General features: G+C 68.4%; 103 protein-coding genes and 3 pseudogenes (2 of these 106 only partly in view). 55 read left to right on the plus strand and 51 right to left on the minus strand.

Annotation, left to right across the window (positions count from 1 at the left end):
- Positions 1–126 carry the final stretch of a nitroreductase family deazaflavin-dependent oxidoreductase gene (locus G6N26_RS18400; protein WP_067170838.1) on the plus strand. 297 nt of this gene lie to the left of the window's left edge, so the window shows 126 of its 423 coding nt (coding positions 298–423); its start codon lies off the left edge, out of view; it ends in the stop codon at positions 124–126.
- 279 nt (positions 127–405) lie between these two features.
- Positions 406–1,953 (plus strand): SulP family inorganic anion transporter, encoded by a 1,548-nt coding sequence (locus G6N26_RS18405; RefSeq protein ID WP_067170842.1) that lies wholly within the window; start codon positions 406–408, stop codon positions 1,951–1,953.
- A gap of 8 nt (positions 1,954–1,961) precedes the next feature.
- Here G6N26_RS18405 and G6N26_RS18410 read toward each other — a convergent pair whose 3' ends face one another.
- A complete protein-coding gene (locus G6N26_RS18410; protein ID WP_083020305.1) occupies positions 1,962–2,819 on the minus strand; it encodes an LLM class F420-dependent oxidoreductase in 858 nt (285 codons plus the stop codon).
- Positions 2,820–2,903: 84 nt separating this feature from the next.
- Between G6N26_RS18410 and G6N26_RS18415 the strand changes: the two genes are divergently transcribed.
- A complete protein-coding gene (locus tag G6N26_RS18415) occupies positions 2,904–3,878 on the plus strand; it encodes a 2-hydroxyacid dehydrogenase (protein WP_083020306.1) in 975 nt (324 codons plus the stop codon).
- Positions 3,879–4,019: 141 nt separating this feature from the next.
- Entirely contained in the window at positions 4,020–4,439 is a 420-nt protein-coding gene (locus G6N26_RS18420) for an ATP-binding protein (protein WP_082991435.1), read from the plus strand.
- 17 nt (positions 4,440–4,456) lie between these two features.
- On the opposite strand, the gene G6N26_RS18425 is transcribed toward G6N26_RS18420, so the two are convergent.
- The 4 genes from G6N26_RS18425 to G6N26_RS18440 form a co-directional block, all read right to left on the minus strand.
- The gene (locus G6N26_RS18425) at positions 4,457–5,674 is read right to left on the minus strand and encodes a cytochrome P450 (protein WP_083020307.1); all 1,218 of its coding nucleotides are present in this window, start codon (positions 5,672–5,674) and stop codon (positions 4,457–4,459) included.
- 79 nt (positions 5,675–5,753) lie between these two features.
- Entirely contained in the window at positions 5,754–7,433 is a 1,680-nt protein-coding gene (locus G6N26_RS18430; RefSeq protein ID WP_083020308.1) for a nitric oxide reductase activation protein NorD, read from the minus strand.
- The gene (locus tag G6N26_RS18435; RefSeq protein WP_067170860.1) at positions 7,433–8,251 is read right to left on the minus strand and encodes a CbbQ/NirQ/NorQ/GpvN family protein; all 819 of its coding nucleotides are present in this window, start codon (positions 8,249–8,251) and stop codon (positions 7,433–7,435) included. Before G6N26_RS18435 ends, G6N26_RS18430 begins: the two co-directional genes overlap by 1 nt.
- Positions 8,252–9,424, minus strand: coding sequence for a spirocyclase AveC family protein (locus G6N26_RS18440; protein ID WP_083020309.1), 1,173 nt, complete (start codon positions 9,422–9,424; stop codon positions 8,252–8,254).
- A gap of 101 nt (positions 9,425–9,525) precedes the next feature.
- Between G6N26_RS18440 and G6N26_RS18445 the strand changes: the two genes are divergently transcribed.
- A complete protein-coding gene (locus G6N26_RS18445) occupies positions 9,526–10,128 on the plus strand; it encodes a TetR/AcrR family transcriptional regulator (RefSeq protein WP_067170867.1) in 603 nt (200 codons plus the stop codon).
- A 34-nt stretch (positions 10,129–10,162) separates the two neighbouring features.
- On the opposite strand, the gene G6N26_RS18450 is transcribed toward G6N26_RS18445, so the two are convergent.
- The 3 genes from G6N26_RS18450 to G6N26_RS18460 form a co-directional block, all read right to left on the minus strand.
- Positions 10,163–11,518 carry a WS/DGAT/MGAT family O-acyltransferase gene (locus tag G6N26_RS18450; protein ID WP_083020310.1) on the minus strand — a complete coding sequence of 452 codons (1,356 nt, stop codon included), beginning with the start codon at positions 11,516–11,518 and terminating at the stop codon, positions 10,163–10,165.
- Positions 11,519–11,633: 115 nt separating this feature from the next.
- The gene (locus G6N26_RS18455) at positions 11,634–12,962 is read right to left on the minus strand and encodes an MFS transporter (protein WP_067170873.1); all 1,329 of its coding nucleotides are present in this window, start codon (positions 12,960–12,962) and stop codon (positions 11,634–11,636) included.
- A gap of 298 nt (positions 12,963–13,260) precedes the next feature.
- Entirely contained in the window at positions 13,261–13,833 is a 573-nt protein-coding gene (locus G6N26_RS18460; protein ID WP_083020311.1) for a hemerythrin domain-containing protein, read from the minus strand.
- A gap of 358 nt (positions 13,834–14,191) precedes the next feature.
- Between G6N26_RS18460 and G6N26_RS18465 the strand changes: the two genes are divergently transcribed.
- The 3 genes from G6N26_RS18465 (at position 14,192) to G6N26_RS18475 (ending at position 16,109) form a co-directional block, all read left to right on the plus strand.
- Positions 14,192–15,076: a cyclopropane mycolic acid synthase family methyltransferase gene (locus G6N26_RS18465; RefSeq protein ID WP_083020312.1), complete on the plus strand. Its 885-nt coding sequence runs from the start codon at positions 14,192–14,194 to the stop codon at positions 15,074–15,076.
- A gap of 95 nt (positions 15,077–15,171) precedes the next feature.
- A complete protein-coding gene (locus G6N26_RS18470) occupies positions 15,172–15,681 on the plus strand; it encodes a hypothetical protein (RefSeq protein WP_083020313.1) in 510 nt (169 codons plus the stop codon).
- Between the two features lie 74 nt (positions 15,682–15,755).
- On the plus strand, positions 15,756–16,109 hold the full coding sequence (locus tag G6N26_RS18475) for a VOC family protein (RefSeq protein ID WP_083020314.1): 354 nt from the start codon (positions 15,756–15,758) through the stop codon (positions 16,107–16,109).
- 7 nt (positions 16,110–16,116) lie between these two features.
- Here G6N26_RS18475 and G6N26_RS18480 read toward each other — a convergent pair whose 3' ends face one another.
- Positions 16,117–16,383 (minus strand): YdeI/OmpD-associated family protein, encoded by a 267-nt coding sequence (locus G6N26_RS18480; protein WP_067170889.1) that lies wholly within the window; start codon positions 16,381–16,383, stop codon positions 16,117–16,119.
- Positions 16,380–17,273, minus strand: coding sequence for an SCO6745 family protein (locus G6N26_RS18485; RefSeq protein WP_083020315.1), 894 nt, complete (start codon positions 17,271–17,273; stop codon positions 16,380–16,382). Before G6N26_RS18485 ends, G6N26_RS18480 begins: the two co-directional genes overlap by 4 nt.
- A 72-nt stretch (positions 17,274–17,345) precedes the next feature.
- On the opposite strand from G6N26_RS18485, the gene G6N26_RS18490 reads away from it, so the two are divergent.
- Positions 17,346–18,065: an NUDIX hydrolase gene (locus tag G6N26_RS18490; protein WP_067170897.1), complete on the plus strand. Its 720-nt coding sequence runs from the start codon at positions 17,346–17,348 to the stop codon at positions 18,063–18,065.
- A gap of 34 nt (positions 18,066–18,099) precedes the next feature.
- On the opposite strand, the gene G6N26_RS18495 is transcribed toward G6N26_RS18490, so the two are convergent.
- Positions 18,100–18,855 carry a haloacid dehalogenase type II gene (locus G6N26_RS18495; protein WP_067170900.1) on the minus strand — a complete coding sequence of 252 codons (756 nt, stop codon included), beginning with the start codon at positions 18,853–18,855 and terminating at the stop codon, positions 18,100–18,102.
- A 120-nt stretch (positions 18,856–18,975) separates the two neighbouring features.
- On the opposite strand from G6N26_RS18495, the gene G6N26_RS18500 reads away from it, so the two are divergent.
- Positions 18,976–19,866 (plus strand): SAM-dependent methyltransferase, encoded by an 891-nt coding sequence (locus G6N26_RS18500; RefSeq protein ID WP_067170903.1) that lies wholly within the window; start codon positions 18,976–18,978, stop codon positions 19,864–19,866.
- Between the two features lie 26 nt (positions 19,867–19,892).
- On the opposite strand, the gene G6N26_RS18505 is transcribed toward G6N26_RS18500, so the two are convergent.
- A complete protein-coding gene (locus tag G6N26_RS18505; RefSeq protein WP_067170906.1) occupies positions 19,893–20,459 on the minus strand; it encodes a PadR family transcriptional regulator in 567 nt (188 codons plus the stop codon).
- 120 nt (positions 20,460–20,579) lie between these two features.
- Between G6N26_RS18505 and G6N26_RS18510 the strand changes: the two genes are divergently transcribed.
- Both G6N26_RS18510 and G6N26_RS18515 read left to right on the plus strand, forming a co-directional pair.
- Positions 20,580–21,002, plus strand: coding sequence for a nuclear transport factor 2 family protein (locus G6N26_RS18510; RefSeq protein WP_067170909.1), 423 nt, complete (start codon positions 20,580–20,582; stop codon positions 21,000–21,002).
- 11 nt (positions 21,003–21,013) lie between these two features.
- Positions 21,014–22,051, plus strand: coding sequence for an LLM class F420-dependent oxidoreductase (locus tag G6N26_RS18515; protein WP_083020321.1), 1,038 nt, complete (start codon positions 21,014–21,016; stop codon positions 22,049–22,051).
- A 19-nt stretch (positions 22,052–22,070) separates the two neighbouring features.
- Here the strand turns inward: G6N26_RS18515 and G6N26_RS18520 are convergent, their stop codons facing one another.
- Entirely contained in the window at positions 22,071–23,291 is a 1,221-nt protein-coding gene (locus G6N26_RS18520; RefSeq protein WP_083020316.1) for an MFS transporter, read from the minus strand.
- A 188-nt stretch (positions 23,292–23,479) separates the two neighbouring features.
- Between G6N26_RS18520 and G6N26_RS18525 the strand changes: the two genes are divergently transcribed.
- Positions 23,480–23,761: a hypothetical protein gene (locus tag G6N26_RS18525; RefSeq protein ID WP_067170914.1), complete on the plus strand. Its 282-nt coding sequence runs from the start codon at positions 23,480–23,482 to the stop codon at positions 23,759–23,761.
- A gap of 63 nt (positions 23,762–23,824) precedes the next feature.
- On the opposite strand, the gene G6N26_RS18530 is transcribed toward G6N26_RS18525, so the two are convergent.
- From G6N26_RS18530 to G6N26_RS18540, 3 genes are read right to left on the minus strand one after another with little or no spacing between them, the layout of a single operon-like run.
- On the minus strand, positions 23,825–24,772 hold the full coding sequence (locus tag G6N26_RS18530; RefSeq protein WP_083020317.1) for an NAD(P)/FAD-dependent oxidoreductase: 948 nt from the start codon (positions 24,770–24,772) through the stop codon (positions 23,825–23,827).
- Positions 24,773–24,787: 15 nt separating this feature from the next.
- A complete protein-coding gene (locus G6N26_RS18535) occupies positions 24,788–26,005 on the minus strand; it encodes a GNAT family N-acetyltransferase (RefSeq protein ID WP_083020318.1) in 1,218 nt (405 codons plus the stop codon).
- Positions 26,006–26,059: 54 nt separating this feature from the next.
- Positions 26,060–26,824 carry an SDR family NAD(P)-dependent oxidoreductase gene (locus G6N26_RS18540; RefSeq protein WP_083020319.1) on the minus strand — a complete coding sequence of 255 codons (765 nt, stop codon included), beginning with the start codon at positions 26,822–26,824 and terminating at the stop codon, positions 26,060–26,062.
- 25 nt (positions 26,825–26,849) lie between these two features.
- Between G6N26_RS18540 and G6N26_RS18545 the strand changes: the two genes are divergently transcribed.
- The gene (locus tag G6N26_RS18545) at positions 26,850–27,467 is read left to right on the plus strand and encodes a TetR/AcrR family transcriptional regulator (RefSeq protein ID WP_083020320.1); all 618 of its coding nucleotides are present in this window, start codon (positions 26,850–26,852) and stop codon (positions 27,465–27,467) included.
- Here the strand turns inward: G6N26_RS18545 and G6N26_RS18550 are convergent.
- Positions 27,457–28,668: an acyl-CoA dehydrogenase family protein gene (locus tag G6N26_RS18550; RefSeq protein ID WP_067170933.1), complete on the minus strand. Its 1,212-nt coding sequence runs from the start codon at positions 28,666–28,668 to the stop codon at positions 27,457–27,459. The two genes, G6N26_RS18545 and G6N26_RS18550, sit on opposite strands and share 11 nt — an antisense overlap.
- Entirely contained in the window at positions 28,665–29,315 is a 651-nt protein-coding gene (locus G6N26_RS18555; RefSeq protein ID WP_067170936.1) for a TetR/AcrR family transcriptional regulator, read from the minus strand. Before G6N26_RS18555 ends, G6N26_RS18550 begins: the two co-directional genes overlap by 4 nt.
- Before the next feature lie 224 nt (positions 29,316–29,539).
- On the opposite strand from G6N26_RS18555, the gene G6N26_RS18560 reads away from it, so the two are divergent.
- From G6N26_RS18560 to eccA2, 11 genes and pseudogenes are all read left to right on the plus strand, one after another.
- The gene (locus G6N26_RS18560; protein WP_067170939.1) at positions 29,540–30,868 is read left to right on the plus strand and encodes a sensor histidine kinase; all 1,329 of its coding nucleotides are present in this window, start codon (positions 29,540–29,542) and stop codon (positions 30,866–30,868) included.
- A gap of 403 nt (positions 30,869–31,271) precedes the next feature.
- Positions 31,272–31,496, plus strand: a pseudogene (locus tag G6N26_RS18565) (PE domain-containing protein); the annotation flags it as partial.
- A gap of 107 nt (positions 31,497–31,603) precedes the next feature.
- Positions 31,604–32,776 carry a PPE family protein gene (locus tag G6N26_RS18570; RefSeq protein WP_067170945.1) on the plus strand — a complete coding sequence of 391 codons (1,173 nt, stop codon included), beginning with the start codon at positions 31,604–31,606 and terminating at the stop codon, positions 32,774–32,776.
- Between the two features lie 126 nt (positions 32,777–32,902).
- A complete protein-coding gene (locus tag G6N26_RS18575; RefSeq protein ID WP_136244239.1) occupies positions 32,903–33,193 on the plus strand; it encodes a WXG100 family type VII secretion target in 291 nt (96 codons plus the stop codon).
- A gap of 51 nt (positions 33,194–33,244) precedes the next feature.
- Entirely contained in the window at positions 33,245–33,532 is a 288-nt protein-coding gene (locus G6N26_RS18580) for a WXG100 family type VII secretion target (protein ID WP_008262888.1), read from the plus strand.
- 114 nt (positions 33,533–33,646) lie between these two features.
- Complete coding sequence (locus G6N26_RS18585; protein WP_067170949.1) at positions 33,647–34,477, plus strand: ESX secretion-associated protein EspG; 831 nt, start codon at positions 33,647–33,649, stop codon at positions 34,475–34,477.
- 123 nt (positions 34,478–34,600) lie between these two features.
- Positions 34,601–35,626, plus strand: coding sequence for a MinD/ParA family ATP-binding protein (locus tag G6N26_RS18590; protein ID WP_095576326.1), 1,026 nt, complete (start codon positions 34,601–34,603; stop codon positions 35,624–35,626).
- A complete protein-coding gene (gene eccD, locus G6N26_RS18595) occupies positions 35,623–37,152 on the plus strand; it encodes a type VII secretion integral membrane protein EccD (RefSeq protein WP_082991430.1) in 1,530 nt (509 codons plus the stop codon). The genes G6N26_RS18590 and eccD overlap by 4 nt, the downstream gene beginning before the upstream one ends.
- The gene (gene mycP, locus G6N26_RS18600; protein WP_095576327.1) at positions 37,137–38,795 is read left to right on the plus strand and encodes a type VII secretion-associated serine protease mycosin; all 1,659 of its coding nucleotides are present in this window, start codon (positions 37,137–37,139) and stop codon (positions 38,793–38,795) included. The genes eccD and mycP overlap by 16 nt, the downstream gene beginning before the upstream one ends.
- A complete protein-coding gene (eccE, locus tag G6N26_RS18605) occupies positions 38,792–40,414 on the plus strand; it encodes a type VII secretion protein EccE (protein ID WP_083020578.1) in 1,623 nt (540 codons plus the stop codon). The genes mycP and eccE overlap by 4 nt, the downstream gene beginning before the upstream one ends.
- A 112-nt stretch (positions 40,415–40,526) precedes the next feature.
- Positions 40,527–42,377 carry a type VII secretion system ESX-2 AAA family ATPase EccA2 gene (gene eccA2 / locus G6N26_RS18610; protein ID WP_179960379.1) on the plus strand — a complete coding sequence of 617 codons (1,851 nt, stop codon included), beginning with the start codon at positions 40,527–40,529 and terminating at the stop codon, positions 42,375–42,377.
- 10 nt (positions 42,378–42,387) lie between these two features.
- Here the strand turns inward: eccA2 and G6N26_RS18615 are convergent, their stop codons facing one another.
- Positions 42,388–42,828: a nitroreductase family deazaflavin-dependent oxidoreductase gene (locus G6N26_RS18615; protein WP_083020572.1), complete on the minus strand. Its 441-nt coding sequence runs from the start codon at positions 42,826–42,828 to the stop codon at positions 42,388–42,390.
- 1 nt (position 42,829) lies between these two features.
- Positions 42,830–43,681, minus strand: a complete 852-nt coding sequence (locus tag G6N26_RS18620) for an NAD(P)H-binding protein (RefSeq protein WP_083020570.1) — start codon at positions 43,679–43,681, stop codon at positions 42,830–42,832.
- Positions 43,682–43,791: 110 nt separating this feature from the next.
- On the opposite strand from G6N26_RS18620, the gene sigI reads away from it, so the two are divergent.
- Positions 43,792–44,667, plus strand: a complete 876-nt coding sequence (gene sigI / locus G6N26_RS18625; protein WP_083020568.1) for an RNA polymerase sigma factor SigI — start codon at positions 43,792–43,794, stop codon at positions 44,665–44,667.
- Here sigI and G6N26_RS18630 read toward each other — a convergent pair.
- Positions 44,664–45,833, minus strand: coding sequence for a MinD/ParA family ATP-binding protein (locus G6N26_RS18630; protein WP_163648836.1), 1,170 nt, complete (start codon positions 45,831–45,833; stop codon positions 44,664–44,666). The two genes, sigI and G6N26_RS18630, sit on opposite strands and share 4 nt — an antisense overlap.
- A gap of 621 nt (positions 45,834–46,454) precedes the next feature.
- Between G6N26_RS18630 and gltB the strand changes: the two genes are divergently transcribed.
- Together gltB and G6N26_RS18640 are read left to right on the plus strand one after the other, a co-directional pair.
- Positions 46,455–51,038, plus strand: a complete 4,584-nt coding sequence (gene gltB, locus G6N26_RS18635; protein WP_067173574.1) for a glutamate synthase large subunit — start codon at positions 46,455–46,457, stop codon at positions 51,036–51,038.
- Positions 51,031–52,506 carry a glutamate synthase subunit beta gene (locus G6N26_RS18640; protein ID WP_067173571.1) on the plus strand — a complete coding sequence of 492 codons (1,476 nt, stop codon included), beginning with the start codon at positions 51,031–51,033 and terminating at the stop codon, positions 52,504–52,506. Before gltB ends, G6N26_RS18640 begins: the two co-directional genes overlap by 8 nt.
- Before the next feature lie 393 nt (positions 52,507–52,899).
- Here G6N26_RS18640 and G6N26_RS18645 read toward each other — a convergent pair.
- Positions 52,900–53,750: pseudogene (locus G6N26_RS18645) on the minus strand (LLM class F420-dependent oxidoreductase).
- Positions 53,751–53,801: 51 nt separating this feature from the next.
- Between G6N26_RS18645 and G6N26_RS18650 the strand changes: the two are divergent.
- Together G6N26_RS18650 and G6N26_RS18655 are read left to right on the plus strand one after the other, a co-directional pair.
- Positions 53,802–54,242 carry a hypothetical protein gene (locus G6N26_RS18650; protein ID WP_067173565.1) on the plus strand — a complete coding sequence of 147 codons (441 nt, stop codon included), beginning with the start codon at positions 53,802–53,804 and terminating at the stop codon, positions 54,240–54,242.
- Between the two features lie 22 nt (positions 54,243–54,264).
- The gene (locus G6N26_RS18655) at positions 54,265–55,272 is read left to right on the plus strand and encodes a PHP domain-containing protein (protein WP_083020418.1); all 1,008 of its coding nucleotides are present in this window, start codon (positions 54,265–54,267) and stop codon (positions 55,270–55,272) included.
- A 22-nt stretch (positions 55,273–55,294) separates the two neighbouring features.
- Here the strand turns inward: G6N26_RS18655 and G6N26_RS18660 are convergent, their stop codons facing one another.
- Positions 55,295–55,786 carry a SpoIIAA family protein gene (locus tag G6N26_RS18660; RefSeq protein WP_067173559.1) on the minus strand — a complete coding sequence of 164 codons (492 nt, stop codon included), beginning with the start codon at positions 55,784–55,786 and terminating at the stop codon, positions 55,295–55,297.
- 84 nt (positions 55,787–55,870) lie between these two features.
- Here G6N26_RS18660 and G6N26_RS18665 point away from each other — a divergent pair, with 84 nt between their 5' ends.
- Complete coding sequence (locus tag G6N26_RS18665) at positions 55,871–57,139, plus strand: flavin monoamine oxidase family protein (RefSeq protein ID WP_083020417.1); 1,269 nt, start codon at positions 55,871–55,873, stop codon at positions 57,137–57,139.
- Between the two features lie 14 nt (positions 57,140–57,153).
- Here the strand turns inward: G6N26_RS18665 and dinB are convergent, their stop codons facing one another.
- Together dinB and G6N26_RS18675 are read right to left on the minus strand one after the other, a co-directional pair.
- Positions 57,154–58,368 carry a DNA polymerase IV gene (gene dinB / locus G6N26_RS18670; protein ID WP_083020416.1) on the minus strand — a complete coding sequence of 405 codons (1,215 nt, stop codon included), beginning with the start codon at positions 58,366–58,368 and terminating at the stop codon, positions 57,154–57,156.
- A 23-nt stretch (positions 58,369–58,391) separates the two neighbouring features.
- The gene (locus G6N26_RS18675; RefSeq protein WP_067173550.1) at positions 58,392–59,033 is read right to left on the minus strand and encodes a TetR/AcrR family transcriptional regulator; all 642 of its coding nucleotides are present in this window, start codon (positions 59,031–59,033) and stop codon (positions 58,392–58,394) included.
- Positions 59,034–59,109: 76 nt separating this feature from the next.
- Here G6N26_RS18675 and G6N26_RS18680 point away from each other — a divergent pair, with 76 nt between their 5' ends.
- Positions 59,110–60,579, plus strand: a complete 1,470-nt coding sequence (locus G6N26_RS18680; protein ID WP_083020415.1) for a flavin-containing monooxygenase — start codon at positions 59,110–59,112, stop codon at positions 60,577–60,579.
- On the opposite strand, the gene rraA is transcribed toward G6N26_RS18680, so the two are convergent.
- The 9 genes from rraA to G6N26_RS25845 form a co-directional block, all read right to left on the minus strand.
- Entirely contained in the window at positions 60,576–61,061 is a 486-nt protein-coding gene (gene rraA, locus G6N26_RS18685) for a ribonuclease E activity regulator RraA (protein ID WP_067173598.1), read from the minus strand. The genes G6N26_RS18680 and rraA overlap by 4 nt on opposite strands.
- Before the next feature lie 25 nt (positions 61,062–61,086).
- Positions 61,087–61,527, minus strand: a complete 441-nt coding sequence (locus G6N26_RS18690; protein WP_067173544.1) for an Rv3852 family protein — start codon at positions 61,525–61,527, stop codon at positions 61,087–61,089.
- An 89-nt stretch (positions 61,528–61,616) separates the two neighbouring features.
- A complete protein-coding gene (locus G6N26_RS18695) occupies positions 61,617–62,120 on the minus strand; it encodes a copper resistance CopC family protein (protein ID WP_083020414.1) in 504 nt (167 codons plus the stop codon).
- Positions 62,117–62,785, minus strand: a complete 669-nt coding sequence (locus tag G6N26_RS18700; protein WP_083020413.1) for a YcnI family copper-binding membrane protein — start codon at positions 62,783–62,785, stop codon at positions 62,117–62,119. Before G6N26_RS18700 ends, G6N26_RS18695 begins: the two co-directional genes overlap by 4 nt.
- A 28-nt stretch (positions 62,786–62,813) precedes the next feature.
- Positions 62,814–63,470, minus strand: coding sequence for a DUF6474 family protein (locus tag G6N26_RS18705; protein ID WP_083020412.1), 657 nt, complete (start codon positions 63,468–63,470; stop codon positions 62,814–62,816).
- A 120-nt stretch (positions 63,471–63,590) separates the two neighbouring features.
- Positions 63,591–63,989 carry a transcriptional regulator gene (locus G6N26_RS18710; RefSeq protein ID WP_064937713.1) on the minus strand — a complete coding sequence of 133 codons (399 nt, stop codon included), beginning with the start codon at positions 63,987–63,989 and terminating at the stop codon, positions 63,591–63,593.
- Between the two features lie 582 nt (positions 63,990–64,571).
- Entirely contained in the window at positions 64,572–65,105 is a 534-nt protein-coding gene (locus G6N26_RS18715; protein ID WP_067173533.1) for a peptidase, read from the minus strand.
- Between the two features lie 194 nt (positions 65,106–65,299).
- Entirely contained in the window at positions 65,300–65,923 is a 624-nt protein-coding gene (locus G6N26_RS18720) for a superoxide dismutase (protein ID WP_067173530.1), read from the minus strand.
- A 148-nt stretch (positions 65,924–66,071) separates the two neighbouring features.
- Positions 66,072–66,227 carry a hypothetical protein gene (locus G6N26_RS25845; protein WP_165605091.1) on the minus strand — a complete coding sequence of 52 codons (156 nt, stop codon included), beginning with the start codon at positions 66,225–66,227 and terminating at the stop codon, positions 66,072–66,074.
- 527 nt (positions 66,228–66,754) lie between these two features.
- Here G6N26_RS25845 and G6N26_RS18725 point away from each other — a divergent pair.
- On the plus strand, positions 66,755–67,789 hold the full coding sequence (locus tag G6N26_RS18725; protein WP_197746758.1) for a DUF4328 domain-containing protein: 1,035 nt from the start codon (positions 66,755–66,757) through the stop codon (positions 67,787–67,789).
- 4 nt (positions 67,790–67,793) lie between these two features.
- Entirely contained in the window at positions 67,794–68,618 is an 825-nt protein-coding gene (locus tag G6N26_RS18730) for a glycerophosphodiester phosphodiesterase (RefSeq protein ID WP_067173523.1), read from the plus strand.
- 8 nt (positions 68,619–68,626) lie between these two features.
- Here the strand turns inward: G6N26_RS18730 and G6N26_RS18735 are convergent, their stop codons facing one another.
- Both G6N26_RS18735 and G6N26_RS18740 read right to left on the minus strand, forming a co-directional pair.
- Positions 68,627–69,811: an LCP family protein gene (locus G6N26_RS18735; protein ID WP_232067487.1), complete on the minus strand. Its 1,185-nt coding sequence runs from the start codon at positions 69,809–69,811 to the stop codon at positions 68,627–68,629.
- A 67-nt stretch (positions 69,812–69,878) separates the two neighbouring features.
- Entirely contained in the window at positions 69,879–70,667 is a 789-nt protein-coding gene (locus tag G6N26_RS18740; RefSeq protein ID WP_083016810.1) for a DUF2470 domain-containing protein, read from the minus strand.
- Between the two features lie 90 nt (positions 70,668–70,757).
- On the opposite strand from G6N26_RS18740, the gene pheA reads away from it, so the two are divergent.
- Both pheA and G6N26_RS18750 read left to right on the plus strand, forming a co-directional pair.
- Positions 70,758–71,708 carry a prephenate dehydratase gene (pheA, locus tag G6N26_RS18745; RefSeq protein ID WP_083016807.1) on the plus strand — a complete coding sequence of 317 codons (951 nt, stop codon included), beginning with the start codon at positions 70,758–70,760 and terminating at the stop codon, positions 71,706–71,708.
- Complete coding sequence (locus G6N26_RS18750) at positions 71,705–72,391, plus strand: histidine phosphatase family protein (protein ID WP_067173510.1); 687 nt, start codon at positions 71,705–71,707, stop codon at positions 72,389–72,391. The genes pheA and G6N26_RS18750 overlap by 4 nt, the downstream gene beginning before the upstream one ends.
- A gap of 8 nt (positions 72,392–72,399) precedes the next feature.
- Here the strand turns inward: G6N26_RS18750 and G6N26_RS18755 are convergent, their stop codons facing one another.
- From G6N26_RS18755 to G6N26_RS18765, 3 genes and pseudogenes are all read right to left on the minus strand, one after another.
- A complete protein-coding gene (locus G6N26_RS18755; protein ID WP_008262971.1) occupies positions 72,400–72,591 on the minus strand; it encodes a hypothetical protein in 192 nt (63 codons plus the stop codon).
- Positions 72,588–72,990, minus strand: a pseudogene (locus G6N26_RS18760) (metallopeptidase family protein). Before G6N26_RS18760 ends, G6N26_RS18755 begins: the two are co-directional and overlap by 4 nt.
- Positions 72,991–72,994: 4 nt before the next feature.
- Positions 72,995–74,350, minus strand: a complete 1,356-nt coding sequence (locus G6N26_RS18765; protein ID WP_083016801.1) for a septum formation family protein — start codon at positions 74,348–74,350, stop codon at positions 72,995–72,997.
- A 112-nt stretch (positions 74,351–74,462) separates the two neighbouring features.
- Between G6N26_RS18765 and serS the strand changes: the two genes are divergently transcribed.
- Positions 74,463–75,716: a serine--tRNA ligase gene (gene serS / locus G6N26_RS18770; RefSeq protein WP_083016799.1), complete on the plus strand. Its 1,254-nt coding sequence runs from the start codon at positions 74,463–74,465 to the stop codon at positions 75,714–75,716.
- Positions 75,717–75,720: 4 nt separating this feature from the next.
- Here serS and G6N26_RS18775 read toward each other — a convergent pair whose 3' ends face one another.
- The gene (locus G6N26_RS18775; RefSeq protein WP_083016798.1) at positions 75,721–76,470 is read right to left on the minus strand and encodes an AraC family transcriptional regulator; all 750 of its coding nucleotides are present in this window, start codon (positions 76,468–76,470) and stop codon (positions 75,721–75,723) included.
- A 55-nt stretch (positions 76,471–76,525) separates the two neighbouring features.
- Between G6N26_RS18775 and G6N26_RS18780 the strand changes: the two genes are divergently transcribed.
- On the plus strand, positions 76,526–77,095 hold the full coding sequence (locus G6N26_RS18780; RefSeq protein WP_067173495.1) for a class I SAM-dependent methyltransferase: 570 nt from the start codon (positions 76,526–76,528) through the stop codon (positions 77,093–77,095).
- On the opposite strand, the gene G6N26_RS18785 is transcribed toward G6N26_RS18780, so the two are convergent.
- On the minus strand, positions 77,092–77,589 hold the full coding sequence (locus G6N26_RS18785) for a DUF2834 domain-containing protein (protein WP_067173492.1): 498 nt from the start codon (positions 77,587–77,589) through the stop codon (positions 77,092–77,094). The two genes, G6N26_RS18780 and G6N26_RS18785, sit on opposite strands and share 4 nt — an antisense overlap.
- An 88-nt stretch (positions 77,590–77,677) precedes the next feature.
- On the opposite strand from G6N26_RS18785, the gene G6N26_RS18790 reads away from it, so the two are divergent.
- Both G6N26_RS18790 and G6N26_RS18795 read left to right on the plus strand, forming a co-directional pair.
- Positions 77,678–78,325 carry a TetR/AcrR family transcriptional regulator gene (locus G6N26_RS18790; RefSeq protein ID WP_067173489.1) on the plus strand — a complete coding sequence of 216 codons (648 nt, stop codon included), beginning with the start codon at positions 77,678–77,680 and terminating at the stop codon, positions 78,323–78,325.
- 48 nt (positions 78,326–78,373) lie between these two features.
- Positions 78,374–79,936 carry a phytoene desaturase family protein gene (locus tag G6N26_RS18795; RefSeq protein WP_083016797.1) on the plus strand — a complete coding sequence of 521 codons (1,563 nt, stop codon included), beginning with the start codon at positions 78,374–78,376 and terminating at the stop codon, positions 79,934–79,936.
- On the opposite strand, the gene G6N26_RS18800 is transcribed toward G6N26_RS18795, so the two are convergent.
- Together G6N26_RS18800 and G6N26_RS18805 are read right to left on the minus strand one after the other, a co-directional pair.
- Positions 79,933–80,283, minus strand: coding sequence for a hypothetical protein (locus G6N26_RS18800; protein WP_067173483.1), 351 nt, complete (start codon positions 80,281–80,283; stop codon positions 79,933–79,935). The genes G6N26_RS18795 and G6N26_RS18800 overlap by 4 nt on opposite strands.
- The gene (locus tag G6N26_RS18805; RefSeq protein WP_083016796.1) at positions 80,280–81,818 is read right to left on the minus strand and encodes an MBL fold metallo-hydrolase; all 1,539 of its coding nucleotides are present in this window, start codon (positions 81,816–81,818) and stop codon (positions 80,280–80,282) included. Before G6N26_RS18805 ends, G6N26_RS18800 begins: the two co-directional genes overlap by 4 nt.
- 130 nt (positions 81,819–81,948) lie before the next feature.
- On the opposite strand from G6N26_RS18805, the gene G6N26_RS18810 reads away from it, so the two are divergent.
- Genes G6N26_RS18810 through G6N26_RS18825 form a run of 4 tightly spaced genes read left to right on the plus strand, consistent with a single transcriptional unit; the run spans position 81,949 to position 85,122 of the window.
- Complete coding sequence (locus tag G6N26_RS18810) at positions 81,949–82,719, plus strand: lysophospholipid acyltransferase family protein (protein WP_083016792.1); 771 nt, start codon at positions 81,949–81,951, stop codon at positions 82,717–82,719.
- A gap of 3 nt (positions 82,720–82,722) precedes the next feature.
- On the plus strand, positions 82,723–83,490 hold the full coding sequence (locus G6N26_RS18815) for a lysophospholipid acyltransferase family protein (protein ID WP_083016789.1): 768 nt from the start codon (positions 82,723–82,725) through the stop codon (positions 83,488–83,490).
- Between the two features lie 14 nt (positions 83,491–83,504).
- A complete protein-coding gene (locus tag G6N26_RS18820; RefSeq protein ID WP_083016785.1) occupies positions 83,505–84,290 on the plus strand; it encodes a lysophospholipid acyltransferase family protein in 786 nt (261 codons plus the stop codon).
- Between the two features lie 19 nt (positions 84,291–84,309).
- Complete coding sequence (locus G6N26_RS18825) at positions 84,310–85,122, plus strand: HAD family hydrolase (RefSeq protein ID WP_139799107.1); 813 nt, start codon at positions 84,310–84,312, stop codon at positions 85,120–85,122.
- A gap of 6 nt (positions 85,123–85,128) precedes the next feature.
- On the opposite strand, the gene G6N26_RS18830 is transcribed toward G6N26_RS18825, so the two are convergent.
- Both G6N26_RS18830 and G6N26_RS26200 read right to left on the minus strand, forming a co-directional pair.
- On the minus strand, positions 85,129–86,778 hold the full coding sequence (locus tag G6N26_RS18830) for an LGFP repeat-containing protein (protein ID WP_232067612.1): 1,650 nt from the start codon (positions 86,776–86,778) through the stop codon (positions 85,129–85,131).
- Between the two features lie 130 nt (positions 86,779–86,908).
- The gene (locus G6N26_RS26200) at positions 86,909–87,892 is read right to left on the minus strand and encodes a PirG (protein ID WP_232067488.1); all 984 of its coding nucleotides are present in this window, start codon (positions 87,890–87,892) and stop codon (positions 86,909–86,911) included.
- A gap of 273 nt (positions 87,893–88,165) precedes the next feature.
- Here G6N26_RS26200 and glf point away from each other — a divergent pair, with 273 nt between their 5' ends.
- The 11 genes from glf (at position 88,166) to G6N26_RS18895 (ending at position 107,441) form a co-directional block, all read left to right on the plus strand.
- Positions 88,166–89,374 carry a UDP-galactopyranose mutase gene (gene glf, locus G6N26_RS18845; RefSeq protein ID WP_083016822.1) on the plus strand — a complete coding sequence of 403 codons (1,209 nt, stop codon included), beginning with the start codon at positions 88,166–88,168 and terminating at the stop codon, positions 89,372–89,374.
- The gene (locus G6N26_RS18850; RefSeq protein ID WP_067173461.1) at positions 89,371–91,257 is read left to right on the plus strand and encodes a glycosyltransferase; all 1,887 of its coding nucleotides are present in this window, start codon (positions 89,371–89,373) and stop codon (positions 91,255–91,257) included. The genes glf and G6N26_RS18850 overlap by 4 nt, the downstream gene beginning before the upstream one ends.
- Complete coding sequence (locus G6N26_RS18855; RefSeq protein ID WP_169925510.1) at positions 91,250–91,792, plus strand: phosphatase PAP2 family protein; 543 nt, start codon at positions 91,250–91,252, stop codon at positions 91,790–91,792. Before G6N26_RS18850 ends, G6N26_RS18855 begins: the two co-directional genes overlap by 8 nt.
- 3 nt (positions 91,793–91,795) lie before the next feature.
- Entirely contained in the window at positions 91,796–92,713 is a 918-nt protein-coding gene (locus G6N26_RS18860) for a decaprenyl-phosphate phosphoribosyltransferase (RefSeq protein ID WP_067173454.1), read from the plus strand.
- Positions 92,700–94,673, plus strand: a complete 1,974-nt coding sequence (gene aftB, locus G6N26_RS18865; RefSeq protein WP_269474984.1) for a terminal beta-(1->2)-arabinofuranosyltransferase — start codon at positions 92,700–92,702, stop codon at positions 94,671–94,673. Before G6N26_RS18860 ends, aftB begins: the two co-directional genes overlap by 14 nt.
- 393 nt (positions 94,674–95,066) lie before the next feature.
- Complete coding sequence (gene ag85A, locus G6N26_RS18870) at positions 95,067–96,110, plus strand: diacylglycerol acyltransferase/mycolyltransferase Ag85A (protein WP_067173449.1); 1,044 nt, start codon at positions 95,067–95,069, stop codon at positions 96,108–96,110.
- Positions 96,111–96,272: 162 nt separating this feature from the next.
- A complete protein-coding gene (locus tag G6N26_RS18875; RefSeq protein ID WP_083016818.1) occupies positions 96,273–97,175 on the plus strand; it encodes an esterase family protein in 903 nt (300 codons plus the stop codon).
- A gap of 96 nt (positions 97,176–97,271) precedes the next feature.
- Positions 97,272–98,282 (plus strand): carboxylesterase Culp6, encoded by a 1,011-nt coding sequence (culp6, locus tag G6N26_RS18880; protein WP_067173447.1) that lies wholly within the window; start codon positions 97,272–97,274, stop codon positions 98,280–98,282.
- Between the two features lie 336 nt (positions 98,283–98,618).
- Positions 98,619–100,517 carry a long-chain-fatty-acid--AMP ligase FadD32 gene (gene fadD32, locus G6N26_RS18885; RefSeq protein WP_083016763.1) on the plus strand — a complete coding sequence of 633 codons (1,899 nt, stop codon included), beginning with the start codon at positions 98,619–98,621 and terminating at the stop codon, positions 100,515–100,517.
- Positions 100,518–100,530: 13 nt separating this feature from the next.
- On the plus strand, positions 100,531–105,867 hold the full coding sequence (gene pks13 / locus G6N26_RS18890; protein WP_083016761.1) for a polyketide synthase Pks13: 5,337 nt from the start codon (positions 100,531–100,533) through the stop codon (positions 105,865–105,867).
- 8 nt (positions 105,868–105,875) lie between these two features.
- Entirely contained in the window at positions 105,876–107,441 is a 1,566-nt protein-coding gene (locus G6N26_RS18895; RefSeq protein ID WP_095576343.1) for an acyl-CoA carboxylase subunit beta, read from the plus strand.
- 3 nt (positions 107,442–107,444) lie between these two features.
- Here G6N26_RS18895 and G6N26_RS18900 read toward each other — a convergent pair whose 3' ends face one another.
- The 6 genes from G6N26_RS18900 to G6N26_RS18925 all read right to left on the minus strand — a co-directional run.
- Complete coding sequence (locus tag G6N26_RS18900; RefSeq protein WP_083016760.1) at positions 107,445–109,217, minus strand: acyl-CoA dehydrogenase family protein; 1,773 nt, start codon at positions 109,215–109,217, stop codon at positions 107,445–107,447.
- Positions 109,218–109,227: 10 nt separating this feature from the next.
- Positions 109,228–109,878 (minus strand): Crp/Fnr family transcriptional regulator, encoded by a 651-nt coding sequence (locus G6N26_RS18905; RefSeq protein ID WP_083016759.1) that lies wholly within the window; start codon positions 109,876–109,878, stop codon positions 109,228–109,230.
- Between the two features lie 7 nt (positions 109,879–109,885).
- Positions 109,886–110,341 carry an FHA domain-containing protein gene (locus G6N26_RS18910; protein WP_067173429.1) on the minus strand — a complete coding sequence of 152 codons (456 nt, stop codon included), beginning with the start codon at positions 110,339–110,341 and terminating at the stop codon, positions 109,886–109,888.
- An 18-nt stretch (positions 110,342–110,359) separates the two neighbouring features.
- A complete protein-coding gene (locus G6N26_RS18915; RefSeq protein WP_067173426.1) occupies positions 110,360–110,875 on the minus strand; it encodes a hypothetical protein in 516 nt (171 codons plus the stop codon).
- A 158-nt stretch (positions 110,876–111,033) separates the two neighbouring features.
- A complete protein-coding gene (locus tag G6N26_RS18920; RefSeq protein WP_083016758.1) occupies positions 111,034–114,258 on the minus strand; it encodes an arabinosyltransferase domain-containing protein in 3,225 nt (1,074 codons plus the stop codon).
- Positions 114,255–115,343, minus strand: the final stretch of a protein-coding gene (locus G6N26_RS18925; RefSeq protein ID WP_083016757.1) for an arabinosyltransferase domain-containing protein. It continues 2,238 nt past the right edge of the window; 1,089 of the gene's 3,327 nt are visible here — the last part of the coding sequence; its start codon lies off the right edge, out of view; it ends in the stop codon at positions 114,255–114,257. Before G6N26_RS18925 ends, G6N26_RS18920 begins: the two co-directional genes overlap by 4 nt.

The following is a 115,343-nucleotide window of genomic DNA, read 5'->3' on the forward strand; positions in this document are numbered from 1 at the left end:
ACCGCTCGCGAACTCGAGGGATCCGAGCGCGACGAGTGGTGGCAGCGGTCCGTCGAAGCCTTTCCTCCCTACGCGGAATACCAAACCAAGACGGCACGACAGATCCCGGTTTTCGTTCTGGAATAACGGCCCTGCGCCACCGTTGCGGGACCGCGGAAACATTTGCATTCGATATGCGCCCCGCCCGTCCGGTTGACCGCTCTAGCCTGCCCACCTACTTTCGTACGCAGAGGCCAGGCACGCCCCAGCTGAACAACGATGTTCATCGCATTTGTAATCGCCTGGGCCGCGCGAATTTACGCATTCTCGCGTTGCCGTTGTCGGGTGGATATCCAAAAGCCCACCGCCATTGACGAATTCAGGAGAAAGCTCTTGCAACACGCTGAATCGCCAGTTCGAGAAGGTGTGGAGCAGGGCGCATCGTCCCGCATAGAACGTCTCCGCGACGCGGCCCAATACGACCTGCCCGCGTCATTGGTGGTTTTCTTGGTAGCGCTCCCGTTGTCGCTCGGGATCGCAATCGCTTCAGATGCACCGGTTCTCGCCGGATTGATAGCGGCGATCGTCGGGGGGATCGTCGGGGGATGGATCGGCGGCTCGCCGCTGCAGGTCAGCGGGCCCGCCGCCGGACTCACCGTCATCGTCGCCGACGTCGTCCACCAGTTCGGCTGGGGCGTCACATGTTTCATCACAGTCATCGCCGGGATCCTGCAAGTTGTGTTGGGATTCAGTCGCATTGCGCGCGCCGCCCTGGCGATCTCGCCCGTCGTGGTGCACGCCATGCTGGCCGGTATCGGGATCACCATTGCCCTGCAGCAAGTACACGTATTGCTGGGTGGGGCCTCGGAGAGCTCGGCATGGAGCAACGTCACGGGGTTGCCCGCACAGATCCTCGGCGCGCACCGGCCAGGTCTGGTGTTGGGACTGTTGGTGATCGCCATTCTCGTGGCCTGGCGCTGGGCTCCGGCGCGGGTGGCCAGCATTCCCGGCCCGCTGGTCGCCATTGTGGTGGTCACGGCCATTTCGGTGGCGTTTCCATTCCACGTATCCCGGATCGTCCTGAACGGCTCCGTGCTCGACGCGCTGCAATTACCTTCGCTGCCGCACGGGAATTGGGGCGCCGTCGTGATCGCCATCATCACGGTCACCCTGATCACCAGCGTCCAGAGCCTGCTGACCGCGGTATCGATCGATCGCATGCACAACGGACCGCGAACCGACTTCAACCGCGAACTGATCGGGCAGGGCGCCGCGAACATCGCCTCGGGCGCGATCGGTGGGCTGCCCATCGCCGGTGTCATCGTGCGGAGCGCGGCCAACGTGAACGCCGGCGCGAGAACCCGTGCCTCGACGATCATGCACGGGTTCTGGATCCTGCTTTTCGCCGTGCCCTTCGCCGGGCTGGTCGAAAAGATCCCGACCGCTGCGCTTGCCGGCTTGCTCATCGTCATCGGGATCGAGCTGTTGAAACCGGCGCACATCGAAACCGCTTTGCGCAACGGCGATCTCGCCGTCTACCTGGTGACCATTGTCAGCGTCGTCTTCCTCAATCTGCTGCACGGCGTCATGATCGGACTCGCGTTGGCCGTTGTCGTGACCGGATGGCGGGTGGTGCGCGCGAGGATCGAGGCCAAGCCCGTGGACGATGGATGGCACGTCATCGTCGAGGGGGCGTGCACGTTCCTGTCGTTGCCGAGGCTGACCGGTGTCCTGGCGTCCATCCCGGAACGCACGTCGGTGACCCTGCATCTGCTCACGAACTACCTCGACCATGCGGCCCATCAGGCGATCAGCGACTGGCAACGACGGCATACCGCCACGGGCGGGGAGGTTCATCTCCGCGAAACGCTCGAGCCGGAATCCGTTGGGCACGAGGCCAAGCCGTCGAAACCCCACCGCCGCAATGCGCACCTGAGCCTGGTCGCTCAGCTCTCCGCGGACGGACGCGCCTGACGGGGCCGCTACGTCAGGTCGGCGGCCACTCGCTCCAATACGGCGAGGTGGTCGTCGACACGCGCCAAGCCTGCCTTCATGGTGTTCACGGATAGATGGCTGGCCCCGGCGGCTTTCCATGCGGCGATGGCGGCGGCGAGCTTGTCGGGGTCGCCGGTCCAGCTGATCCGACCCTCCATGCCGATGCTTCGCGGGTCCCGGCCCGCCGCCTCGGCCGCGCGGTTCACCTGCGCGAGCGCGTGGTCCAGGCCGGCGCCGGGCGCTGTCATCGGAAACCACCCGTCGCCGAGGCGACCGGCGCGTTCGTAGGCGCGATCGGAGGCCGCCCCGAACCACACCGGGATGGGGCGCTGGGCGGGCAGCGGGGCCAGGCCCGCGCCGGTCACGGTGTGGTACGTGCCGTTGAAGGTGACCGATCGTTCGGTCCACAGCCTGCGCATGAGCTCGACCTGCTCCTCGGAGCGTTTTCCGCGGTTGGTGAACGTCTCCCCGAGCGCTTCGTACTCCACGGCGTTCCAGCCCAATCCGACACCGAGCCGCAAGCGCCCGCCGGAGAGCAGGTCGACCTCGGCGGCCTGTTTGGCCACCAGGACCGTCTGCCGCTGCGGCAAGATGATGACGCCGGTGACGAGTTCCAGGGTGGTGACCGCGGCCAGGTAGCCCAACATGACGAATGGCTCGTGAAACGTCGAGTCGATGTCGTAGGGGCCCTCAAAGCCCTGGTGCACCGCCGTGTCGGCGCCGACGACGTGGTCATAGGCGAGGATGTGGGCGAACCCGAGCTCCTCGACGCGCTGGGCGTAGGCGCGCAGGACGGCGGGGTCTGATCCGAGCTCGGTCTGGGGGAAGACGACTCCGATGCGCATTCGCGGTGCAACCGCGCGGCGTCGCGTTTGCTTCCCGCGTCGCCGGTCGACCGATGCGGTGGTGGCGTCACGCATGATGGGGGCGTGACGGCCAAGGATCTGAGCGGGGTGCTGCGGGTCGGCGAACTGGAGCCGGCGCTCGAACAGGAGCTCGCCGCCCGCTATGACATTGCGAAGCTTCCCGACGGCCCGGGCCGGGCCCCGTTTTTGGCCGAGCACGCCCTCGACGTGCGCGTACTGCTGACATGGGGTCCGCCGGGCGTCGACGCCGACACCATCGCGGCGCTGCCCAACCTGGAGGCCATCGTCAACAACGGGGCCGGGGTGGACCTGATCGACCTGGAGGCGGCGAAGCGCCGCGGCATCGGCGTGAGCAACACCCCTGACGTGCTGTCGGAAACGGTCGCCGATACGGCGCTGGGCCTGATCCTGATGACGCTGCGCCGTTTCGGCGCCGCCGATCGCTACGTGCGGGCGGGGCGGTGGGCCCGCGAGGGTCGGTTTCCGTACGCCAGGGACCTCAGCGGCCTGCGGGTGGGCATTCTGGGCCTGGGCCGCATCGGTTCGGCGATCGCCACCAGGCTGCTCGGATTCGATTGCGCCGTCGCATATCACAACCGGCGCCGCATCGACGGGTCGCCGTATCGCTACGCCCCGTCACCGGGGGAGCTCGCCGAGTCCGTCGATGTGCTGGTCGTCGCCACCACGGGTGACCAGAAGACCCACAAGCTGGTCGACCGCGCCGTGCTGCAGGCACTGGGGCCCGAGGGGTATCTGATCAACATCGCCCGGGGCAGCGTCGTCGATCAGGACGCGCTGGTGGAACTGCTGGTCGCCGGCGAGCTGGCGGGCGCCGGCCTGGACGTCTTCGCCGACGAACCGCAGGTGCCGGCCGAATTGTGTGACCTGGACAACGTGGTCCTGCTTCCGCACATCGGCAGCGCCACGGCCCGGACGCGGCGGGCGATGGCGCTGCTGGCGATCCGCAATCTCGAGAGCTACCTGGACACCGGCGAACTCGTGACGCCCGTACTGAGACCGCGCTGTCGTCGGGCCTGACTGCGTCGCATCGCTGAGACCAGGCGATCCTGGATGGAAACCCGTTTGTGGCCGAAGCGATACGGCGAGAAGGTTATCGGCCCAACCGCATCTGGGTATGCGGGTCTCATGAGCCCACTACTGCCGGAGACAGCCGCGCCGGTGCGCTTGACGCTCGCCGGCACAGCCCGCCCCGATACGGCGGCGGAGTGGCGCCGTGCCCTGCACCAGTGGCTGCGGCACGAGGTGCGCGCATCGGAGAACATCCATGAGGACGTCGTTCTGGGGGTGAACGAAGCGCTGGCCAACTGTGTGGAGCACGCCTACCGCTCCTGCCGCGAGGCCGGGGGAATGAAACTGCAGGCCAGCTACGATCCCCGCGCCGAGTCAATCCGGGTGTGCGTCAGCGATCGCGGCAGTTGGCGCAAGCCCTCGGCGCGGCAGACCAACGATCCTCGTGCCTCGCGCGGCATCACGCTGATGCACGGCCTCGCCGATCACTGCACCATCCACGCCCGCCCCAACGGCACCAGCGTCTACTTGGACTACACCACCGACGCGGATAGCACCGGCCAGCAATAACTTTCACGCGGCATATCTCAGGCGCCCGAGGGCGCCGAGGGCGTGAATCTGACCGGCATGCGCTCCAGGCCGCTGACGAAGTTGGCGGGCCGCAGCGGCAGCGGGTCGCCGGAGGCCAGCTCCATGTCGGGCAGGCGTTTCAACAGACGCTCGAGCATCATCGAGAGCTCTAGACGCGCCAGCTGATTGCCCAGGCAGAAATGGGTTCCGAAGCCGAATGCCAGGTGGTTGTTGGGGTAGCGGTCGATCCGGAAGCTCTCGGGGTCCCCGAACACGGCTTCGTCGAAGTTCGCCGATTCGAAGAGCAAGATCATCTTCTCGCCCCGCGCGAGCTGGGTGCCGTGGAACTCGAGATCGGCGGTCAGGGTGCGGGCCATGTTCTTGACCGGCGCGGTCCACCTCAGCATCTCTTCGATCGCATTGGGAAGCAGCGCCACGTCGTCGACCAGTTGCCGGTGCTGGTGCGGGTGGCGCAGGATCTGCGCGGTGCCGCCGGACAGCGTGTGCCGGGTGGTCTCGTCGCCGCCGATGAGCAACAACAACACCTCGGTCACGATCTCGTGGTCGGCCAGCTTCTCGCCGTCGACCTCCGCGTGCACCAGCACGCTGACCAAGTCATCGGTCGGCTCGGCCTTGCGCGCCGCGATCATGCTCGTCATGTATTCGGTGTAGGCGGCGAAGGCGTCGATGGAGACCTGGAAGTCCTCTTGCGCGGTCGTGCTGCTCAGCAGCGTGACCATGTCGTCGGACCAGCGCAAAAACATCTGCCGCTCTTCGGGGAGCACCCCGAGCATGTCGCCGATGACCGCCATGGGCAGGGGCGCGGCAAGGTCCCAGACGAAGTCGCACTCGCCACGCTCGCAGACGTTGTCGATCAAGGCATCGCACAGGGCGCCGATCGAGGGCTCCCGGTCCTTGACGCGTTTCCGGGTGAAGCCCGCGTTGACGAGTTTGCGCCGCAACAGGTGAGCGGGGTCATCCATCGCGATCATCATGGGCGGCGCGTCCTGGTCCGGCCGGATGCCACCCGCGTTGGAGAACAGCTCGGGCGCCCGCTCGGCGTCGATCACCGCCTGATACGTCGCGGCGGCGGCCAACCCGTTGCGGTCCCGAAAGACCGGCTCGTTCTCGCGCATCCACCGATAGACCGGCCGCGAGTCGCCCGCGTAGAAGGCGCCGTCGGTCAGATCGACATCGGGCCGTAGCTGGCGTGGCGTATCAACAGTGCTTGGCATGGCTCACCCTTCCCCGAAGCGGGCATGCGCGGTCTTACCGTGGACCTTACAGTAGGCGCTGTGGTACGCACCCCACCCCTCAGGCCGGTCCCGGCGCGGCGCGCTCGCGTAGCGCCGTCAGGAACAGCTCGTCCATCCGCGGGCTCACCTCGGCCAGCGTCGCGGCGCTGACGTAGCGCGCGGAGCCGAAGACACGCTCGAGTTCGTCGGCGGCGGTGGTACTCCCGATGGACAGGCACAGGCATGCCACGCCATCGCCGCGGAGTTCCTCGAGCGCCTTGTTCGCGTCGGCCTCCGCGTAATGACCCTCGTAACCGTCGTCATAGGGGCACCCGTCGGACAGGACGAGGAGCAGCCGGTTGGGCGTGCCGGCTTCGGCGTTGAGAATCTCTCCCGCACCGCGGATCGCCGCACCGAGGCGCGTATAGCCCGACGGCTCAAGCCGATTGAGCCGCGCTCGTTGCGGGGCGCCGAAGCGCTGCCCGAACGTCTTGATCGCCGGCAAGTGCACGGCATGCCGTCCGTGGGATCGAAACGCGTAGATGGCCACGCGGTCGCCGAGTTCCTCCAGGGTCATCGCCACGGTGGCCGCCGCGCGCCGCTGGTGGTCGTGGACCGTGTTTCCCTGTTGGTCGGCGTCGGTGGCCGATCCGGAAGCGTCGAGCAGAATGAGGACGCCGAGGTTTCGAACGACGTTGCGGCGCTGGGTGTAGACGGCCTCCGTGGCCGAACAGCCGGAGCGCAGGTCGATGAGGAGGTCGACGAGTGCCTCGATGTCGATTTCGTCACCGTCGGTGCGCGCGCGTAAGAGCCTGGGGCCGAGGCCGACGCGTGCCAACCGCCGTCGTAGCTCGTCGTCGTGCGACACGTGCGCGGCCGAGATCTGCGTGGGCCCGGTGAGCGGAAAATCGATCACGCGGCACCAATCCGCCCGATAGCGGTTGTTGAAGACGTCCCACTCCGGATGGAGTGCACCGCCGACTCCCCACGCCGCGCCGGGCCGTTCGCCGACGAAATTGATGCGCGTCGGAAGCGGGCGGGCCGACGCGCCGAGCGTCCGTGCCGGCCGGATCGAGCGGGCCTGAAACTCCCCGCCCGACGAGTCGTCGCCACGCGATGAGCCCTCGCCCAACAGTTTTCGCAGAAAATCCGCCAGGGCCCGTGAACTGAACAGCGGGTTCTCGAACAGCTTGAGGATCTTGCTGTCCTCCGAAGCGGCGTCGTCCTCGTCGTCGGGCTCCCGCGCGGCGACGAGCTCGATCGCCGCCCGCAGATCCGCATCCGTGGCCGGCGCGGCACCTCTGACCGACGACGCCAACAGTTGCGCCGGCCGGATGACACCGAACCACATCGGGGGGTCCGCGATTGGGATTGTGCCCCTGGCCATTTCGAGCGAGTCATCCGCGGACGCGGTGCGGGGCGCACCGTCGGGGCGAAGCGCCGCCGCTAGCGCAACGGTGGGGGCGAGGTCCGCGAGCACCCGGTGGCCTTCCAGCGCCAGGTAGCGGCGCGCGACCTTCGGGCGCGCGCGCAGTCGCTTCACCAGCCGCCGATCCAGGCTGCCCGCGCCGAGCAGCGCGCCCTGGACCAGTACCTGCCGGCGCTGCCGCTCGGCGGAGCCGCCCGCCGGGACGAAGATGGCGTCGCCGTCCGTGTAGGCGTCCTGGCCGGCAGCGGCTTCGGCGACGTCGACGGCCCGACCGGCCAGGTAGGTGGCAAGGAGCCGATACCGTTGCGGACCAACGGGTTCCGCAACCATCACATCGCGGGCAGCAGGGAATCGACGAGCTCGCCGAGCGCAGCGACGACCTCGCGATCATCGGACAGGATCCGGACCACCGCCGCCTGGACGGCGCTGCGCAGGTTGAGCCCCTCGGCGACCAGGCTGCCGGCCAGGATCAACATCCGGGTGGACGACACCTCGCGCACCGGCGAACCATCGAGCTTTCGGATCGCGCTGCCGACCGTGACCAGAGCGCGCGCCGTCGCGGCGTCGACTCCCGCCTCGTGGGCAACGATTTCCGTCTCGGCCTCGACCGAGGGGAAATCGAGTTCGATGGCCACGAACCGCTGCCGGGTCGACTCCTTGATGTTCTTCAGCACGCTTTGGTAGCCGGGGTTGTAGGAAATGACGAGCTGAAAACCCGGCGCCGCAGGCACTGTCGTGCCCAGACGGTCGACCAGAAGCTCGCGGCGATGATCGGCGAGCGGATGGATGACCACCGTGGTGTCCTGGCGCGCCTCGACTATTTCGTCCAGGTAGCAGATCGCGCCCTCGCGGACGGCCCGGGTCAACGGGCCGTCCACCCAGACGGTTTCGCCCCCTTTGAGAAGGAAACGCCCGACCAGGTCCGCCGACGTCATGTCTTCGTGCGCCGCGACGGTGATCAGATCGCGGCCGAGCGCGTGCGCCATCGCCTCCACGAACCGCGTCTTGCCGCATCCCGTCGGCCCTTTCAGCAACACCGGCAAGCCGCGGCCGGCCGCCGCGCGAAAGACGGCCACCTCGTCGCCGGCCGGCCGGTAGAACGGCGCCTCCGACGCCGGGCGAACGGCGGGCTGGGAATTCGTCAGCACCTAGCGTCCCCGTTGGAAGGGGACGACATCCGGCAGGTGGCCGCCGGGCGGCAGGACCAGATGACCGTGCACGTCGATGTACCCGGAGCGCTTGGTGGGTATCGGCAGAGCGGGATTCGGGCATGGCGTGTCCGTCCCGTCACCACAGATGCCGCCGTTGAAGTACGAACGCTTCTGGTGGTCCTGGGGCCACGGGTCAGAGTGCATTCCGATCCATTGCGCGGGCAAGTTGTAGAAGACGAAGAAGCAGGCGCTGACCCCGGCGAAGATCGCCAGGAACCGGGTGAACTGCTGTCGCGCGAATCCGCCTCGCACGTGGTCCAATCCGCGCTCGACGACGGTGCGCCCACGATCGTCGGTGAAGAAACGCAGACAGCACAGCGCCGCCTGCACACCACCCCACATCAGGCCTTCGTAGAGCGGCCATTGGTAGTAGGTGTCGGCATTGATCGACACGGACCTGATGGCACCGGGGTACGTGTAGAAGCCGATCGGTAGCAGGACCAGACCCTCCATGACGAAGTCGAAGACAAACGCCAGGGCGTACGTGATGAGGACCAGGCGAAGATTGCTGATGTTCGGCCAGCGCGTCTTGACTTTGCGCATGATCCAGCACCCGACGACCGTGATCAGCAGGACGCCGTATGCGTAGCCCGGTGTGTTGGTCAAGAGGGGCTCGGCCACCTGACGGCCCGGTTCCTCCGGGGAGACCCAACCCGGAATGTTCGACGACCAGGAGCCCCGGTTGAACAGCCAGGTGTTGTAGGTGCACCACGTGTTGAAGTAGTTCAGCAACGGATCCTGGAAGAACATCAGGCCCATCGACGCCACGAGCATGCCGTCCAACGTGATTCGGCGCTCGCGCCGCCACGGCCTGATGAAGAACCACCACACGACGACCGGCAGCGCGACCCACAGCACGACCGCGTTCGCGATGAGCGGCACCTTCATGTACATCGGTGGTTCGCTCGGTCCCGCGGGCACCCGCTCGAAATAGGGGCCGGTGATCCACCGGACCCACACGTAGAGCTGGAGGGCCAGCAGCGCGCCGCCGGCGGCGGCCCAGATCTTGATCGGCCTGACCGGCGACGGGGCCTGCGCGCCCAGTTCGCCCTGGCCGGGCAGTGTCTCGGTGACAGACGAGGCTTGGTTCCGGTTAGCGAGATCGCTCATGACGCTGGTGTCCTCCCGGTCGGCATTCCGCTCCGAGCAATATACTCACCAGTATCTGAGAAACGGAATAGCTTCTCGCAAGCTCTGGCAGAATCTGGCGCATGGTTGAGCGTTGGACGCGAGAGCGCCGCCTCGAGCACACCCGCTCGCTCCTGATCGATGCCGCCGAGGAGGTTTTCGGCGAGAAGGGGTTCGTCGCCGCGACGCTCGACGACATTGCCCACGCCGCCGGCTACACGAAAGGCGCCATCTACAAACACTTTTCAACGAAGGAAGACCTGTTCCTGGCGGTCAGTGATCGCTATTGGCGCCGGTACTTCGTCAACTTCACCGAAGTGATGGCGCCGGCGACGCAGGTCGGCGCACGCGAACTCGACGAGATCGCCAAACGCTGGAGCCAGCTCAGCCGGGATCGCGGGGCCGAGCACGCCGCGCTAGGTCACGAGTTCATGCTGTACCTGCTGCGCAACCCCGAGGCGCGGGAACGCGTGGCCGCCAAGAGATCCGAGGCCGTCGAGGCGCTGGCAAAGTTCATCGTGGCGGGCATCGACCGGCTCGGCGGGACGTTGCTGATTCCCGCGTCGACCTTCGCCCAGGTGCTCGTCGCCACCAGCGACTCGGTCGTGTTGGGCAGCCAACTCGACGACGTGGACCTGTTCCGACCGATCGTCGAGATGTACGTGTCGGTGATCAAGCTGCCCTGACCGCCGTCCGAAAAGCACCGTGTCACACCGCGTCTCAGACGCCGGCGGCGATCTCCAACTCTTTCAACGACTCCTCCAGATGACCCAGCATCCGCTGCAGGTGCGGGACGCTGCGCCGGCAGCCGACCAGGCCGAAGTCGAGGTTGTCGGCGTTGTTGGTCACGGTGATGTTGACCGCCTGGCCGTCGAGGGGGATCGACAGCGGATAGTTTCCGTCCAAGCGGGCCCCGCGCCAGTACAGCTGCTCGGAACCGCCCGTCGACACGTTCGAGATGACGATGTTGAACGGCGGCGAGGCGGCGGAGAGGTAGCCCGGGATCAGCCCGAAGAACAGCCCCCCGATGTTGAAGGCCGACAGGGCCAGCTGCTGAACCGGGGGCAGCTGCCAAAACACCTCTTTGGTGTCGCGGATGGATGCGCTGATGATCTCGAGCCGTCTCGCCGGGTCGTCGAGGTCCGTGGCCAGGTTGCACAGGAAGGTGCCGACCATGTTGCCGCCGCGGTCGTCGTCGTCCTTGCGCAGATTGACCGGAACCATGGCGGTCAGCGGGGCGTCTGGCAGGGCGTGCTGATCCAGCAGATAGGCGCGCAGGGCCCCGGCGGACATGGCGAGAATGACGTCGTTGACCGTGACGCCGGCGGCCGCCTTGACCGCGTTGATGCGCTCCAACGCCCAGGACTGCGCGGCCACCCGTCGCGCGCCGCCGATCCGGACGTTGAACATCGACCGCGGCGCTTGGAACGGCAGGGTGAGTTGTTGTTCGAGTAGCGCGGCCCGCGCGAGCTTCAGCGTGGACGGCGCCAACGCCAGCGCCGACCCCGCGGTGCGGCCCGCCCGCTCGACCAGGGACGGGCGTTTGCGTCCGGCGCGCTTGCGCCGCGGCAGGCTCCAGGGGACCCGCACCTCGTCGTCGTCCGGATCGGAGGTGAAGGCCCGCTGCATCAGGCGGAGCGCCGAGACGCCGTCCATGAGCGAGTGGTGGTACTTCGTGTAGACGGCGTACCGCCCGTCCTGCAGGCCCTCGACCAGGTGCGCCTCCCACATCGGGCGGTGCCGGTCGAGCAGGCTGCCGTGCAGCCGGGAAACCAGCTCCAACAGGTCGCGGACCCGTCCCGGTTCCGGCAGCGCGGAACGGCGAAGGTGGTAGTCGAGCTCGACGTCCTTGTCGAAGGACCACGCGACGTTGGTGACGCCGCCGAAGAAGGCCGGACGCTTGCTGAAGGCCGGTTGCACGTCGGTGCACTCGAGCATCGCCTGGTAGCACTCGCGGACGAAGTGGGGACCCGCATCCTTGGGGGGCTCGAAGAGCTGTAACGAGCCCACGTGCATCGGATGTTCGCGTGATTCGCCGATGAGGAACAGCGCATCCGTCGGTGATATCGGTTCCATGCGTGTCGCCCCCAACTGTTGCCGTCGCGCCGCCCACCGGATGGGCGGCCTATCTCCTAATAGCCACAGCGGGCGTCGGCCACACTCAAAAGAGTCGACTGGCCTGGGGACGTCGCTAGCGGACGTCGTCGGCGAGCGCGCGAGCCTCCCGCTCGGTTTCGACCGCGGGCCCGGAGCCCGGCAGCGGCTTGCCGGCGACTTCGGGGGTGAACAGCAGCGTGATCGCTCCGACCACGCCCCCGAAGATCAGCATGTAGGCCGGCACCATCACGTTGCCGGTGCCCGAGACCAGCGCCTGGGCGATCAGCGGGGTGATGCCGCCGACGAGCGAAATCGAGATGTTGTAGGAGATGGCGAGCGCGCCGTAGCGCACGTTGGTGGGGAACAGCGCCGGCAGCATGGCCGGCCCGGTGCTGTCGAAGCACAGTTCCATCAGGCCGATCAGCAGCACGCCGATGAAGATGACCGGATAGATGCCGCCGAAGCGGATGAGCAGGAACGCCGGGATGGAGGCGATGATCAGCAGGCCGCAGCCCGTCCACATGATGGGTTTGACGCCGATTCGATCGGACAGGGCGGCGACGAGCACGACGGTGCCCATCAGGATCGCCAACGTGGACACGATCATGACCAGTCCGGCGGTGCGGCCCACGCGCACGAAGAGCCGCAGATACGTCGGCAGATAGCCGGTGAGCATGAAGTCGGCGACCTGGGAGGTCAGCACCAGCGCCGCGCAGATCAGCATCGGCCGCCACTGCTCGACGATGGTGCGGCGGATCGGCTGTCCGCCCTGATCGCCCGCGTCGCCGTCCTGGTGGGCGCTCTGGTAAGCCGATGACTCCTCGAGCCGTAGCCGCAGGAACAGCGCGACCAGGCCGAACGGCAGGCCCAACAGCAGCGGAATCCGCCAACCGTAGGTCAGCATTGCGTCCTCGGGCAGCCAGGTCTGCAGACCGGTCACCAGCATGCCGGCCAGGACGAACCCCACCAGATTGCCCATCGGCAAGAACCCGACCATCATGCCGCGTTTGTGGTCGGGCGCCTGCTCGACGAGATAGGTCATGGCGCCGACGTATTCGCCGCCGGTCGACAGGCCCTGGAATACGCGCGCGAGCACGAGCAGGATCGGCGCCCAGATCCCGATGGTGCTGTAGGTGGGCAGCAGTCCGGTCACGGTCGTGCTCACCGTCATCATCAGGATGGTGACCACCAGGACCCGGTGGCGCCCGATGCGGTCGCCCAGGGGACCGAAGATGAACCCGCCGAGCGGACGCACGACGAACGCCGCCGCCAGCGTGCCGAAGGTCGCGATCAGATGGACTCCGCTGACGTTCTTACCGGGGTAAAACACCTGCGCGATCGTGGTGGCGATGTAGCCGTAGACCCCGAAGTCGTACCACTCCATGAAGTTTCCGATGGCGGTGCCCATGATGGTTCGGCGCATCGCTGGATCGGCGACCCTGATTTCCTTACGTGCCCATTTCCTCCGGCGGCGACGAATACCCATCGAATCAAGACTTACCCACAACTTTCTCGGGAACAACCGGCGGGGTGGGCTTCCCGAGCCTGACGTCGGACGGCCAACGCTGATCGCGGCGACCCGGTCTGACCGTGCGCGCGTTTGCTCGCGTCCGACTAACGCCAGCTAGGGCGGGGTGCCGGGCGGCGACGACGGCGGCAGCGCGGCGTCGTCGCCGCGGGGATCGGTTATCCCGGTCACGTTCGCCCCGTCACGGGCGACGTCATTGACCCTTCAGGCTGCCGATGCGCAGCGAGAAGTCCGCGGGCTTGGGCTCGGGGGCCTCCGCCTGCTCGACGTAGCGGCGCGGGTCCCGGTCGGTGATCGTTAGCCCCTCGGTGGTGGGGTGCTCGGCCATGAACTCGCTGTATTGGCGCCCGAGCGCCTCGCGAAGGCCGATCGGGGCGCTCCGCCGAAAGTCCGACAGCCCCTGGCGCTCCTCTTCGCCCATGTGATCGTCGTTGGCCTCCCGGGTGCGCCCGACCGCCGCCCACCACTGCTCGCTGCCCAGTTCGGCGGCGTCGGCCTCGCGCACCCCGTCGCGAATGTCGTTGTGGTCGCCGATGGCGTCGAGCGTCTCGCCTTCGGCGTCCTCGCCACCCCGTTTGAGCAGCTGGGGATAGAAGATCTTCTCCTCGATGTAGGCGTGCACGTCGAGCTTGTCGGCCAGCGGTCGCCACACGCGTTCGAGGCCGGTCCGGTCGGCGGGCGGCTGTGCCTGCAGGTAGTCCAGCCGGGCGAACTGGTCGCGGAACCAGTCGTGGTCGGCGAGGATCAACATGGTGATGTCGGCCATCGGTGAGCCTCCGCCTCTCTGACGCCAATCGGAGCGCGCCAATCGGAGCGCTGGGTTAGCGCGCGTTCGACATCATTAAAGAACGCCAGCCTCGACTTACCCGTTTACGGGGTCGATATAACGACTTTGTCGGTGCGGTAATTGCTGTGTGTGGCCGAGTTGCTCTGCGCCGCAGGGAATTACCAAATTTGCGTTGACGTAAGCGATCTGGCAGGCTCAGTGCCATTTGGGCGGCCCGATGCTGCTCGGGAACTCGCCGGAAGGGCGCGGTGCGCCGGCCGGATACACTGGGGCGTCCGTGCGGCGATCGATTCGATCGCGCCGTTTCACCCGATATGAATAAGTCAGAGGTTGTGCCTTGTCCGAAAATCCCGGCGATGCCGTCAGCTTGGAACCGCATTTCGAGGACGTACAAGCGCACTACGACCTGTCCGACGAGTTCTTCGCGCTTTTCCTGGATCCGACGCGGACCTACAGCTGCGCGTATTTCGAGCGCGAGGACATGACGCTGGAAGAGGCGCAGATCGCCAAGGTCGACCTCTCCCTGGGCAAGCTGGGATTGCGGCCGGGCATGACGTTGCTCGACGTCGGGTGTGGCTGGGGCACCACCATCGTCCGCGCGCTCGAGCGCTATGACGTCAACGTCGTAGGGCTCACGCTGAGCCGCAATCAGCAGGCGCACGTGCAGCGGCGCCTGGACGCCCATCCGTCCGCGCGGTCCAAGCGGGTGCTGCTGCAGGGCTGGGAGCAGTTCGACGGCAAGGTCGATCGCATCGTGTCGATCGGCGCCTTCGAGCACTTCGGGCGTGACCGCTACGACGATTTCTTCAAGACGGCCTACGAGGCGCTCCCGGCCGACGGCGTGATGATGCTGCACACCATCATCAAGCCCAGCGACGAGGAGTTCGCCGAGCGCGGGCTGCCCATCACCATGACCAAGCTGCGCTTCATGAAATTCATCATGGACGAGATCTTCCCGGGCGGGGACCTTCCCCAGGCCAAGGGCGTCGTGGAGCATGCCCAGCGCGCCGGCTTCGGGGTGAAGCTGGTGCAACCGCTGCGCCTGCACTACGCCCGCACTCTCGACACGTGGGCTGCCGCGCTCGAGGCGCGCCGCGCCGAGGCCGTCGACATTCAGTCCGAAGAGGTCTACGACCGGTACATGAAGTACCTGACCGGCTGCGCGGACCTGTTCCGCGAGGGCTACACCGACGTCGCACAGTTCACCCTGACCAAGGGCTGACGGTTTACCGGAATAGCACGGCGGGTAATTCCACGGCAACAACCTGATCCGGTAGGTGTCGATGTCCTTCGGCGCAGCCGCAGGAAGGACGAACCGTGGCCGCCAAACACCGCATGCCGGAGGCGCTGGAGCAAGCCCCGACGCCGACCGATCGAGGTCGGCGTCTGTCCGGCGTGGCAAAAGTCTGTGAGATCGCGTGCGCCGCACTGCTGTGCGCGGCATGCCTGACGGCGTTGGTGCTCAACGGGGTTCGCGCCGACAAGCGAACTGTCGTCGCCGATGTGAGCCCACCGACGGTTTCGCAGGCGGTGAAACAGGAGGGCACCGTGATCGCCGTGACGGTGGACTCGGTGACCATGCGCAGCGCCGACGGGTACATCCAGACCTATCGCTTCACCCCGGACACCACCGTCATCACCCATCGCGGCAGCCAACCCGCCGTCGCGGCACCGCAATTCACCGTCAACGACCGCGTCGTTGTGGTGGGCACCATCGAGGGTGGCTCGGCGCTGGCGACCGCGGTCGCGTACCGCGGTGCGGGACACGGGGAGGCACCGCCCATGGATTTCCCTGAGGGCCAACCGGTTCCGGTCGGCGCGGCGTAAGCCGGCCCCCTTACGCTTTCTCCCGGATGCCCGCCTGCCTAGGCTGGCAGCTGATCCAGCCATAGGGAGGCGCCATGAGCGAGCACGAAGCAAAGATGATCATCCTGTCCACCGACGACCTGGACGAATCGATCCGCTTTTACAGCGAGACCCTGGGCATGCCGTTGAAGTTTCGCGATGGGGCGCACTTCGCCGCCCTCGACGCGGGCCCGGTCACGTTGGCGCTGGCGACCGCGGTGGACCACCCCATCCCCGGCCAGGTCGTCGTCGGCATCAAGACCGCGGACGTCGACGCCGCGGCCAAGGCTGTCGAGGCCAGCGGCGGCGGCATCGTGAAGGGCGCCTACGACGACGCCCACGAGCGGCGCGCCGTGGTCTATGACAACAAGGGCAACGGCTTGGTCTTCTACAAACCGCTGGCCCGCTAGCGGTCGCCTACTTGCCTGTGCGTTCGCGGTGTTTGCAGCCGGGCCAGCAGCACGGCCGGCGCTTGCCTTCCTCCAGCTCCTCGTTGGTGCGGCGGATGCGGCGCGCCCGGGTGGCCTCCTGCTTGGCGTCCTCGACCCAACAGATGAACTCGTTTCGGGCCAACGGCGTGATGTCGTTCCAGGCGGCCAGCGCCGCGGCGTTGGCGATCAACGATTCGCGCAAGTCGGCGGGCAGCTTGTGCACCACCCCGCCGGGCACTCGCCCGGCGGTCATCGGCCCACCAAATGCGCGCTGTCATCGTGTAATTCGTTGCGGCGCAACGTCATCGGGGTCGCCGCGGGGATGTCCCCGGCGGCCACCACGGTGCGGGTGATGGGGGACAGCGCCCGGAACAGCGTCTCGACCTCGTCATCGCTGAGCGCGTCGAGCGCCGACAGGGAAAGCGCGTCGGTGGTCGATTCGATGTGCGCTTTCAGCTCGCGTCCCGCGGTGGTCAGCGACCCGTCATCGTCGAGCAGCCCCCGCGCGGCGAGGCGCTCTTCGTGATGACGCCATGTCGCCTCGTCGTAATCGCGGGTGCGGGCGATGTAGTCGCGTGCCACGTTTCCCGCCGCGGCATGTAAGACGTTGGATTCGCGGCCGGAGATGCCCGCTGCGGCCAGCACCGCCACGTGCGCGTCACCGCGCTGTTCGCGCAGCAGCGTCGTGGCGTGCCACAGTGCGGCCAGAGGATCGTCGGGCCAAGGCAGGGAAAGGTTCGCGGCGAACAGCGGGCGAGCATCGAGCGGCGCGTGGCGCGCCGCCTTCCCGGCGAGTTCGGCTGCCACGCGGACGTTTTCGTCCGAACCTAGGCCGTAGCGGCGCAGCGCCGCCACCGCGGACTCCTGCCGCGCCTGCAACGCGGCCTGCGGACCGGCGATCGTCCACGCCGCCGGCAGCGCCTTGGCCACCCGTTCGGGAGCGAAGTTGTAGAAGACCGAGGTCACCACCTCCCGCGGCACCATGCCCAGCGGCGCGGAGCGGGCCGCGAAATAGCCCATCCAGAAACCCCGATAGCCCAGCGCGTCGAGCGCCGTCCGGGCCTCGGGCGCGAAATACGTCACCGCATGCACCGGCTCGTAGCGATCGAAGAAGCGTCGGGCCAGCACGGGTTGTCGTCGCATGCTCGCAGTTAACCACTGGTCTCGGACGGGGACCAAGCGAGCGAGCGCGGCGGCCCGTCCTAGGCTCAAGAGGTGACCATCCCGTATGACCAGGTGCTACACGAGCGGATCCGGTGCAATCTGGCCGGTCATGAGCGTCGAATCGTGGCCGATCCGGCCAAGCGGCACGCCGCTGTCGCGGTAGTGCTCGTCGACTCCGATGTCGGGGAGGACAGGGTGGATCCGGCGCCGGTCGACGACTGGAACGCCGATCGGGGGCTGCCGGCGGCCGGCCTTGACGGTCGCATGGTCGACGTGTCGGGCGGGGCCGCTTTCCTGTTGTGTCGCAGGGCGTCTCGACTCACTTCACACTCCGCACAGTGGGCGTTTCCCGGTGGCCGCCTCGACCCGGGCGAAACCGCGATCGAGGCCGCGCTGCGGGAATTGGACGAAGAGGTCGGAATCGAATTGCCCGAGGCGACCGTCCTGGGACTGCTCGACGATTACCCGACCCGGTCCGGATACGTCATTACGCCGGTGGTGATTTGGGGCGGCGGCCGGCTGGATCCGCGCCCGTCGCCCGACGAGGTCGTCGCGGTGTACCGGGTGGGCCTGCACCAATTGCAGCGTGACGATTCGCCGCGATTCATCGCCATCCCGGAGAGCCCGCGACCGGTCGTGCAGATCCCGTTGGGGGGCGACCTCATCCACGCACCCACCGGGGCGGTGCTTTTGCAGCTACGGTGGCTGGGGCTGGAGGGCCGCCACGACCCGGTCGACAGTCTGGAACAACCTGTCTTCGCCTGGAAGTAGCCGTCGCGCAACCTCTTCGAAGCGCGTCACACCCTCACGGTTGGCTTGGCCCACCGAACAGCGACCGCGCCACTTCGACCAGCGACGCGCCCGAGACGTCCCAGGCGCCCGGCGGCGCGGGGTCGGATACCCGTCCCGGCCCGTACTCTTTCGGGCGCGCGACGAAGCCCGTCGCCAGACCGCTGGCGCGGGCCGCCTCGAGGTCGGCGGTGTGCGCCGCCACCAGCATCACCTCGCCGGGTTCCAGACCCAGCAGACCGGCGGGAGCGTGGTAGGCACGCGGGTCGGGCTTGTAGGCCCTGCTGACGTCGGAACCGAGCACCACATCCCATGGCAGGCCCGCGTACTTCGCCATCTCGACCAGTAGACCGGTGTTGCCGTTGGACAGCGGCCCGACGATGACGTGCCGCTTCATGGCCGCGATGCCGTCGACGCTGTCCGGCCACGGCGGCAGCCAGCGCCACGACCGGGCGAGCGCCTCCACCTCGTCGCCGGGCAGCGCGTCGGCCCTGACGCCGAACTTCTCGAGCGATGCGACGAGATTCTCGCGATGCAGGACGTCCAGTGACACAAATTCCCGCTGGCTGGACCGGATTTCGGCCATCGAGGGCAGGTATCGACTCCGCCACTCCAGCGCGAACTCGTCCGGGTCGAGGCCGAGGTGGTGGCGCTGCGCGAAACGCCGGACCGAGGCGGCGATCCCGGAGCGCCAGTCGACGACCGTTCCGAACGTATCGAACAAAACGGCGCGCACGGCCCGCCCGGTCGACGGTGAGCGGTAATCGGTCATTCCTCAGGCTAACGCTGTGTGCGGGCGCGGCGATGCGTCCGGCCTTCGCGCGGCGTACAGTATCGTTAGCAGTGCGAACGAAATATCAAGGTCCTGGTTAACGACTGATGGGAGTCCGTTGTGGCCCGAAGCGCCGGCGATACCTGGGATATCGTGACGAGTGTCGGCTTCACCGCCTTGGCGGTGTGTGCTGCGCGGGCCCTCGACGCCGGGCTGCAACCTCCGTTGGCGAACGACGACTTCGCCGCCGGCTTCGTCGCCGCCGCCGGTGAGCCGAATCTGATTGCGGCCGTGGATAACGCCGACATGACCAGTGCCGCGGCTTTCAACGCCCAGTGGGTGGGGGTGCGGACGCGGTTCTTCGATGAGTTTTTTGCTCACGCCAACCGAGCGGGGACGCGCCAGGCCGTGATCCTGGCGGCCGGACTGGACTCCCGGGCGTACCGGTTGGAATGGCCTTCGGGCCATACGCTTTTCGAAGTCGATCAGCCGCGGGTGCTTGACTTCAAGCAACAGGTCCTCGACCGGCGGGGCGCCGTACCGTCAACGAGGCGCGTCACCGTCGCCACCGATTTGCGGGATGACTGGGCGGGCGGCCTGATCGCGGCCGGCTTCGACCCCGGCCAACCGACCGCGTGGGCGCTCGAGGGCCTGCTGCCGTACTTGCCGGGGGCGGCTCAGGACGCGCTGTTCGAAAAGCTGCACGAGTTGTCCGCCACCGGCAGCCACCTGGCCGCCGAACTCGGCCCCGCCCCGGGTGAAATCCGCGAATTCGCCGACAATGTCCCCACGATCAGCCAGGACACCGGTCAGCCGCCGGTGGCCGAGCTGTGGTACGACGACGCCCGCACCGACACCAAAGAATTTCTGGCCCAGCGGCATTGGCGGGTTGCCGGAGTGGACTTGGTCCACCAGGCGGCCACCGAGTATGGCCGGCCGTTTCACGAGCTGCCGGTGGTCTTCGATCGGTTGATGCGCACCAAGTTCTTCACCGCGGTCCGCGAACGCTGAACCTCGCCCCGAGGCCGTCGGCGAACTCATTTACTGGTGGCTGACAGGCGCCGCTCGAGGATGGCCAGGGCGTGCTCGGCCCATCGAATGTTCTCCTCCTCGAACGAGATCCCGCGGATCAGCGTCAGGTAAGGGCCCACCCGGTCGGCGTGGACCAGGTACTCCTCTTCGCTGCGGCCGTCCATCATGCGCGCCCGCAACCGTTCGTAGCGGTCCATTTTGGCGCGCGCCCAGTCCAGTCGTTCGAGGATGGACTCGCGCACTGCCGGCATGTCCCCGGCATCGGCGGCCTGGACCTTGACCAGCAGCTCGTCGCGGATCACCGAGGGCTTCGGCGCCTGTGCGGTGAATTGTCGGATCGCCTCGCGCCCGGCCGCGGTCAGCGAGAACATCCGCTTGTTGGGCCGGCGTTCTTGACGTACCACCCGCGCCCGGATGAGGCGCTGCTCAGCGAGTCGATCCAGTTCGCGATACAGCTGCTGCGGAGTTGCCGGCCAGAAGTTGGCGACCGAGGCGTCGAAACCCTTGGCCAGGTCGTATCCCGACGACTCGCCCTCGAGGAGGGCCGCCAACACCGCGTCACGCAGCGACACCGGCCGATCATACAACGATGCGACTATTCAACAAAGTGACCAATTGCACCCTGGACATCGCGCGGCGGGGGCCTTAGCGTCGACCCAACTACTCAACAAGTTGACTATGCGAGGTCGCTGATGCACCCGTTCCGCAAAGCGGTCGAAGACCGCGATGAGAAGGCCATCGAGGCGATGCTGGCCGAAACCGTGGTGTTCACCAGCCCGGTGGCGTTCAAGCCCTATGCCGGCAAGCCGATCACGACGGCCATCCTGCGGGGCGTGTTGCGCGTCTTCGAGAACTTCCGCTACGTCCGCGAGATCCATGATCCCGGCGGCCGCGATCACGCCCTCGTATTCGAGACCGGGATCGTCGGGGCCCCGGGGGTGACCATCACCGGCTGCGACTTCCTGCATTTCAACGAGGACGGACTCATCGACGACTTCATGGTGATGGTGCGGCCGCTGTCGGGCGCGACCGCACTGGCAGAGGCGATGGGCGCCCAGTTCGACCGCATCCAGCGCGAGGCGCTCGAATTGGCCAATCAATCCGGCACCGCGTAGAAGTAGTGACCATGCGGATTGGATTGAGCGTCAATTATGCGGGCGGTTTCAAGGACGTGGCCGCCGAAGTGGCCGACCTGGAACGCGCCGGGCTCGACATTGTTTTTGTCCCCGAAGCGTATTCGTTCGACGCGGTGAGCGCGCTCGGCTATTTGGCGGCCAGCACGCAACGGGTCGAGCTGGCGTCAGGCATCCTGCAGCTCTACACCCGGACGCCCACCCTGACCGCGATGACCGCGGCGGGCCTGGACTACGTCTCCGACGGCCGGTTCACCCTTGGCCTTGGCGCCTCCGGCCCGCAGGTCATCGAGGGCTTCCACGGGGTGCCCTACGACGCCCCGATCGGCCGGACGCGTGAAGTCATCGATATCTGCCGCCAGGTGTGGCGGCGCGAGACCGTGCGGCACCAGGGCAAGCACTACACGATCCCGCTGCCTGCCGAGCGGGGGACCGGCCTCGGGAAGCCCCTCAAACTCATCAATTCCCCTGTCCGAGAGTGTATCCCGATACTCGTGGCCGCGCTGGGGCCAAAGAACGTCGAAATGGCCGCCGAGATCGCCGAGGGCTGGCAGCCGATCTTCTACCTGCCCGAAAAGGCGCAGGACGTCTGGGGGGAGTCACTGGCCGCGGGCCGCGCCAAGCGGGACCCCGCGCTGGGCGCGCTGGACATCTATGCCGGGCCCGTCCTGGCCATCGGTGAAAACGTCGATCCGCTAAGGGAATTCGTCAAACCACACCTGGCCCTCTACATCGGCGGGATGGGCGCCAAGGGCAAGAACTTCTACCACACCCTCGCCACCAAGTACGGGTACGGTCCGCAGGCCGACCGGATCCAGGAGCTCTACCTTTCCGGCGACAAGGACGGCGCCGCCAAGGTCGTGCCCGACGACCTGGTGCGCGACGTCAACCTGATCGGAACCCGGGAGTTCGTCAAGGAACGCCTGGCGGCCTACCGCGAAGCGGGGGTGACCACGTTGAACGTGGCGCCCATCGCCTCGACGACGGCCGAGCGGATCAAGCTCATCGAAACGCTGCGCGAACTGGTGTGAGGGCCGGCTGCCGACTAAATCAGTTCTGGCGGTGACAATCTCGTCGTAGCCGCACCGCCCTGCCGACCGCCGTCGCCAAGGCCAGCGCCGCCATGGCGGACAGGATCGCCACCGAGACCGCGGACTCGAGGGTCGCCAACAGTAGCGGCAGTGCGAAGCCGATGTAGGTGACGACGTAGAACACCCCGGTCAGAGCGCCCCGCAGGTGCTGCGGTGCCGCGGCCTCCAGATCGATCAAGCCTTCGCGCAGACAGAGGCCCGAAGCGCATCCCAGGATCAACAACAGCGGCAGCCCGACCACCGGCGTCAGGGTCGGTGGGGCGATCGCGGCCACCGCGTAGCCGACTGCGGCCAGGGCGGCGCCGGCGGTGCCGGTCTGGGGCCCCCACCGTCGGGTGCGGGCCAACACCTGAACGACTCCGCTGACGCCATTGACGATCAGGGTGGCCGTGCCCGCCGCGATCGGCGCCGCGAGCGCGGTGTGTATCCGGGCGGGGATGGTGACGAATCCCAGTGTCGCCGAGGCATATACCCACGGTGCGAGCGGTATGGCCCAACTCAAGGCCCGCGTCACCCCCTGCGCCGCCGGTGCCGCCGGACCCGTGTCGGGGGCGGGCGCCGGCCCGGCCACGTCGGCGCCGGGCCCGGCCGCGACGGTGACGGCCACCGACGCCAGCACGACAATCGCGGCGGCGACGGCGAACGACACCCGGACGCCGGACTGCCCCGCCCAGGCGAAGCCGCCGCCGGCGAACGGCCCGATGGCGAAGCCGGCGGTGAGTACCGCGCCGGCGGTCGCTGCGCCGGCCGGCCCCCTCAGGTCGGACGCCCACGCCGTACCGGAACTGACGGCGAGGCCCACCCCCAGCCCGACGACCAGGCGGCCCACCAGCAATGCGTCGGTGTGCTGCGACAGCAGCATCACCACGGTCCCCGCCACGTCGGCGGCCGCGCCCGCCAACGCCACCGGCCGGCGCCCCAACGCGTCCGACGTGCGGCCGCCGATCAGCAATCCGGGGAGCAACCCGAGCGCGTAGATGCCGAAGATGCCATCAAGTGTCGCGGTGCTCAGGTGTTCGCGGTCGCTGATCACCGGCATCAACGCGACGAAGTGGTTGGCGACCCATCCCGTCGCCAGCAGCAGCGCCAACACGCTGACGAACAGGGCCCGGGTGTTCGCGGCTTGCCGGCCCGGATCAACGCGGCGACCGCGGCCGCTGCGCACGCTCGACGAGATCACTGATCTACTCCCCTTCCGACGCGAGGGCCCCAGCGCGACCGGCCGACGATCGTAGAACGCGATGTCACCTGGTCGGTTATTCCCGCCGGGGGCGATCGGGCAGCCGAAGCAGCGCACCCGCCCGTTTGCGGGGTTTGAAACCAGCCGATTTGGTGTACTGATACCACTACTCGCACCCAGGAAGGCACATGATGAAGTACCTTGCGGCAGCCACGATCGCGATCTCCGTCTTGCTGTCCAGCGCGTGTTCGGCCTCACAGGTCATCAACACCGGCGGCGACACCAAGTGCAAAGACTTCACCACGCAGGACGAGAAGAAGCAGAACGACGAAGTCAGCAAGATGCTCAAGGACAAAAGCGGCACCGACCCGACCAACGTGGAGATTTCCGCGACGCGGCTCTCGGTGACGACCTATTGCCAGACGCTCGGAAAGCCGGACACGAAAATCTCCGAGGCGCCACACGGCTGACGGGCCCGCCGGCCAGCGTGGGTTGCGTTACCGCTCTTCCGGTTTCGTATCGATCGCGTGTCGCTAATCCAGCAGTAGCTCCGCGGGCACTTCGTCGGTCAGCACCGCGCGCGCCAACAGTTCACCGAGCAGTGGACCGAATTTCATGAGGTTGCTGCCGACGAACGCCAGCACGCGGCCCCGCTGAGCCACCGTCCAGCCGTCGCCGCCCGAATCGAGCCACGGGGCGCGGACACTGACGCAATCCACCTGGCCCACCGGCGAGAGCGACGGGAACAGCGCGCGCACGGTCGAAGGGTCCGCCACCTCCTGGCCGAATGCCCACCGGCCCGTGCTGCCGAGCGGCAGCCCGTAGCCCTCGGGGGCGGACAGGCACGCCGCGCCGACCGCGTCGGCGCCCCGATACGTGAACCGTGTATGCGGAACGAAGTCAACCCCGAGTGGGCCGAACAGGTCTGGGGTGCGGGCGCCCGCACAGATCAGCACCCGGTCGCCGCGCAGCACGGTGCCGTCGGCGAGCGTCGTCGCGCCGTCGTCGGCCACCGACACCACCTCCGCCGTACGGATGGTGACGCGGCGCGCCAGCGCGCGCAGGGCGCGACGGATGCGCAGGCTGCCGCCGAGCGGATCGAAAACGCCTGTCTCCCAAGGCACAACCGCGAAGGGGATCATTGCCGCGATGTCGGCCGGGTCGAGCCGGGAGAACTGCGCGCCGGCCGACGTCATGGCCGCCGCGACGTCGTCGCGGCCGCCGGCGGCGATGAAGCCCTCGGCGCCCAGCAGTCGCCCCGCGCCGAACTCGGCTTCCCACCGTTGCCAGCCGGCCCGGGCCGCCAGCGCCAACCGGCACAGCGTCGGGCGTCGATGCGCGACCCGGAATATCCGTGCCAGCCCGGCGGACTGCTCGCCGAATGGCTGTCCGCGCTCGAGCACGACCACGTCGTGACCGCGTCGCGAGAGCTGGTAGGCCGCCGCGAGACCACATATCCCCGCGCCGATGACGACGATCATGCGCTTCCCTCGCCCTCAGAAGTAGAACCCGGCGTGGGGCGCCTCGGGCACGGCGAACAGGCGATCGGCCACCGCCAGCGCCTCGGGATTGTCGGCACGGGCCAGCCCGGCCACGGCGAGATCGCGCCACGTGCCGCCACCCAGCAGGACGGCGGCCAGGCCCTCGACGTCGACGCTGACGTCGGGCTGCCGGTCGGTGGCCGTCACGCCGTCGCTCGCGATGGCGAACCGCGCCGAATTGGCCGGTAGCGCAGGGTCGTTGACCGCGATGGTGACCGCGCCGTCGCCGCCGTAACCGCGGGCGGACAGCGCCGCCGCGACATCGATGATGCGCAGCCAGGTTTCGTCGTGCACGGCGGTGACCCGCACGGCGCGCCGGTCGGCGACCAGCCAGGGCAGCGGGTCGTCGAGCGGCAGCATCCAAAACAGCACGCGGTCAACGAGATCGAGTCCGAGCAGAAAGCGCAACAGCCCCAGGTAGGCCTCGGTGGTGGGCGCGAAGAAGTCCTCGACCACGATGGTGCGCTGGTCGCTGACGAACCACCGCTCGGTGTCGATCGGGCGGTATCGGACGAAGCCGGATTCGGATCCCGGCTCGCCGTGCACGGCGACATACGCGGCCCCCGGGTTGGATTCGGTGCGCAGCCGCACGCTCTGCCACCACGCTTGCGGGCGGTCGATGGTGCCCGGACGGGCGGGTCGATTCTCGGTGTAGATGCGCGGCAGCGCGTCCCACGCCTGCGCGGCGTCGAGCAGGCGCACCCGTCCCCCGGCCCCGACGTCGCGCCGCAGCGCCGCCCGCGCGGTGTGGACCTCGACGGATTGCGACGAACTCGCGACGCCGTAGCCGTAGCGCCCGTAGATCGTCGCCTCGGACGCCCGCAGCGTCGCCACTACCTCCCCGCGCGCGGCGAAGTCGCGCAGCTGATGACGGATCAACTTGGTCGCGATGCCTTGGCGGGTGAAGGACGGCAGCACGCCGATGTGGGTGACGGCGGCGTGTCCCACGATCGCGGGACCCGGGAGCGTCAACCGGCTCGTCACGGCGTCGGCGGTGCCGACGAGTTGCCCGTCGGCAAACGCCCCGACGGTCCGGCCCGGCTCGAGCAGCGTCGTGATCTGGCCGGGCGCCAGACCCGCCAGGGGCGGAAACCCGACCATGGCGGTGCGAAACACGTTCGCGGCGGCGACGAGGTCGTCTTCACTGTCGAGCACCCGGATCTCGGTAGCCATGCCGCCATCATGTCGCGTTGCCCATCCGGCGCGGGCCGCGGGCCGCACCGCGGGTCACACGGCCGCCCAGCCTCCGTCGACACTCAGGATGGCGCCGTGGATGTTGGCCGCGTCGTCGCCGGCCAAGAACACCACCGAAGCGGCCACCTCGTCCGGCGTGCTCATCCGTCGTGACGGAAGCCTGGACAGCACGGGCTCCAGGTGAGCGGCGAACTCCTCCTGTCGCTCGGTGGCGATCGGGCCGGGCGCCACCGCATTGACCCGGACCCCGGCGGGGCCGTACTCGTCGGCCCACGACGTGGTGAGCGAATGGATGGCGGCCTTGTTGGCGTTGTACACCGCCGACCCGGCGGCTCCCCGCAGCCCGGTGATGGAGCCGATGTTGACGATGACCCCGCTGCCGTGGCGCGCCATCTGCGGCGCGAGTACCCCGGTGAGCAGGAATGGGGCAAAGACGTTGACCGCGAACGCCTCTCGAAGCTCGCGCTCGGAGATGTCGGCCGTGGGGGTCGGCATCAGCAAGGTGGCGGCGTTGTTGACCAGGATGTCGAGGCGCCCGCCCGCGGCATCGGTGGCGGCTGCGGCCAGCCGCCGTATCTCTTCGCCACCATCCGCGAAGTCGGCGCCCACGAACGCGGCCTCGCCGCCGCGCGCACGGATCTCGGCGACGACGGCATCACCGCGGGACTTGGTGCGGCCACTGACCACAACGGACGCGCCGGCGGCGGCCAGGGCACGTGCGATGGCGGCGCCCAGGCCCGTGGTCGAGCCGGTCACCAATGCTGTGCGGCCGGACAGCCGCGTATCGTTTGGACTCATGAGTCCACATGCTCCACCGACTGAAATGGACTTGCAAGTCCAAAACCTGACGACGAAGGGCCGGGCCACGCGCCAGCGCATCATCGAGGGCGCGGCGACTGAGATCCGCGAGCGCGGAGTGGCGGCCACCACCCTCGAAGACATCATGGGCCGGACCCACACCTCGAAAAGCCAGCTGTTCCACTACTTCCCGGACGGCAAGGAACAGCTGTTACTGGCGGTCGCCGCGCTCGAGTCGCAGACGGTGATCGATGACCAGGAGCCGCACCTGTCGGCGCTCACGTCATGGGCAGCGTGGCAGCGCTGGCGTGACGTGGTGGTGGACCGATATCGGCGCCAGGGGCAGAACTGCCCGATCGCGGTGCTGATGTCCGAGATCGGCCGGAGCACCGCGGGCGCCCAGTCGATCACCGCCGAGCTGATGGTCAAGTGGCACAACGCGATCGCCACGGGGATCCGCTCCATGCAGGACCAGGGCAAGATCACCGCGCGCGTCGACGCCGACAGGTCGGCCGCGGCGCTGTTGGCCGGCATCCAGGGCGGCGTCGGCATCCTGCTCGCGACCGGTGACCTGTCCTATCTCGAGGCGGCCCTCGACGAGGGCATCGCCGCGCTGCGCGCCCACTCCACCGTCACCGGATAGGCAAACCGGTCAGCGCCCGGGAGACCACCAGACGCTGGATCTCGCTGGTGCCCTCGAAGATGGTGAAGATCTTCGCGTCGCGGTGCATCCGCTCGACGGGGTAGTCGCGGGTGTAGCCGTTGCCGCCCAGGATCTGGATCGCCTCGTCGGTGACGTAGACCGCGGTCTCGCTGGCCACCAGCTTGGCCATCGACCCCTCGGCGGAGTCGAACGACTGGTTGTTGCGGGCCATCCATCCCGCGCGCCACACCAGCAGGCGGGCGGCGTCGATGCGGCACTTCATGTCCGCCAGCTTGAAGGCGACCGCCTGAAATTCGCCGATCTTGCGGCCGAATTGCTCACGTTGGCAGGCATAGTCGAGCGCGTACTCGTAGGCCGCCCGGGCGACGCCGACGGCCATCGCGCCGACGGTGGGCCGGGTCCGCTCGAAGGTCTTCATCGCGGCCTGCCCGCGGGCGGAGGCACCGGATTTGACGCGGGCGATGCGCGCCTCGAACTTCTCCCGGCCCCCGAGGATGTGGTCCTCGGGCAGCCGGACGTTGTCGAGCACCACCTCGGCGGTGTGGGACGCGCGGATTCCGTGCTTCTTGAACTTCTGGCCCTGCGCCAGGCCCTTGACTCCCGCCGGGATGACGAACGTCGCCTGTCCGCGCGTGCCGAGCTCGGGGTAGACCGAGGCCACCACGATGTGCACGTTGGCGATGCCGCCGTTGGTCGCCCACGTCTTGGTGCCGTTGAGGACCCACTCCGAGGTCGCCTCGTCGTAGCGCGCGCGGGTGCGGATGGCGCCGACGTCGGAACCCGCGTCGGGCTCCGACGAGCAGAACGCGCCCAGCTTGGGTTCGTCGGCGGTGCCGAACATCTCGGGCAGCCAGCGGCCCAGCTGTTCGGGGGTTCCGTTACCGGCCAGGGCCGCCGCCGCGAGCCCGGTTCCCATGATGGACAAGGCGATACCCGCGTCGCCCCAGAACAATTCCTCGAACACCGTCAGCATGCCCAGGCCCGTCGGCTCGGCTGCCTGCTGGGCGAACAGGTCGGGGGAGTAGAGGCCCACCTTCGCGGCCTCCTGGATCACCGGCCACGGTGTTTCCTCGCGCTCGTCCCATTCCGCGGCGGCCGGGCGGACGACGTCGGCCGCGAACTGATGCACCCAGTCGCGGACCTCGATCACGTCGTCGGACAGGTGTAGTGAAAACGTCACAGCTGGTCTCCTGAATCATTGGTGTGCAAAGGGTTTCGGGGATTCGCGTACTGGGCCAGTACGCTGACCGTCTGGTTGACCCACGCCTCGAAATACCGTTCTTCGTCGGTGTTGCCGGGCAGGCGGCCGGTGAGCGCTTGCAGCGTCGCCGCGTAGGACAGCGAGCCGATCGCGACGGCCGCGGCCGCCTCGGGGTCGGGAATGCTGGTGCGCCCGGAGCGATTCGACGCGGCCAGTTCATCGGCGAAGCGCTGGTAGGCGTTGTCGGTGATCACCTGCCACGTCTTCTCGTCGAGATCGCCGAGCTCGTCGGGCTCGCGCAGCATGACCTTGAGCAGATCCTCGCTGTGTTTGAGGTTGCTCCAGATCAGCTGTCCGGCGGTGCGCACCGCTTGCTCGACGCTGCCCGGTTGTCCCGCGTCGTACTGCTCGCGCGCCGCCACGATGCTGTCGATCCGATGCGCGACCGCGGCCTCGAGCAATTCGCGTTTGGAACCGAAGTGCTTGTAAAGCGCGCCCGAGCCCGGCGCCAAGCCCGATTCGCGCTGGATGTCGGCGACCGACGTGGCCGCGTAGCCCTTGTCGGCGAACAGCCGCAGCGCCGCGGAAAGCAGCCGGTCACGTCCCCGGCCAGGTCCAGTCAGCACGGTGAGAGAGTACTCACTCACCGTGCGGCGGGCAAAACGACGCCGGGCCCCAGCCGGGCGACGTGCGTCGGGGCGGTGCGGCGAGCGGTAAATTCCTTGCGAAACGCCCTCGCGCTTGAACGTGCCGGACCCCTGCTGCTGTGAGGGTTGTGCTCAGGCTGGTCGTACCTCATCAACCCACCAAAGGAGCCGACATCCGCGTCTTCCCGCGTGTACAGCTGCCGATGCGGGTGCTGTCACTGCGCACCATCGTCATCGTCGCCGCGATATCGGTGATGACCCTGGTCGTGCTGCTGGGCACCTGGGTGTGGGTGGGGGTCACCAACGACCAGTACAGCCAACTCGATCGCCGGCTCGATTCGGTCAGCAGCCTGGGCGACATCAGCAGCCTGCTCAACACCGCCCCGCCCGCCAGCCCCGACCGGCACATGCCCGACGGCAACCTGGTGCGCACCGCGCGCATCGGCGGGGTGACCGTGTCGGCGCCCAGCAGCATCGTGTTGCCGCAGCTTCCCGACGGTTACGCCAACACCACCATCAACGGCGTGCAGTACCGCGTGCGCACCTTCACCGCGGGCCCCGCTTCGATAGCGCTGGCCGCACCGTTGGCCGAAGCCCAGCATCGGATCAACGAGTTGCACCTGCGGGTGTTGTTGATCTGCGCGAGCGTGATCGGCGGCACGGTCGTGGTGGGCTGGGTGATCTCGTTGATCATGGTCAATCCGTTCCTCCTGTTGGCGCAGCAGGCCCGCGCGATCAACGCCCAGTCCAGCCCCGACGAGGTCCAGGTGCGCGGGGTACGCGAGGCGGTGGAGATCGCCGAGGCGGTGGAGGGCATGCTGGCCCGCATCGGCAAGGAGCAGCAGCGCACCCGGGCGGCGCTCGAGTCGGCGCGCGACTTCGCGGCGGTCGCCTCGCACGAGCTGCGCACGCCGCTGACGGCCATGCGCACCAACCTGGAGGTCCTGTCCACCTTGGACCTGCCGCCCGAGCAGCGGCACGAGGTCATCGGTGACGTCATCCGCACCCAGAGCCGCATCGAAGCGACGCTGACGGCGCTCGAGCGGCTGGCCCAGGGCGAGCTGACCACCGTCGACGACTTCGTGCCGTTCGACATCACCGAGCTGCTGGACCGCGCCGCGCACGACGCGCTGCGCATCTACCCCGACGTCGAGGTCTCCCTGGTGCCCTCACCGACGGTGCTGATGATCGGGTTGCCCACCGGGTTGCGGCTGGTGATCGACAACGCCATCGCCAACGCCGTCAAGCACGGCAATGCCAGCAAGATCCAGCTGACCGTCAGCAGTTCCGGCGAGGGCGTGGAGATCGCGATCGACGACGACGGCGCCGGGGTCCCGGAATCCGAACGCGCCACGGTGTTCGAGCGCTTCGCCCGCGGATCGACGGCCTCGCGGTCGGGGTCGGGCCTGGGCCTGGCGCTGGTCGCCCAGCAGGCCGAATTGCACGGCGGCACAGCGGCATTGCAGACCAGCCCGCTCGGCGGCACCCGACTTCTGTTGCGACTGGCCGGCGATGGGCGTGGTCCGGCCTAGTCGCCCCGCCGGGCGAAGCCGTTTCTTTACGCGCCGCGAAATGTTTTCTCCGATAACCCCGACCGCCGGTGCGCGCCCTCACCAGCTCGCCATTTCCCGCAAATATTCTCGACACCATTACGCCACCTTTTTGGGAGGCGCCATTCGGCATCAAACTCGATGTCCGTGGTGAGGAAACGCGGTGCTTTTGTGACTGCCGAGTCTTGAGTGGTGATTGAGGTTTATTGACGACTCCGTGTGGGAAATCAGCTGTTTCGCGCTTGGGACCAGCATTAATTACCGAAATCAAGGGTCGCGCATCCGGCCGATAGGCAGTGAATACAAGATCACAAAAAGCGCACTACACTAAGGCCCCAAGCACGTCGCGTTGGCGTTGAGCGTTCGGAGGGAAATCATGGTTGGTATGTCGGTGCAGTCAGAAGCGGTGCTGGCATCGTCAAGCGCCGAGACGGCGATCAGCGCGGAGACCGAGGCGGCGGCCTCGGCGGCGTCGCCGGTCCTGCTGGGAGTGCTGCCGATGGGCGGCGACCCCGACTCGGCGATGTTCGCGGCGGCGCTGAACGCGTGCGGCGCGAGCTACCTGGGCGTGGTTTCCGAGCACGCCGCCCAGCGCGGCTTGTTCGCCGGCACGCAGAGCCTCGCCTCGGGGACCTACGTTGTCACCGAGCTCATGCGCAGCCTGACCCTGGCCATCGGCGCTTAGTCGCCAACGACCTGTAAAAGGGGGAGGCGCGCATGGCCGATCCGGGATGGGCTGCGCGTACGCCTGAGGAAAACGACCTGCTGCTCAAGGCGGGGGCGGGCGTCGTCACTCATTTGGCGAACCAGGCCGCCTGGACCGCGTTGGCTGCGACCCATCACGGGTCCAGCATCGCCTCGACGATCAACACCGTCGCGACGTCGGCGAGCTGGACCGGGGGCGGATCATTGGCCTCGGCGGCCAACGCCACCGCGCTGAACGCGTCGCTGCACGGGCTCGCCGGCTGGGTCGACGTCAAGCCGGCGGTGGTTTCGACCGCGGTCTCGGCGTACCAGATGGCATACGGCTCGATGCGTCCCGCACCCGAATGCATCGAAAACCGCACCGAGACCGCCACCGACTACGGCATCAACCCGCTGGTGCTCGGCGCCTTGACCCCACGCATCACGTCGCTGGAGCTCGAGTACTTCGGGTCGATGTGGCCGACCAACTCCGCGGTCGGGGCCAGCTACGGAACCATCCTGACGGCCCTGTCCCAAAGCCTGACCATTCCGCCGCCGATCGCCACCATGGGCGCCTCGCCGGCGGCCCCGGCGCAGGCTGCGGCGGCGGTTGGCGAGTCCGCCGCACAAATGGGCGCCGGCGACGGCATGCGCGCCGCCATGCAGGGCGCCCAGTCCGGGACACAGGGCGCGGGCCAGGCGACCTCGGGAGCCCAGGACTTCATGGGTCAGGCCGGCACTTTCATGCAGCCCGTGCAGCAGATGATGGGCGCGGCCCCCCAGATGATGCAGGCGCCCATGCAGGCGATGCAGGCTCCGATGCAGATGATGCAGCCGCTGATGGGCATGTTCGCCAATCCCGGCGCCATGGGCATGGGCGGGGCGACGCCCGCCGTCTCGGCAGTCTCGGCGACCGGACTCTCCGCGGCGGAAGCCGGCGGGGGCGCGTCCATGGGCGGCGCGGGCGTCCCCGCAAGCACTTTCACCCGTCCGGTCAGCGCGTTCGAGCCCGCCACCAGTGGCCGGCCGGTGGGCCTGCGCCCGGCCGGGGCATTAGGCGCCGAGGCCATGCGACCGCAGACCACGACGACCGGCGGCGCCCCGATGGGCGGCATGCCCGTGGGGCACGCGGCGGGAGGCGACCGCGGATCCCGTGACAAAGCCGATCAGCCCGCGACCGTGCGGGTTGTCGACGCCAGAGTCTGAAGCACACCCCCTGGTGAAAGGTGAATCGACAGGTCCAAATAGCCGCCATACACTTCGCTTCATGCCCTTACGGGGGGCGGCCAACCGCAGAAGGAGAATTCCGTGACAATCAAGGTGACCCCGCAAATGCTTCGCGATACTTCAAACGCGATTCAGGCGAACATGGAACATGCGATCGGGATCGGTCAGGGATACGTCGCAAATCAGGAAAATGTGATGAACCCGGCCACCTGGTCCGGTGACGCGGTCGCCGCGTCGCACGCGACGGCTATCGAGGTTCAAAATGACTTGAACAAAGTCTTGACCGGCGGCACGCGTCTGGCTGAGGGCCTCACGAAGGCGGCGGCACTGATGGAAGGCCACGAGGCGGATTCCTCGCACGCCTTTACCGCCCTATTCGGCGGCCACGGCTCCTGACCCGTCCACTCATTCGTCATTTCATAAAGGTCTTTTGAAAGGAAATTCACCATGTCCGACCCGATCACTTACAACCCGGGCGCCGTAGCCGACTTCGCCACCGATGTCGCTTCGCGCGCCGGCCAGTTGCAGTCCATTTTCGACGACACCTCCAACCGGACGCACGCCCTGCAGGAATTCTTCGCCGGCCACGGTGCGTCGGGCTTCTTCGAGGCGCAGGCGCAGATGCTGTCGGGGCTGCAGGGTCTCATCGACACCATCCGCCAGCACGGCCAGACGACCTCGCACGTGCTCGACAGCGCGCTCAGCACCGACCAGCACATCGCCGGCCTGTTCTGAGCCCGCTCAACCACCGGGACAAGCGAAGGTGGGGCAGCTGCGCCGAGCGCATGTGCCCCACCTTCGGTCTCTTCATCTCCGATCGAGGGAGTCGCTGATCAAGGGCGGGGCGACATGCTGACCACGACGGTCGATGGCTTGTGGGTGTTGCAGGCGATCACCGGCGTGGAGCAGACCTGCCCTGAGCTGGGGTTGCGACCGATGCTGCCGCGGCTCGACACCCCCGAGCGCGCGCTGGGCCACCCGGCGGCCGCCGACTTGATCGCCGCCGGTGCCCTCGACGAGGCCGGCAACGTCGACCCGATGATCCGCGAATGGCTCACCGTTCTGCTGCGCCGCGACCTGGGGCTGGTCGTGATGCTGGGCGTGCCGGGTCGCGAGCCGACGCGCGCGTCGATCAACCGATTCGCGACCTGGTGGGTGGTCTTGGAGCGGCACGGCGACCTGGTGCGCCTGTATCCCGCCGGCACGGCCAGCAACGAATCCTCGGCCAGCGAGCTCGTGGTGGGGCAGATCGAGCGGCTGTGCGGCGTCGCCGAGGCGGCGGCGCTGCGGCCGATCACCTTGGACACCGAGCAACTGCTGAACTCCGTGCGCGACACCGCCAGCCTGCGCGCCTTCCTGCTCGAACAGCGCCTCGACGCCGACCAGCTGCAGGTGGTTCTCACGGCCGCCGATCCCGCGCGGTCCGCGCACGCCAACATCGTCGCGCTGCAGGCCGGTGTCGGGCCGGACGAATTGGCCCGCGTCGCCGTCGGTGATTCGACGGTGTCCATCGTCGACACCCCCGGGGGCCGGGTCTGCATCGAAAGCGTCACCTCCGGCCAGCGGCGCTATCAGATTCTGTCCCCCGGTTCGCGCAGCGACATCGGCGGAGCGGTTCAACGGCTCATCCGCCGGCTGCCCGCCGGCGAGGAGTGGCACTCGTATCGGCGGGTGGTGTGACGGTGTTATCGGATGCCGAAGTAACTTAGTTAACCAAAGTCTTGGAATAACAACGCCTGTCGCGCTTGACGGGGGTTTCTGAACGGGTAAACGCGCTATCGCGAACCGTGTTAGCATCTCGTCGTGACGAGCCCTTGGAATGACCCGAATATGTCGGACGAAGGAGCGCTCAGACGGGGGGATCCGTCAGGGGGCAGCAACTTCCCGGATTCGGTATCCGACACGATGCGAATTACCGATCTGGCCGCGCCACGAAAGATTCCACCGGGGTCGGGCTGGCGTAAATTCATTTACGCCATCTCATTTAAAAAAATAAATCCGGGCGAATCTCCCCGGGAACGGCACTACCGTGATTTGCAGAACCGTATCCGCCGGCATATCCGACGGCAGTATGTGATCACCGTGGTCTCCGGCAAGGGCGGCGTCGGGGTCACGACGCTCGCCGCCTGCCTCGGTGGCGTGTTCCGGGAATGCCGCCCGCAGAACGTGATTGCGATCGACGCCGTCCCCGGCTTCGGCACGCTGGCCGACCGCATCGACGACTCCCCGCCGGGCGACTACACCGCGATCATCAACGACACCGACGTCCAGGGCTATGCCGATATCCGAGAACACCTGGGGCAGAACGCAATCGGTCTCGACGTGCTGGCCGGGAACCGGACCTCCGACCAGCCCAGGCCACTGGTGCCCGCGATGTTCTCCGGGGTGCTGTCGCGGCTGCGGCGCACCCACACGGTGATGATCGTCGACACCTCCCCCGATCTCGAACACGAAGTGATGAAGCCGGTATTGGAGAACACCGACACCCTCGTGTTCGTTTCGGGCATCACCGCGGACCGGTCGCGTCCGGTGCTGCGGGCGGTGGATTACCTGCGGTCGCAGGGCTACCACGAGCTGGTCTCGCGCAGCACCGTGATCGTCAACCACACCGACCAGATCACCGACAAGGACGCGCTGGCTTACCTGACCGAGCGGTTCACCAAGGTCGGGGCGACGGTCGAGGCGCTGCCGTTTGATCCGCACCTCGCCAAAGGCGGCATCATCGATACGGTTCACGAGTTGAAGAAAAAGACGCGGTTGCGCCTCTTCGAAATCACCGCGGGCCTGGCTGACAAATACATTCCGGACGCCGAGCGGGCGGTACCGTGACCTCGCCGCATAAGGTCGCTTTTCCGGCGCGTTGTGCGGTCAACATTTCTTACGAGAAGCATCTCTGTTCCCAAGTTTTCCCCGCCGGAATTCCGATGGAGGGATTCTTCGAGGGAATGGTCGAGCTGTTCGATGCGGACCTGAAGCGCAAAGGTTTTGACGGCATTTCGTTGCCGGCGGGCAGCTACGAACTCCACAAGATCAATGGGGTCCGCCTCGATATCAATAAGAGCCTCGACGAGCTGGGCGTCCAGGACGGCGACACCCTGGTGCTGGTGCCCCGGGTCGACGGGGAGTCGTTCGAACCGCAGTACGAGTCGCTGTCGACGGGGCTGGCCGCCATGGGCAAGTGGCTGGGCCGCGACGGCGGCGACCGGATGTTCGCGCCGGTGACGCCGCTGACGGCCGCGCACACCGCGGTCGCGGTCATCGCGATGGCGGTGTCGGTGGTGGTGGCCCTGACGCTGCGGGCCCGGACGTTTACCGACGGCCCGATCCCGGCGGCGGTGGCGGGCGGGATCGGCGTGCTCCTGGTCATCGCGACGCTGGTGGTGCGCAACGGATGGCGGGAGCGGCGCGATCTGTTCAGCGGGTTCGCCTGGCTCGCGGTGGTCTCGCTGGCCACCGCCGGCGCCTGCGCGCCGCCGGGCGTGCTCGGCGCGGCGCACGGGCTGATCGGCGCCGTGGTGGTGATCCTGGGCGCCGTCGCCATCGGGGTGACGGCGCGCAACCGGTGGCAGACCGCGGTGGTCACCTCCGTGGTGACGGTCTGCGGCGTCCTGGCCGTCGTCGCCGCCGTCCGCATGTTCCGCCCCGCCTCCGCGCAGGTGCTGGCGGTCTGTGTGTTGGTCGGATTGCTTGTCCTGGTCCGGATGGCCCCGCTGATCGCGTTGTGGGTGGCCCGGGTCAGGCCGCCGCATTTCGGATCGATCACCGGACGGGACCTGTTCGCCCGGCGCGAGGGGATGCCGGTTGACACCGTGTCTCCGGTCAGCGAGGACGAATCCGAGGATGAGGACAACGAACTCACCGACATCACCGCGCGCGGCGCCGCGATCGCCGCCTCGGCGCGATTGGTCAACGCGGTCCAGGTGGGGCTGTGCGTCGGGGTCTCGATCGTGCTGCCCGCCGCGGTATGGGGCGTGTTGACGCCCGGACGCCCGTGGGCGTGGCTGGCGCTGGTGGTCGCCGGCCTGGTGGTGGGGATCTTCATCACCCAGGGCCGCGGATTCGCCGCCAAATACCAGGCGGTCGCGCTGGTGTGCGGGGCGTCGGCCGCGGTGTGCGCGGGGGTGGTCAAATACGCCGTCGCCGGGGCCCACGACGCGCTGGCGGGTTTGCTGTGGCCGGTGGTGGCGGTGGCGGTATTCGCCGGATTGGGTTTGGCCGCAGCGCTTTTGGTGCCGGCCATGCGGTTCAGACCGTTCATCCGATTGACCGTGGAATGGGTGGAAGTGCTCGCGTTCATCGTCCTGCTGCCGGCGGCGGCGGCCCTGGGAGGGCTCTTCACGTGGATTCGCCACTGAGAACCGCTGCGGCGCTGACCGCCGCCGTGACCCTGGTCGCGTTATCCGCCAATATCCCTGCCGCGCAAGCGATCACACCGCCGTCGGTGGATCCCGCGCTGGTACCACCGGATGGGCCGCCGCATCCCGATCAGCCGATGCGCCGCGCCAACAGCTGCTCGTCGCCGATCACCGTGCGAAACCCCGACGTGGCGCAGATGGCGCCGGGCTTCAACCTGCTCAACATCGCCAAGGCCTGGCAGTACAGCACCGGCAACGGCGTGCCCGTCGCGGTCATCGACACCGGGGTGACGCCGAACCCGCGGCTACCGGTGGTCCCCGGCGGCGACTACATCATGGGTGAGGACGGCCTGACGGACTGCGACGCCCACGGCACCATCGTCAGCTCGATCATCGGCGCTGCGCCGCAAGGGATATTGCCGATGCCGCGCCCGATGCCGACCGCCCCGGCGTTCCCGCCGCCGGCCGGGCCGCCGCCGGTCGCCGGGGCGCCCCCGCCGCCGGTCGAGGTGCCGCCCCCGATGGCGCCGCCGCCCCCGCCGCCGCCCGTGACGATCACCCAGGTCCTTCCGCCGCCGCCACCGCCGCCCCCGCCGCCGGAGGGCGGTGGGGCCACGGCCGCATCGAACGGGCCGGCGGACCCGCAGACCGAGGAAGAGCCCGCGGTGCCGCCGCTTCCCCCGGGAGCCCCCGATGGGGTGGTGGGAGTGGCCCCGCACGCGACGATCATCTCGATCCGGCAATCCTCGCGGGCCTTCGAACCGGTCAACCCCCCGCCGGGGGATCCCAACTCCGACGAGAAGGTCAAGGCCGGCACGCTGAATTCGGTTGCGCGCGCGGTGGTTCACGCCGCGAACATGGGCGCGAAGGTGATCAACATCTCGGTCACCGCCTGCCTGCCCGCGGCGGCCCCGGCCGATCAGCGGGCCCTGGGTGCGGCGCTGTGGTACGCGGCCACCGCGAAGGACGCCGTGATCGTGGCGGCGGCCGGCAACGACGGGGAAGCCGGCTGCAACAACAACCCGATGTATGACCCACTGGATCCGTCGGATCCGCGGGACTGGCATCAGGTCAAGGTCGTCTCGGCGCCGTCGTGGTTCTCCGATTACGTCCTGTCGGTGGGCGCCGTCGACGCCACCGGTGCCGCGCTGGACAAGAGCATGTCGGGTCCCTGGGTCGGCGTCGCCGCACCGGGGACGCACATCATGGGTCTCTCGCCCCAGGGCGGCGGGCCGGTCAACGCATACCCGCCGTCGCGGCCGGGCGAGAAGAACATGCCGTTCTGGGGAACCAGCTTCTCGGCCGCCTACGTCAGCGGCGTCGCGGCGTTGGTGCGCGCGAAGTACCCCGATCTCAGTGCGCACCAGGTGATCAACCGGATCGTGCAGTCGGCCCACAACCCGCCCGCGGGCGTCGACAACAAGGTCGGCTACGGGCTGGTGGACCCGGTCGCCGCGTTGACGTTCAACATCCCGCCGGGTGACCGGCTGCCGCCGGGCGCACAGAGCCGCGTCATCACCCCGGCGGCGCCGCCCCCGCCGCCCGACCACCGGGCGCGCAACATGGCGATCGGATTCCTGGGGGTGGTGGCCGCCGGCGTGCTCGTGCTCGCGATCGCCGCGCGCCTGCGGAGGGCCCGATGAGGCCCAACCTCACCGGGTTCAGCCGCGGCAGCAATCGCCGGGTTGTCGGGGTGTGGGTGGTGTTCGTGCTGGCGCTCGCGAGTTGGCTGCTGGCCGGCTACATCGGCGCCGCGGTCGCCGTGGTGGTGGGCGTCGCGGTCGTGTTCGTGCGCTGGTGGGGCCAGCCGGCGTGGTCGTGGGCGGTGCTGTGGCGGCGCGGCCGGCGTCCGATCGACTGGTCGGCCCCAATCACCGTGGCCAACAACCGATCCGGTGGCGGTGTGCGGGTGCAGGACGGTGTCGCCGTGGTCGCGGTGCAGCTGCTGGGCAGAGCGCATCAGGCCACCATGGTGACCGGATCGGTGACCGTCGAGACCGACAACGTGATCGACGTCGTCGAATTGGTGCCGATGCTGCGTCAAGCCCTCGGTCTGCAGCTCGACTCGATCAGCGTCGTGAGCATCGGGTCCCGGCACGGCACCGTCGGCGACTATCCGCGGGTGTACGACTCGGAGATCGGCACCCCGCCGTACGCGGGCTGGCGCGAAACATGGCTGATCATGCGGCTGGCGGTGCTCGACAACGCTCACACGCTGGTGTGGCGCACAACCGTTGGCGCAGCGGCGATTTCGGTCGCCCAGCGCATCGCGGGCCTACTGCGCTGCGAAGGGTTGCGGGCCAAGGTCGCCACCGCCACCGACTTGGTCGAACTCGATCGCCGGCTCGGCTGGGACGCGGTGTCGGGACCGGTGCAGCGATGGAAAGCCATCCGTGGGGAAGCGGGCTGGCTGAGCACCTATGCGTATCCGCCCCAGGCGATCACGTCGCGCAACCTGTCGCAGGCGTGGACGCTGCGCGCCGACGAGGTCATCCAGAACGTCACGGTGTATCCGGACGCGCAGTGCACCGCGACGATCACCGTGCGCACGCCGACGCCCGCGCCCACGCCGCCCAGCGTGATCCTGCGCCGCCTCAACGGCGAGCAGGCCGCGGCGGCGTCGGCCAACATGTGCGGCCCCCGACCACACCTGCGCGGAATCCGGCGCAGCCCGCTGCCCGCGGAGTTGGTTACCGAGATCGGGCCGTCGGGGGTGCTGATCGGGAAACTCAGCAACGGTGATCGGCTGCTGGTGCCGGTCACCGACGCCGGTGAACTGTCGCGCGTCTTCGTCGCCGCCGACGACCCGATCGCCAAGCGGATCGTGATCCGCACCGCGGGCGCCGGGGAACGCGTCTGCGTGCACACCCGTGACATGTCACGCTGGGTCAGCGTGCGGATGCCGGAGATCAGCGTCGTCAACGGCTCGCGCCCGGCACCGCGCACCACCGTCAGCGTGGTGGAGTACGCCGCGCGGCGGGGCAGGGACAGCAACGGGGGGCCCGACGGCGGGGGCCCCGATATCCGGGACGCCGCGATCTCGCCCACCCCGCGGCCGGCGACGGTGATCACCATCGCTCCCGCGGGCGCCAGGCTCTCCGAGGGGCAGCGCCACGGCTTCGAGGTGATCATCGAGCAAGTCGGTCCCTCGGTGGTGAATGTCAGTGCCGCGGGGAAGAATTGGCTTGCCGAGATGGACATGTTCCGCGCGGAGCACCGCTACGTCAGCCTGGATCCGGTCACCATGTCGGTCGGCACGTAGAAGTTCGGTAACGCGAGTTTGAGGCATAGTTTGATGAGCGCACGTGGTGGCAGCTCGGTCCGGTCCGGGGCGGTTGCCCGCAACCCCGATGACCACGGCCACGGCGCCCGTGATGGGGGATCTGATGGGTGATTTACAAACGGCCCGAAGGCATTTCGACCGGGCCATGGGGATCATGAGCAGGCAGGGCCGGGCGGCGGCCCTGCCGGAGTTCGCCGCCGCCACCGATGCCGACGCGTCGATGGCCGACGCGTGGCTGGGGCGCATCGCGTGCGGCGACAGCGAACTGGCCTCGCTGCGGCATCTCTATGCCACCAGCGAATGGCTGCACCGGGAGACCACACGGATCGGGCAGACGCTGGCCGCCGAGATCCAGCTGGGCCCCTACATCGGCATCACCGTCACCGACGCATCGCAGGTCGGGCTGGCCCTCTCGTCCGCATTGACGATCGCCGGGGAGTACGCCGAGGCCGACAAACTGCTGGCCAACCGCGACCTGCTGGACTCCTGGACCAACTACCAGTGGCACCAGCTGGCCCGCACCTTCCTGATGTACCGGACGCAACGTTGGCCGGACGTCCTGCTGGCGGCCGCCGAGGAGTTGCCTCCGCAGGCGATCGTGATGTCGGCGGTGACGGCCTCGATCTGCGCCTTGGCCGCGCACGCCGCCGCCCACCTCGGGCAGGGCCGGGTCGCGCTGGACTGGCTGGACCGCGTCGACGTGATCGGGCACACCCAGTCGTCGTCCCGTTTCGACGCGGACGTGTTGACCGCCTCGATCGGCCCGGCCGATATCCCGCTGCTCGTCGCCGATCTGGCGTACGTGCGCGGCATGGTGCACCGCCAGCTGCGCGAGGAGGACAAGGCCCAGATCTGGCTGTCCAAGGCCACCATCAACGGGGTCCTCACCGCGGCGGCCAAAGAAGCGCTGGCCGACCCGAACCTGCACCTGGTGGTCACCGACGAAGAGACCATCGAAAGCCGCACCGATCGGTGGGACGCGTCGTCGGCCAAGAGCCGCGACGAGCTCGACGACGACGCCACCGCCGACCGGCGGGCCGAGCTGCTGGCCGAGGGGCGCAAGCTGCTGGCCAAGCAGGTGGGGCTGGCCGCCGTCAAGCAGGCCGTCGCGGCGCTGGAAGACCAGCTCGAAGTGCGAATGATGCGCCTCGAGCACGGCCTGCCGGTGGAGGGGCAGACCAACCACATGCTGCTGGTCGGCCCACCCGGTACCGGTAAGACGACCACCGCCGAGGCGCTGGGCAAGATCTACGCCGGCATGGGGATCGTGCGCCACCCCGAGATCCGGGAGGTGCGCCGCTCGGATTTCTGCGGCCACTTCATCGGCGAGTCGGGACCCAAGACCAACGAACTGATCGAAAAGTCGCTCGGCCGAATCATTTTCATGGACGAGTTCTACTCCCTGATCGAGCGCCACCAGGACGGCACGCCCGACATGATCGGCATGGAGGCCGTCAACCAGCTCCTTGTCGCCTTGGAGACGCACCGGTTCGACTTCTGCTTCATCGGCGCGGGCTACGAAGACCAGGTGGACCAATTCCTCACCGTCAACCCGGGTTTGGCCGGCCGGTTCAACCGCAAGCTGCGCTTCGAGTCCTACTCCCCGCCGGAGATCGTCGAGATCGCGAACCGCTACGCGACGCCGCGCGCCAGCCTGCTCGACGACGGCGCCCGCGAGAAGTTCCTGGACGCGGCCACGACCATCCGCAACTACACCACTCCCGGTGGGCGCCACGGCATCGACGCCATGCAGAACGGTCGGTTCGCCCGCAACGTCGTCGAACGTGCCGAGGGCTTCCGCGACACCCGGGTGGTCGCGCAAAAGCGTGCGGGCCAGCCGGTGACGGTCGAGGACCTGCAGATCATCTCCGCCGAGGATATCGAGGCGGCGGTGCGCAGCGTGTGTTCGGACAACCGCGACATGGCCGCCATTGTCTGGTGACCCGCGGGCGTCACGCCGGGTCGAAGCGGAAGACCGCCAGTCGGCCCGCCAGGGCCTCGAATTCGTCGGCGGTCCCGTCGCGCACCATGCCCGAGCGTTTCGCGAACGCCACGCCGACCGGGACCTTGGCGGGGAACTCCCGCAGCACCGGCCGCGCCTCACTCGCGGACAGTTCGACGATGCGCACGCGGCGGGACCGACGCCCCCGGCTGAGGGTCCCGGTGCCGGCCGCCCGGGCGTTCGCCGCCCAGTCGGCGCCGGGATAGCCGGCCACCACATAGAGGCTGCCGTGCAAGTCGAACGGTGTCATCGGCGTGCTGCGCAGTTGACCGGACTTGCGCCCGGGCACGGTGAGCACCATGGCCGGCCCGGTCGGGATGCCCAGCCGCTGGACCGCCATCATGAACTTGTTCATGGGCTTGAGGTAACGCGGGGGACGCGGTTCGGTCATGTCAGGCTCCTTCGTTCTCGCCGGTGAAAACACCGCGGTGCTCGGCGACCCAATGGCTGAAGGCGGTTGCCGGGCGGCCGAGGATCTTCTCGATGTCGTGGGTGACCAGCGCCGGTTTGTCGAGCGACTCGGCGAGCATGGCGATGTAGGCGTCGGCGAATCCGGCGCCGAATCCCAGGCCCAAAAAACGTTGCCGCACAGCGGCCGCGGGAACCTCCAGGTACTGCAGCGGCCGTCCCAGCACGGTGCCGATGACCTCCACCAGCTCGGAGTTGGTGAACGCCTGCGGGCCCGTCAACGGGATCCGCTGTCCGACAAGATCGTCGGTGAGCAACGCCTGCGCCGCCACCGCCGCGATGTCGGTCTCGACGATCGGCGCCGTCGACGCCGCCGCGTAGGGACCCGCGACCACGTCGCCGGCGCGGACTTGCGCGGACCACATGCCGGCGAAATTCGACGCGAACACGCTGGGCCGCAGGCTCACCCAGGGCAGGCCGGAGCCGACGGCGAGTTGTTCGACCTCCCTGTTGCGGTCGCCGCGAAATCGCGACGGTTGACGGGAGATGTCGTCGTCGGCGTTGATTGCGGACAAGGCGACCAGCTTGGAGACGCCGGCGCGCCCGCAGTCGGCCACCACCGCTTCGAGCTGCCCGCCCAGCGCGCGGGAGTTCAGGAAGACCGCGGACGCGCCCCGCAGCGCCTCGGTGGCCGAATCGAACACCTCGACATCGGGGGGAAATCCCGCCGGTCCCGGTTGTCGGGTGACCGCGCGCACGCGCGCTCCGGCGGCACGCAGGTCCGCGACGAGCGGGCGCCCGACGTTACCGGTCGCGCCGGTGACGACGATTGTCATGGGATGGTTCCTTTCGTGGATTTACGCACTGCTGCAAGGACGGGGCAAAAGGTGGGAAAGTTACACCGCGGAGCGCGTAACTTTTTGCCGCAGCAGATCGTCGAAGAGTCATGAACCAGTCGCAGCCAGCCACCGCCCTGGTCGCCGAGGCCTGGCGCCGTCACCGCCCGTATCTGGTCAACCTCGCCTACCAAATGCTGGGCGACATCGGCGACGCGGAAGACGTTGCGCAGGAGGCGTTCCTGCGGCTCTCACGCGCCGAGGTCGACGGCATCGAGGATGTCCGGGGCTGGTTGACGGTGGTGGCGAGCAGGCTCTGCCTCGACCAGGTGCGTTCCGCGCGCGCCCGTTACGAACGCCCCGGCGACATCGAGGAGCAGCCGGCGCGCCGCTCCGACCCGGCCGACCGGATCACCCTCGACGACGAGATCCGCAGCGCGCTGTTGGAGGTCCTGCGCAGGCTCAGCCCCGGTGAGCGGGTCAGCTTCGTGCTGCACGACGTGTTCGGCGTGCCCTTCGACTCGATCTCGCAGACCGTGGGCCGTCCGGTGGGCACCTGCCGCCAGCTGGCCCGAAGGGCGAGGGCCAAATTCGTCGCCGCGCAACCGAATATGAATGAGGTAGCCGCGGCCGACCATCAGCTCGTCACCGAGAAATTCATCACCGCGTGCGCGAACGGCGACCTCGCCGCGCTGGCCGCCGTCCTGGATCCGACGGTCTGGGGTGTGGGCACGATCCTCGCCGATCCGGCGCCCCCACCACAGGTCAACCACGGGCCCGACGCGGTGGCCACGAAGCTGCTGCGCTACCTGTGGCCGGACGTGACGCTGGTCAGCGGTCCGGTTGGGGCGCCGGTGCTGCTGGCCTTCAGCGACCGCCGCCTGTTCGCCGTCATCGTGCTGACGATCCGCGGCGGGCGCATGACCAAGATCGAGGCGATCGCCGACCCGTCGGCGCGGGCGGGGAGCGCTGCCGAGAAGGCTTAGGCCTGTTGGTCTTTCGGCCCGCGGTCGCCAGAGCGGTGGGGACGCGCCGCGAAGTAGCCGGCGATCGTCGCGGTGATCTCGAGGAACTTGCGCCGCGTGGCCGGGGCCATTTCCCGGGCCACGTCGATGACCCCGCCGGGGCGCAGGTGCGGGTCGAACGGCACCTCGATGACCGGCCGCCCGTGGTCGGTGAACTCGCGGGCCAGCAGCGCGCGGGTGCGTTTGTCCGCGTGGCCATCCGAATCGTTGAGCACCACGATGCTGTGCCGCAGCAGCGTCGCCAGGCCCTGATCCGCCAGCCACTCCATGGTCCGCGCGGCGGCGGACGCGCCGTCGGCCCAGGGTGAGGACACCACGATCAGCGCATCGAGATCGCGCAGGACCTCCTGGGTGAGAGGCGCGTCCATCGTCGAACCGCAGTCGATGACCGAGATCGTGAAATGGCGGTCCAGTCGCAGCGCGGCCTCCCGGTAGATCGCGGGATCGAGCACGCGGCGCGGGCCGGAGGCCGGTTCGCCGCCGAGCACGTGCAGGCCCGCGGAATTGCGGCCCAGCCGCGCCACCACGTCGTCGAAGGACCGCAAATTCTTGTCCGCGGTGAGCTCCCAGAACGAGCGCGTCGATCCCGGATCGATGCGGCTGCTGAGCCGCCCGAACGCGGTGTCGGCGTCGATCGCCACGACGTGGTCTTGCCGGCGGAGTTGGGCGAGCAGCGAGCCGACACTGGCGGCCACCGACGTCTTGCCCACCCCGCCCTTGCCCAGCACGCCCACCTTGTAGTTGCCGTGCAGGCGGGTCTGGATGGCCGCCTCGAATTGGGCCTCCTGGAGTTGAGCGGGCGACGGGCCCAGGGTGACCAGGCCGAAGGTGGCGATCCGCAGGACGCGTCGCCAACCGCGGTCGGGGAGTTCCTGCGGTGGCGCCGGCGCGCGGGCCGGCTGCTGCGGCGCCGTGGCGGGCGGTGGCCGGAAGGACGGCGCGGCCGGCGGGGGCGGGGACTGAGGCGCCCAGCTCTGGGGCGGCGAGGACGGGCGGGGCGGCGACGGAGCCGGTGGCCGCGGGGTCGGTGGGGGCCCGTGCGGAGGGGGGCCAGGCGGGCGGGCCGCGGCGTTGCTCGGCCGCTCGGGCTGCAGACGGTCCCGCAGGAATTCGTCGCGCTCGTTCATGGGCTCCTCAGGTGCCGGGCGGTCGATCGCTGCGCCGTGTACGTGATAAGCGCCACGGCCCGGCGTGCGACGCCGGGCGTGACCAATACCGGTCCAGTATCTCCTCACGCGGCCGGTGTGGGAACCCGCAAACTCGGGACGATCCGCCACGAGATCGGCCCGGTGGCGCAGGCGCGGCACTGAACACGCCCGTCCCCGCCCCGCCACCGTCGCCACGGGACCTGCAAGGCGCTGCCAGCAAACTGACCGCGCCCGGATGCCCGCGGCGGCGATCGCTGGGCAGAAGGCCCGCGGTGGCGGAAATCACGGGCCCGGACGGGGGCGCTGGACGACCGCCGATCAGCGGCGACGGCGAAATTAACGAGGGTGCCCGCCGACGGTTTAGACTTGACGAAGTTGGCATGTCAGGCGGGTATTGTCATATCGTTTTACGACTTGTCGAGACCGGTTCCAGGCCACCGTTCAGAGCTGCACGGACATCCCGAACAGGATCATCTCCGCCTGGGGCACAGCCTATCGAGACAAGACCGAAGGGGTTTTAGCCCGCAACGTCCGGGTGCGACCTCGTCGGGGCCGCTGCTAACGGCCGCGCAGAACGTTCAGGTGAAGGGTCAGGTGCATATGACGCCCAAGCGCGTCGGGTTATACAACCCCGCGTTCGAGCACGACGCGTGCGGGGTAGCCATGGTCGTCGACATGCACGGCCGCCGCAGTCGCGACATTGTCGACAAGGCAATCACCGCGCTGCTCAACCTCGAACACCGGGGTGCCCAGGGCGCCGAGCCGCGCAGCGGCGACGGCGCCGGCATCATGCTTCAGGTTCCCGACGCCTTCCTGCGTGAAGTCGTGGACTTCGAGTTGCCGCCGGCGGGCAGCTACGCCACCGGCATCGCCTTCTTGCCGCAATCGTCCAAGGACGCCGCGACGGCGTGCGCCGCGGTGGAGAAGATCGCCGAGGCCGAGGGCCTGACCGTGCTGGGCTGGCGCAACGTCCCCACCGACGACTCGTCGCTGGGTGCGCTGTCGCGCGACGCGATGCCCACTTTCCGCCAGGTGTTCATGGCGGGGGCCTCCGACATGACGCTGGAGCGCCGGGCCTACGTGGTCCGCAAGCGCGCCGAGCACGAACTGGGCACCAAGGGCCCCGGCCAGGACGGTCCCGGCCGCGAAACCGTTTACTTCCCGAGCCTTTCGGGTCAGACGCTGGTCTACAAGGGCATGCTGACCACCCCTCAGCTCAAGGCGTTTTACCTTGACCTGCAAGACAATCGGCTGACCAGCGCGCTGGGAATCGTGCACTCCCGGTTCTCCACCAACACTTTTCCGTCGTGGCCGCTGGCCCATCCGTTCCGCCGCGTCGCCCACAACGGTGAGATCAACACCGTCACCGGCAACGAGAACTGGATGCGGGCCCGCGAGGCGCTGATCAAGACCGACGTCTTCGGCTCGGAAGCCGACGTCGAGAAGTTGTTCCCGATCTGCACCCCGGGCGCCTCCGACACGGCGCGCTTCGACGAGGCGCTCGAGCTGCTCCACCTGGGTGGGCGCAGCCTGGCCCACGCCGTGCTGATGATGATCCCCGAGGCGTGGGAGCGCAACGAGTCGATGGACCCGGCGCGCCGCGCGTTCTACCGCTACCACGCCTCGCTGATGGAGCCGTGGGACGGACCGGCGTCGATCACCTTCACCGATGGCACCATCATCGGCGCGGTGCTCGACCGTAATGGCTTGCGCCCCTCGCGGATCTGGGTCACCGAGGACGGCTTGGTGGTGATGGCGTCCGAGGCCGGCGTGCTGGACCTGGACCCGGCCAAGGTGGTTCGCCGGATGCGGCTGCAGCCCGGCCGCATGTTCTTGGTGGACACGGCGCAGGGCCGCATCGTCGCCGACGAGGAGATCAAAGCGGAGCTGGCCGCCGAGCACCCCTATCAGGAGTGGCTGGACAAGAACCTGGTCCCCCTCGACGACCTGCCACAGGGCCACTACAAGCGGATGCCGCACGACCGACTGGTCAAGCGCCAGCAGACCTTTGGCTACACGTACGAGGAACTCAACCTGCTGGTGGCGCCGATGGTGCGCAGCGGCGCCGAGCCGATCGGGTCGATGGGTACCGACACCCCGGTCGCGGTGCTCTCCGAGCGGCCCCGGATGCTCTACGACTACTTCCAGCAGCTCTTCGCGCAGGTGACCAACCCGCCGCTGGACGCCATCCGCGAGGAGGTGGTGACCAGCCTGCAGGGCACCACCGGCGGCGAGCGGGACCTGCTGACCCCGACCGAGCTCTCGTGTCACCAGATCGCCCTGTCCCAGCCGATTCTGCGCAACCGGGAACTGGCGAAGCTGATCAACCTCGACCCGGACGACGAGGTCAACGGCCGCCCGCATGGCATGCGTTCCAAGGTGATTCGCTGCCTGTACCCGGTGGCCGAAGGCGGCGCCGGGCTGGCCGCCGCCCTCGAGGACGTGCGGGCGCAGGCCTCGTCGGCGATCGCCGATGGCGCGCGGGTGATCATCTTGTCCGACCGCGAATCCGACGAACAGCTGGCGCCCATTCCGTCGCTGCTCGCGGTGGCCGGCGTGCACCACCACTTGGTGCGCGACCGGACGCGGACCCACGTCGGCCTGGTGGTGGAGACCGGTGACGCCCGCGAGGTGCACCACATGGCGGCGCTGGTCAGCTTCGGTGCCGCGGCGATCAACCCGTACCTGGCGTTCGAGTCGATCGAGGACATGCTCGACCGGGGCGTCATCGAGGGCATCGACCGCAAGACGGCGCTGAACAACTACATCAAGGCCGCCGGCAAGGGTGTGCTGAAAGTGATGTCCAAGATGGGCATTTCGACGCTGGCCTCCTACACCGGTGCGCAGTTGTTCCAGGCGGTCGGGATTTCTGAGGATGTGCTCAGCGAATACTTCACCGGGTTGAGCTGTCCCATCGGCGGGATCACCATGGACGACATCGCCGCCGACGTCGCCGCCCGCCACGCGCTGGCCTACCTGGACCGCCCGGGCGAACGCGCCCACCGCGAGCTCGAGGTGGGCGGGGAATACCAGTGGCGCCGCGAGGGCGAGTACCACCTGTTCAACCCCGAGACCGTCTTCAAGCTGCAGCACGCCACGCGCACCGGCCAATACAAGGTGTTCAAGGACTACACCCGCCTGGTCGACGACCAAAGCGAGCGCATGGCGTCCCTGCGCGGACTGCTCAAATTCCGCGCCGGCGTGCGGGAACCGATCTCGCTCGACGAGGTGGAGCCCGCCAGCGAAATCGTCAAACGGTTCTCCACCGGGGCGATGAGCTACGGCTCGATCTCCGCGGAGGCGCATGAGACGCTGGCCATCGCGATGAACCGGCTGGGCGGCCGGTCCAACAGCGGCGAGGGCGGCGAGGACGTCAAGCGCTTCGACCGCGACCCCGACGGGGCCTGGCGGCGCAGCGCGATCAAGCAGGTCGCCTCGGGGCGGTTCGGTGTCACATCGCACTACCTGACGAACTGCACCGACATCCAGATCAAGATGGCGCAGGGCGCGAAACCCGGTGAGGGAGGCCAGCTTCCGGGGCACAAGGTGTACCCCTGGGTCGCCGAGGTTCGCCACTCCACCCCCGGCGTCGGCCTGATCTCACCGCCGCCGCACCACGACATCTACTCCATCGAGGACCTGGCGCAGCTGATCCACGATCTCAAGAACGCCAACCCGGCGGCGCGCGTGCACGTCAAGCTGGTCTCCGAGAACGGCGTCGGCACGGTGGCGGCGGGCGTGTCCAAGGCCCACGCCGATGTGGTCCTGATCTCCGGGCACGACGGCGGCACCGGCGCGACCCCGATGACGTCGATGAAGCACGCCGGGGCTCCCTGGGAGCTGGGGCTGGCCGAGACGCAGCAGACGTTGCTGCTCAACGGATTACGCGACCGGATCGTGGTCCAGGTCGACGGCCAGCTCAAGACGGGGCGCGACGTGATGATCGCGGCGCTGCTCGGCGCCGAGGAATTCGGCTTCGCCACCGCGCCGCTGGTGGTGTCCGGTTGCATCATGATGCGGGTCTGCCACCTCGACACCTGCCCCGTCGGCGTGGCCACCCAGAATCCGGTGCTGCGCGAGCGTTTCACCGGCAAGCCGGAATTCGTCGAGAACTTCTTCATGTTCATCGCCGAAGAGGTTCGCGAATACATGGCGCAGTTGGGATTCCGCACCCTCAACGAGGCGGTCGGCCAGGTCAAGGCGCTGGACACCACGCTGGCGCGCGCCCACTGGAAGGCGCACCGGCTCGACCTGGACCCGGTCCTGCACGAGCCGGAATCGGCGTTCATGAACCAGGACCTGTACTGCACCTCGCGTCAGGACCACGGCCTGGACAAGGCGCTCGACCAGCAGTTGATCGTGATGAGCCGTGAGGCACTGGATTCGCAGAAGCCGGTGCGCTTCTCCACCACGATCAGCAACGTCAACCGCACGGTGGGCACCATGCTCGGCCATGAGGTCACCAAAGCCTATGGCGGCCAGGGGTTGCCGGACGGGACCATCGACATCACCTTCGACGGCTCGGCGGGCAACAGCTTTGGTGCGTTTGTGCCGCGCGGCATCACCCTGCGCGTCTACGGCGACGCCAACGACTATGTCGGCAAGGGTCTGTCCGGTGGGCGGATCGTGGTTCGGCCGTCGGACAACGCCCCGCAGGACTACGTGGCCGAGGACAACATCATCGGCGGCAACGTGATCCTGTTCGGCGCCACCAACGGTGAGGCGTACCTGCGCGGTGTCGTCGGCGAACGGTTCGCGGTGCGCAACTCCGGGGCGCACGCCGTCGTCGAGGGCGTCGGGGACCACGGGTGCGAATACATGACCGGCGGCAAGGTCGTCGTCCTCGGTCGCACCGGCCGGAACTTCGCGGCCGGCATGTCCGGCGGCGTGGCGTACGTCTACGACCCGCACGGCGAATTGCCAGGAAATCTCAACACCGAGATGGTCGAGCTCGAGAGCTTGGATGAAGATGACAACGAGTGGTTGCACGACATGATCCAGGCACACGTGGATGCCACCGATTCCGCTGTGGGTCAACGCATTCTGGGTGACTGGACGGAAGAGCGCCGGCATTTCGCCAAGGTGATGCCGCGGGACTACAAGCGGGTGCTGCAGGCCATCGCCGACGCGGAACGTGACGGCGTGGATGTGGACAAGGCGATCATGGCGGCCGCCCATGGCTGATCCGAGCGGTTTCCTGAAATACACGCACCGGGAGTTGCCGAAGCGCCGGCCGGTCCCGCTGCGGTTGCGCGACTGGCGCGAGGTCTACGAGGAATTCGACAACGAGACCCTGCGCGAGCAGGCGACCCGGTGCATGGACTGCGGTATTCCGTTCTGTCACAACGGGTGTCCGCTGGGCAACCTGATCCCGGAGTGGAACGACCTGGTCCGCAGGGACCAGTGGCGCGCCGCTATCGAACGGCTGCACGCCACCAACAACTTCCCGGACTTCACCGGCCGGCTGTGCCCGGCACCCTGTGAGCCGGCCTGCGTGCTCGGCATCAACCAGGATCCGGTGACGATCAAGCAGATCGAGCTGGAGATCATCGACAAGGCCTTCGACGAGGGCTGGGTGCGGCCGCTGCCGCCGGAGAAGCTGACCGGCAAAAAGGTCGCCGTGGTCGGTTCCGGACCGGCGGGTCTGGCCGCCGCTCAGCAGCTGACCCGCGCCGGCCACAGCGTCACCGTCTTCGAGCGCGCCGATCGTATCGGCGGATTGCTGCGCTACGGCATCCCGGAATTCAAGATGGAAAAGCGTGTCCTCGATCGCCGACTGGACCAAATGCGGGCCGAGGGAACCGAATTCCGGGCGGGCGTCAACGTCGGAGTCGACATCACCGCGGAGCAACTGCGCTCCGACTTCGACGCGGTGGTGCTGGCCGGTGGCGCGACCGCCGGGCGCGATCTGCCCGTTCCCGGCCGGGAGCTGGACGGCATCCACCAGGCGATGGAGTTCCTGCCCTGGGGCAACCGGCAAGCGCTGGACGACCTCGGTGAAAACGAGGTGGATGCCGACGGGCAACCGCCGCTCACCGCCAAAGGCAAGAAGGTCATCATCATCGGCGGCGGTGACACCGGCGCCGACTGCCTGGGCACCGTGCACCGGCAGGGCGCCACCGAGGTGCACCAGTTCGAGATCATGCCGCGCCCGCCCGAGACGCGCGCCCCGTCCACCCCGTGGCCGACCTACCCGCTGATGTACCGGGTCTCCGCCGCGCACGAAGAGGGCGGCGAGCGGGTGTTCTCGGTCAACACCGAGCAGTTCGTCGGCCAGGACGGTCGCGTCAAGGCGCTGAAGGCGCACGAGGTCACCATGCAGGACGGCAAGTTCGTCAAGGTGGAGGGCTCCGATTTCGAACTCGAAGCCGATCTGGTGTTGCTGGCGATGGGGTTCGTCGGACCCGAGAGGGAGGGCCTGCTCACCGAGCTCGGGGTCAAGCTCACCGAGCGCGGCAACGTCGCGCGCGGCGCCGACTTCGAGACCTCGGTTCCGGGCGTCTTCGTAGCCGGGGACATGGGTCGCGGCCAGTCATTGATCGTCTGGGCGATTGCTGAGGGCAGGGCGGCCGCGGCGGCAGCGGACCGGTTCATGATGGGTTCCACCGCGTTGCCGGCGCCCATCAAGCCCACCGCGGTACCGCTTCAGTAGTAACACCAGTCACACCAGAAACACGCTTTGGTTCGTTCGGCGCGTCTCCCGCAGTTTGCCAGACGGCGGGTGTCTAATAATCCTCTGTGAGACCGCTCACAGGGGGGTCACACTGTTTCCCGGATGAACGGACCGATCGCAGGAGTGGTTTTTGTGCATATCCACCCAGTACCCCGGACGCGGATGGGGCGAATGGCCTGGTCATGGTTGCGTCACCCGGTAAAAAGTCGCGAGTTCCCCGCCAAGCACGAGCGGCTGGTCACCGCCCAGGATCTATTGCTCTTCGGCGCGTGAGCGCCCAGCCAGAGCGTCTGCGGGCGTCCACCGGGTTTGCTCAGCGCCCGACTGGCGGATTTTTCGCCTGAGCGCTGCCGGCGGCCCCCCAAATCGGCGCTAACCGTCCAATAATCCCGAATCGCGGATCGCCTCGGCGAGCGGTTCCAGCACGGCGGGATCGTGCGGCGGGGGAAGGTAGACGATCCCGAGGTCGAGCCCTTCGGCCGCGAGTCCGGCCGCGTCCGCGACGACCTTCCCGTAGTCGAGATCCGGCTCGAGGCGCAGGTGCGCCGAGAGGGTGATCTCCTTCGGGTCGCGGCCGATGTCGGCGCAGTGCGAGGCGAGGACGTCACGCTTGTGGGCGAAAACGTCGGGCGGGCCACCGACGAAGTTCCAGTGCTGGGCGTAGCGGGCGGTGATCCGCAGCGTGCGCTTCTCGCCGCTGCCGCCGATGCAGATCGGGGGGTGCGGGCGCTGCGGCCCCTTGGGCTCGTTGCGGGCGCCCTTGAGCTGGTAGAACTTGCCTTGAAAATCGGAGCAGTCGGTGGTCAAAAGGCTGGTCAGCACCTCGCACGCTTCCTCGAAGCGGTCGAAGCGTTCCCTGATGCTGCCGAGCTCGATGCCGTAGGCGCCAGATTCCTCTTCGTTCCACCCGGCGCCGATCCCCAGCTCGAGGCGCCGTTCGAAATGATGTCGAGGGCGGCCGCCATGTTGGCCAGCACCGCGGGGTGGCGGTAGTGGATCCCGGTGACCAGGGTTCCCAGCCGCAATCGTGTGGTGGCCTGCGCCAGCGCCGTCAGCGTCGTCCAGCCCTCCAGGCACGGTCCGCTGCTGTCGGAGAAGATCGGGTAGAAGTGGTCGAACGTCCAGCCCGATTCGTAGACGTCGATGTCGTCGGCCGCCTGCCAGACGGCCAGCATCTGCGCCCAGGCGGTGTTCTGCGGGGAAGTCTTGAACGCGAATCGCATGTCAACGACGTTAGTCGGCCTTTGTGAAGGGCAACTAAACTTGACCGCGCTATGACTTGTCCTTGTTGCTCCCTGGGTATCGACACCAAAATCACGCTGCTGGCAGCGGGCCTGATCTTCCTGCTCGCGCTGGTGCTCGGGATCTGGAAATACCGCGGGATGATGACCTCCGAGAACCATCTCGCGCATCCCTATGTCGATATCGCGCACCGCGCGGCGCTGCTGTATTCGTTCGCGACGCTGCTGCTCGCGGTCTTCGTGCAACTGAGCGCCTGGCCGGTGTGGGTAAACCTGACGGCGGCGGGGGTGGTCGTCTTCTTCTTTGTGGCGGCCATCGCCGCGTACATCACGCACGGGGCCCGGCGCGACACCGTCAACCAATTCGAAAACGCCGACCGGAGCACCGAACTGGCGATGGCCGCGCTGATCGTCGGTGAAATCGGTGGGTTCGGCGTGCTACTCGCCGGGTTCATCGTCGGCCAACTCTTGTGAACGGGGCGGGCACACTGGAGTCATGGATCCGGTAGCGGCCCTGCGGCAGATCGCCTACTACAAGGACCGGAGCCGTCACGACCCCAGACGCGTGATGGCCTACCGCAACGCGGCCGACATCATCGAGGGCCTCGACGATGCGGCGCGCGAGCGTCACGGCCACGCCAACAGCTGGCAGTCGTTGCCGGGCATCGGCCCGAAAACCGCCAAGGTCATCGACCAGGCCTGGTCCGGTCGCGAACCCGACCTGCTGGTCGAATTGCGTTCCACCGCCGAAGATCTCGGTGGCGGTGACATTCGCGCCGCGCTGCGCGGCGATCTGCACCTGCACTCCAACTGGTCGGACGGCTCCGCGCCGATCGAGGAGATGATGGCCGCCGCGGCGGCGCTGGGCCACGAATACTGCGCGCTGACCGACCATTCGCCGCGGCTGACCATCGCCAACGGCCTGTCGCCGGAGCGGTTACGCAAGCAGCTCGAGGTGATCGACCGGCTGCAGGAGAAATTCGCGCCGATGCGCATCCTCACCGGGATCGAGGTCGACATCCTCGACGACGGCAGCCTGGACCAGGAACCCGAACTGCTGGAACGCCTCGACGTCGTGGTCGCCAGCGTGCACTCCAAACTGTCGATGGATTCCGCCGCGATGACCCGGCGCATGCTGCGCGCGGTCGAAAACCCGCACGCCGACGTGCTCGGTCACTGCACCGGGCGGCTGGTGTCCGGAAACCGCGGCATTCGGCCGGAATCCAAGTTCGACACCGAGGCGGTGTTCACGGCCTGCCGCGAGTCCGGCACCGCGGTGGAGATCAACTCCCGTCCCGAGCGGCGCGACCCGCCGACCCGCCTGCTCAACCTGGCGCTGGAGATCGGGTGCGTGTTCAGCATCGACACCGACGCCCATGCGCCCGGCCAGCTGGACTTTCTTGGTTATGGCGCACAGCGCGCCCTGGACGCAGGCGTTCCCCCCGACCGGATCGTGAACACCTGGCCGGCGGACCGGCTGCTGGAGTGGACCGGATCGAACTGACCGCGAGTCGGATATCCCGCGATCAGCGAGTCCCGTGACCGCTATTGGTGCCCGCGGAAATGACTAGTCCCGCAAGGCTTCCCACCGCCGCGAGGGTGCCACCGACGAAGGCCTTGGCCATGTCCCGCTTCGACACCTCGGCGCCGCGGGGAAGCGAGGCCAGCCAGGCGACCGCGTCGTCGCGCTCGTTGTTGCCATACACGCGCATCGGGCACGGCATCCACGCACCGATGCCGCGCGCGGGCGCCCGAATCCACTCGACGTCGCTCACGACAGCACACCCGTCGAGCACGGCCATGTAGCCCACGCCAAGTCGGGTGTCCGCCCACAATGCGCCCGGCGTGATGCGCTCGAAGCCCGGGCCGAAGTGGTAGAGCAGCCGCATCCGGCCCTTCGTCCGGCGCGCCCGGTCGACCAACGGCGCAAACACCCGGTCGTAGTCCTCTGTCGTCACCGTCCCGACGGCCTCCAGGGCTTGAATTCCCGCGGGCACGCTCGCCACTGCTTTCAGCACGAGAACCCCCCATTAATTTGCCTAGTGCAATTATTGCCTAGTGCTAGGATAGGCCCCTGCTCCGCTGACTGGATAGGTACGCGCATGAGAGTCGTCATCGTCGGCGCGGGACTCGCCGGCCTCACCGCGGCGGCCCAGTTGTCGACAGCCGCTCATGACGTGGTCGTCCTCGACGGTCGCGACGAGGTCGGCGGGCGGAGCAGATCCCGGCCCATCGCCGGCGACGTGATCGAGCTTGGCGCCCAGTTCATTTCCGGAAACCACCGGCGGATGCGAAAGCTCGTCACCGACGCCGGATTGCACCTCATCCGCGATCGCTACGCCGCCGGCCTGATCCGGTGGCGCGGCGCGCGCGATCGTTCGGGGCGAGTCATTCCACGCCTCAACCCCACCGAGCTCCTCGTGCTCAAGCGCATCCTCTCCGGACCGCGTGGCCTTCGTGCGCTGTCGGCCGGCGCAGCCTTCGAGTCCCCACGGGCCGAACTCGATTCGCAATCGGTGGCTGATTGGTTCGAGGCGCTCCGATTTTCGGGTTCGACCCGTCACCTCGCGGATTGTCTCGCCGGTGCACTTTTCGGCGGCGCTGACCTCGGCGACGTCTCGCTGTTGGAGTTGGTCGAACTGCTTCGCCGGGAAGGGGGCGCCTACGGATTCATGATCGGAGAGGTAGCTAGGGCCGGCCATATCGCCGAGGGCACGAGTGCGCTCTGCGCTCACCTGCGTGGCCAGCTCACCGGGCGCGCCCACCTCGCAGCAGCGGCGCGCGCCGTCGAGCTGGGCAACGACAGCGTGGCAGTGCACGTCGAGAACGGGGAAGTGATCGAGGCCGACCACGCTGTCATGGCGGTGCCGACGGCTGCGCTGTCTCGCATCGACTTCACCCCGAGTTTGCCGGGACGAATCCGCGAGGCGAACAGCGCCATCCGCTACGGGCAAGCCACCAAGGTCGCCGTCGTCGTCCCACCGCGAAAGCCCATGCAGGCCAAGGCATTCATCGGCGGAAGCACAATGGTCGCCGGCTGGCGGACCCGTCGCGTCCTGTACGGCTTCGCACCGCCCAGCACCGCGAAATGCGACGCCACTGCGCTGGCCGAGGACCTCTGTCGAGGCTTCGGAGTTGAACCCCACACCGTTGAACACGTCGAGGTGGTGTGCTGGCCGCACGACCAATTCACCTGCGGCACCTACGCACACGTGTCGGCCGGTCATTTCACCCACTACCGCCGCTCGTTACCGCATCGTCATGGCCGCGTGCACTTCGCCGGCGCCGAACGCAGCAGCTGGCCGATCTACATGGAAGGCGCCGTGGAAAGCGGCGAACTGGCGGCACGGTCTGTCATGGCAACCACATGACCCAGCCCTGCCAATCAGTCGGGCAGGTGCGGCATCTCGAAGCCCGGATCGCGCCCCAACAACACCGCGGGCGTGAGCGCCGACTTGCCATAGCGCCGGCGGACCCGGTCGATGGCCGCGTCGATGTCGTCGCCGGCCGCGCGGCGGTGCGATTCGCCGAACGGCAGCATCAGCTGCTGGGCGCCGTCGCGGTCGATGCCCGACACCGCGAAGCCCACCAACGTCAGCCCGCGCTGGGCGATCATCGGCGCCGCGCCCGCCACCAGCCGCCGCGCGGCGGCCAGGATGGGCGCCGTGGCCGACGTGGCCCACGGCAGGGTGTGTGACCGGGTCGCGCGGGTGAAGTCGTCGAAGCGCAGCCGCAGCACCACGGTGCGGCCGGTGCGCCCGGCGGCGCGCATGCGGCCGGTGATGCGGTCCACCAAGTTGACCACCACGGCGTCAATCTCGGTGGGGGACATGGTGTTACCGGAGCGCCCCAGCGCCCGCTGGGCGCCGACGGAGCGACGGCGGACGCCGGTGGTGACCCGCCGGCGGTCGATATTGCGCGAGAGCGCATACAGCTGGCGGCCCATCGCGCCGCCCACCATCGAACGCAGCGCCGACTCGCTGAGCTCGGCGACGTCGGCGACGGTCACGATGCCGTGCGCGTGCAGCTTCTCGGCCGTCACCGCGCCCACGCCCCACAGCCGGCGCACCGGCAGCGGGCGCAAAAACGTCAACTCCTGATCGGGCGGCACCAGCAGCAACCCGTCGGGCTTGGCCTCCTGGCTGGCGACCTTGGCGAGGAACTTCGTCCGGGCGATCCCCACGGTGATCGGCAGCCCGACCCGCTCGCGCACGTCGGCGCGCAGCCGTTCGGCGATCGCCACCGGCGTGCCCCTGGCCCGGCGCAGCCCGCCGACGTCGAGGAAGGCCTCGTCGACCGACAGCGCCTCCACGATCGGCGTGCAATCGCGGAACACCTCGAAGACGGCGTCGCTGGCGCGGCTGTAGGCGCTCATCCGTGGGGGCACCACCACGGCGGCCGGGCACAGCCGCCGCGCCTGCGCCCCGCCCATGGCCGTGCGCACGCCGTAGGCCTTGGCCTCGTAGCTCGCGGCCAGGACCACCCCGCCGCCGACGATCACCGGGCGGCCGCGCAGGGTCGGGTCGTCGCGCTGTTCGACGGACGCGTAGAAGGAATCCAGGTCCGCGTGCAGGATGGACGCATCGCACCGCACGAACATATGTTCGCACGAGGGTCTGACAGCTAGCTGGACTCGCCGTAGATGCTGCTGACCCAGATGTGGGTCAGGGTGTCGACAACCCGGTCCTCGTCGACCGAGGGCGTCTCGGCCGACAGTGCGGCCATCATTGTGCGCTCGTTCATCTGGTTCAGCGACGTCGCCAGATCGGCGGCCGGAATGGTTTCGGGGGCGGCACCGCGCGCCCGCTCGGCGGTGATCATGGCCGCCGTCTGGTCGATCCACTTCTGCATGAAGCCCAGCCACACCGACCGCAGCTCCGAGCTGGTGGCCAGCGCCTCGGTCGCGGCCCGCGCCAGCGTGCGGTGCGAGCTGAACGCGGCGAAGAACGCCTTGATGCCATTGCGCCACACCCGGCGCGGGTCGGTCGGCAGCCGCTGTACCGCCCCGTCGAACTCGGAGTCGGCGCGCGCGATGACCGGCTCGAGCAGCGAGATCAGCACCGCCTCCTTGGACTTGAAATAGAAGTAGAAGGTCGGCCGCGACAGGCCGGCGCCCTTGGCCAGGTCGTCGACGGAGATGCCGCCGAAGCCGCGCTCCTCCAGCAGCCGCTCGGCCGTCGCAAGGATCGCCTGCTCGCGGTCGTCCCCGGAGGGGCGCATGGCTCGGCGGCCGCGCAAGGCGCGCGTCTGGCCTACGGTAGTCACGGCCGCTACTTTACACGGTGTTGAGTCTTTCGACAGGGTGTTGACTGACTCGACACGGCGTTGATAGCGTGGTCGTATGACTGAGCACCTCGACGTCCTCATCGTGGGCGCCGGCATCTCCGGCGTCAGCGCGGCATGGCACCTGCAGGAACGCTGCCCGACCAAGAGCTACGCCATCCTGGAACGCCGCGCCGACCTCGGCGGCACCTGGGACCTCTTCAAGTACCCCGGCATCCGATCCGACTCGGACATGTTCACCCTCGGCTTCCGGTTCAAGCCCTGGCGTTCGGCGAAGTCGATCGCCGACGGCGCGTCGATCAAGGCCTACATCAAGGAGGCCGCGGTCGAGAACCACATCGAGCCCCACATTCGCTACAGCCACCGGGTGGTGGCCGCCGACTGGTCCGACGCCGACAACCGCTGGACGCTGACCGTCGACAACGATGGCCGCACGAGCGAGATGACCTGTTCCTTCCTGTTCGCCTGCACCGGCTACTACAACTACGACGAGGGCTTCTCGCCCACCTTCGGAGGCTCCGAGGACTTCGGGGGCACCATCGTGCACCCGCAGCACTGGCCGGAGGACCTCGACTACGCGGGCAAACGAATCGTGGTCATCGGATCCGGTGCGACCGCGATCACCCTGATCCCCGCCCTGGTGAATTCGGGCGCGGGTCACGTGACGATGCTGCAGCGCTCCCCGACCTACATCGGGTCACTGCCCGGCGTCGACCCGTTTGCCGAGAAGGCCAACCGGCTGCTGCCCGAGCGACTCGCGCACATGGCCAACCGTTGGAAAGCCATCGCGTTCAGCACCTTCCAGTACCAGCTGTCCCGCAAGGCCCCGGCCTACATGCGCAAGACGTTGATGACGATGGCGCAGCGGCGCCTGCCGCAGGGCTACGACGTCGAGAAGCACTTCGGGCCGCGCTACAACGTCTGGGACGAGCGGCTGTGCCTGGCGCCCGACGGCGACTACTTCCGGACCATCCGGCACGGCAAGGCCGACGTCGTCACCGACACCATCGACCGGTTCACCAAGACCGGCATCAGGCTCGCCTCGGGTGAGGAGCTGGCGGCCGACATCATCGTCACCGCAACGGGATTGAACATGCAGTTGCTGGGCGGGGTGAAGCCGACCCGCAACGGTGAGGACGTCGACCTGACCTCGCTGATGACCTACAAGGGCCTGATGTTCTCCGGCGTGCCGAACTTTGCCATCACCTTCGGCTACACGAACGCGTCCTGGACCCTGAAGGCCGACCTGGTCTCCGAGTTCGTCTGCCGGCTGCTGAACTACATGGACGACAACGGTTTTGACTTCGTGGAGCCGCAGCATCCGGGCAACGACGTGGACGAGCTGCCGTTCATGGACTTCACCCCCGGCTACTTCCGGCGCTCGATGCACCTGCTGCCCAAGTCGGGGTCGCGGGCGCCGTGGCGGCTCAAGCAGAACTACTTCTTCGACATGCGCACGATCCGGCGCGGCAAGGTCGACGACGAGGGTCTGAAGTTCGCGAAAAAGCCGGCGCCAGTAGCGGTTTAGGAGTCTGTGGCGACGACGACGATCCCGTCGTCGTCGCTGTAGGCGATCTCGCCGGGCGCGAATGTCACGCCGCCCAGGGTGATTTCGACGTCGCGTTCACCGGCACCGGTTTTGGTGCTCTTGCGGGGATTAGTGCCCAGCGCCTTGACGCCGATGTCCATGCCCCGCAGCGCGGCGGAGTCGCGCACCGCGCCGTTGATGATGAGCCCGGCCCAGCCGTTGGAGCGCGCGAGCTCGGCGATGACGTCGCCGACCAGCGCGGTGTGCAGCGAGCCGGCCCCGTCGATCACCAATATCCCGCCGTCACCGGGCTCCGAGAGCACCGACTTCAGCAGCGCGTTGTCCTGAAAGCAGCGCACGGTAGTGATCGGGCCGGCGAATTCGGGCCGCCCGCCGAACTGCCGGAACTGGATGTCGCAGCTGCGCACATCGGGGCCGATGCTGTCGACGAGGTCGGCGGTCGGCCGGAATGACACCGTCAGTTCTGACACGTTAGACGCCCCGCACTCAGCGACGGCGCAGCTGGCGGATGAGCAGGATGGCCAGCAGGCTGACGGCCAGGGCGACGATCAGCGGCACCGGGGATTGGCCCACCGCGGGGCCCGGCAGGGCGGGCGACACCGGGTTGTTGGCGGCTTCCACGGTGGACTTCGCCTGTGCCGCGGCATCTTTGGCGGCCGCCGTGAGGTCGCCGTTGGTTTCCGCGCGCTGCTGCACGCCGGCCGGCGGCTCGGGCGGTTTCGGGGGCGCGGGTTCGGCGTTCTTGGCGGGCGCCTTCTTCGCGGGCGCTTTCTTGGCGGGCGCCTTTTTGGCGGGCGCCTTCTTCGCAGGTGCCTTCTTGGCCGGCGCTTTCGCGGTCTTTTTCGCCGCCTTGGCGGGCGGCTTCTTTTCCGGCGGATTGCCGGCGCCGTCGGGCGCGCTGTTGGTGGGGTCCTGCGGGTCTGCCATGCGGCCGCTCCTTGAGCTTCCTCTGTCGTTCGTTTCCCTAGCTCAGGGATCTCGACCCCATCATGCCAGCACGCGTCGCGGCGCCTCGATCACCGCCTGTGCCGCACCGCCCACCAGGCCCCGCCGGCGACGAGCGCCAACGCGGCCGCCACGAACGGCCAGACGGGGACGTCACCGCCGCCGGTGCCGCCGCCGGCGACGGGCGGCCCGGGCGTGCCGGTGCCGGACACCGTGAGCTGAAACGACCAGGACCCGGAGACCACGTGGCCGTCCGCGGAGGTCACCCGGTAGTTGACCGTGTACGTCCCCGACGGTCCCAGCGGACGCAAGGCGATGCTGACGACCGCGCCCGCCACGGTGGGCTCGCCGTCCGACCACACGTTGCCGTCAGGTCCGACCACCGTGATGGCGGCGAACGTGGTCTGCAACTGCTCGTTGAATGTCGCGCTCACCCGCTGCGGGCCGGACGCCAGCACCGCATTGGCCGCGGGGTCGGTGGCGATCCTCGTGGCGTGCGCCGAGGCCACCGGCGCGGTGAGCGTGGCCATCGCGAACATCGCGCTGACGCACACGCCGATCGCCAGCCGTTTCATGGGCGCCGGCGGATCAGGGCGATCGCGACTCCCAGCGCGGCGACCACCAGGGCGGCCCCGCCCAACAGCCGCGCGGGGTTGTCGGCCGCGTGGGGCCGCGCGGGTTCGGCCGCCGGGGTGGACGTCGCGTGGTGGTGGTGCGGCCCCGCCGGCCCGGCGGCAAGGCTGAGCATGGGCGCCGGGTGTTCCGGCTCGCCGCCGTCGGGCAGCGGCGCCTGATCCCACTTCACAACGGTCCCGTCGGCGTAGGACTGCGTGGCCGGAAAGCTGACGGTGTCGGTGTCGGGCAGCTTCACCGACAACCGGAACAGCGCGAATTGGTCCGCGGCGATCCCCCCGCGGGGGGCGGCCGTCCATGTCACCGAGCGGACGGCACCGGAGCCCGCGTCACGGTCGAGCCGGGCCGTCCAGCCCGGCATGGTTTCTGTGCGTGCCGCGGCGACGTCGGGCAGGGCGACCGTCAACGCGGTGGTGGCGGCGCCGGTGTTGGATTCGTTGGGCACCTGGAACGTCACCAGGGCCATGGCGCCGCGCACGGCGTTGTCGCTGCTGGCGTGGACGTGCGCCGACGCGGTCGGGGTGTGCAGCGCCGACCCGAGGGCCAAGACGACGGCCGCGCCGACCGGGATCAGGATGCGCGGGATCCACCTGCCGTGGAGTGACATGGGAGGAGGTTGCCTTTCGTGCGTTCGGTCAGCTCAACCCGAGGCGGGCCATCAGGTCCGCCTCGATGCCTTCGAGCTGCGACGAGATCGCGGCGTGGGCCGACCGGCGACGCGCGGCGGGCAGATTCTCCGCGGCGGTGACCGCCGCCGACAGATCGGCGAGCCGCTCGGTGATGGCGGCCACGAACGCCTTGGTCTCGGCGTCCTTGGGCTTCTTGTCCTGCACGGTCCGCAACGACTTTTCCGCCCCGGCGATGCGGGCCGACAGCTGGGCGCCGGGCCCGGAGAACTGGCCGATCTGGGCCAAGGGGATCCCGAGCCGGTCCGCGCGGCGCTGATCGATCAGCGCGCGCGCCGAGACGGCCAACCGATAGATCACCGGGGTGAGGATCGGCGCGAGCAGCCGCGACACCGTGAGGACGCGGCGGATCCGTGTCGGGGAGAAGATCTTGCCCTCCCGCGCCGCCTTGAGTTGGGCCTCAGCGACTTTCAGCGCGTTGCGGTCGCTGTCGCGTTGCGCCTTGATCTGAGCCCTGAGCGCCTTGTTCTCCGACCGCTGGGCGGATTTGGCGCGCCGCACCTCGTTTTTCGCGGCCAGCTTGGCCTCGAGCTTGGCGCGGGCCTTGATCGCGCGGGCTTCAGCGCGACGCGTCGCGCGGCTCTTTCGCTTGCCGAACAGGCCCATTCCCGGCCGCCTCCCGGTATCTCGCTGGCAATCGTCGTCTAACGCTCTCGCGTTCGCGATCCGTTTGCCAACCCTAATCGGAATGGGCGGACGCCAGCTCCCCAGGGCTGGCCCCGGCCGCTAGGCGTCCAGGTGCTCCGCGCGGCGCAGCTCGTTGACCCGCTCCATGACCTCGCGCTGCGCCTCGGGGGACAGCTCGGCCGTGCGCACGGCGATGCGGCGCACGTTGTCGTCGCGCGCCGTGGCCAACCACGACAATTCCTTGTCGAGCTTCTCGTAGTACTCGTCGTCGGTGAAGTAGGCCGGCTTGATGCGGAAGAAGTTGGCCAGGGCGGCCATCGTCGCCGACGACGGGTTGGTGCGGTTGCCGGAACGCAACTGGGACAGGTAGGGAGCCGACATCGTGATGCCCTCCGCCTTGAGCGCCGCGATCACTTCCGCGGAGGTGTGCGCGCCGCGTCCAGGCGGATACACCGTGTCGAACAGGCGGTTCAGGCGAGCAGCGAACGTCGTGCTCATTGATATGACCTCCACTGGGCTGTAGAAGCGAACTATTACCTAGGTGTATTTGCTGATCATGGTAGCGAGGCTTGGTAAGGGTAACCAGGTGCAAACCCAAAAGGATTCCCGACCGGCACAGCTGATGCTCACCAACTCCCCACTTGACGAGCGTCTAACTGATTCGCTGGGGTGTCCACTAAATCCATGGAACTCACAGGTTATCCGCAGAATCGGACACCCGTCCCGAAGTGGCGGGCGGGCCGTTCCGTGGACTTCGCGGTGAGCGGTCGAGCCGGGCTGGGCGATTGCACCGCAACCGACCGGCGCGCCGGCCCGATCCAGTACACCATTTGCTGCCGAGTGGGAAACGAGACGGACGCGGGCGCCCCGCAACCCGTCGGACGCGTGGCGGACACCGGGGGTCGAGGGAGCGTTAACTTAGCCGGCACCGCCAAGACCGCAATCATCCAGGGCCCGTTCGGTCTCGACGCCCCGTCCGACCAGACGGTCGCGGGTCGCGGGCTGTCGCGGATCCGCCAGCGCGCGAAGGACGACGCCGCGCGCCGGGAAGACGAATCGCGATTCGCGCGCCGCCGCGATCTAGGCGGCGAGGAGCATAGCCAGGATTGCCGTGTCGGGATGGCTGATCGGGTCGACGCCGACGCGGCTCACCATCGAGGTGATGGTGCCGTCGGCTTCTGCTTCCACCCACGCGGCACGGTGTTCCAGGCCGAGGTAGGGCAGCCCGGGCAGCAATACGCATCCCGACGCCGCCCCCGTGCATTCGGGCAGCGAAGGCGTGGTTTCCGACGGCGGATGCAGCATGAGTAGGGCGGGGGGCTGATGGTCGGCGAAATAGCCTGGCTGGATTGCTGTTTCACCAAAAACCGTGCCCTCAGCCAGCACCAGGCCCACCGTGCCCGGTTCGGGTTCGTCGGGCAATTCCTCGCGGGCACCGAACACCGTTGTGGTGGAGAGCAATCCGGGCAACGACGCGATCCTGACCGCGACCATGAGCAGCTGGGCCCACTCTTTCGTGGAATCGGGCCAGCGTCCGGAGATCAGGAACCCCTTCAGGGCCCCACGGGAATGGAACGGGGAAACCCCGATAGGCCGATCCGACCCAGTTTCCATCTCGACCTCCGCGCGACGCCCCCGTTAGGGAATAACCACACTGGTAGTCCGAATAATTAAGAATGCCTGCGGATTAGGCGCCGTGCAACACGACACGGTCAGCGTCGCGGATCTTCCGTCCGGCCGTTCGGGACCGGACAAACGACTGGGGCGCCGCGCAATCCGCGCGACGCCCCCGCCGATCGAAATAAAAGTCAGCCGAAAATCAGGCCCTGGGTTTTCGAGGTGGCCGCGGCGTACCGCTTCTGCACGTCTGCCCAGTTGACGACGTTCCAGAATGCCTTGACGTAGTCCGCCTTGACATTCTTGTACTGCAGGTAGAAGGCGTGCTCCCACATGTCGACCTGCAGCAGCGGAATGATGCCCAGCGGAACGTTGGCCTGCTGGTCGTAGAGCTGGAAGGTCAGCAGCCGGCTGCCCAGGGTGTCGTAGCCCAGCACCGCCCAGCCCGACCCCTGCAGGCCGTTGGCGGCCGCGCTGAACTGTGCCCGGAACCGGTCGAACGATCCGAAGGCGTCGTCGATCGCGGCGGCCAGGTCGCCGGTCGGCTTGTCCCCGCCGTCCGGCGACAGGTTCTTCCACCAGATGGAGTGGTTGACGTGGCCGCCCAGGTGAAAGGCCAGGTTCTTTTCGTTCAGGAAGATCGCAGCGTGATCCTCGTTGGCACGGGCCTCTTCGAGCTTGGACAGAGCGTCGTTCACGCCTTTGACGTACGTGGCGTGGTGCTTACTGTGGTGGATCTCGTTGATCTGACCTGAGATGTGCGGTTCCAACGCTGCATAGTCCCAGTCCAAGTCGGGCAGGGTGTATTCAGCCACGGCGTTCCTTTCTTCGATTATCGTCTTGACGCTCAGTCACGGGGGCCGCCTTGCGGCGGCCGGCCGGTATCAACCCTGCTCCATGAGCGCGCGCACCGCAAGAATGACCCGTGTTGAGCCGCAAGGCGGATACCCGCTCGGGGTCGGTTCAGAACAAGACGATGACCGCGAGCACGGCCATTAAGGCTAAGGCGATCAATCCGGCGCGTAGCGCCGCGATGGTGTAGCTGTGATTCCACGCGGGCGAGCCGCAATACGACTTCGACGCGGCCGGTGAGCCCGGACCGAACGAATGCGTGGCCATCAATCGCCTTCCACCCCCCGGTTCACCTCGCCGTGAGTGAGGTGAGTCACAAACAGTTTTGCGAACGCGATCATAGCGCTTTGCGGCGAAGTTGAAAAATATCGCACTGAGCTGCGGGTTTGCGAGAACACGCAGGTGTGCGGGTACAACGTGGCGGGACCGGCGGGGCCGGCAAGGGGTGGTCGTGGGCGCTGCCGCGCCGATGCTTAGCAAGCCAATCCATTTCGCTCAGCGGCCGAGTCGGGGCTGTTTAGTACATGCGTACAACACCGCGATGTTATCCACAGTGACACCACGATTCGACGCCAGAGGCTGTAGCGATGGCTTCCTATACCCCAGGCTCTATGTGGATAAACCTGTGGAAACTGTGGATAGTCCGCAGCGGCTGATTACGTTGCCCGGCCGGCTCGAATGCGGCCCCTCGCCCCGCGTTCTGAGGGCCGCATCGTCGCGGCGGGGTTGGATTGCGCCGCTCCTCCTCGCCCCGCGTTCTGAGGGCCGCATCGTCGCGGCGCTAGTCTGGTCCGGTGATCCAGGTGTGCTCCCAGTGCGGCACCCGCTGGAACGTGCGCGACCGGCAACGCGAGTGGTGTCCCCGCTGCCGCGGTGCCCTCCTGGCGCCCCAGTCCCCGCCCGCCGATCAGCAATGGGGGACCGCCCCGTCCCCCGCCGCACCGCCGCGGTCTCCCGGTTGGCAGCGCACACCGCCACGGCTGCCGCCCGGCTATCGCTGGATAGCGGTGCGACCCGGCGCCGCGCCGCCGGCCAGGCACGGCCGACGCCCCCTCGGGCCCACGCCGCGCTACACGGCGATACCGCGCTGGGGCTTGGCGGACCGCGTCGAACAGGCAGCCGCCGCAGCCGAAGCGCCCGCGGCCCCGGGCCCCGCGGCGCACATCATCCGCACCACATCGTTCGTGAGCGTGCTGGTCCTCAGCATCGCCGCCCTGGTTTACGTGGTCCGCTATGTGCTGCTGATCGTCAACCGCAACACCTTGCTCAACTCGTGGGTGGCCATCGCCGCCGACTGGCTCGGCGTTCTCGCCAGCGTGGGCGCGGGCGCGGCGGTGATCGCCTCGGGTGTCCTGCTGATCCGTTGGATGATCGCGCGGCGCGCGGCGGTATTCGCCCATCACGGCCTGCCCGAGCCGCGGTCCGTGCGGGCGCTGTGGGCCGGCTGCGTCGTGCCGCTGGTTAATCTGCTGTGGGCCCCGGTCTACGTGATCGAGTTGGCCCTGCTCGAGGAACACTGGGCGCGGCTGCGTCGGCCCGTCCTGCAGTGGTGGATCGCGTGGGTCTGCAGCTACGCCGTCTCCATCGCCGCCATCGTGACCAGCTTCGCCACCGACGCCCAGGGCATCGCCAACAACACCGTCCTGATGGTCGTCGCCTATCTGCTGGCGGCCGCCACCCTGGCCGCGGCCACCCGCATTTTCGAGGGCTTCCATCGCAAACCCGTCGCGCGGCCCGCGCACCGCTGGGTCATGGTTCCCGACGACGGCAGCCCCGCGCCGGCTTCGGCTGACCCAGTTGAGTTAGAGGGGCAGGAACCGGCAGCATAGGGATATGACGTGGGCCGACGAGGTGCTCGCCGGGCATCCCTATGTCGTCGCCCATCGCGGCGCCTCGGCGGCGCGCCCCGAACACACGCTGGCCGCCTACGATCTCGCGCTCAAAGAGGGCGCCGACGGCGTGGAATGTGACGTGCGGTTGACCCGCGACGGCCATCTGGTGTGCGTGCACGACCGCCGGCTGGACCGCACCTCGACCGGAGCCGGCCTGGTCAGCACGATGACGCTCGCCGAGCTGCGCGAGCTCGAATACGGGGCGTGGCACGACAGCTGGCGCGAGGACGGCGCCCACGGCGACACCAGTTTGCTGACACTGGACGCGCTGGTTTCGCTGGTGCTGGATTGGCATCGGCCGGTGAAACTCTTCATCGAAACCAAGCATCCCGTCCGGTACGGCTCACTGGTGGAGACCAAACTCCTGGCGCTGCTGCACCGTTTCGGCATCGCGGCGCCGGCCTCCGCCGATCGCTCCCGAGCCGTGGTGATGTCGTTCTCGGCGTCCGCGGTCTGGCGGATCCGCCGCGCCGCACCGCTCCTGCCGACCGTGTTGCTGGGCAAGACCGCGCGCTACCTGACCAGCGGCGCGCCCACGGCCGTCGGCGCCACCGCCGTCGGCCCGTCGCTGCTGACGCTGAAGGAATATCCCCAACTGGCGGACCGCGCCATCGCTCAGGGCAGGGCGGTCTACTGCTGGAACGTCGACGACTACGACGACATCGATTTCTGCCGCGACGTCGGCGTGGCCTGGCTGGCCACCCACCACCCGGGCCGCACCAAGGCGTGGCTGCGAGGCGATCCGGCAGGCCAGGTCAGCATCTAGGTCGACCGCTACTGCTGGCCGTCCGCCGTGGTGGGCGGCAATGGCGCATCGGCGGCCAACGCGTCGAACAGCCGGCCGGCCTCATCGTGATTCCACACCACCACCGCCCCGGAGTCACCGCTGGTGAACTCTCCGATCGGGACGGTCATGGTGGCGGTCGACCCGTGCAACGCCCATCCCAGCCGGGCCAGATCCCAGGCGTGGTCGTCCTGGTCGACGGTCAGGGCGTCGGCTGCCGCGCGCGGCACCGCATACCAGCGCCAAGGATTGACCCACACCGCCGGGCTGCCGGCGCGATGCAGCAGTTCGGCCACGAACTGGCGCTGGTTGACCATCCGGTCCAGATCCGCCCGCGGGGTGTCGCGCGTCCTGACGTAGCCCAGGGCGTGGCGACCGTCGAGCCTCTGGCAGCCGGCCGGCAGGTCGATGCCGGCCAACGGATCACTGACCGGGGTCCTGGGGCACACGGTCACCCCGCCCAGCGCGTCGACCAGGGCGGCGAATCCGCCGAATCCGATCTCGGCGTAGTGATCGATGCGCAATCCGGTGGCCTGTTCCAGCGTGCGGACCAGCAACCGCGCGCCGCCCATCGAGAACGCGGCGTTGACCTTGTCCTTGCCGTGCTCCGGAATCGGCACGTAGGAGTCGCGGGGTATCGACACCATCGTCGTCGGAACCCCGGCGCCGACGCCGGGCACGTGCACCAACAGGATCGTGTCGGTGCGGCCGTCGCCGATGTCGCCGCCCGTGGCCAAATCCTGTTGCTGCGCGGCGCTCAGGCTCTGGCGGCTGTCCGAGCCGACGATCAGCCAATTCGTTCCCCGGCCGGGCCCGGGCCGTTCGGGATAGTCGGCAAGCACCTGCTCGCGGTGCAGTTTGGTGTCGAACCACACGGCGCCGGCGACGAGGCCCGCGGCGATCAGCAGGACGGCCACCAGCAGCCCCGACACCATCGTTCGGATCCAGCGGCGCCGCCTGCGGGGCGCGCTCGGCGCGCGGGGCCGGGGCGGGGGTTGGCGCGACGGTGCGGGGACCGGCGGCATCGGGCGCTGCAGCGGCTGGGTCTCCGCCGTCGGCGACGGCGGCGGCGGGGCAACCTCGCGGCGAATCACCTGCGGGGGCTCGGCGCGCGCTGGGACGGGCGGGCCCGGGCGTGCGGGCCGCCGACGCTGCGGGGAGCGCTCGCCGTTCACCCGGATAACGTACGTGCCCGGCGCCTCGCCGCGCCGGTACGCCGCGATCTGGCTAGGCCGATTACAGCTAGCCGCGCGCCCGCAACCCGTTGATGAACGGGCACCCCATCAGCACCCGGATGGCCTGGCGCAGGCCGGTCATGTCGTCCACCGGTTTGTGGAACGGCAGCCGGACGTCGTGGTCTCGGTCGCTGCCCTCGACGCGGAACCGGACGCCGTAGCGGTCGAGCCCCAGCGGTCGCACGTGCCCGCGTCGCAGGGGCGCCGGCAGCCGGGACACCAGCCGCGCCACGATGTCGCCGTGGGCGGCGTCCAGGTGCCGCAGCAGGCTCGACTCGAGCGCGCAGAACGGGTCGGGCCGGGCGGCGAGAAGCTCGTCGACGGACACCGGCTCCGCGCCGGTCGCGTCGGTGACCACGACCGAGGCGATCTCGAGCCGCAGCAGCGTGTACCGCTGCTCTTGTCCACCGGCGGGCGCGCATCTCGGGGTGTCGATGCCCAGCAAGGCCGGATTCGGGCATTCGGCGGCGATCGCGTCGAGCGTCGTGAGGATCTTCGCCGCGGGCACCTCGTGCAGGTGCCCGCGCACCCACACCAGCGAACGGACGGGTTCGCGCAGGGGGAGTGGCGCGTAATCGGTCAGCTCCAGCAGTGCCTGCGATCCCGCGATTTGCCGCCCCCGTTCCAACTCGACGGGCAGCGCCAGCGCGAAGGAGCCGTCGTCCATCAAGTGATGGACGGGTGTGGGGACCGGGTCGTCATGCTCGATCGCCAGGAGCGCGCCGCCGGCGCGCACGCACGCGCTGCGGATCCGTTCGGCAGTGGTCGGGGCATGGCAGCTCAGCGGTAACACCATTCTCATCCTTATGCTTAGGTAAGCCTAAGTTAACTTACCCGCGTTGGCGTCGCAAGGGTTTTCTGTCCAGCGCGCCGCTAGGGTTGGGACGTGGCCCGCATCGCTTACCTCGGTCCGGAGGGGACCTTCACCGAGGCGGCGCTGCGACAGATCACCGCCGCCGGCCTGGTTCCCGCACCGGACTCCGACGGCGTGCAGCCGCTGCCGGTCGACAGCACCTCCGCGGCCCTGGATGCGGTGCGCGACGGCGCCGCCAACTACGCGTGCGTCCCGATCGAGAACTCGATCGATGGTTCCGTGACCCCGACCCTGGACAGCCTGGCCATGGGCTCGCCGCTGCAGGTCTTCGCCGAGACGACGCTGGACGTCGCGTTCAGCATCGTCGTCAAACGGGGGTGCCGCGCCGACGACGTGCGCACCCTGGCCGCCTTCGGGGTGGCGGCGGCCCAGGTGCGCCAGTGGGTGGCCGCCAACCTGGCCAATGCCGAACTGCGGCCGGCGTACTCCAATGCCGACGCCGCCCAGCAGGTCGCCGAGGGGCGCGTCGACGCCGCGGTGACCTCGCCGTTGGCCGCCGCTCACTGGGGGCTGGACACGCTGGCCGACGGTGTGGTCGACGAGCCCAACGCCCGCACCCGCTTCGTTCTGGTCGGGTTGCCGGGCGCCCCGCCGGCCCGCACCGGAGCCGATCGGACCTCGGTGGTGCTGCGCATCGACAACGCACCGGGCGCCCTGCTGGCCGCGCTCGCCGAATTCGCCGTCCGTGGCATCGACCTGACCCGCATCGAATCCCGGCCCACCCGAACCGGACTCGGCATCTACCGCTTTTTCGCCGATTGCGTGGGACACATCGACGACGACGCCGTCGCCGAGGCACTTAGGGCGCTGCACCGTCGTTGTGCCGATGTGAGATACCTAGGATCTTGGCCCACTGGCTCGCCCGCCGGGGCGCTGCCGCCGTCCGCCGACGAGGCGTTGCGCTGGCTGGCGCGGGTCCGGGACGGAAAGCCCGAAGACCCCGCCGCGGAGGCGCAGCGGTGAGCGGTCGCTTGATCCTGGTGCGTCACGGCCAGTCCTTTGGAAACGTCGAGCGCCGGCTCGACACCCGCCCGCCGGGGGCGGAGCTCACACCGTTGGGTCGCGACCAGGCCCGGGCGTTCGCCCGCGGATCGGGTCGGCCGGCGATGCTCGCGCACTCGGTGGCCACCCGGGCCTCGCAGACCGCGGCGGTGATCGCGGGCCAGCTCGCGATGTCCGCCATCGAGGTGCCCGGCATCCACGAGGTCCAGGTCGGCCGGCTCGAAGACCGCAACGACGACGAGGCGGTCGCGGAGTTCAACGCGATCTATGACCGCTGGCATCGCGGGGAACTCGATGTGCCGCTGCCTGGCGGCGAGACCGGCAACGACGTATTGGACCGCTACGTGCCGGTGCTCACCGACCTGCGCCTGCGCTACCTCGACGACCACGACTTCCACGGCGACATCGTGCTCGTCAGCCACGGCGCGGCCATCCGGCTGGCCGCCGCGGTGCTGGCCGGCGTGGAGGCAGACTTCGCGCTCGACAACCACCTCGACAACACCCAATCCGTGGCCTTGACCCCGATCACCGACGGCCGGTGGAGTTGCGTGCGCTGGGGAACGTTGACCCCGCCCTTTTATCCGGAGGCCGAGGCGACCCCGGTCGCCGATGCGGTGCGGTCAAGCACCGACCCGATGGGCTGAGACGTCGATCAGACGGCCAGCGCGATCACTTCGGTGCAGGCACAGCCCACGGCGTCGCAGTCGATGACGAAGGCGTGCGGCAACAACTCGGGGCTGAAGCAATCCGGCTCGGTGCACTCCGACCGGTGCAGCGCGTGGTGAATGATGGTGCCGTGACAGTGATCTAAGCCTGCCCGGCAGTCGCGGCAGTCAGTGCTCATAACGCGTTCATAGCACCCGTCACCGACAAATCTGGGACGCCGCGCCCGTCAGGCCCAGCCCAGTTCGTGCAGCCGGTCGTCGTCGATGCCGAAGTGGTGCGCGATTTCGTGGATCACCGTGATCGCCACCTCCTCGACGACCTCGGCCTCCGACTCGCACGCGTCCAGCAGCGCCTCGCGGTAGATGGTGATGGCGTCGGGCAGCGCACCGGCGTAGTCGGAGTCGCGCTCGGTCAGCGCCACCCCCTCGTACAGCCCGAGCAGCTCGGCATCCTCGGGATGGCGGCCCTCGACCAGGACGACGACGTTGTCCATCGCGGCGGCCAGCTCGGGCGGGATCAGGTCGAGGGCGTCGGAAACCAGTTCGTCGAAGCGCCGCGGGTCCATCCGCACGGGCACCCGGCTAGCCCCCCGGCGGGAGCTCGGCCGGCGGGGGCGGCGGAGGCGCCTCGGGTGCCGGGTTCGCGGGCGGCGCGCCGTTGTCCGCCGGCGGCGGCGGCGCCTGCGGCGCGGGAGCCTGCTGTTGTGGTTGGGGCGCCTGCTGGGGTTGCGTCACCACGGGTTGCTGCCCGGGCAGGTGCTGGTTGTTCGGCGGGATCTCCGGCGCGGTCGTGGACTGGTTGGACGGCGCTTGCGCCGGGGCCTGCAGCGGAATCGGCGGCATCGTGAGCCGCTCCTCGGGGATATCGGGGGGCGGCACCGGGGGCTGACCGTTGATCAGCAGCTGACCCTTGGCGCTGTTCAGCAAAGTGGCCCAGCCCCCGTTGCCCAGCGTCGCGCCGATGCTGCAGGCCACCTCGCGGCTACCGGCCGTCCAACTCGACAACGGCACCGTGGGGTAGATCAGTGTCAGTGTGGTGGTGCGCAGCTTGACGGGCGCCAGGTACGCGTCGGTCATCTTGGTGCACGAATCCTTGATGAAGCTGTCCTGGTCCGGTTCGGCGGGCAGGGCGTCGGGGAACTTCTCGGCCAGGTTGACCGTGCCGGTGACCTCCATCGCGTGCGGGGCCGCGCAATCGACCGGCACATCGGTCGGCTGGTTGGTCGCCGGATCGATGCCCAGGCAGGTGCCGGCCGGCCAGATCTTGGACTGGTCGACGTCGGCGACCTTGCCCTTGAACGCCTGCTGCTGGTTGTTCGTGGCGGGCAGTTGCAGGCCGCACAGCATGCGACGATCGCCGGACTGACGCCAGGCCCGATCCCCCGGCCACAGCAGGCTGACGGTGAACTTGCTGTTCGGATCGAACTTGAGTCCGAGGTAGTTACGGACGGACGCCTCGCACTGTTCCTGGGTGATCTGCTGGATGCGCGCGGGCGTCGGGGGCGCGGCGCTGGGGCCGTACTCCGAGCCCGGGAACGTCCGCATGTCAATGGATTCGGCAACTTCGAACTTGTGGTCGTCGGCGCAGTTGACGATCTTCGCCGACTCCGGCGTGGCATCGGGCCACATCAGGCACTCGCCGCGGGCGGCGCGGTTCAAAGCGGCGTCGCTCTTGGCCCCGGTGCTGCGCACGGGGCTGCTGTCGAGGAGCCGTCCTGACTCGGTGCTGACCGGGATCGCGGTCGCCAGCCCGGCGATCAACAGGCCGCCGAGCGCGGTCAGCAGCAGCGCCCGCCGGGTGGCCCGGGCCTGCAGGCTGCGCGGCCACAAGAACGCGGCCGGCTGCCGTTCGGTCGGCTCACCGGTCGAGGCGGCGGGCGTCTCGACTGCTGGGCCTTCCGAAAGTTCCTTCTCGGGCGCTTGCGACATCGGGTCCATTCTGACAGGACGACCTGAGGCGCGTGACAAAAGTTACTGATGTGAGTCCTGAGCCCACCGGGTGCGGACGCTGTGGCCGTCGGCCGGTGCCGGTGAAAGTAGTCTCAGGGCCGTGATCGACCTGAAGCTGCTCCGGGAAGACCCCGACGCCGTGCGCCGCTCCCAGCTCAGCCGCGGCGAAGACCCGACGCTGGTGGACGCGCTGCTGTCGGCCGACGCCGCGCGCCGGGCCGCCATCTCGTCCGCCGACGCGCTGCGGGCCGACCAGAAGGCCGCCAGCAAAAGCGTCGGCGCCGCGTCGCCCGACGAGCGCCCCGCGTTGCTGGCCCGCGCCAAGGAGCTGGCCGAGCAGGTGAAGGCCGCCGAGACCGCCCAGACCGAGGCGGAGTCGGCGTTCACCGCGGCGCACATGGCCATCTCGAACGTCGTCATCGACGGCGTGCCGGCCGGCGGGGAGGACGACTTCGCCGTCCTCGACATCGTCGGCGAGCCCCCGGCGCTCGACGACCCCAAGGATCACCTCGAACTGGGCGAGTCGCTGGGTTTGATCGACATGCAGCGCGGCGCCAAGGTCTCCGGGTCGCGGTTCTACTTCCTGACCGGCCAGGGTGCGCTGCTGCAGCTCGGCCTGCTGCAGCTGGCGCTGCGGCTGGCCGTCGAGAACGGCTTCACCCCGATGATCCCGCCGGTGCTGGTGCGCGCCGAGGTGATGGCCGGCACCGGCTTCCTGGGCGCCCATGCCGACGAGATCTACCGCGTCGAGGCCGACGACCTCTACCTGGTGGGCACCTCGGAGGTGCCGTTGGCCGGCTACCACTGGAACGAGATCCTGGACCTGTCCGGCGGCCCGCTGCGGTACGCGGGCTGGTCGTCGTGTTTTCGCCGCGAGGCCGGCAGCTACGGCAAGGACACCCGCGGCATCATCCGGGTGCATCAGTTCGACAAGGTCGAAGGCTTCGTCTATTGCACGCCCGCCGACGCCGAGGCCGAACACCAGCGGCTGTTGGGCTGGCAGCGCGAGATGCTGGCCCGCATCGAGGTGCCGTATCGGGTAATCGACGTGGCCGCAGGCGATCTCGGCTCGTCGGCCGCCCGCAAGTTCGACTGCGAGGCGTGGGTTCCCACGCAGGGCACTTATCGCGAGCTGACGTCGACCTCGAACTGCACCACGTTCCAGGCGCGCCGGCTGTCCACCCGCTACCGCGACGAGAACGGCAAGCCCCAAACCGCGGCCACGCTCAACGGCACGCTGGGCACCACCCGCTGGCTGGTGGCGATCCTGGAGAACCACCAGCAATCCGACGGCAGTGTACGGATTCCCGAGGCGCTGGTGCCGTTCGTCGGCGCCGAGGTGCTCGAGCCCTAAGCGCTCAGGGAGCCTTGCCGGCCAGCTGGCCGGGGGTGTGCCCGAAGGCCCGCCGGTAGGTGTCGATGAAGGCACTCGGTGTGGCCCAACCACATTCGGCTGCCACCGACGTGACATCCCGCCGGTCGGCGAGCAACACGAGCGCGTGCTGCAGCCGGACCTGGGTGCGCCATTGGGGGAACGTCATGGCCAGCTCGTCGCTGAACAAACGGCTCAGCGTGCGCTGAGCGACGCCGACCCGATCGCCGATCTGCTGCAGCGTCAACGGCTCGGCCAGGTTGTCGGCGATCAACGCGCACGCGTCCCGCAGCCGGGGGTCGACGGGCGTGGGGATCCACAGCGGCTCCGCGACGCTGGTCGCTTGCAGCTGGTCGTGCAGGACGGCCAGCATCCGGTGATGCTCGGCGGTGTCGGTGCCGTCGGACTGCGAGCACGCGATGATCAGTTCGCGCATCAAGGGGCTGACCGCCAGGACGGCCGGCGCTGCCGGGCCGCGACGGTGGCGGTCGGGATCCAGTGCGACGCCGTGAAACTGCGTGGTGCCGTGGAACTTGTGTTCGTGCCAGCACCCGGCCGGGATCCAGATGGCGCGATTGGCAGGCGTGATCCACGTGCCCGCCGGCGTGGTCACCGACACCGCGCCCGAGGACGGGTAGACGATCTGATGTTGCGGGTGGCGGTGCCGTTCGATGCGCGCTCCCGGCGGCAACGTCTGCGCCGACGTGACCAGTCCGTGGTGGCTGATTTCCGACATATCTCGGCAGGATATCGGAAGCACGCAACCGGCGTGCCGGCCTAGCGTTGCTGGTATGGCGATGAATCTCCTCCACCGGCGGCGCTGCAGCTCGGCATCATGGGAAAAGGCGGTGGCCGATCAGCTGTTGCCGTGGGCGTTGCAGGACGTCGAATTGGGCACGCGGACTGTGGAAATCGGCCCCGGGTACGGCGCGACGCTGCGCGGCCTGCTCGATCGCACGACCTCGCTCACGGCCGTCGAACTCGACGGCGCGATGGCCGATCGCCTGCAACGCCGCTACGGCGAGCGGGCGCGCATTATCCAGGCGAGCGGCACCGAAACGGGGCTGCCCGCGGGCGATTTCACGTCCGTGGTGTGCTTCACGATGCTGCACCACGTTCCCACCGTCGGGCTGCAGGACCAGCTCTTCGCCGAGGCGTTCAGGCTGCTCACGCCCGGCGGGGTTTTCGCCGGCAGCGACGGCGTCCCGTCACTGGCGTTCCGCCTGCTCCACGTCGCCGACACCTACAACCCCATCGCACCGACGGACCTCCCCGGCCGGCTTCGGGCCGCGGGGTTCACCGACATCCACACCGACGTCCGGCGTGGTAGGCAGCGCTGGCGGGCCGTCAAACCGGGCTAGGCCGTGATTTTCGTCGCCGGCTCGCCGGCAACGTGCCCGTGGCGGCGCTGCCGTTCCATCGTCGCGAAGTAGAAGGCGAACGCGAACGCGAAGCTGGTGAACAGGCTGGACACGAAATACAGCCAGGGGTGGCGCAATCCACGCCGGTAGCCGTCCACGATCGTAAAGATCGGCAGCAGAATCACATTCGCGATCGTGTAGTCCTGGCTGGCCGAGCTCGCCGCCGGGTTGGTGAACATCAGCTTGATGTATTCGGCCCAGCTCCCGTGTTCGCCCCACAGCGGGTTGGTGGAGCCTTGCGAGTACTCGTGCACGAACGTGATGTTGAAGTACCAGCCGAGCGCGACGGACGCGATGCCGACGACGTAATACACGATTTCCATCGGCGAAAACAGTGGGCCGTTGGCCGGCCGGGCGAAAACCTTCGAGTTCGACGTGACGATCCAACTGATGACCGCCAGTCCGAGCACGGCGTGAGTGAGTAGCGAGACCATGGGCGCAGTCTCACCCGCGGCGCAAAGTTTTGTCAATATTGACACAACATATGGGATGGTGAATCCGAAGTCTTGATACCTTACTGAGATGGTCAGGCCCGCTCAGACGGCACGCAGCGAGCGCACGCGCGAAGCGTTGCGCCAGGCCGCCCTGGTGCGATTCCTGGCCCAGGGCGTCGAGGACACGTCGGCCGAGCAGATCGCCGCCGATGCCGGGGTGTCGCTGCGGACGTTCTATCGCCACTTCAGCTCGAAGCACGACCTGTTGTTCGCCGATTACACCGGGCTGCACTGGTTTCGCGCGGCCCTGGACGCCAGGCCGGCCGACGAACAGATCATCGACTCGGTGCAGTCGGCCATCTTCTCGTTCCCGTACGACGTCGACGCGGTCGCCAAGATCGCCGCGCTGCGCCAGGACGAGCTGGACCCCGGCCGCATCGTCCGCCACATCCGGGAGGTCCAGGCCGACTTCGCCGACGCCATTGCGGCACAGTGGCAACGGCGTGGTCGCGGGGCCGCGGGCGCCGCCGAGCCGACGGCCGACCAGCGGGTGCGCACCGCGGTGACCGCGCGGTGCATCGCCGCGGCCGTCTTCGGCGCCATGGAGGTCTGGATGGTCGGCGACGACCGGTCCCTGGGCGAGCTCGCGCGGCTGTGCCACGCCGCCCTGGAGTCGCTGCGCGCGGGTATCACCGACTCCTGGACTACCGGGACCGCCCCCCATGTTTCGTCATAATTGACAAAACTTTGCGGCCGTGCGAGCCTCCTTGCGGAGGGCAAGGACATGACTGGTTATGACGCGATCGTCATCGGCGCGGGGCACAACGGACTGACCGCGGCGGTGCTGCTGGCCAAGGCCGGGCTGCGGACGGTGTGCCTGGATCCCAAGCTCTACGCGGGCGGGATGGCTTCCACCGTCGAGCTTTTCGACGGCTATCAGTTCGAGATCGCCGGTTCGGTGCAGTTCCCGACGGCACGGGTGGTGGTCGACGAGCTCGGCCTGGACGCCATGCCGACAATCGACCTCGACGTGATGTCGGTGGCGGTGCGGGGCGTCGGTGACGATCCCCTGGTCCAGTACAGCGACCCCGTCAAGCTGTTCACCCACCTCAACGAGGTGCACGGGGCCGACGCCGTCAACGGGATGGCGGGGCTGATGGCGTGGAGCCAGGGCCCGACCCGCGCGCTGGGCCGCTTCGAAGCCGGCACCCCGCCCAAGAGCATCGATGAGATGTATGCCTGCGCCACAAACGAATTCGAGCGTGCGGCGATCGACGACATGCTGTTCGGCTCGGTCACCGACGTGCTGGACCGCTATCTGCCGGACCGCGAGAAGCACGGCGCGCTGCGCGGTTCGATGACCGTGCTGGCCGTCAACACCCTCTACCGGGGCCCGGCCACGCCGGGCAGCGCGGCCGCGCTCGCCTTCGGCCTCGGCGTGCCCGAGGGCGACACGATGCAGATGAAGAAGCTGCGCGGCGGCATCGGCGCGCTCACCTCGCACCTGTGCGACGTGCTGGAAAGCCACGGCGGCGAAGTTCGGTTGCGCACCAAGGTAACCGAGATCCTCGTCGCGGACGGTCGGGTGACCGGGGTGCGCACCGAGGCGGGCGAGACATTGCACGCCCCGATCGTCGTCTCGGGCATCGCCCCGGACACCACGCTCAACGACCTGATCGATCCCGGCGCGCTGCCCGCCGACATCCGGGAGCGCTACGCGCGCATCGACCACCGCGGCAGCTACCTGCAGATGCACTTCGCGCTGGACGAGGCCCCCGCCTTCGCCGCGCCCTACGAGGCCCTCAACGAGCCCGCCATGCAGGCCTCGATCGGACTGTTCTGCACGCCGGAAGAGGTCCAGCAGCAGTGGGAGGACGCCCGGCGCGGCATCGTTCCGGCCGACCCGACCGTCGTCCTGCAGATCCCCTCGCAGAACGACCCGGACCTCGCACCGCAGGGCAAGCACGCCGCGTCGGCGTTCGCGTTGTTCTTCCCGATCGAGGGCGACGTGGATTACGGGCAGGCGAAGGTCGAAATGGGTCAGCGGGTGATCGACAAGATCACCCGTCTTGCACCGAATTTCGAACGCAGCATCATCCGGCACACCACCTTCACCCCCAAGCACATGGGGGTGATGTTCGGGGCGCCGGGAGGCGACTACTGCCACGGCCTGTTGAACGCGAACCAGGTCGGCCCCAACCGGCCGGGCCCCAAGGGCTTTCTGGGCCAGCCGATCCCGATCGAGGGCCTGTACCTGGGCAGCGCGGGATGTCACGGTGGACCGGGTATCACGTTCATCCCCGGCTACAACGCGGCACGACAGGCGCTCGCCGACCGGGGACGCTAGCGGCGCCCGCTCAGCAATTCGTCGAGCAGGGCGATGAACTCGTCGGCGCGCGCCGGCGTGAACGCGGGGCTGGGCCAGGTGCCCGGCACGTCCAGAGTGATCAGCGTCGACCGGAAGGGTCGTTGCATGTCCAGGGGGAGCCAACGCCGGAAGTCCGAGCTGCCCCAGATCCGGAACCGCTGCGTGACGAGCCCCAGGTTTTCGGCCTTGTATCCGCGGATCGAGTCGAGCGCGATGACCTTCGAGGTTCCCGACGGAAAGTGATAGCGGCGCAGCGTGATCGCCGTGCGATCCAGCTGAACCAACCCATCGTCGTAGGAGCCGTGGGAGCGGTCGGAGGCGTTCACGCGCGGCGGCTCCGCAGCTGGTGGCCCCGCGCGGTCAGGCAGTGCCCGTCGTCCAGCCGCCACTGCCACCCGTGCAGATTGCAGGTCAGCGTGTTTCCTTCCACCACACCGAATTTCGACAGGTCCGCCTTGAGATGGGGGCAGCGGCGCTGGATCTCCCAGCCGTCCAGCGTGACCGACGCCGAGTCGTCATGGGTTTCGGCGAACCAGCCGTCGGCGTAAGCGATCCGTTCGTCGGTCAGGCATTTGAAGAACGTGTAGAGGTACTCGTTGTAGCCGCCGACCCGCCATGCCCTGAAGCGGGTGGACAAGAAGATGGTGTTGACCCAGTCGGGTTCGCGGTCGCGCAGCACGGTGCGCACCAGCTCCGGTGCGATCTCAAAGCCGTAGCGGACCTTCTCGTGCGGAATCCGTTCCCGCACCGTCCGTTTCGGGAAGTCTAAGATCACGGTCTCGGGCCCGAGCGCCAGCTCGACGGGGTAGCCGATCCCGTCGCAGATCTCATCGCTCTGCGACATGATCGGCTCGAACAACGCGCGCAGCGGCTCCAGCAGGGGCTCTCCTGCCGCGGGGGCCCAGCTCGCCCGCTCGGCGGCGACGACGGGCGCCATCCGCTCGGCGTACTTCGCGATGTAGTCGGCCTTGCCCGTGGTGAAGATGGCCTCGACCTCGTCGGTCGGCAGCGGGTGGCGCAGCGAATTGAGGGTGGAGCCGGTGAAGTCGGCGGTGGACCCGGGCATCATCAGCAGGCCGCCGTCGTGGCCGTGCGTGCGCATCTGGTCCAGGAACACCATTTGGTCCGGGAAGATGTTGGCCGGATCCGCGTGGTCGTCATTGAGGTGGCGCAGCTCGGGATCCAGGAAGCAGGGCGGGCCCGCGGAGGGGACCACCCACGTCGCCCCGACCTGGGCGAGGTATTGGCGGGCGCGGTCCATCTGCCGTTGCCGCTTCTGGACGCCGAAGGACTCCTTGGCGTGCGCCGGCATGTCGTAGACCATCGGGTACCAGATCGCTCCGGAGTACTGCAGCAGGTGCACATCGATGTGCCCGAACTCGGCCGCCAGCACGTCCAGGTCGACGGGCCGGGCGTCGTTCATGTTGAAAACCGTTGTGGCGCCGTCGGAGACCAGCAGCGCCGAATCGCCGATCGGACCGTCGGCGGGCGCTCGCAGGGCGATGATCATGACGTCGAGCCCGTCGATCCGGTGCTTGACCGAATCGCTGGTCTCGATGAATCGGTGAAAGCCCAATTCCTGCAACGCGTTTCGCAGGTCGGGCACGGGGAAGTCCGGCAGCAGGACGGTCGCGTCCTTGTTGACGTGTTCGGCCAGGTTCTTGGCGTCGAAGTGGTCCTTGTGCAGATGCGACACGTACAGGTAGTCGCAGGCACCCAATTTGTCCCAGTCCAGCGTGCTGTTGTCCGGGAAGGGGAACCAGGAGGCGAAGTAGGCCGGATTGACCCACGGGTCGCACAGGATGCTGCCCGCTTGGGTCTCGATCAAGAATCCGGCGTGGCCGACGCTGGTGACCTGCACTAATACCTTTCCGGGGGTGCTGGGGGACCGGCTCGGGGTCGGCCGGCGAGAACGGTTTTTGCGCCCCCGAGCTTAGCGCGAGGCGGCATCAGGGGGCGCCGCGCAATGCGGAGCACTAGGCTGATGAGCTGTGGAACCGGTTTACGGGACTGTCATTGCACTAGCCCGCTTGGTGTGGCGCGCGCAGGGCCTGAAGATCACGGTCACGGGTGTGGAGAACCTCCCGAAGAGCGGCGGCGCGGTCATTGCGATCAACCACACCGGCTACCTGGACTTCACCTTCGCGGGGTTGCCCGCCTACAAGCAGGGCCTGGGTCGCAAGGTGCGGTTCATGGCCAAGCAGGAGGTCTTCGACCACAAGGTCACCGGCCCCATCATGCGCAGCCTGCGCCACATCTCGGTGAACCGGCAGGACGGCGCCGCCTCCTACGAGTCCGCCGTCCGGCACCTCAAAGACGGTGAGCTGGTCGGGGTGTATCCGGAGGCCACCATCAGCCGCAGCTTCGAGATCAAGGAGTTCAAGTCGGGGGCCGCCCGCATGGCGGTCGAGGCCGGGGTCCCGATCGTCCCGCACATCGTCTGGGGCGCCCAGCGCGTCTGGACCAAGGACCACCCGAAGAAGCTGTGGCGGCCGAAGGTGCCGATCGTCGTGCTGGTCGGCGAGCCGATCGCGCCGACGCTGGGCATCGAGGAATTGAAGGGCCTCCTGCATTCCCGGATGCAGCACCTGCTGGAACGCGCGCAGGAACTCTACGGCGCCCACCCCGCCGGGGAGTTCTGGGTGCCCCACCGGTTGGGCGGAGGCGCCCCCTCGCTGGCCGAAGCGGCCCGGTTGGAAGCCGAGGAGGCGGCCGCTCGGGCGGCACGCCGGGCGCGCCCCGCAGGGGCGCCGGAGCAGTGATCGATGGTGGAGCCGACCTTCCGCGCGCTGGAGCTTCTGGCCCAACTGGCGGTGACGGCCACCGGCACCACAATCACCTATCGCGGCGAGCAGCACATTCCTGAGCGGGGCGGGGCCGTGGTGGCGATCAACCACACCAGCTACGTCGACTTTTTGCCCGCCGGCCTGGCCATGCACCGCCGGGGCCGACGCCTGCGGTTCATGATCAAAGCCGAGATGCAGCAGGTCAAGGTGGTCAATTTCCTGATCAAGCACACCCGCACCATCCCGGTGGACCGCGGCGCCGGCGCGGGCGCCTATGCCGTGGCGGTGCAGCGGCTCCGGGAGGGCGAGCTGGTGGGCGTGTATCCCGAAGCCACGATCAGTCGCAGCTTCGAACTCAAGGAGTTCAAGACCGGCGCCGCCCGGATGGCGCTCGAAGCCGGCGTCCCGATCGTCCCGCTGATCGTCTGGGGGGCGCAGCGCATCTGGACCAAGGACCACCCGCGTAAACTGGGTCGGGCCAAAATCCCTGTCACCGTGCAGGTGGGCGCGCCGTTACAGGTGCGCGAAGACATTGCGCAGACCGACGCTGCCCTGCGCGACTCGATGACAACGTTGCTGCACCAGGCGCAACAGGACTATCCGAATGAGCCCGGAGCGTACTGGGTGCCGCACCGGCTGGGCGGTTCCGCCCCGACCCGCGCGGGGGCCGCCCGCATCGAGGCCGACGAGACCGCGGCCCGATCGGCCAAGAAGGCCGCCAACCGGGCCGACCGCCCGTCGCAGTAGGCGAAGGAGAAGACATGCCTGAGGGGTTCTACCGGCTGGCGGAGTGGATCGTCCCGCCGATGGTCGCCATGCAGGGGACCAAGTTCACCTATCAGGGTCTCGAGAACATTCCCGAGCGGGGCGGCGCCCTGCTGGCCCAGAACCACACCAGCTACCTGGACTGGCTTCCTACCCTGATGGCCGTCCGCGAGCGCCGGCGGCGCGCGTATTTCATGATCAAGGCGGAGATGGCCGACGTGAAGGCGGTCAACTACGTCATCAAGCACGCCCGGCTGATCCCGGTGGACCGCAGGTCGGGACACGACGCTTTCGACGCGGCGGTGCAACGCATGCGCGAGGGCGAGCTGATCGGGACGCATCCCGAGGCCACCATCAGCCGCAGTTTCGAACTGCGGGAGTTCAAGACCGGGGCCGCGCGCATGGCGCTGGAAGCTCAGGTGCCGATCGTCCCGGTGATTGTGTGGGGCGCCCACCGGATCTGGCCCAAGGACCATCCGAAGAAGGTGCTGCGCAACAAAGTTCCGATCACCGTGGTCGCCGGGCGCCCGCTGCCGGCGCGGGGCACGCCCGAGGAGCTCAACGCGGTGTTGCGTGAGGCGATGAATGCCCTGCTGTACCGGGTGCAGGACGAATACCCGCACCCGAAGGACGAATTCTGGGTGCCGCGCCGCTTGGGTGGCGGCGCGCCCACCCAGGAGGATTCCCGGGCCATCCGGTTGTCGGAGTTGCAGGACCGGATGCAGAAATACGGGACCGACGGCGTCACGCGCCCGGGGCATACCCAAAGCGGATTGCATTGAGCGGTCGGACCCGATGACGATGAAGCCGACGCTCATCGCCTGCGACGTCGACGGCACCCTGTTCGACGACGACGAAAAGATCACCCCGCGCACCCGCGACGCCATTCGCGTCGCGGTGGACTCCGGCGCGCAGTTCGTGGTGGCGACCGGACGTCCGCCACGGTGGATACGTCCGGTCGTCGACGCGCTCGGCTTCGCCCCGGTTTCGGTGTGCGCCAACGGCGCCGTGATCTATGACTCCGCGACCGACCGGGTGGTCTCGACGCGCACGCTGTCCGTCGACACCCTGGCCGAGTTGGCGGAGCTGGCGACGCGCGTCATCCCCGGCGCGGGGCTGGCCGTCGAGCGGATCGGCGAACGCGCCCATGACACGGCGACCCCGCAGTTCATCAGCTCGCCGGGTTACGAGCATGCCTGGCTGAACCCGGACAACACCGAGGTGTCGATCGAGGACCTGCTCAGCGCCCCGGCGATCAAGCTGCTCATTCGCCGGGCCGGGGCCCGCAGCTCTGACATGGCCGCCGAACTGGCCAAGCACGTCGGCACCGAGGGCGACATCACCTACTCCACCAACAACGGCCTGATCGAGATCGTGCCGCTGGGGATCAGCAAGGCCACCGGCGTCGACGAGATCGCCAGACCGCTGGAGATCGCCCGCGAGGAGGTGGTGGCGTTCGGTGACATGCCCAACGACCTGCCGATCCTGCGCTGGGCGGGCCATGGCGTGGCCATGGGCAACGCCCACCCCGACGTGCAGGCCGCAGCCGACGAGGTCACCGCCGCCAACACTGACGACGGCGTGGGGCGGGTGCTGGAACGCTGGTGGCTTTAACGCGCTTCAGGTGGCGCCGGGGTGCGTCGGCAGCGAGAAGTGTTCGGCCGGAACCGTTGGGCCGCTGGGCAATTGGGTGGCCAACGGCGTGGTGATGCCGTCCACGACCTCGGTGACGTTGGCGGTCAGCCGCTCGAAGTTCAGTGTCCCGTGCTGGAAGTTCTGCGTAATCCGCAGGGGCTCTTGGATTTCCGCGCTGGTCGGCAACCCCAGCGGGCCGCGCTCGTAGCTTTGCGAGCCCCAGGCGTCGTAGATGGCGCCGGTGACCGGTTGGGGCCCGGTCTCGGGCGACCAGTACATGGCGCCCCGGGCGAAGGTGACGAAGCGGGCGTCGCCGGCCGCGCTGTCTTCCGGCGAGGTCGGCGCGCCCAGCACGCTGTTCATCCCGCCGATCGCCTGCCAGTGATCGTAGATCGCCCCGCCCTCCAGCGCCTTGATCAGCTCCTCGGGAGGGTCGTTGAAATGCGCTGCGATATCCCGGATTTCGTCCATCAGCGCGTAGGCGGCGTTGCCCGGGCAATCGGTATTGCCGACATCGCGGTGGGTGAAGATCGTCGGCAGTGTCGCGATGGCGCCGGCCGGGAAGGTGGTGTAGTGGCTACCGGCCGACTCCAGTTGCACCGTGCCCTTGGGGTCGACGCCGTCCATGCCCAGCCGCCAGCCGAGCAGGCGGCCGACGGTGCGCAGTTGGATCGGGGTGGGGGGCACGTCGTCGAAGTTGCCGATCATCGACACACCCCAGGTGTTGCGGTTGAACCCGCCGGTGTGGAACGCCTCGACCGCCTTGGTGAGCCCGCCGGCGCTGCCCTCGAACACCTGGCCGTACTTGTCCACCAGCGCGTTGTAGGCGATGTCGCACCAGCCCAGCGTCTTGCTGTGGTAGGTGTAGATGGCCTTGACGATCCCGGCCGATTCCAGCGGCGAGTAGTCGTTGCTGCCCGCGGTGTGGTGGATGACCGCGGCGCGAATCCCGTTGTCGTACTGTGGGCTACCGCATAGCAGCGATTCGTCGGCGCCCCATTCCGCTCGGCTGATGATGGGGGGCGCTTGCCCGGGCATCACCACGCCGGACGGCGGTGTCCACTGCGTTTGGGACGGCGCTTGCGGTGGGGAGATGAGGACGGCGGAGATGTTCTGCCCGAAGGGTTGTTCCCGCGACGCCGGCTTGTATCCCAAATCCGAGGCGTCCGGCGGTGGTGGCGGGGGCGGCTGGGTCGCCTTCGCGTCGAGCGGCCGGGTCACCGCGACCTGGACGGTGGTCGTGGTGCCGACGAACACCGGATCGGTGCCGCGCGGACCCTCCGCCACCCCGGCGGAATGGCCGGGCCCCGCCGGGTCGGGCGCCGCGGTCTCGTACTCGGTCTGATACCAGGGTCCCCACGAGCCGTCGGGGCGCTTGGCGCGCACGCGGGTCGACGTGCCGGCCAGGTCGCCGGTCAACGCCACCAACGAGAACGGGGCGTCCTGGCTGATTTCCCGAACCGTGACTCCGGCGCCCAGCCCGATCAGTGGCTGCTCGGCGAGCTGGGTGCCGCGCGCCGGCGCGGGGTTGGAGGCGCCGCGGTGGCGCGTCGCGTCCCCGACCCACGAGACGATGACGACGGTCGCCGCGATGGCGGTGAGCAACATCGTCGGTGCGCGACTGCGGGACACCAGGCGATGTTACGTGTGTTTCTAATGTTATCTATGGGACGACACGAGGTTGAGCGCGGCTGAATCTGCACCAAAATCGACGGCACCGCAGATGCGATTCTGCGGTGCCGTCTGGTGGAGGGTTTGGTAAAGGTCAGACCGGGGGCAGTACCGGCACCGCGCCGGCGGCCGCCGGCAGTGCACCGGCAGCACCCGCGGCGGCCGGGAGAGCTCCCGCCGCGGCGCCCGGCAGGGCACCAGCGGCACCCGGCAGCGCACCCGCGGCTCCGCCGCCCTGCATGCCCTGCGTGATGGCCGGCATCACCAGGCCCTTGAGCAGGTCAATCGCCTGACCGGCGCCCAACTGGTTGGCGGCCTGCATGACGTCGTTGACCAGGCCGCCACTGGCGCCGGATCCGGAGCCACCGCCCAGGCCGGTGCCGCCAGCGATGGGCGAACCGTTACCGAACGTCGACGGGTCACCCAGGATCGGGTAGGTGCCACCGACGCCCGGGTCCAACCCGGCGGAGTCGATCGGCACTTCGCTCGGCGACAGGGCCGGGCCGCCCAATCCGGGCGCTACCCCGGCCGGGCTGGTCAGCCCGGGGTTGGACAGCGCCGGGTTGAGCCCGGCGCCCGGGGTCGCGATCCCGCCACCCGGGGTGCCCGGCAACGCACCCGGCGCGGTGAGCCCGGGTGTCGTGGGCGCCAGGCCCGGGTTCGTGAGGCCGGGGCTCGCCAGCCCGGGGCTGGTCAAGCTTGGATTGGTCAGGCCGGGGCTGGTCAAACCGGGGCTCGTCAAGCCCGGATTGGTCAGGCCCGTGGTCCCCAGGCCGGGGGATCCGAGGCCCGGGGTGCCCAGGCCCGGACTGGCGAGACCGGGTGTGGTCGCGCCCCCGCTCAACGCGGGCACCGGAGGCATGTTGATCCCGAATTGCGACAGCCCCTGCGACAGCGCACCCATCAGCTCGCCGGGCAGGTCGCTCATCACCGCGGCCTGCTTGAACTCGTGATGCTCGGGCGCCTTGTTGTCGGCCGTCGATTCGTAGACAAGGAAGTATGCGCACGGACTCGCCACTGCCAGGGCGGCAACCGCGCTCATGGCTGTCGAGAGCTTGCGTCGGCGTCGGTTCGGCACGGAAGTCTCCTCTATCTGACTATGTGTTGTGTTGGCGGTCCCGCCGGTCCTAACTGGCTGGAATCACACACAGTCGATGGTACGAGTGGGGGGCCTGTTACTAGAGTGGTGATATTGAATCGTGAGGCAAATGCGACCAGGACTGTGATCGCGGATCCCGGGATCGCCCCGACGGCTCTCGACGGCCCCCGACGGGCCTCGTCAAACGACCGCGGCTCTCCCTGGCCTCGCCAAATGGGTTCGGGCCACGCGGTCGGATACCCTAAGCAACCGATGACCGCTCGTTTCGATCTTTTCGTCGTCGGCTCTGGATTCTTCGGACTGACCATTGCCGAACGCGTGGCTACCCAGCTCGGGAAGCGTGTACTCGTGGTGGACCGCCGCCCGCACATCGGTGGCAACGCCTATTCAGAAGCCGAGCCGCACACCGGTATCGAGGTCCACAAGTACGGCGCGCACCTGTTCCACACCTCCAACAAGAGGGTCTGGGATTACGTGCGGCAGTTCACCGACTTCACCGACTACCGGCACCGGGTCTTCGCCATGCACAACGGGCAGGCCTACCAGTTCCCGATGGGGCTGGGCCTGGTGTCGCAGTTCTTCGGCAAGTACTTCACGCCCGACGAGGCGCGCAAGCTGATCGCCGAGCAGGCCGCCGAGATCGACACCGCGGACGCGCAGAACCTCGAGGAGAAGGCGATCTCGCTGATCGGTCGCCCGCTCTACGAAGCGTTCGTCAAGGGCTACACCGCCAAGCAGTGGCAGACCGACCCCAAGGAACTCCCGGCCGCTAACATCACCCGGCTGCCGGTGCGCTACACCTTCGACAACCGCTACTTTTCCGACACCTACGAGGGCCTGCCCGTCGACGGCTACACGGCCTGGCTGCGGAACATGGCCGCCGACGACCGCATCGACGTCCGGCTGGACAGCGACTGGTTCGACGTGCGCGACCAACTGCGCGCGGACAGCCCCGACGCGCCGGTCGTCTACACGGGCCCGCTGGACCGCTATTTCGACTACGCCGAGGGCCGGCTGGGGTGGCGCACGCTGGACTTCGAGCTGGAAGTGCTGCCCATCGGGGACTTCCAGGGCACACCGGTGATGAACTACAACGACCCCGACGTGCCCTTCACTCGCATCCACGAGTTCCGTCACTTTCACACCGAGCGCGACTATCCGGCCGATAAGACCGTGATCATGCGCGAATACTCGCGCTTTGCCGAGGACGACGACGAGCCGTATTACCCGATCAACACCGAGTCCGACCGCGCCGTGCTGGCCGCCTACCGGGCCCGGGCGAAGTCCGAAACCGCCTCGGCGAAGGTGCTTTTCGGCGGCCGGCTGGGCACCTACCAGTATCTGGATATGCACATGGCCATCGCCAGCGCACTGAGCATGTACGACAACGTATTGGCGCCGCACCTACGCGACGGCGCATCCCTGAGTGAAGCCCAGAACAAAGAGGAAGGCGCGCGATGACCGCCGTGAGCCTGTTGTCCCGGATCATCCTGCCGCGTCCCGGCGAGCCGCTCGACGTGCGCAAGCTGTACCTGGAGGAGTCGACCACCAACGCCCGGCGGGCGCACGCGACGAGCCGCACCTCGCTGGAGATCGGCAAAGAGTCCGAGGTGTCGTTCGCTACCTACTTCAACGCGTTCCCCGCCAGCTACTGGCGGCGCTGGTCGATCTGCCAGTCGGTGGTGCTGCGGGTCGAGCTGACCGGCACCGGACGCGTCGACGTGTACCGGACGAAGGCCACCGGGGTGCGAATCTCGGTGGAGGGCCGCCAATTCGTCGGCACCGACGAGCAGCCGGCCGTCGTCGAGATCGAGGTGGCGCTCAAGCCGTTCGAGGACGGCGGCTGGATCTGGTTCGACATCACCACCGACAGCGCGGTCAACCTGGTCAGCGGCGGCTGGTATGCGACCGAGCCCGCCCCGGTCCCGGCCAACATCGCCGTCGGCATCCCCACGTTCAATCGCCCCGCCGACTGTGTCAACGCCCTGGCCGACCTCACCGCGGATCCCTTGGTGGACGAGGTGATCGGTGCGGTGATCGTTCCTGACCAGGGCACGCGCAAGGTGCGCGATCACCCGGACTTCCCTGCGGCGGCCGCGGGCCTGGGCGATCGGCTGTCGATCCACGACCAGCCCAACCTCGGCGGTTCCGGCGGCTACAGCCGGGTGATGTACGAGGCGCTGAAAAACACCGACTGCCAACAGATCCTGTTCATGGACGATGACATCCGCATCGAGCCGGACTCGATCCTGCGGGTGCTCGCGATGCACCGCTTCGCCAAGACGCCGATGCTCGTCGGCGGCCAGATGCTCAACCTGCAGGAGCCCTCACACCTGCACATCATGGGCGAGGTCGTCAACCAGTCCAACTTCATGTGGACCGCCGCGCCGCACGCCGAGTACGACCACGATTTCGCCGAATTCCCGTTGAGCGACAAGAACTCTCGGAGTGCCCTGCTGCACCGGCGCATCGACGTCGACTTCAACGGCTGGTGGACCTGCATGATCCCGAGGCAGGTGGCCGAGGAGCTGGGCCAGCCGCTGCCGCTGTTCATCAAATGGGACGACGCCGAATACGGCCTGCGCGCCGGCGAGCACGGGTACCCGACCGTCACGCTGCCCGGCGCCGCGATCTGGCACATGGCCTGGAGCGACAAGGACGACGCCATCGACTGGCAGGCCTACTTCCACCTGCGCAACCGGCTGGTGGTCGCCGCGCTGCACTGGGATGGTGACATCACCGGGCTGGTGCGCAGCCACCTCAAGGCGACGCTGAAACACCTTGCCTGCCTTGAGTATTCGACGGTGGCGATCCAGAACAGGGCCATCGATGATTTCCTCGCGGGGCCCGAGCACATCTTTTCGATCCTGGAATCCGCGCTGCCGGAGGTGCATCGCCTGCGCAAGGAATACCCGGACGCGGTGGTGCTGCCGGCGGCCAGCGAACTGCCGCAACCGCGCTACCAGAGCAAGGCGATGAACCCGCCGGTGAACCCGGTGTCGATCGGCTACCGGCTGGCCCGCGGGATCCTGCACAACGCGACCAAGGCGGACGCCGAGGCCCACCGGAACCCGGAGTACAACGTGCCGACCCAGGATGCGCGCTGGTTCCGCCTGTGCACCGTGGACGGCGTGACCGTCACGACCGCCGACGGGTGTGGGGTGGTCTACCGACAGCGGGACCGGCGAAAGATGTTCTCGCTGTTGTTCGCATCGCTGCGCCGTCAGCGTCAGCTGCTCAGCCGGTTCGACGAGATGCGCAAGGTGTACCGCGACGCGCTGCCGGTGTTGTCCAGCAAGCAGAAGTGGGAGACGGCGTTGCTGCCAGCTGCAGAACATGCCTGAGGCCGCTGCTGCAGAGGCCCCGCGCGGTGAAGTGGCCGCGCTCGTCGCCGTCCAGGCGGCACTGGGCGATCGCCCCGGGACGCTACCGGTGGCGCGCGCACTGTCCCACTTCGGCGAGCACAGCATCGGCTGGGTGGCCATCGCCCTGCTCGGGGCGGTGCTGTCGCCGAAGCGGCGCGGGGACTGGCTGGTCGCGGGAGCCGGAGCATTCGTCGCCCACGCCGCCGCCGTGATCGTCAAGCGGATCGTGCGACGCAAGCGGCCGCACGATCCCGCCGTCGTGGTGAACGTCGGCACGCCCAGCCAGTTGAGTTTTCCGTCCGCACATGCCACTTCCACCACGGCCGCCGCGATCCTGATGGGCCGGGCCACCGGCCTGCCCCGAGGAGTATGCGCGGCGGTCCTGGTGCCGCCGATGGCGTTGTCGCGAATGTTGCTGGGTGTGCACTACCCCAGCGACGTGGCCTGCGGCATCGCCCTGGGTGCCGTCGTCGCGGCGGTCGCGCGCCGCGTGGGAGAGGTCGTGAGAAGGTGACCAATGACCAAGGAAACTGAGGAAGTGGTGGCCGGCCCGCCCAGCAACCTGGTCGCCGGGGTGATCAAGGCGCTGCGCCCGCGGCAGTGGATCAAGAACGTATTGGTGTTGCTCGCACCGGTGGCCGCATTGGGCGGCCCGGTCCATTACAACTACGCCGACGTACTGACCAAGGTATCCGTGGCGTTTGTGGTGTTCTGTCTGGCGGCCTCGTCGATCTACCTGGTCAACGATGCGCGCGACGTCGAGGCTGACCGCGAGCACCCGACCAAGCGGTTCCGCCCGATCGCGGCGGGCGTGGTGCCCGAGTGGCTGGCCTATGCCTTGGCCGTGTTGCTTGCGACCGCGTCGCTGGCCATCGGCTGGTGGCTCACACCCAATCTGGCGGCGGTGATGGCGGTCTACATCGCGATCCAGTTGGCCTACTGCTTCGGCCTCAAACACCAAGCGGTGATGGACATCTGCATCGTGTCGTCGGGGTTTCTGATCCGAGCCATCGCGGGGGGCGCGGCCACCAATATCCATCTGACGCAATGGTTTTTGCTGATGATGGCTTTTGGGTCGCTGTTCATGGCGGCCGGCAAACGATACGCGGAGCTGCAACTGGCCGAGCGTACCGGGGCGAAAATCCGCAAGGCGCTCGAGAACTACACCAGTACTTACCTGCGCTTCGTGTGGACGTTGTCGGCCACCGCGCTGGTGGTCTGCTACGGCCTGTGGGCTTTCGACCGCGAACACGGCGAGGCGAGCTGGTTCGTGTTGTCGATGGTGCCGTTCACCATCGCGATCCTGCGCTACGCGGTCGACGTGGACGGCGGGCTGGCGGGGGAGCCCGAAGACATCGTGTTGCGCGACAGGGTGTTCCAGCTCCTGGCGCTGGCGTGGATGTTGACAGTCGGAGCCGCCGTTGCCTTCGGTTAGCCCCGAGCTGCAGGCGCTCAAGGCGCGCATGATGCGCAGCCGGCCGGTGATCAGGCGGCCCGGTTGGCCGGTGTTCCCGTACACGACCATGGTGCGGACCAGCCTGTGGGTCAGCGTCGCGGTGGTCGCCGTCCTGTTCGGTTGGGGCGCCTGGCAGCGGCGGTGGATCGCCGACGACGGGCTCATCGTGTTGCGCACCGTGCGCAACCTGCTCGCCGGCAACGGACCGGTGTTCAACCAGGGCGAGCGGGTGGAGGCCAACACCTCCACCGCCTGGACGTACCTGATGTACGTCGGCAGCTGGGTCGGCGGCCCGCTGCGCATGGAATACGTGGCCTTGGCTCTGGCGCTGGTGCTTTCGGTGCTGGGCGTGGCGCTGCTGATGCTGGGCGCCGCGCGGTTGTACGCACCCAGCCTGCGCGGTCGCAAAGCGATCATGTTGCCCGCCGGCGCATTGGTCTACGTCGCGCTGCCGCCCGCGCGCGACTTCGCCACCTCCGGCCTGGAAAGCGGTTTGGCGCTGGCCTATCTCGGGCTGCTGTGGTGGATGATGGTCTGCTGGGCGCAGCCGATGCGCAACCGCGCGGACAAGAACGTCTTCGTCGGCGCGCTGGCGTTCGTCGCCGGGTTCAGCGTCCTGGTTCGGCCCGAGCTCGCGCTCATGGGCGGGCTGGCGCTGATCATGATGCTGGTCGCGGCCCGGACCTGGCGGCGCCGCGCGCTGATCGTGGCGGCCGGCGGTCTGTTGCCGGTCGGCTACGAGATCTTCCGGATGGGCTATTACGGCCTGCTGGTGCCCGGCACCGCCCTGGCCAAGGACGCTGCCGGGGACAAGTGGTCCCAGGGCATGATCTACCTCTCGAACTTCAACGCCCCGTACGCGGTGTGGATACCGGTGGTGCTGCTCGTGCCGCTGGGCGTGCTGCTGTTCGCCGCCCGGCGGCGGCCCTCGTTCCTGCGGCCCGCGCTGGCACCCGACTACGGCCGGTGGGCCCGGGCGGTGCACAGCCCGCCGGCGGTGGTGGCGTGGGTCCTGATCAGCGGTCTGCTGCAGGCCCTGTACTGGATTCGCCAGGGCGGCGATTTCATGCACGCGCGGGTGCTGCTGGCCCCGCTGTTCTGCCTGCTGGCCCCGGTGGCCGTCGTCCCGGTCGCCATCCCCGACGGACAGGATTATTCGCGCGAGACCGGTAACTGGGTGGCCGGCGCGGCGGCGGCGTTGTGGCTGGGGGTGGGCGGTTGGGCGCTGTGGGCGGCGAACTCACCCGGCATGGGCGACGACGCCACCCACGTCACGTACTCCGGGATCGTCGACGAACGGCGCTTTTATACCCAGGCCACCGGTCACGCACATCCGCTGACCGCCGCGGACTACCTGGGCTATCCGCGGATGGCCGCCATCCTGACGGCCCTGAACAACACCCCCGACGGCGCGTTGCTGCTGCCGTCGGGCAACTACATCCAGTGGGACCTGGTGCCGCAGGCCCAGCCGGCTCCGGGCGACAAGTCGCCGCAAAAGCCTCAGCATGCGGTGTTTTTCACCAACCTCGGCATGGTCGGCATGAACGTCGGGCTCGACGTCCGGGTCATCGACCAGATCGGCCTGGCCAACCCCCTGGCGCAACACACCGAGCGGCTCAAGCACGGCCGCATCGGGCACGACAAGAACCTCTTCCCGGACTGGGTGATCGCCGACGGGCCCTGGGTGAAGGTGTATCCGGGTATCCCCGGCTACCTGGACGCGCAGTGGGTCGCCGAGGCCGTCTCGGCGCTGAAGTGCCCCGACACCCAGGCGATGCTCGGCTCGGTGCGCGCGCCGATGAACCCGCATCGGTTCCTGTCCAACGTGCTGCACTCCTTCCAATTCACCAAGTACCGCATCGACCGCGTCCCGCTCTACGAACTGGCGCGGTGCGGGCTGCCGATACCCGAACAGGCGCCACCGCCGCCTCGCGAGTAAGCGTCGCGCAGAAGAAATTTCGGCAAAAATCGCCCCCATTACCACCGGTCCGTCGCGAAAAAATGGCAGCAACATCACATTTGGCCCCTCACCAGCTGGCAATGGCGGTCAAGCACATGCGCCAACCACGCCTCTTTTACACATGTTCGACATGAAAACCGCTGGGTAGGTGGGCTGCTCGACGGTTGGGCGGCTCACCTCGATGCGAACGAATGAGGCAAGGTGTGGTTGACTACACGGGCACTCCTGCGCTTCGCGCGGCGACGATGCGGGCCGACGATGGCCTGAGGAGGCACCGTGCAGGTGGGTACGCGCAGGCAGTTTGACCCAATCAGGAAAGCGGCCGATCGGACGAATGCGCCGAAAGGCAGCAAGAAGGATGAGGAAGCAAGGATGACGCTTGTCGACAGATTGCGCGGCGCCGTGGCGGGAATGCCACGCCGGCTCGTGGTGGGGGCCGCCAGCGCGGCACTGCTGACGGGCCTGATTGGCGCCGTCGGGGGCTCGGCGACCGCCGGTGCCTTCTCGCGCCCGGGTCTGCCGGTGGAATACCTGCAGGTTCCGTCCGCCGGAATGGGCCGCGACATCAAGGTCCAGTTCCAGAGCGGTGGCGCAAACTCGCCGGCGCTGTACCTGCTCGACGGCATGCGTGCCCAAGACGACTTCAACGGCTGGGACATCAACACCCCGGCGTTCGAGTGGTACAACCAGTCGGGCATCTCGGTTGCCATGCCCGTCGGTGGCCAGTCCAGCTTCTACTCCGACTGGTACAAGCCCGCCTGCGGCAAGGCCGGCTGCACCACCTACAAGTGGGAGACCTTCCTGACCAGCGAGCTCCCGGCGTACCTGCAGAGCGAGCGGCAGGTCAAGCCGACCGGCAGCGGCGTGGTCGGTCTGTCGATGGCGGGTTCGTCGGCGCTGATCCTCGCCGCCTACCACCCGCAGCAGTTCGTCTACGCCGGCTCGCTGTCGGCGCTGCTGGACCCGTCCCAGGGCATGGGCCCGTCGCTGATCGGTCTGGCCATGGGTGACGCCGGTGGCTACAAGGCCGCCGACATGTGGGGCCCGAAGGAAGACCCGGCCTGGGCGCGCAACGACCCGTCGCTTCAGGTGGGCAAGCTCGTCGCCAACAACACCCGGATCTGGGTGTACTGCGGTAACGGCAAGCCGTCCGACCTCGGTGGCGACAACCTGCCCGCGAAGTTCCTCGAGGGCTTCGTGCGGACCAGCAACCTGAAGTTCCAGGACGCCTACAACGCCGCCGGCGGCCACAACGCCTACTGGAACTTCGACGCCAACGGCACCCACGACTGGCCCTACTGGGGCGCGCAGCTGCAGGCGATGAAGCCTGACATGCAGTCGGTGCTGGGTGCCACCCCCGGTGCGGGCCCGGCCACGGCCTCGGCTGCCGGTAACGGAACCGGCCAGGGCACCTAAAACACGCCAAGCAGTACGACTCGCGGCGGGAACCCTTCGGGGTTTCCGCCGTTAGTCGTTTGCGGCACGTGTGACCTGTTTCACTACCCGGCGAGCGCGGGTACCGGGTCGCTGGCTACTGTGCATTCAGCGACTAGACGATGGAGGGTGGACATGACGGTCGTGCGGGGTGTGCCAGCGCTTCTTCGGGCGTTCTGCTTTGCCGTGCTAGCGGTCGGGCTGGCCTTTGTTGCGCCGGCGGTCGGGGCGGTCGGCAAAGCCAGGGCCGCGGGCTACGAAAGCCTGATGGTGCCGTCGGCGGCCATGGGCCGCGACATCCCGGTGGCCTTCCTCGCCGGCGGTCCGCACGCGGTGTACCTGCTGGACGCCTTCAACGCGGCACCCGACGTGAGCAACTGGGTCACCGCCGGCAACGCGATGAACACGCTGGGCGGCAAGGGCATCTCGGTGGTGGCCCCGGCCGGCGGCGCGTGGAGCATGTACACCAATTGGGAGCAGGACGGCAGCAAGCAGTGGGACACCTTCCTGTCCAGCGAGCTGCCCGATTGGCTGGCGGCGAACAAGGGGCTCGCGCCGGGCGGCCATGGCGCCGTCGGCGCCTCGCAGGGTGGTTACGGCGCGATGGCGCTGGCCGCTTTCCACCCCGACCGCTTCGGCTTCGCCGGCTCGCTGTCGGGCTTCCTGTACCCGTCGAGCACCAACTACAACGGCGCCATCCTGGCCGGCCTGCAGCAGTTCGGCGGCGTGGACGGCAATGGCATGTGGGGAGCGCCGCAGCTGGGCCGGTGGAAGTGGCACGACCCGTACGTGCACGCCTCGCTGCTGGCGCAGAACAACACCCGCGTCTGGGTATACAGCCCGACCAACATGGGCGGCGACGACGCCGCCATGATCGGCCAGGCGGCCGCGGCGATGGGCGGTTCGCGGGAGTTCTATCAGCAGTACCGCAGCAACGGCGGCCACAACGGGCACTTCGACTTCCCGGGCGGCGGCGACAACGGTTGGGGCTCGTGGTCGGGGCAATTGGGGGCCATGTCGGGCGACATCGTCGGCGCCATTCGCTAGCTAGCCGAGCCGGTACCGTGTAGGGGTGCAGCCGGGGTCGGCGGGCCGCTTGCCCGGATCCGAGCTGCGGTCCACCGACTCTGCTGGCAGGAGAACATGGCTAACAGCGCCCGGCGTAAGCGCCGCCGCACCCTCGCCTGGGTTGCCGCCCTTTCGGTCGCCGGTGTCGTCTTGTTGGTCATCGTGGCCGTCGTGACCGTGCTGCGTGGGCGCGAATCGCAGCCGAGCGCGGTGCCGCCCGGGGTCTTGCCCCCGTCGTCGACGACGACGCACCCGCACAAGCCGCGACCCGCTTCCCAGGACGCCTCATGCCCCGACGTGCTGCTGGTCAACGTCCCCGGCACGTGGGAGTCCGCGCCGCAGGACGACCCCGCCAACCCGCTGCAGTTCCCGAACGCTTTGCTGCACAAGGTGACCGCGAGCATCACCCAGGATTTCCCCGCGTCGCGGGTGCAGGCGTACACCACCCCGTACACCGCGCAGTTCCACAACCCGCTGAGCGGTGACACGCAGATGTCCTACAACGCCAGCCGGGCCGAGGGCACCCGCGCCACCGTGGCGGCGATGACCGACATGAACACCAAGTGCCCGCTGACCAGCTACGTGCTGATGGGCTTTTCGCAGGGCGCGGTGATCATGGGCGACATCGCCAGCGACATCGGCAACGGCCGCGGGCCCGTCGACGAGGACCTGGTGTTGGGTGTGACATTGATCGCTGACGGGCGGCGTCAGCTCGGGGTCGGCAACGACATCGGGCCCAACCCGCCGGGCCAGGGCGCCGAGGTCACGTTGCACGAGGTGCCCATCCTGTCCGGGATGGGTCTGACCATGACCGGTGCGCGCCCGGGTGGGTTCGGCGACCTCAACGACAGGACCAACGAGATCTGCGCGCCGGGCGACCTCATCTGCGCCGCACCGGAAGAGGCCTTCAGCATCGCCAACCTGCCGAGCACGCTGAACACGTTGGCCGGCGGTGCCGCCCAACCGGTCCACGCGCTGTACGCGACGACGCAGTGCTGGAGTGTCGACGGGGCCCCGGCGACCGACTGGACGTTGAACTGGGCTCACGGGCTGATTGCGAATGCGCCACAACCGAAACACGGATGACCGGGGCGGTGGGACACAGCCGTTAGGTAGCGGTTGCGGGTGGCTATCAGCGGTACCTTGTGATTTGGTCTGCCGTGGGGCGGGCCCGTAACATTAAGAGGAATTTAAGAGCTACCAGACTTTGTCGCGGGCCCTCGTCGGGGTCGATGCCGGCCTGGGACTGGCACGTCACCGGCGTTCTGGCCCGCGCGTAGACATGTGACGGTCGGCGGTAGCCGGCCAGAGCTAGTGAACGAAATGTCGGCGAAGCCGACCTAGGGAACGATGTCGGCCGAGCCGACTTAGAAACAACGTCGGCGGAGCCGACCTAGATAACAGGTGTGACAGGAGAGCGGCATGGTGTACCACAACCCGTTCATCGTGAATGGAAAGATCAAGTTCCCCGAGAACACGAACTTGGTCAAGCACGTTGAGAAGTGGGCCCGGGTTCGTGGTGACAAGCTCGCCTACCGGTTCCTGGACTTTTCCACCGAGCGCGACGGCGTCGCCTGCGACATCTCCTGGTCGGAGTTCAGCGCCCGCAACCGCGCCGTGGGTGCCCGGCTGCAGCAAGTCACCCAGCCCGGTGACCGCATCGCCGTGCTGTGCCCGCAGAACCTGGACTACCTGATCGCGCTCTTCGGCGCGCTGTACGCCGGGCGGATCGCCGTGCCGCTGTTCGACCCGAGCGAGCCGGGCCACGTAGGCCGCCTGCACGCCGTGCTCGACGACTGCACCCCGTCGACCATCCTGACCACCACCGAGGCCGCCGAGGGCGTCCGCAAGTTCATCCGCGCCCGCGCCGCCAAGGAGCGGCCCCGCGTCATCGCCGTCGACGCGGTGCCCAGCGAGGTCGCGTCCACCTGGGTGCCGCCCGAGGCCGACGAGAACACCATCGCCTACCTGCAGTACACCTCCGGCTCCACCCGCACCCCGACCGGCGTGGAGATCACCCACCTGAACCTGCCCACCAACGTGCTGCAGGTGCTCAACGGCCTGGAAGGCAAGGAGGGCGACCGCGGCCTGTCCTGGCTGCCGTTTTTCCACGACATGGGTCTGATCACGGCGCTGCTGTCGCCGGTGCTCGGCCACAACTTCACCTTCATGACCCCGGCCGCGTTCGTGCGCCGGCCCGGCCGGTGGATCCGGGAGATGGCACGCAAGCCCGAGGACGCCCCGGACTGCGAGGTCTTCACCGTCGCCCCGAACTTCGCGTTCGAGCATGCCGCGGTGCGCGGGGTGCCCAAGGAAGGCGAGTCGCCGCTGGACCTGAGCAACGTCAAGGGGATCCTCAACGGCAGCGAGCCGGTGTCGCCGGCGTCGATGCGCAAGTTCTACGAGGCGTTCTCCCCCTACGGCCTGCGTGAGACCGCGATCAAGCCCTCCTACGGCCTGGCCGAGGCGACGCTGTTCGTCTCCACCACGCCGATGGACGAGCCGCCGACCGTCATCCACGTCGACCGCAACGAGCTGAACAAGCAGCGCTTCGTCGAGGTTGCCGCCGACGCGCCCAACGCCGTGGCGCAGGTTTCCGCCGGCATCATCGGCGTCGACGAGTGGGCCGTCATCGTCGACCCCGAGACCGCCAGCGAACTGCCCGACGGCCAGATCGGCGAGATCTGGTTGCACGGGAACAACCTGGGCATCGGCTACTGGGGCAAGGAACAAGAGACCAACGACGTCTTCCGCAACATCCTCAAGTCGCGGATCAGTCAGTCGCACGCCGAGGGCGCCCCCGACGACGGCATGTGGGTCAAGACCGGCGACTACGGCACCTACCACAAGGGCCACCTCTATATCGCGGGCCGCATCAAGGACCTCGTCATCATCGACGGCCGCAACCACTACCCGCAGGACCTCGAGTACTCGGCGCAGGAGGCTAGCAAGGCGCTGCGCACTGGCTACGTCGCCGCCTTCTCGGTGCCGGCCAATCAGCTGCCGCAGGAAGTGTTCGACAACCCCCACACCGGCCTCAAGTACGACCCGGATGACAGCTCCGAGCAGCTGGTGATCGTCGCCGAGCGCGCCGCGGGCTCCCACAAGCTGGACTACCAGCCCATCGCCGACGACATCCGGGCGGCGATCGCCGTGCGCCACGGCGTCACGGTCCGCGACCTGCTGCTGGTGCAGTCGGGCACGATCCCGCGGACCTCCAGCGGCAAGATCGGGCACCGCGCATGCCGCGCCGCCTACCTCGACGGCAGCCTGCGCAGCGGCGTCGGATCCCCGACGGCCTTCGCCAATTCCACTGACTGAATCTCTTAGGACCATGGCTGACACTGAGCACCCCGAAGACATCACCCCGGGCCCTGACGGGGAGGTGCCCGCCACGAAGGCCGATATGACCGTCCCCGAGATGCGCCAGTGGCTGCGCAACTGGGTGGGCAAGGCGGTCGGCCGGTCACCGGACGACATCGACGAGTCGGTGCCGATGGTCGAGCTGGGCCTGTCGTCGCGCGACGCGGTGGCGATGGCCGCCGACATCGAGGACATGACCGGGGTCACGCTGTCGGTCGCGGTGGCCTTCCAGCATCCGACGATCGAGTCGCTGGCCACTCGCATCATCGAGGGGGAGCCGGAGATCGCCGACGACGGTCTCGACGGCGCGGACTGGACCCGTACCGGCCCGGCCGAGCGCGTCGACATCGCGATCGTGGGGCTGTCCACCCGGCTACCCGGCGACATGAACAGCCCCGACGAAACCTGGCAAGCGCTCATGGAGGGCCGCGACGCCATCACCGACCTACCCGAGGGCCGCTGGTCGGAATTCCTCGAAGAGCCGCGCATCGCCGCGCGCGTCGGCACCGCTCGCACCCGCGGCGGCTACCTCAAGGACATCAAGGGCTTCGACTCGGAGTTCTTCGCGGTCGCCAAGACCGAGGCCGACAATATCGACCCGCAGCAGCGGATGGCGCTCGAGCTCACCTGGGAGGCTCTCGAGCACGCCCGCATTCCGGCGTCGACCCTGCGCGGCGAAGCCGTCGGCGTGTACGTCGGCTTCTCCAACAACGACTACCAATTCCTGGCGGTCTCGGATCCGACCGTCGCTCACCCGTACGCGATCACCGGCACCGCCAGCTCGATCATCGCCAACCGGGTGTCCTACTTTTACGACTTCCGCGGCCCGTCGGTCGCGCTGGACACCGCCTGCTCGAGTTCGCTGGTGGCGACGCACCAGGCGGTGCAGGCGCTGCGCAACGGCGAGTGCGACGTCGCGGTCGCCGGTGGGGTCAACGCGTTGCTGACGCCGTTGGTGACGCTCGGTTTCGACGAGATCGGTCAGGTGCTGTCTCCCGACGGCCGGATCAAGTCGTTCTCGTCGGACGCCGACGGCTACACCCGCTCCGAGGGCGGCGGCATGTTCGTGCTCAAGCGGGTCGACGACGCCCGCCGCGACGGCGACCAGATTCTGGCCGTGATCGCGGGCAGCGCCGTCAATCACGACGGCCGGTCCAACGGCTTGATCGCCCCCAACCAGGACGCCCAGGCCGAGGTGTTGCGCCGGGCCTACAAGGACGCCGGCATCGACCCGCGCACCGTCGACTACATCGAGGCCCACGGCACCGGCACCGTTTTGGGTGACCCGATCGAGGCCGAGGCGCTGGGTCGCATCGTCGGCCGCGGCCGCCCCACCGACCGTCCGGCGCTGCTGGGTGCGGTGAAAACCAATGTGGGACACCTGGAGTCGGCCGCCGGCGCGGCGAGCCTGGCCAAGGTGGTGCTGGCGCTGCAGCACGACAAGCTGCCGCCGTCGATCAACTTCGCCGGCCCCAGCCCCTACATCGACTTCGACGGCATGCGCTTGAAAGTCGTTGACGGCGCCACTGATTGGCCGCGCTACGGCGGTTACGCGCTGGCCGGCGTGTCCAGCTTCGGCTTCGGCGGGGCCAACGCGCACCTGGTGGTGCGCGAGGTCTTGCCGCGCGACGTGGTGGAGCGCGAGGCCGAACCCACCCCGCAAGCCGATGCGCCGGGCGCGCCCGGCGAGGAACCTGCCGAGGCCCCCACGCTCGAGGCCCACTCGCTGCGGTTCGACGACTTCGGCAACATCATCCCCGACGCCGAGGCGCCCGACGAAGAAGAAGACTACGAACTGCCGGGCGTGACCGAAGAGGCCCTGCGCCTCAAGGAGATCGCGCTGGCAGAGCTTGCCGCGCAAGAGGAGTCGGAGCCGACCAAGCCGCTGATCCCGCTCGCGGTGTCGGGCTTTTTGACCTCGCGCAAGAAGACGGCGGCCGCCGACCTCGCGGACTGGATGGAAAGCCCGGAGGGGCAGGCGTCGTCGCTGGAATCGATCGGCCGGGCGCTGTCGCGGCGCAACCACGGGCGCTCGCGCGCGGTGGTGCTGGCCCACGACCATGAAGAGGCCATCAAGGGCCTGCGGGCGGTCGCCGAAGGCAAGCAGCGGCCGAACGTGTTCAGCACCGACGGGCCGGTGACCAGCGGGCCGGTGTGGGCGATGGCCGGTTTCGGTGCGCAGCACCGCAAGATGGGCAAGAACCTGTACCTGCGCAACGAGGTCTTCGCCGAGTGGATCGAGAAGGTCGACGCGCTGATCCAGGACGAGCGCGGCTACTCGGTGCTGGAACTGATCCTCGACGACTCGCATGAGTACGGCATCGAAACTTCCAACGTCGTCATCTTCGCCATCCAGATCGCGCTGGGTGAGCTGCTCAAGCATCACGGCGCGAAACCCGCTGCGGTGGTGGGTCAGTCGCTGGGCGAGCCCGCGTCGGCCTATTTCTCCGGCGGGCTGTCCCTGCGCGATGCCGCCCGCGTGATCGCCTCGCGCTCACACCTGATGGGTGAGGGCGAGGCCATGCTGTTCGGCGAATACATCCGGCTGATGGCGTTGGTGGAGTACTCCGCCGACGAGCTGAAGACGGTGTTCGGTGACTTCCCCGGCCTGGAGGTGTGCGTCTACGCCGCACCCAGTCAGACCGTGATCGGGGGCCCGCCCGAGCAGATCGACGCGATCGTCGCCCGCTGTGAAGCCGAGGGCCGCTTCGCCCGCAAGCTGCAGACCAAGGGCGCCGGCCACACCTCGCAGATGGACCCGCTGCTCGGTGAGTTCTCCGCGGAACTGCAGGGCATCAAGCCGATGAGCCCCACCGTCGGAATCTTCTCCACGGTGCACGAGGGCAGCTACGTCAAGCCCGGCGTCGACCCGATCCACGATGTCGACTACTGGGTCAAGGGAATGCGGCATTCGGTCTACTTCACGCACGGCGTCCGCAACGCCGTCGACAGCGGCCACACCACCTTCCTGGAGCTGGCGCCCAACCCGGTGGCGCTGATGCAGATCGGTTTGACCACCGCGGCCGCGGGTTTGCATGACGCCCAATTGATTCCGACGCTGGCCAAAAAGCAGGACGACGTCGAGTCGATGATCTCGGCGATGGCCCAGCTCTACGTGCACGGCCACGACCTGGACATCCGGACTTTATTTTCTCGGCGTTCCGCCGCGCGCTATGGCCCGGAGGATTACGCGAACATCCCGCCGACCCGGTTCAAGCGCAAAGAGCACTGGCTGGACGTGCATTTCTCCGGCGACGGCTCGGTGATCATGCCGGGCACCCACGTAGCGCTGCCCGATGGCCGGCACGTCTGGGAGTACGCGCCGCGCAACGGTGAGACGGACCTGGCCGCGTTGGTGAGATCGGCCGCGACACAAGTGCTTTCGGATGCCCAGTTGGTGGCTTCCGAGCAACGCGCCGTCCCCGGCGCGGGCGCCCGGCTGGTGACGACGATGACCCGGCACCCGGGCGGCGCCTCGGTCCAGGTGCACGCCCGCATCGACGAGTCCTTCACCCTGGTCTACGACGCGCTCGTGTCGCGGGCCGGCCAGAGCGTGGCCGCGTTGCCGACCGCGGTGGGCGCCGGTGCCGCGATCGCGGCCGCCCCCAGCACGGTCGAGGCACCCGCGGCGCCGGCCGAGGAGGCCGACGCCGAGACGCTGTCGGACAGCCTGACCAACCGCTACCTGCCGTCCAGCGTGGGTAGGTGGTCGCCGGATTCCGGTGAGACCATCGCCGACCGGCTGGGCATGATCGTCTCGGCGGCAATGGGTTACGAGCCCGAGGACCTGCCGTGGGAGGTGCCGCTGGTCGAGCTCGGCCTGGACTCGCTGATGGCGGTACGGATCAAGAACCGCGTTGAATACGACTTCGACATGCCGCCGATCCAGTTGACCGCGGTGCGCGACGCCAACCTCTACGCCGTCGAGAAGCTGATCGAGTACGCGGTCGAGCACCGCGACGAGGTCTACGCGCTGCACGAGCACCAGAAGACGCTGACGCCCGAGGAGATCGCCAAGGAGCAGGCCGAACTGCTCAGCGGGGCAACGCCCGCCTCGGCCGCCGCGCCCGCCCCGGACCCGCAGGCCGAGCCCGAGACGCAGGAGCCGATTCCGCCGCCGCCGACGGATCCGTCCGGACCGGCCGCGGCGACCAACGGTGGCCAGCCGAACCTGGCGGGAGCGCTCAGCCAGGAGGCGGTGTCCAAGGCGCTGCATTCCGATGTCCCCCCGCGTGATGCCGCCGAGCGGGTCACCTTCGCCACCTGGGCGATCGTCACGGGCAAGTCGCCGGGCGGCATCTTCAACCCGCTGCCCAAGCTCGACGAGGACACCGCGGCCAAGATGGCGCAGCGCCTCTCGGAGCGTGCCGACGGCACGATCACCGCCGAGGACGTGCTGGCGTCGGAGACCATCGAGGCGCTGGCCGAAAAGGTCCGCCAGTACCTGGAGGCCGGTCAGATCGACGGCTTCGTGCGCACTATCCGGGCACCGGAGAACGACTCGCAGGTACCGGTGTTCGTGTTCCACCCGGCCGGCGGGTCGACCGTGGTCTACGAGCCGCTGATCAGCCACCTACCGGCGGACATTCCGGTGTACGGGCTTGAGCGTGTGGAGGGCACTATCCAGGAGCGCGCCGCCCAGTACGTGCCCAAGCTGCTGGAGATGAACGGCGGCAAGCCGTTCATCCTGGCCGGGTGGTCGCTCGGTGGTGCCCTGGCGTACGCGTGCGCGATCGGGCTGAAGCGGGCCGGGGCCGACGTGCGATTCGTCGGGATGATCGACACCGTGCGCGCCGGCGAGGAGATCCCGCAGACCAAGGAGGAGACCCGCAAGCGCTGGGACCGCTACGCGAAGTTCGCGGAGCGCACCTTCAACGTCGAGATCCCCGCGATCCCCTACGAGGAGCTCGAAGAGCTCGACGACGAGGGACAGGTCAAGTTCGTGCTGGACATCGTCCAGCAGAGCGGCGTACAGATTCCGGGCGGCATCGTCGAACACCAACGGACGTCGTATCTGGACAACCGGGCGCTCGAGACCGTCGTGATCGAGCCGTACGACGGCCACGTGACCCTCTACATGGCCGATCGCTACCACGATGACGTCATCGAGTTCGAGCCGCGCTATGCGGTCCGCCAGCCCGACGGCGGCTGGGGCCAGTTCGTGGCGGACCTGGAGGTGGTCCCGATCGGCGGCGAGCACATCCAGGCCATCGACGAACCGATCATCGCCAAGGTGGGCGCACACCTGGCCGAGGTGCTGAATAAGGTGGACGCGGAAACCACCCAGACGAGTGAGGTAGGCAAGTAGTGACGGAGATGGCGCCGGCCCCCATCCAGCACACCACCGCCGAGAAGCTGGCCGAGCTCCATCGCCGCCTGGAACTGGCCAAAGAGCCCGGCGGTGAGAAGGCCGTCGCCAAGCGCGACAAGAAGGGCATCCCCAGCGCCCGCGCCCGCGTGCATGCGCTGGTCGACCCGGGCACCTTCCTGGAGACCGGGGCGCTGGCCAAGACGCCGAACGACCCGAACGCGCTCTACGGCGACGGGTGCGTCACCGGGCACGCCATGATCGACGGCCGCCCGGTCGGGGTGTTCTCCCATGACCAGACGGTCTTCCAGGGCACCGTCGGCGAGATGTTCGGCCGCAAGGTCGCCCGCCTGATGGAGTGGTGCGCGATGGTCGGGTGCCCGATCATCGGCATCCAGGATTCCGGTGGGGCCCGGATTCAGGACGCGGTCACGTCGCTGGCGTGGTACGCCGAGCTGGGCCGTCGCCACGAGGCTTTGAGCGGGCTGGTGCCGCAGATTTCCCTGATCTTCGGCAAATGTGCTGGGGGAGCGGTGTATTCGCCGATCCAGGACGACCTGCTGGTCTCGGTGCGCGACCAGGGCTACTTCTTCGTCACCGGACCCGACGTGATCCAGGAGGTCACCGGCGAGGAGGTCAGCCTCGACGAGCTCGGTGGCTCCGACGCGCAGGCCCGCTACGGCAACATCCACCAGGTGGTGAACTCCGAGGCCGAGGCGTTCCAGTACGTGCGCGACTTCCTGTCGTTCCTGCCGTCGAGCGCCGTCGGCCAGCCGCCGATCATCAACCCCGGTCTCGAGCCCGAGACCACCCCGACCGATCTGGAGCTCGACTCGATCGTGCCGGACTCGGACAACATGGCCTACGACATGCACGAGATCCTGCTGCGGATCTTCGACGACGGTGATTTCCTCGACGTTGCCGCGCAGGGTGGCCCGGCCATCATCACCGGTTTCGCCCGGGTCGACGGGCGCCCGGTCGGCGTGATCGCCAACCAGCCCATGTACCTGTCCGGGTCGATCGACAACGAGGCCTCCGACAAGGCGGCGCGGTTCATCCGGTTCTGCGACGCGTTCAACATCCCGCTGGTGTTCGTGGTGGACACCCCGGGCTTCTTGCCGGGCGCCGAGCAGGAGAAGAATGGCATCATCAAGCGCGGCGGCCGGTTCCTGTACTCGGTCGTGGAGGCCGACGTGCCGAAGGTGACGATCACCGTGCGCAAGTCCTACGGCGGCGCCTACGCGGTGATGGGTTCGCGGCAGCTGACCGCCGACTTCAACTTCGCCTGGCCCACCGCGCGCATCGCGGTGATCGGCGCCGAGGGGGCCGCGCAGCTGTTGATGAAGCGGTTCCCGGACCCGACCACCCCCGAGGCGCAGCAGATCAAGAAGGACTTCATCGAGGGCTACAACCTCAACATGGCGATCCCGTGGACCGCCGCCGAGCGCGGCTTCATCGACGCGGTCATCGACCCGCACCAGACCAGGCTGTTGCTGCGCAAGTCGATGAAGCTGTTGCGGGACAAGCAGTTGTGGTTCCGCACGGCCCGCAAGCACGGGCTCATCCCGATCTAGGTCCTAGAGCCGCAGCGCACCGTCGACCAACTCGTCGAAGCGCGCCAGCGCCTCGTCGGAGTCGTCGTCGATACCGCGCAGCGCCCCGCGGTCGGCGAGATACCGCTGCGCATAGAGCCGCGCCACCAGCGCCTTGCGCCCGCCGCCGCGGGTGGCGCGCTCCCAGGCGGCCTGCTCGATGAGCAACGCGCCGCCGTAGACGTCGCCGAGGAATTGGGTCAGCGGGAACAGCCGCGCCTCGGCCACCTGCCTGTCGAGTTTGGACCACGCGGTGATCGCCGCGTCGAGGTCCTCGACCCGGCCGGCGACCAGCCGGGTGGCTTCGTCGTCGTCGGCGACCGAGACGGCATCGCGCAGCCGCGCCAGCAGCGTCTCGTGCGCGCGGGTCTGCTCGATCCCGCGGCGCACGTCCAGGCACAGGATGTTGTCCGGGCCCTCCCAGATGGTGTTGACCTGCGCGTCGCGCAAAAGCCTTGCCACCGGCCAGGTTTCGATATAGCCGTTGCCGCCGTGGATCTCGATCGCGTCCGACGCCGCGGTGATCCCGAGCCGGCACACCTTCAGCTTGGTGACTGGTACCGCGATGCGCTGCCGCAGGCCACGCGGCTGGCGGTGGTTGGTGGCGCCGGTGCCGTCGAACACCAGCGCTTGGGCGGCTTCGACATCGACGATCATCTCGGCGAGCTTGCGCCGCATCAACGGCTTGTCGATCAGCGCCCCGCCGAACGCGCGCCGCTGCCGCGCGTAGCACAGCGACTCGACCAGCGCGCGTCGCGCGTTGCCGAGCCCGAACAACGCGATGCCCAGCCGCGCGGCGTTGGTCAGCTCCATCATGCGGCCCAGCCCCTTGCCGTCGGAGGGGCCGGATTCGGCGGTGGGCTCGCCGGACAGCAGGAACGCTTCGGCGTCGACGAACTCGACCTCGCCCGAGGCCACCGAACGGGTGCCGAGTTTGTCCTTCAGGCGCCGGACCCGCACGCCGTTGCGGGAGCCGTCACGGCGGGTGCGCAGCACCAGGAAATTGGCGACACCCCGCGAAGAGTCCGGTGCGCCTTCGGGTTTGGCCAGGACGACGAACGCCTCCCCGGCGCAGTTGGACGCAAACCACTTGAACCCGTTCAGCAGCCACGAGTCGCCGTGCCGGGTGGCGGTCGTCTCGAGCGCGCCCAGGTCGGAGCCGCCGGTGCGTTCGGTGAGCAGCTGCGCCGTCTCGCCGGCCCACTCGCCGGAGGCGAATTTGGCCAGCACGTGTTCGGCCACGTCGGCCGGCGCGTAGGCCGCCACCAGCGACTGGACCATGCCGCCGCCGGTGCCCAGCGCGCAGCCCATGCCGATATCGGCTTGATTGAGTAGATAATTCGACGCGAACAGCGTCAGCGAGGAGCTCATCTTCGCCTCGCGCGCCTCGGTCCGCAGCGCCCGCTGGGCGTCCAGGACGGCCCGCTTGGATTGCGTGAACGACGGCGGCATCACCACGTCGCTGACGTCGTGGCCCCACCGGTCGTAGCGCTGCAGGCGCGGCGGGTTGCGGTCGGTCTCCTCGGCCCACCGCGCCACCGGGCCACCCATCAGCTCGCCGATGCGCGTCAGGTGGCGCTCGGCCAACGTCAGCTCGTCGGGCTGCAGGTAGTAGGCCATGGTGAACTGCAGCGTGGGATCGGTGCTGTACCAATTGAGACCGACGGCGCCACCGTAGTTTTCCGTCGCGTAGCGCTGTGCTTTTTCCTCGGTGGAGAACGGCAGCTTGTCCACCGCTTCTACGGCGTAGTCGCTCATGGGACAGACGCTACGCGCCGAGCCGATCGTCGTGCGGGAGGGCGTGGCGGGTGCGGTCGACGTCCCCCGCGCGGCGGGCCAGCGCGGTGGGGTTGATGATCAGAACCGTCTTGCCCTGCAACGAGATCCAGCCTCGGGTGGTGAAGCTGCCCAACGCCTTGTTCACCGATACCCGATCGGCGCCGACAAGCTGGGCCAGCTCGTCCTGGCTGAGTTCGTGCGCGAGCCACAGCGCGCCGCCCTCGCGGGTGCCGAACCGCCTGCCCAGCTCCAGCAGCTGGCGGGCGACGCGGGCGTTGACATCGCTGGAAACCAGCTCGACGAGTTGTCCTTCGGCGGCCCGCAGCCGCCGCGTCAGCGCCCGCAGCAGCTGTTCGCCCAGGGCCGGCTCCTGCGCCATCGACGCTCGCAGGGTGGCGCGGTCCGCCCACAGCGCTCGCACGTCGGTGAGCGCCGTGGCGGTGCATGCGCGCGGCGCGGGGTCGAACACCCCCAGCTCGCCGAAGATGTCGGTTTGCCCGATGATCGCCCGCACACTGGTGCGGCCCGCGGGGTCACGCAGGCTGATCTTCACCGCGCCTTCGACGACCACGTAGAGCCGGTCGCCCGGATCGCCCTGGGCGAAAATGGTTTCACCGGACGGGAATTCGCACGTATGCATGGTCGGGTCACGGCGTCTGGGCGGTGCGGAACACCAGCCGGAAATTGCCGACCTGGAGCACGTCGCCGTCGGCCAGCATCGCGGAGTCGACGGGTTCACGGTTGCGATAGGTGCCGTTGAGGCTGCCGAGGTCGACGACGCGGAATTCGCCGTTCTCGGTGCGGAATTCGGCATGCCGGCGGCTGACCGTGATGTCGTCGAGATAGATGTCGCTTTCGGGGTGGCGTCCGGCGGTCATGACGGGCTGGTTCAGGACGAAGTGCGCTCCGACGTTGGGACCGCGTTTCACCACGAGCATGGCCGCGCCGCGCTCCAGCGCCGCCTCGGCCACTTCCGACGAGGTGTCGATGTCCTCGGGCACGTCCTCCGCGGGCAGCGCGGAGCCGCGGATCGCGGACAGGTCGCCGGTGGCGTCATCCGCCGCGATTCGCTGCTGTCGCGTGTCCCGTTGTGATGCGGACACCGTCGCCTCGCATCTGCCCTATGCCCGCACCGGCACGACGAACTCGGACGTGTAGAACTCCGCCGGGCTCTGCGAGTGAGGGTTGGGTTGTTCGACGATCACCCAGACCCCGGTCGTGCCGGGCCGGATGCTGTCTTGGACGGTCGCATTTCCGCTGCCCGCCCCGTCGGTGTCCAGGCCGGTGAACGCGGTCCCGGGGTCGCCGGGTCCGCACGTGGCGGAGGCGGGGCGGGGCACCTGGATCAGCCCCACGTCGAAATGGGTGCCGGGCTCCGGCGCGTCCACCAGATGGACATCCGCGACCGCCTTCGACCCGGTCGTGTGGACGACGGCGTAACCCGTCCCCAGGGACGGATGCGGCACCTGGACCGCGAAAGTCACCAAACTGAAATCGCAACGCCGGAGTTTGGCGTCGAATACGACGGTGGTGCCGGCGCCCTCCGCGCCGGCCGTGCCGACGGCGTATGTCGTGGCGGGCGACACCAGCACCGTGACCGCGGCGGCGCAGGTATTCAGGCGTGTCAGCGTGCGCATGGGGGCCACCTTTTCGTCGTGTGAACTGGATCACAACGAAATGAGTATTGTCCCGCAATTGGCCGATTCAAACCGTCGGCGAAACTATTACTCAGGCGTTAATTCGGCGCCGCCGGGCGCCATTTAAACGCGCCGACAAATAACGCTTTGCGCCGCGTTTACGGCTTGATGCGGATCTGACCCGGCGTCCACCATCCGGTGCGGGTCGCGCTGCCCAGCTCGAGTTGCGCGGGCTGAGCGTCGGCGATGGTGTCGAATTTGCGCAGCGACCCCCAGTCGCGGCCCCAATCGTGGGACAGGTACGTCGACATCACGTGGGCCCGCAACAACAGATCGGTGATGCCGAGCAAGCCACCATTGACCCCGTCCTGCCAGGTATCCGTGTCCTGCTTCTTGGCGTTGTAGTCCGGGGTGATGCGGAACTTCGGGATTTCGGTGACGCCGTTGGTGTGCAGCATCGGCTGCTGGCACGGGAAGGCCAACCCGACCGCCCAGTCCATCAGCACCGGCTGGGTCGAGCCGATGTACTCCTGCAAGGAGCGCAGCTCCGGAACCCGCGGCGGGGTCACCGCGATCCAGTCCTCCGGTGTCAGGGACAGGTCCTCGGCCACCACGCGCACGGCGACCGCGTCGGCGGGCAGCTGCGAACGTGCGAACCGCAGGTTTCGCCACACCTTGGGTTGTTCGCCGTAGAGGTCGTAGGGCACCAGGCGGCCCGCCGGCAGTACGGAGCCGTCCGGGCCGGGCCTGCCGAATTCCAATTCCACCGTCTGCCCGGTGGTGTGGTGGTGCAGGATGCTGTTGCCGGTGATGGTGCCCGCGGCTGTGATGACGACCAGCGGGTGTCCGGCGTCGGGCTTCGGCAGCTGGTACCACGCCGAGTTCAGCCTGCTCTGCTGTTGTGCGCCGGTGGCGAAGCTGCCCGCCACCGGAACTTGCTGAGGGTTCAGGCCGTACGGCAGCGGTACCGTCGATCCGTTGATGCCCGGCGTCGTCAGCTTGAGTGGTGCATCCCAGTCGTAGTCGGTTCCGGGCTGCGGCACCGACGTTTCCTTGACCGACTCGGCCAGGGTGCGGTCCGGAACGCCGTTGGGGCTGAATCCTGTTGGGCGCTCACCACCCAGCGGCCCCAACGGTCCGTAACTGCCGGGCTCCCCTGTTTTGAAAGGCGCCATGAAACCGTCGTTGCTGTCCGGCTCGACGAGCACGTCGTCGGCCAGGCCGCAGCCGCCGCTGAACTCGCGCAGGTTGTCCCAGGCATTGGAGTAGGTGGGGTACTGCCGAACGATGCCGGCCGTCATCGATGCGATGAACACCAGTGCCATGAAGCCGGCCGCGAGGGGGATAGGTGCCGCCGTCAGCGCCCGGGCTACGCGGCCCTCGCCGTGGTCGCGGGACGCGAAGTGCAACCGGATCGCGTACAACACGGCCAGCACGAACAGCGCGAAAAAGATTGTGCTGACCGAGATCCCACCGATCTTCGGCATGCTGCTGTTGAACGGTACGCCGTAACTCGAGACGTACCACCAGCCGTTGGTGGTGGCGAAACACAAGGCCAGCACGAAGAACACCGCCGCGAGGAACGCCATCCGGTTGCGCGACCAGCGCAACACCGCCGGTGAGACCAGCACGGTGGCCAGGGCGGCCATCGCCGCCCCCACCGCGGCGAAGAGCCCGAAGTGGTGCACCCACTTGGTAGGCGTGAACATCAGGAAGAACATGGTGCCGAAGATGACACCCATCAGCCGCCACGCCGGACCGCGGGCCACTCCCGGAACTCGCTTGCGCCGCAACATGATGAACACGGCCGTGAACAGACACAGCGCGGTGATCAGGAAGCCGAAGCGCCGCGACAGCGAGCCATCGACGGTAGGCAGAATCAGGTAGTAATAGCGCAGGTTCTCGGTGTACCAGGCCTGGCTGGGGCCGATCGACGTGCGAATCCTGGTGGCTTCCAGCACGGTTGACAGCGTCTGGTCGGCGAAAACGACGGTCAGGATGACCGTGGCGGCGGCCAGCATGGGCGCCACCAGCGGCCACGTGCCGACCAGGCGGTGGCGGCGGACCAAAATTCGCAGGATCGGTCGGCCGCCGGCGATCAGCGCGGCGACCGCGATCAACCCGGTGGGCTGGACGCCGAGCGTGAACGCCGCGGTGATGACCGCCAATGCCGCGGGTGTGAGCCGGCTGTACCGCATGGAGCGCTCGATCAGGACGTAGGTGATCAGCGAACCGACCGCGATGATCGGCTCAGGGCGCAGGCCATTGTCGAACGGCATCCAGGCCGTCAGCAGCACCATTCCTGCCGCCCAGTTGGCGGCCTTGCTGGAGGCGACCGCGGGCCCCAACCGGGGCAGCACCTCGCGCGAGAGCAGCAGCCAGCACACGATTCCGGCGATCAAATCCGGCAACCGCATCCACAGGCTGGCGTCGGTGACATGGGTCATCAGCGCCAGCAAGTTGTAGTACCAGCCGAAGGGATCCTCCGGGCTGCCGAACCACCGGAAGTAGTTGGACATGTAGCCGGCGCGGTCGGCGACCCGCGCCATGCCCAGGATGTAGCCGTCGTCGGAGGAGTTCGCCCCGATCACGTGCCAGAGCAAGAACCCGCCGATCACCGCGACATCGGCGAGGGTGAATGTGCGCCAGTTCGCCGGAATGAGCCGGCGCATCCGGTGCCCGTCCAGCTGGTCGAGCCGCCACAACGCGATCAACGCGACGATGGTGGCCACGATCGCCGCCACCATCGCGGCCAGCTTCAACGTGGTTGGGGTGGTGGAGAACCGGGTGTCGATGGTCGCAGACAGCCTCAATCCGGCCGGCGCCGGACCGGTCAGGTCGGTGAACACCCCCACGATCTGCGGCCGCAGGTTCGGGTCGGAGAAACCGCCCGTAATCGGTTTGCCCGCTGCATCATTCAGTCCGACAAAGGTGGCGAAGGCGCCGGCTTTGGTCGAGGTGATCTCGATGCTGGAACATCCGGGGACGCCTGCGGCTCCTGCCACCTGATCCCGAGGCGCGCTGGCGATCACCACGTTGCGGTCGGTGACGTCGACGCGCTTGCCGTTGACGACCACGAACAACGCGTTGAGCGCGGCGTCCTTGCCCTTCTTGGGCGCCGTACTCAGCACGACCCCACCCTCCGGCGGCAGGGCGCGCACCGTAGAGCACGGTACGGTTGCCGTCACGTCGACCGGGGTCAGCGAAATCAGCGGCGCGGTAACGCTGTTCAGCTGACCGTTTTGCGGCCAATTCAGTGTCGCGGTGGTCTGCACGACGGGCAGCAGCGGCGTCGCGACCGACAGCACGAACCCGATCAGGCCGGCGATGGTCGCCACCCAACGTGTCCCCCGCACGTCCTTGCTGGCGGTCGGCGTGCTCATGGGAGCGCCCGAATCGGTCCCTGCCGGCTCCAGCCGTGCACTGGCATCACACCCTGTTCGATTACGGCGTCCGGCGCCTGATCAGCCGCGATCAAACGGAAGTACTGCTCGACGGATCCCCAGTCGCGATACCAGTCGCCGCGCAGATACGTCGAGATCGTCGAGGTACGAAGCATCGTCTGAGCGAACAGGAACGGGCCACCCGCCTCGCCGGCCTGCCAGCCGTTCGACGACGATGCCGTCTGTTTGTGGTCGGGCAGGATCCGGTATTGCGGAAGTTCGGCGACGCCAAGGTGTTCGGAGAACGGCCGCTGGCACGGGAAGTTCGCGGCGGTCGCGATGTCCATCAGCACGGGTGTGCGCGACCCGATCAGCTGCTGCAAGGTTTCGGTCACCGGGACCCGGGGTGGCGTGAACGCGAACCACTGATCCGAACTCAGGTTCGGGTCGTAGGCGACTATCCGCGCCACGTTGGCCTCCGGCGGCGCCCACGCCAGCGGGAACCGCAGGTTGCGCCACGCCGGCTCCGGGCCGATATCGATCGGCTGCACCTCGGTGAGCGGCTGGGTCGTCCCGTCCGGGCGGGCAACTCCCCATTGCAGTTTGAGCGACTGTCCGTAGGTGAAGGTGCCGTCTTCTTTGTAGGACCAGATGGAACCGGCTGCCGACACCACGACGATCGGCCGGTCCGGGGTGCGGGGCGGCAGCTGGTACCAGGCCGAGGTGGCGGTGGCGGCCAAAGAGTTTTCGCCATAGCTACCCATCACCGGAGTGCGGGCCGGGTCCAGCCCGAACGGCAGCGCCGCATCCGAGCCGTTGACGCCCACTGGGCCTTTCCCGCCGGCCGTGCCCGCGGAGTCACTCATGGCCGCGTTGGGCTTGTTGGGTGACGCGTCGGAATTGACCACCCCGGGCTTGGTGACCACCGGGTACGACCTCAGATCCAGGCCCACGCCTTCGGGTTTGAAGCCCACCGGATTGGCGCCACCGAGCGGACCATCGGCGCCGAAGGTCTGGCCCGGCGCCGGTGCCAGCATGCCGGCATTGGGGTCGGGCTCGGCCAGCACGTCGTCTGCCATGGCGCA

Source organism: Mycobacterium marseillense, from assembly GCF_010731675.1.
GTDB classification, from domain to species: Bacteria; Actinomycetota; Actinomycetes; order Mycobacteriales; family Mycobacteriaceae; genus Mycobacterium; species Mycobacterium marseillense.

Bases quoted from the DNA above. Each gene is read 5' to 3' on its own strand.
- G6N26_RS18545 (WP_083020320.1), top strand. From the start codon at position 26,850: ATGGACTTGCAAGTCCAAAACCTGACGACGAAGGGCCGGGCCACGCGC.
- G6N26_RS18510 (WP_067170909.1), top strand. From the start codon at position 20,580: ATGCACCCGTTCCGCAAAGCGGTCGAAGACCGCGATGAGAAGGCCATC.
- G6N26_RS18425 (WP_083020307.1), bottom strand. From the start codon at position 5,674: ATGCCAAGCACTGTTGATACGCCACGCCAGCTACGGCCCGATGTCGAT.
- G6N26_RS18690 (WP_067173544.1), bottom strand. From the start codon at position 61,527: ATGGCAGACCCGCAGGACCCCACCAACAGCGCGCCCGACGGCGCCGGC.
- G6N26_RS18780 (WP_067173495.1), top strand. From the start codon at position 76,526: ATGGCGATGAATCTCCTCCACCGGCGGCGCTGCAGCTCGGCATCATGG.
- G6N26_RS18920 (WP_083016758.1), bottom strand. From the start codon at position 114,258: ATGAGCACGCCGACCGCCAGCAAGGACGTGCGGGGGACACGTTGGGTG.
- G6N26_RS18535 (WP_083020318.1), bottom strand. From the start codon at position 26,005: ATGGCTACCGAGATCCGGGTGCTCGACAGTGAAGACGACCTCGTCGCC.
- pks13 (WP_083016761.1), top strand. From the start codon at position 100,531: ATGGCTGACACTGAGCACCCCGAAGACATCACCCCGGGCCCTGACGGG.
- G6N26_RS18740 (WP_083016810.1), bottom strand. From the start codon at position 70,667: ATGGTGTTACCGCTGAGCTGCCATGCCCCGACCACTGCCGAACGGATC.
- G6N26_RS18460 (WP_083020311.1), bottom strand. From the start codon at position 13,833: ATGGCCGACATCACCATGTTGATCCTCGCCGACCACGACTGGTTCCGC.
- G6N26_RS18515 (WP_083020321.1), top strand. From the start codon at position 21,014: ATGCGGATTGGATTGAGCGTCAATTATGCGGGCGGTTTCAAGGACGTG.
- G6N26_RS18620 (WP_083020570.1), bottom strand. From the start codon at position 43,681: ATGACAATCGTCGTCACCGGCGCGACCGGTAACGTCGGGCGCCCGCTC.
- G6N26_RS18895 (WP_095576343.1), top strand. From the start codon at position 105,876: ATGGCGCCGGCCCCCATCCAGCACACCACCGCCGAGAAGCTGGCCGAG.
- G6N26_RS18815 (WP_083016789.1), top strand. From the start codon at position 82,723: ATGGTGGAGCCGACCTTCCGCGCGCTGGAGCTTCTGGCCCAACTGGCG.
- sigI (WP_083020568.1), top strand. From the start codon at position 43,792: ATGAACCAGTCGCAGCCAGCCACCGCCCTGGTCGCCGAGGCCTGGCGC.
- G6N26_RS18495 (WP_067170900.1), bottom strand. From the start codon at position 18,855: ATGACCGATTACCGCTCACCGTCGACCGGGCGGGCCGTGCGCGCCGTT.
- G6N26_RS18640 (WP_067173571.1), top strand. From the start codon at position 51,031: ATGGCTGATCCGAGCGGTTTCCTGAAATACACGCACCGGGAGTTGCCG.
- G6N26_RS18560 (WP_067170939.1), top strand. From the start codon at position 29,540: ATGCGGGTGCTGTCACTGCGCACCATCGTCATCGTCGCCGCGATATCG.
- G6N26_RS18540 (WP_083020319.1), bottom strand. From the start codon at position 26,824: ATGAGTCCAAACGATACGCGGCTGTCCGGCCGCACAGCATTGGTGACC.
- G6N26_RS18765 (WP_083016801.1), bottom strand. From the start codon at position 74,350: ATGGACCCGATGTCGCAAGCGCCCGAGAAGGAACTTTCGGAAGGCCCA.
- G6N26_RS18825 (WP_139799107.1), top strand. From the start codon at position 84,310: ATGAAGCCGACGCTCATCGCCTGCGACGTCGACGGCACCCTGTTCGAC.
- G6N26_RS18775 (WP_083016798.1), bottom strand. From the start codon at position 76,470: ATGTCGGAAATCAGCCACCACGGACTGGTCACGTCGGCGCAGACGTTG.
- G6N26_RS18705 (WP_083020412.1), bottom strand. From the start codon at position 63,470: ATGGGCCTGTTCGGCAAGCGAAAGAGCCGCGCGACGCGTCGCGCTGAA.
- G6N26_RS18665 (WP_083020417.1), top strand. From the start codon at position 55,871: ATGAGAGTCGTCATCGTCGGCGCGGGACTCGCCGGCCTCACCGCGGCG.
- G6N26_RS25845 (WP_165605091.1), bottom strand. From the start codon at position 66,227: ATGGCCACGCATTCGTTCGGTCCGGGCTCACCGGCCGCGTCGAAGTCG.
- G6N26_RS18480 (WP_067170889.1), bottom strand. From the start codon at position 16,383: ATGACCGCCGGGCGAGTGCCCGGCGGGGTGGTGCACAAGCTGCCCGCC.
- G6N26_RS18455 (WP_067170873.1), bottom strand. From the start codon at position 12,962: ATGCGCCGAACCATCATGGGCACCGCCATCGGAAACTTCATGGAGTGG.
- G6N26_RS18530 (WP_083020317.1), bottom strand. From the start codon at position 24,772: ATGATCGTCGTCATCGGCGCGGGGATATGTGGTCTCGCGGCGGCCTAC.
- G6N26_RS18695 (WP_083020414.1), bottom strand. From the start codon at position 62,120: ATGAAACGGCTGGCGATCGGCGTGTGCGTCAGCGCGATGTTCGCGATG.
- G6N26_RS18795 (WP_083016797.1), top strand. From the start codon at position 78,374: ATGACTGGTTATGACGCGATCGTCATCGGCGCGGGGCACAACGGACTG.
- G6N26_RS18430 (WP_083020308.1), bottom strand. From the start codon at position 7,433: ATGGTTGCGGAACCCGTTGGTCCGCAACGGTATCGGCTCCTTGCCACC.
- G6N26_RS18755 (WP_008262971.1), bottom strand. From the start codon at position 72,591: ATGAGCACTGACTGCCGCGACTGCCGGGCAGGCTTAGATCACTGTCAC.
- G6N26_RS18855 (WP_169925510.1), top strand. From the start codon at position 91,250: ATGCCTGAGGCCGCTGCTGCAGAGGCCCCGCGCGGTGAAGTGGCCGCG.
- G6N26_RS18715 (WP_067173533.1), bottom strand. From the start codon at position 65,105: ATGGAAACTGGGTCGGATCGGCCTATCGGGGTTTCCCCGTTCCATTCC.
- G6N26_RS18915 (WP_067173426.1), bottom strand. From the start codon at position 110,875: ATGCGCACGCTGACACGCCTGAATACCTGCGCCGCCGCGGTCACGGTG.
- G6N26_RS18710 (WP_064937713.1), bottom strand. From the start codon at position 63,989: ATGAGCACGACGTTCGCTGCTCGCCTGAACCGCCTGTTCGACACGGTG.
- G6N26_RS18820 (WP_083016785.1), top strand. From the start codon at position 83,505: ATGCCTGAGGGGTTCTACCGGCTGGCGGAGTGGATCGTCCCGCCGATG.
- ag85A (WP_067173449.1), top strand. From the start codon at position 95,067: ATGACGCTTGTCGACAGATTGCGCGGCGCCGTGGCGGGAATGCCACGC.
- G6N26_RS18575 (WP_136244239.1), top strand. From the start codon at position 32,903: ATGCTTCGCGATACTTCAAACGCGATTCAGGCGAACATGGAACATGCG.
- eccE (WP_083020578.1), top strand. From the start codon at position 38,792: ATGAGGCCCAACCTCACCGGGTTCAGCCGCGGCAGCAATCGCCGGGTT.
- G6N26_RS18655 (WP_083020418.1), top strand. From the start codon at position 54,265: ATGGATCCGGTAGCGGCCCTGCGGCAGATCGCCTACTACAAGGACCGG.
- G6N26_RS18615 (WP_083020572.1), bottom strand. From the start codon at position 42,828: ATGACCGAACCGCGTCCCCCGCGTTACCTCAAGCCCATGAACAAGTTC.
- culp6 (WP_067173447.1), top strand. From the start codon at position 97,272: ATGGCTAACAGCGCCCGGCGTAAGCGCCGCCGCACCCTCGCCTGGGTT.
- G6N26_RS18630 (WP_163648836.1), bottom strand. From the start codon at position 45,833: ATGAACGAGCGCGACGAATTCCTGCGGGACCGTCTGCAGCCCGAGCGG.
- G6N26_RS18525 (WP_067170914.1), top strand. From the start codon at position 23,480: ATGATGAAGTACCTTGCGGCAGCCACGATCGCGATCTCCGTCTTGCTG.
- G6N26_RS18790 (WP_067173489.1), top strand. From the start codon at position 77,678: ATGGTCAGGCCCGCTCAGACGGCACGCAGCGAGCGCACGCGCGAAGCG.
- G6N26_RS18440 (WP_083020309.1), bottom strand. From the start codon at position 9,424: ATGAGCGATCTCGCTAACCGGAACCAAGCCTCGTCTGTCACCGAGACA.
- G6N26_RS18900 (WP_083016760.1), bottom strand. From the start codon at position 109,217: ATGAGCGACTACGCCGTAGAAGCGGTGGACAAGCTGCCGTTCTCCACC.
- G6N26_RS18700 (WP_083020413.1), bottom strand. From the start codon at position 62,785: ATGTCACTCCACGGCAGGTGGATCCCGCGCATCCTGATCCCGGTCGGC.
- G6N26_RS18570 (WP_067170945.1), top strand. From the start codon at position 31,604: ATGGCCGATCCGGGATGGGCTGCGCGTACGCCTGAGGAAAACGACCTG.
- G6N26_RS18680 (WP_083020415.1), top strand. From the start codon at position 59,110: ATGACTGAGCACCTCGACGTCCTCATCGTGGGCGCCGGCATCTCCGGC.
- G6N26_RS18785 (WP_067173492.1), bottom strand. From the start codon at position 77,589: ATGGTCTCGCTACTCACTCACGCCGTGCTCGGACTGGCGGTCATCAGT.
- glf (WP_083016822.1), top strand. From the start codon at position 88,166: ATGACCGCTCGTTTCGATCTTTTCGTCGTCGGCTCTGGATTCTTCGGA.
- G6N26_RS18450 (WP_083020310.1), bottom strand. From the start codon at position 11,518: ATGGAACCGATATCACCGACGGATGCGCTGTTCCTCATCGGCGAATCA.
- G6N26_RS18650 (WP_067173565.1), top strand. From the start codon at position 53,802: ATGACTTGTCCTTGTTGCTCCCTGGGTATCGACACCAAAATCACGCTG.
- G6N26_RS18410 (WP_083020305.1), bottom strand. From the start codon at position 2,819: ATGCGCATCGGAGTCGTCTTCCCCCAGACCGAGCTCGGATCAGACCCC.
- eccA2 (WP_179960379.1), top strand. From the start codon at position 40,527: ATGGGGGATCTGATGGGTGATTTACAAACGGCCCGAAGGCATTTCGAC.
- G6N26_RS18730 (WP_067173523.1), top strand. From the start codon at position 67,794: ATGACGTGGGCCGACGAGGTGCTCGCCGGGCATCCCTATGTCGTCGCC.
- gltB (WP_067173574.1), top strand. From the start codon at position 46,455: ATGACGCCCAAGCGCGTCGGGTTATACAACCCCGCGTTCGAGCACGAC.
- G6N26_RS18585 (WP_067170949.1), top strand. From the start codon at position 33,647: ATGCTGACCACGACGGTCGATGGCTTGTGGGTGTTGCAGGCGATCACC.
- G6N26_RS18850 (WP_067173461.1), top strand. From the start codon at position 89,371: ATGACCGCCGTGAGCCTGTTGTCCCGGATCATCCTGCCGCGTCCCGGC.
- dinB (WP_083020416.1), bottom strand. From the start codon at position 58,368: ATGTTCGTGCGGTGCGATGCGTCCATCCTGCACGCGGACCTGGATTCC.
- G6N26_RS18860 (WP_067173454.1), top strand. From the start codon at position 91,796: ATGACCAAGGAAACTGAGGAAGTGGTGGCCGGCCCGCCCAGCAACCTG.
- G6N26_RS18485 (WP_083020315.1), bottom strand. From the start codon at position 17,273: ATGCGACGACAACCCGTGCTGGCCCGACGCTTCTTCGATCGCTACGAG.
- G6N26_RS18905 (WP_083016759.1), bottom strand. From the start codon at position 109,878: ATGCATACGTGCGAATTCCCGTCCGGTGAAACCATTTTCGCCCAGGGC.
- G6N26_RS18445 (WP_067170867.1), top strand. From the start codon at position 9,526: ATGGTTGAGCGTTGGACGCGAGAGCGCCGCCTCGAGCACACCCGCTCG.
- G6N26_RS18580 (WP_008262888.1), top strand. From the start codon at position 33,245: ATGTCCGACCCGATCACTTACAACCCGGGCGCCGTAGCCGACTTCGCC.
- G6N26_RS18475 (WP_083020314.1), top strand. From the start codon at position 15,756: ATGAGCGAGCACGAAGCAAAGATGATCATCCTGTCCACCGACGACCTG.
- fadD32 (WP_083016763.1), top strand. From the start codon at position 98,619: ATGGTGTACCACAACCCGTTCATCGTGAATGGAAAGATCAAGTTCCCC.